Here is a 115,343-nt window from a genome sequence, read left to right as displayed (position 1 = left end):
AATCGCCGACCGCCCGGCAAGGTCGAGGTCGGCGACACGGCGGCTCACAGCGCGCATCGATGCCGACGGGACGATCAGCCCGTCCACCGCCGATCGGTCATAGGAGGACAGGCCCAGATGCACGCTCGCCAGCGTCGTCACCGTACCGCTGGTGCCCAGCAGGCGCGGCGTTCCCGAAATGGCGGGCAGCCGCGCAACAAAGGGTGCGAAGGCGTCCGCCACCGCTTCGCGCATACGGGCATAGGCAGCTTTACGCGCATCTTCGTCCTGGTCGCCGGTCAGGCCCCGCGCCTCGGTCAGCGAGACGACGCCCCAGGGCGCGCTGTGCCAGTCGAGGATGCGGGGATGCGTCCCGGTCGAATCGACCATCACCAATTCGGTCGATCCCCCGCCGATATCAAACACCAAAGCCGGGCCATCGCCCGGCTCCAGCAGTGCGTGGCAGCCCAGCACGGCGAGCCGCGCCTCTTCCTCAGCGGTGATGATGTCGAGCACGATTCCCGTCTCGCGATAGACGCGCTGGATGAATTCGGCGCCGTTTGTTGCCTGCCGGCACGCCTCGGTCGCGACCGATCGCGACAAAGCGACGTTGCGGCGGCGCAATTTGTCCGCACAGATGCGCAGCGCCGCGATCGTGCGCTCGATCGCCGCATCGGAAAGCCGCCCGCTCGACGCCAGCCCTTCGCCCAGGCGGACGATGCGCGAAAAGGCGTCAACCACGGTAAAGCCCGACCCGTTGGGCCGCGCGATCAGCAACCGGCAATTATTGGTTCCAAGGTCGAGCGCCGCGTAATGGCGCGCCTCTGGCCAGCGCGCGCGCGCCATGGTCGGGGCAGTATGTGGGGCCGGGCGGGCCGGGCCTTTGGCCGGCGGGCGCGGCATCCTGGCGGAGCCTTCCCCCATGCAACAACTCACTTATGTTCTTCCGTCACGGCCGAAATAGGCCGCCGGTGCTTGAAGCCGACGCTAGCGCAAGGGGTGGGCCGGAGCAAGCGATCCGCCCCCAGCTCTACGGACCACTACCCTATTGACCCCGCGCGGCTCCCCGCCTAGATGCGCCCGCCTGTCAGTGATGCCCTGTCGTCTAATGGTAAGACTACGGACTCTGACTCCGTCAATCGTGGTTCGAATCCACGCGGGGCATCCAATCTCACGCTCATCCTGCCTACCCTAAGTCACGGCGAAGACCGCCAGCGGGATGGCTGCGGGCGACTTCGCCTACAGCGATGCGGCTGCGTCTATTGCAAGCAATTGGAATAAGGCTTGCCCGTTCGCTCAATCGGGCGATGATCGCTTGATGCGCGACCAGATCTCAACAAGTCGACCACATGAAAAGTCCCATCGCCGCTATCTAGCGCGGCGTCGACGGCGAATCCTTGTCGGCGAAGTCGGCCGCTTCTTGTTCAGCGCGTCAATGCTGCGACAGATGCAGGAGTATGTGCGGATTGCTCCCGTCCGCCGTGAGCTTGTGGACGAATTCGGTCGCCCACGCGGGATCAAGGACGTCTATCTGGAAGTCCGCTCGCGCTGTAACAGCACATGCAGCTTCTGCCTCGCCAGCGTACACACCGACACGCGCCCCGACCGGAGCATGAGTATCGAACTGTACCGGCGCATTGTTTCCGAGCTGAAGGAAGCAGGAGCGGACGGCATCCTCAGCTATCATTGCATGAACGAGCCGCTGCTCCACCCCCAGCTGGCGGAATTCATACGCATCGCAACGCGCGAACTCCCGCGGATGAGCACGCGCATCATTACCAACGGTCGAAAGCTTACCCCGGCCACTGCCAAACAACTGGTGGAAGCGGGTACGAGCCGGATCCACATCACTGCCTATATGAAAGACGTCCGGGAACCGCTCGACGCGCATTTTCAGCGCCTGCTGGCAGAGATGCCGGGCTATTCGGGACCTACCGACCCGTGGTCGGCACAATGGACTTGGGGCGGTACCTATTTTCAACTCGCACGTCAGGAACTTACCGAGGTACGCGATAATCTCGGTGGCCTCTCACCCAACGCGCCCGAATTGACAGGCAAATATTGGGGGTTTTGCGAGTTTCCCTTCCGGTCGGTCTTCATCGACGCAGAAGGCAAGCTCGGAAAATGTACATGGGATTTCGGGTTTACCGATCCGGTCGGTCATATGGCCAATGGCAAGATCGAGGATGAGTGGCGTAACGGAGGGCTGGTCCCGCTACGCGAACAGCTGCTGCGCGGGGACCGATCCGGCCTGAATCACTGTAACAGCTGCAATTTCGCCGGCACCTGCCGCCGCAATACGAAACGAACCTTGCTGCAGAAGGTCGTATCGTATCTCGTTCCCGAACATTGATTGGGCCCCGAACATTGATTGGGCAGAGGGCAGTGGCGCCGCCGGGTCGGACCCGGCGGCGCCACGACCTCACTCCCCGGTCGGGAATCCGCGGCGCTCGAACAGCGCCTTGACGTCGGGATCGCGGCCGCGAAATGCCTTATAGGCTTCCTTGCGGTCGGTCTCGTTGCCGGTTTCCAGCAGGACGGTACGGAACTTGTCCGCCGTCGCCTTGTCCCAGACATTGCCCGTTTCCTCGAAGGCGGCCCAGGTGTCGGCGTCCATCGTCTCCGACCAGAGATAGCTGTAATAGCCCGCCGAATAGGCATCGGACGAGAAGAGATGGTTAAATTGCGGCAGGCGGTGTCGCATCACGATCTCCTTCGGCATACCGATGCGCGTCAGCGTGTCGCGTTCGAAGGCGTCGGGGTCGGTCACCGGCGTCTCGCGATTGTGGAGTTGCATGTCCACAATCGCCGATGAGAGATATTCGACCGTGTCGAAGCCCTGATTGAAGGTCGCCGCCTTCTCGATCTTCTCGACCAAAGCCGCCGGGATCACCTCGCCGGTCTTATAGTGTTTGGCGAAGCGGTTGAGCACGTCCGGCGTCAGCAGCCAGTTCTCGTTGACCTGGCTGGGATACTCGACGAAGTCGCGCGGCGTGCCGGCGAGGCCCGGATAATAGACCTGGCTGAGCAGGCTGTGCAGCGCATGGCCGAATTCGTGGAACAGGGTCGACGCGTCATCGATGCTGATCAGCGTCGGCTCGCCTGCTCCACCCTTGGTGAAATTGTTGTTGTTCGACGCCAGCACGATCTTGTCGCCGCGCAGGCCCGAACGGCTGCGATAGCTGGTCGCCCACGCCCCCGAGCGCTTGCCCGCGCGGGCGAAGTTGTCGAGGTAGAAGACGCCGATCGTCTCGCCCTTGCGCTTCACCTCGAAGGTGCGGACATCGGGGTGGAAGACCGGAATCGTGCCGGTATTTTCCTTGAATTCGAGATCGTAGAGCCGCCCGGCGGCGTAGAACATGGCGTTGACCATGTTGTTGAGCTCGAGATACGGCTTCACCTCGCTCTCATCGAGATCGTACTTCGCCTTGCGGACCTTCTCCGCATAATAGCGATAGTCCCAGCCCTCGATCGTGATCTTCGGCCCCTTGCCCGCCGCCGCTTCGGCATCGGCGAGCGCCTGCATGTCGGCAACTTCCTGTTTCACCCGGCCGACCGCGGCGGGCCAGACCGACATCATCAGCTTCGTCGCATTCTCCGGCGTTTCGGCCATCGTGTCGTCCATGCGGTAATGGGCATGGGTCTTGAAGCCGAGGACCTTCGCGCGCTCCTGACGCAGCTTCAGGATCTGCGCGATCGTCGCATTGGTATCGTTCGCGTCGCCATTGTCACCGCGGTTGATATAGGCGTTGTACACCTTCTCGCGCAGCGCGCGGTTGGTGGCATACATCAGGAAGGGCTGCATCGACGAACGGGTGTTCTTGACCGCCCATTTGCCCGCCTGGCCACGCGACTTGGCCTCTTCGGCGAGGCTCGCTTTGAAGCTGTCGGGAAGCCCCGCGAGATCGGCCTCATTGTCGATGATGATCGCGGTCTCTTCGTCCGCCAGCACCTTGCGGCTGAACTCGGTATAGAGCTTGGCCAGTTCGCCGTTGATCCGCTTGACCTCCGCCTTCTGCGCCTCGTCCAGCAGCGCGCCCGAGGTGACGTAATCGCGATATTCGCGTTCGAGCAGGCGCATCTGCTGGGCGTTGAGGCCGAGCGTCTCGCGTTTGTCGTACAGCGTCTTCACCCGCGCGAACATCTTGGGGTCGAGGCTCATTTCGGTGAAGAAGGCCGAAAGTTTCGGGCTCCATTCACGCGCGATATTCTGGACCTCGGGGCTTGCGAGGTTGCTGGTATAGACGCCCCAGACCGGGAAGATGCGTGCCAGGGCGGTCGTCGCCTTGGCGGGCGCCTCGATCGTGTTGGCAAAGGTAGGCGCTTCGGGATTATCGCGGACCTTGGCGAACATCGCGCGGGCTTCGGCCATGCCCTTTTCGAACGCCGCCGGGAACATTGCCGGAGTCACCTTGTCCCACTGGGGAACGCCTTCGAACGGGCCGGGCCATTTGTCGAGCATGGGGGCGGGATCCGGTGCGGTGGCGGCGGGAGTGGCGGTTTGCGTCTGCGCGGCTGCGGGCAGCACGGCGAGGAGCGAGGCGGTGGCGAGCAGAATTGCGCCGGAAACGGGCTTCATCAAATTCCCCTGGAATTGGTGTGATAGCGGGATGATACGCCATCGATCCGGGTTGGCAAGCGGTTGACTCTGCCTACAAACGGAACAAAATAAGAACGATCTATCCCGAATCGGAGTTTGTGGGCCGAACCATGGCCGATCCCGCGATCATCAGCCAACTGCGCGAGACGCTGAGCACCATCGAGGGTAGCGGCTTTCGCCGTCGCCCAGTGCTGCCGTTCGGCGTTCAGCGAATGGACGCGCGGCTCGCCGATGGTGGCCTCAGGCTCGATGCGCTGCACGAGGTGGCGGGGGCGAGCGCCGATTTGACCGATGATGCCGCCGCGACGCTGTTCGTCGCCGGGATCGCGGCGCGCGCCTGGGGACCGGTGTTGTGGGTGGTGCGGCGCCGCGACCTGTTCGCGCCTGGCCTGTATCAGGTGGGGCTCGCGCCCAAGCGCGTCCTTTATGCCGAGGCGGCGGACGATGCCGAGCTGCTCGCGATCATGGAGGAAGGGCTGCGCCATCGCGGTCTGGGTGCCGTGGTGGGCGAGGCTCGGCGCGTGGCGATGCCCGCGACGCGGCGGTTGCAGCTGGCTGCGGAGGGCGGGCGCACCATCGCGCTGCTGATGAAGCGCCATCCGCGTCAGGGCGGCGATCCGCTGGCGGCGCCGTCGGCGGCGGTGACGCGCTGGCGGGTCGGCTGTGCGCCCTCGACCCCGCTGCCGGTGGAGGGGGTGGGGCGTGCACGCTGGCAGCTGTCGCTCGCCCGGCAAAAGGGGGGCGATCCTTTCGATATCCAAGTGGAGGCGTGCGATGAAACGGGTCGCTGCGCTCTTCCTGCCCGACTGGCCGATCGAAAGGCTGCGGCAGGCGGAGCGGACACGCGTACAGGCCGCGCCGCCGCCTGACCCCGCACCCGGCACGCAGCTCGAGGCGCTGCGCGACGCGGCGACGGCGGAACAGAAACATGGCTGCTCGGTCCCGCGCGGCGGCGGCTGGCGCCCCGGCGCGCGCTGGGCGCGGGAGGAACGCGCGCGGGAGATCGCGGCATTGCCCGCACATCAGCGTCCTTCGAAACGCGAGCTGGGGCGGCGCGAGGAAGCGGCAGGGAATCCGTTTCGGCCGATGCAGTCGGATGAGGTGCGTAGCCAGGTTCCGGCGGGGGAGCCGCCAGCCCGCAAATATCTCCCCGAGCTTGCTCGGGGAGGGGGACCGCGCCCGCAGGGCGGGGTGGAGGGGCCGCCGCATAGCGGCGGTGATCGGTCGCCCCCCATTCCGCGCCTGCGGCGCGGCCCCTCCACCATCGCTGCGCGATGGTCCCCCTCCCCGAGCAAGCTCGGGGAGGAATTGGTTCCGCGTGTAATCTCGATCCGCGAGGGTAACCGCATCGTTATCGCCGCCGCTTGCCCGGCGGCCCGCGCGCTCGGCATCCATCCCGGCATGGCGGTGACGCAGGCGCGCGCGTTGCTGCCCGAACTCGCGATCCATCCTGCCGATCCCGCAGGCGATCTCGCCGCACTCCATCGGCTTGCACTGATGGCCGCGCGACGCTGGGCGCCGACCGTCGCGGTCGAAGGCGCCGATACACTGCTGATCGACCTTAGCGGGGCCGCGCATCTGCATGGCGGCGAGGAGCGGATGGCGCTGCGCATCGTGCGGCTGCTGGCGCGGCGGGGGTATAGCGCGCGGGTCGCCATCGCAGACACGCCGGGCGCGGCCTGGGCGCTGGCGCATTTCTTTTTTGGTCGTCACCCCCGCGGGGATGACGTTTTTATATGTCCTCCCGGCCAGCACGCCGACGCCCTCGCCGCGCTTCCGATTCCCGCGTTGCGCGCTGATCCCGTCGCAGTGGAGCTGCTCCATCGGCTCGGCATCGATCGGATCGGCCAGCTCGCCGCGATGCCGCGCGGGCCGCTTTCCCGGCGCTTCGGAGGGGCGCTCGTTTCCCGACTGGAACAGGCGCTGGGTACCCTGGCCGAACCGCTCGACCCGGTCATGCCGCGCGAAGCAATCGCGGTGCAGCGCCGCTTTGCCGAGCCGGTCGCCACCGCCGAAGGCATCGCGCATTGGATCGGCGCGCTGGTTCCCGAACTCTGCGCCGCGCTCGAAGCGGCGGGGCTTGGCGCACGCGCGGTCGAACTGGTCGCCGACCGGGTCGATGGCGTGCCACAGACGCTCCGCATCGGCCTGGCCCGGGCCAGCCGCGATTGCCTGCACCTCATCCGCCTGATTGCGCGGCGGATTGAGGATGTGGAACCCGGCTATGGCATCGACGCCATCGCGTTGCATGTCCGCCGTGCCGAGCCGCTATCCGCCCGCCCGTTCGACGAGCGGCTGGACGAGGAGGCCAAGCCGGACCTCGCTCCGCTCGCCGATACGCTCGCCACGCGGATCGGCCCGCGCCGGTTGTGGCGCAACCGCCCGGTCGAAAGCGACGTGCCCGAGCGCAGCGTCGGTCGCGACGGCATACTCGATCCACCCGAACGCGTTGGCGCGCACGTCAAGCGAGACGATGTCCGCCAGCTGCTCCGCACCGCGCCGCCCGATCCCTGGCGCCCCGACTGGCCGCGCCCGGCGCGGCTGCTTGCCCGACCCGAACGGCTCGACCATGTCCTCGCCGAACTGCCCGACCAGCCGCCGCGCCGCTTCACCTGGCGCGGGCGGACGATCCGCGTAGTGCGCGCCGACGGGCCGGAGCGGATCACCGGCGAATGGTGGCGCCGCGCCGCCGAGACCCATGCGGTGCGCGACTATTTCCGTGTCGAGGACGAGGGCGGCCATCGATACTGGCTGTTCCGCCGCGGCGATGGCGAACGGGGGGCGACGGGCGACCTGAGCTGGTATCTCCACGGGTTGTTCGGATGAGCGGATCAAACCCGCGCGTCGATCGCCCGCACATGCCCCGCCGCAGCGTAATCGAGGATCGCGCGATCGGCGGTAATGACGGGCATCTCCATTGCCCGTGCCGTCGCCACGACCAGACGGTCGGCCGGGTCGCCATGGATACTGCCGGGAAGACAGCCGGCATCGACCCCGATCCCGATATTGATTGGAACCACGGAAATTCCCGCTTCCCTCAGAACCACCTCAAGCCATTCGCGCGGCTGGCGCCCGAGCTGCAGCCGGCCCTTGCAAAACAGCATCCCGATTTCCCAGTGGGTGATCGCCGAAATGGACGCATCGCCGGATGCGATCGCTTGGCTGATCCGTTCATGCGATTTCGCGCCGATCCGTTCAGGCTCCTGAACGAGCCAGACCAGGACATGGGTGTCGAGCAGCATCAGCCTTGCCGCTCATCACCATCCAGCTCAGCGTCCCATGGACCTTCGAAAGCTGGGCTGAACGGATCTTCGAAGCGATATTCCGGATGCCGCAGCATCCCGAACACATCCTTGCGCGCCTCGCGCTTGGGCTTGAGCTCGGCGACCGGCTTGCCGCGTCGGGTGATGGTGACGGGGATGCCGTCCTTTTGCATGTCGTCGATGATCCTCAGGCATTTGGCCTTGAACTCGGTTGCGCTGACGATCTTGTTCATGGCCGCTGCTCCGCTCGACATGTACATTTTATATAGTCATTTCGGCGCGACGCGCCAATGAGTTACACCGAGCTTCAGGTCACGACGCATTTCTCGTTCCTGCGCGGTGCGTCTTCACCGCTCGAGCTGTTTTCTGCTGCGGCGGTGATGGGTCATTCGGCGCTGGGGATCACCGACCGCAATTCGCTGGGCGGGGTGGTGCAGGCGCTGTTCGCGTGCGACGAACTGGCGAAACAAGGGGTGACGATCCGTCCGGTCTATGGCTGTCGCCTCGACCTGGTCGATGGCGCCTCGGTGCTGGTCTGGCCAGAGGATCGTGCCGCGTGGAGCCGCCTCACCAGCCTGCTCACGCAGGGAAAGTCACGCGCCGATGCGCAGCACGGGGAGAAGGGGCAGTGCTTCCTCTATTGGGAGGATGTCGCGGCGGCCTGTGACGGGCTGGTGGGGGCATTGGTTCCGCGCGACGAGGAGGGCGATCTGCGCTGGATGGCCGATCTGTTCGGGGAGCGCGGACATGTCTGCATGACCCCGATGCGCCGTCCGAACGAGGTTGCCCGGCTGGACGAAACGCATGATGCCGCGCGCCGCCATGGCCTGACCCCGCTCGCGACCGGCGATGTCCTGTACCATCATCCCGACCGGCGGATGTTGCAGGACGTTGTCACCGCGATCCGCGAAGGGTGTACGATCGACGATCTGGGCCTGAGACGCGAGCGCAGCGCCGACCGGCATTTGAAACCGCCAGAGCAGATGGCGCGCCGGTTCGCGCGCTGGCCCGATGCGCTACGGGCAAGTGCGGCGATCGCCGAACGGTGCAGCTTTTCCTTGCGCGATCTGCACCATCAATATCCGCAGGAGGAGGTGCTGCCCGGCAAATCGGCGCAGGAAGCACTGCGCATCCTCGCCACGAACGGACTCAAACAAAGGTTCGGCGGCAAGCCTTCTCAGGCGCATCGCGACCTGCTTGAGCACGAACTCGGACTGATCCAGCAGATGGGCTATGCGCCCTATTTCCTGACGGTCAATTCGATCGTCCAGTTCGCGATCAGCCAGCAGATCCTGTGCCAGGGGCGCGGGAGCGCGGCCAACTCGGTAGTCTGCTTCGCACTCGGCATAACCTCAATCGACCCCATCAAGCACCAGCTTCTCTTCGAGCGATTCATCAGCACCGAGCGCAAGGAGCCACCCGATATCGACGTCGATTTCGAGCATGAGCGGCGCGAGGAAGTGATCCAGTGGATCTATGAGAGTTACGGCCACGACCATGCCGCGCTGACCGCAGTGGTCAGCCGCTTCCGCACGCGTGGCGCGGTGCGCGAGGTAGGCAAGGCGCTGGGGCTGCCCGAGGATCTGACCGGAGCGCTGGCGAGCCAGGTCTGGGGCTGGTCGAGCGACGGGTTACCGGAAGCGCATGTCGCGGCGCTGGGACTCGACGCGACCGATCACCGTCTCGCGCTGACGCTGCAACTCGCACGCGAGTTGATCGGCACACCGCGGCATTTGTCGCAGCATCCCGGCGGTTTCGTGCTGACGCGCGACAAGCTGCGCGATCTGGTCCCGGTCGAACCCGCCGCGATGGTCGACCGCCAGGTGATCGAATGGGAGAAGGTCGATCTGGAATATCTCGGTTTCATGAAGGTCGATATCCTCGGCCTGGGGATGCTCGGCTGTATGCGGCGGTCGTTCGACTTGCTGGAGCGCCACAAGGGGGTGAGGTTGACCATGGCTGCACCCGAGATGCAGGAGGATGATCCGGCGACGTTCCGGATGATCCGTCAGGCCGATACGCTCGGCGTGTTCCAGATCGAGAGTCGCGCGCAGATGTCGATGCTGCCGCGGATGAAGCCGGTCGATTTCTACGACATCGCGATTCAGGTCGCGATCGTGCGACCGGGGCCGATCCAGGGCAATATGGTCCACCCCTATCTGAAACGGCGGCAGAATCCGAAGCTGGTCGACTATCCCTCGCCCGAATTGGAGGCGGTGCTGAAAAAGACGCTGGGCGTGCCGCTGTTCCAGGAACAGGCGATGCAGGTCGCGATCGTCGGCGCCGGGTTCAGCCCGAGCGAGGCGGACCGGCTGCGCCGGGCGATGGCGACGTTCAAATCGACCGGCGATATCGGCGAATTCGGGCCCAAGCTGATCGACGGGATGCTGGAACGGGGCATCGCGCGCGACTTTGCCGAGCGGCTAGTCGAACAGATCCGCGGCTTCAGCAATTACGGCTTTCCCGAGAGCCATGCGGCGAGCTTTGCAAAGATCGCCTATGCCTCGTCCTGGATGAAATGCCATCATCCGGACGTCTTTTGCTGTGCGCTGCTCAACGCGCAGCCGATGGGATTCTACGCCCCTGCACAGATCGTCCGGGATGCGCGCACGCATGGCGTGGAGATTTATCCGGCCTGCATCAATGCGAGCGACTGGGACACGCAGATGATAGCGGACCTCCCAAACCGGCGACCGCGTCACGCCGCCTTTTGGGGGAGCGATGAAGGCTGGGCCGGACTGATGCCGCTGCGGCTGGGGATGCGGGTAGTGCATGGGCTGGCGCAGGGGGATGCCGAGGCGATTCTTGCCGCGCGGAGGGCGGGGCCGTTCGTGTCGATCGAGGATGCCTGGCGGCGGTCGCGGGTAAAACCTGCGGCGCTGGAGCGGCTGGCGCACGCAGACGCCTTTGCGTCGCTGGGGTTCAACCGACGCCAGGCCTTATGGGCAATCAAGGCGCTGGGACAGGCGCCGCTCGACCTGTTCGCCGCCGCAGACCTGCGTGAAGGGCGGACGATACCGGAGAGTGTCGAACCACCGGTTGCGCTCGACCCTCTGACTGCGGGTCGCGAGGTGGTGGAGGATTATCGCGCGACCCAGTTGTCGCTGCGCGCGCATCCCTTGTCCTTTCTGCGCGACAAACTGTCGGCGCGCGGCATCCGGCCGTGCGGCGACCTCTCCGCCATGAAGGACGGGCAACGGGTGGAGGTCGCCGGGCTGATCCTCGTTCGCCAGCGGCCGGGCAGTGCCAAGGGCGTCGTGTTCGTGACGCTGGAGGACGAAAGCGGCATCGCCAATGCGGTGCTGTGGTCCGACCGGTTCGAGGCGCATCGCCGCACCGTGATGACCGCAACGATGCTGGCGATCAGGGGCCGGGTGCAGCGCGAGGGGATCGTCATCCATCTCGTCGCCGATAGAATCACCGATCTGACGGTGATGTTGCGCGAGGTCGGCGAGATCGACCTGCCCCGCATGACGATGCCCGGCGACGGCGCGACACATGGCGGCACGATCGACCCGCGCGAAGCGCCGCCGCGCTGGCCCGCTCCCTATGACAGCAGCCACTGGCGCGAGGGGGACAGCATCCCGGTCAAGTCGCGGGATTTTCATTGAAGCGGCGACGCATTCCTCCCCTGCATCGCAGGGGAGGGGGACCAGCCGCAGGCTGGTGGAGGGGCGGCTGCGCAGACAGCCGAGAACAGCTCGGCAAAATTCCGCCGCCTTCGCGGCGGCCCCTCCGTCATCGCTGCGCGATGCCACCTCCCCTGCATCGCAGGGGAGGAATTGCGATACTCACCCCCCGACGGTCTGCTCGATCACGCCGAAGATCGGATGGTGCCTGTCGTCCTCGGCCCAGATGCGGACGGTGTCGCCCGCCTTCAGGAACGGGGTTTCCGGCTTGCCGTTCAGGATCGTCTCGACCGTGCGGACTTCGGCAAGACAGGAATAGCCCACCCCGCCCTGCGCAATCGGCTTGCCCGGGCCGCCTGTCGCGTCGCGGTTCGAGACGGTGCCGGAACCGATGATCGTCCCTGCCCCCAGCGCACGCGTCTTCGCCGCATGGGCGATCAGCGTGCCGAAATCGAACGTCATGTCCTCGCCCGCTTCGGCGCGGCCGAAGGGCTGGCCGTTGAGATCGACCATCACCTTGCGGTGCAGCTTGCCGTCCCGCCACCAGTCGCCAAGCGCGTCGGGGGTGACGAAGACGGGCGAGAAGGCGCTGGCAGGCTTGGACTGGAAGAAGCCGAAGCCCTTGGCGAGCTCGCCCGGAATCAGATTGCGCAGCGACACGTCATTGGTGAGGCCGATCAGGCGGATGCTCGCCAGCGCTTCATCGCGGCTCACGCCCTGCGGCACATCGCCGGTCACGACCACCACCTCGGCCTCGAGATCGCAGCCCCAGCGTTCGTCGGCGAGCGGGATCGGGTCGCGGGGTCCAAGAAAGCCGTCGCTGCCGCCCTGATACATCAGCGGATCGTGCCAGAAGGTTTCGGGCATCTCCGCCCCGCGCGCCTGCCGCACCAGCGCGACATGGTTCACATAGGCCGATCCGTCCGCCCATTGATAGGCGCGCGGCAGGGGCGCAGCGGCATCGCGCTCGTGGAACCGCTCGCGCGGGATCACCTCATGATCGAGATCGGTGGCGAGGTTGCGCAAGGGCCCTTCATGCTGGTCCCAATCGTCCAGCGCCGCCTGAAGCGTCGGCACGATGTGACCCGCATCGGCATACCAGGCCAGATCGCTCGATACGACGACGAGGCGGCCGTCGCGCCCCTGTTTCAGACTGGCGAGTTTCACGCTGTTTCTCCTGCTCCTGCCCCGCCTGCTCTAACCGTCTGGTTTTCGGCGAGTCCTTACCCAAGCTGCATTGACAGGCGAAGGCGCAGCCCGCAACGCTGAACGCATGTATTCCGAGCTTCGATTCCTGGAGCATGGCGGCGAAATGGGCCGCCGCATTCGGGAACATGACTGGACCGACCATCCGCTCGGCCCGCCGGAGGGCTGGCCGCAGCCGCTTCTCTTCGCGCTCGGCATCTGCATGAGTTCGCAATTCCCGACGGCCATTTATTGGGGTAGCGGGCTGCACCTGTTCTACAATGACGCCTGGGCACCGATCCCCGCCGAACGCCACCCCAAAGCCCTGGGGCAGCGGGGGCAGGATGTGTTTCCCGAGATCTGGGATGTGGTCGGACCCCAGTTCGAAACAGTGCTGGAAACCGGCCAGGGGTTTGCCACCTATGACCAGCGGCTCGACATGATGCGCGGGGGGCGCATCCACGAGACCTATTGGAATTACAGCTTCACCCCGATCCGCGACGAATATGGCACCGTCTGCGGCGTTCTGAACCAGGGAAACGAGACCACCCGGACCGTCATGGGGGAACGCGCGCGCCTCGCCGAGGTCGAGCGATTGCATGAATTGTTCCAGCAGTCGCCGGGAGCGGTCGCGCTGCTGCGCGGGCCGACCCATATCTTCGAGATGGCGAACCCGGCCTATGCCGAGCTGGTCGGCCATCGCGCGCTGCTCGGCAAACCGCTGGCGCAAGCGCTGCCGGAGGTGGTGGATCAGGGCTTTGTCGCGTTGCTCGACGACGTCTTCGCCAGCGGCAGGCCATTCCGCGCGAGCGGTACACCGGTCATTCTCGACCGCGGCGGTCGCAGCGAGACCCGATTGCTCGATTTCGTCTATCAGCCAATCAAGGACAGCAACGGCGTCACCACCGACATTTTTGTCGAGGCGAACGACGTCACCGAACGCGCGATGACCGAGGCGCGGCTGCGGCAAAGCGAGGAACGGCTTCAACTTGCGCTCGATGCCTCGAACGGGGTCGGCACCTGGGACTGGGACGTGCGCGACGGCGTGGTCCGCGCCGACAGCCGCTTTGCGCGTCTGTATGGCGTGGATCCGACGACGGCCGAACAGGGCGGGCCGATCGAGCTGTTCTTTCGCAAGGTCCATCCCGACGACGCCGAACGGGTGCGCGCCGAAATCGAACAGGCGATGCGCAGCGGCGATCGGTTCGCCAGCGAATATCGCCTGACCGACCCACAGGGGCGGCTGCGCTGGGTCAATGCCCAGGGGCGATGCAGCTATGACGCGGAGGGCCGTCCGCTACGCTTCCCGGGCGTAAGCGTGGATGTGACCGAACGGCATCTGGCCGAAGAAGCCGCGCGCCGTGCCGCCGCCGACCTCAAGGCCGCGACGCAGGATCAGGCATTCGTCCACGACCTGGCCGATCGCCAGCGCGCGCTCGACTCCCCCGAAGCGATCATGGCGATGAGTGCAGAGGCTCTGGCGGATCGGCTGAAAATCGACCGGGTCGGTTTCTATCGCGTCGGGACTGAGGGCAAGATCGTGTTCGGGCCGTCGTTTACGACCGGCGCGCTTCCCGCGTTAAGGGGCGGGATGGCGATCGAAGATCTGGGTCCGGCCAGTGCGGACTATCGCGAGGGTCGCACGCTGGTCGTCATCGATTCCGCCGCGGACGGCGCCTATGCCGGGACGGGCCTTGCCCGCTATTCCCCCTCGGCAGTCGGCGTGCCGTTGATGCGCGGCGGCGCTTGGGTGGCCAGCCTCTACGCCAACCACGCGACCCCGCGCGAATGGCGGCGCGAGGAAGTGGCATTGATCGAAGCGGTCGCGCAATCCGCCTGGGACGCGGTGGAGCGCGCCGGGGCCGTCACCGCGCTGCGCGAAAGCGAGGCGAAGTTCCGGGCCATCGCCAATTCGATCGATCCGATGGTCTGGTCGACGCAGCCCGACGGCTATCACGATTATTACAATGATCGCTGGTACGAATTCACCGGCGTCCCTTATGGCTCGACCGATGGCACGGGGTGGAACGATATGTTCCATCCGGAGGATCAGGAGCGTGCCTGGACGCTGTGGCGGCACTGCCTGGAGACGGGCGAACCCTATCATATCGAATATCGGTTGCGGCATCATGACGGCGGTTATCGCTGGGTGCTGGGCCGGGCGCAGCCGGTGCGCGGGGAGGACGGTGCGATCATTCGCTGGTTCGGGACCTGCACCGACATCCAGGATATCGTCGATGCCCGCGAAGTTCTGGCGCGATCGCGCGAGGAACTGGAGCAGGCCGTCGAGGAACGCACCCGGCAGCTGATGAGCGTCGAGGAGCGGCTGCGTCAGGCGCAGAAGATGGAGGCGATCGGCCAGCTGACCGGCGGGATCGCGCATGATTTCAACAACATGCTCGCGGTGGTGATCGGCGCGCTCGACATATTGGAGCGGCGGATTGCGCAGGGTTCGACCGATCTCGATCGCTATATCGTCGCGGCGAGAGACGGCGCGACCCGCGCGGCGGCGCTGACCCAGCGACTGCTCGGTTTTGCGCGACAGCAGCCGCTTGCTCCCGCGCCGGTCGATGTCAACGCGCTGGTCGGCGGGATGATCGAATTGCTGATGCGTACGCTGGGTGAGGATGTGACCGTGGAGACGCGGCTCGCAACGGGCCTGCACACGGCATTGATCGATCCCAGCCTGCTCGAAAATGTCATCCTCAACCTCTCGGTAAACGCACGCGATGCGATGCCCGGCGGCGGATTGCTGACGATCGAGACGGAGAATTGCGTGCTCGACGCGGGCGAGGCGGCCGAACTCGGGCTGGGCGCGGGGGATTATGTGGCGCTGACGGTCGCCGATACCGGATCGGGCATGACCCCCGAAACCGCAGCGCGTGCGTTCGACCCGTTTTTCACCACCAAGGGGGTGGGTAAGGGAACCGGGCTTGGCCTCAGCCAGGTGTTCGGTTTCGCCCGGCAATCGGGCGGCCATGTCGGCATCGACAGCGAGCCGGGGCGTGGCACGCGCGTACGGCTGCTGTTGCCCCGGCACAGCGTCGCCGACAGCGACCAAAGCACACCGCGAGGCGGTACAGCGATCCCCCATGGCTCGCGCGATGAGGTGATTCTGGTGGTGGAGGACGAGGAGCGCGTCCGCAACTATTCGGTCGAGGCGTTGCGCGAGCTGGGCTACACCGTGCTCCAGGCGCCCGACGGGATCGAAGCGCTGCGGGTGATCGAGCGCGATCAGCGCATCTCGCTGTTATTCACCGACGTGATGATGCCCGACATGAACGGCGACGAACTCGCCCGGGTTGCGCGGACGCGGCAGCCCGGTCTCAAGGTCCTCTATACTAGCGGCTATACGCCCGATCAGACCGTCATCGAAACGCACGCCGCTGGGGAAGTTCAACTGCTTCCCAAGCCGTTCGGGGTCGAGGCGCTGGCGATCCGGATCCGCGCGGCGCTCGACACCTGACCGCACTGCGCTGGACGTGGCGCGCCGCCCGCTCTAGGGGAGCCGCGCGCAGAGTCGTGTTCAGCGTCGGCTGAACCGGAACCGGCCCGCTCCCCCACCCGGCCACCTGGCGTGCCTGTTCTATGGGTGGCCGGGTGGGGGAGCGGGCCGGTTCCGCCTTACTCAACCGACTCTAACCGGAAAGGATCGGAAACTTGGCGAACGTCGCAGTGATCGGCGCCCAATGGGGCGATGAGGGCAAGGGCAAGATCGTCGACTGGCTCGCCAGCCGCGCCGACCTCGTCGTCCGCTTCCAGGGCGGGCATAATGCCGGCCACACGCTGGTCGTCGGCGACAAGGTGTACAAATTGTCGCTGCTCCCGTCCGGCCTGGTGCGCGGCACATTGTCGCTGATCGGCAATGGCGTGGTGTTCGATCCCTGGCATTTCCGCGACGAGATGGCCCGGCTGCGCGAGCAGGGCGTCGAGATTACGCCGGAAACGCTACAGGTCGCAGAGACCGCGCCGTTGATCCTGCCCTTCCACCGCGATCTCGACGCGCTGCGCGAGGATGCTTCAGGCGCGGGCAAGATCGGCACGACGCGCCGCGGCATCGGTCCGGCCTATGAGGACAAGGTCGGGCGCCGCGCGATCCGCGTGTGCGACCTGGCGCATCTCGACGATCTCGGCCCGCAGCTGGATCGGCTGTGCGCGCATCACGACGCGCTGCGCGCCGGGTTCGGCCAGCCGCCGATCGACCGCGAGGCGCTGATCGCCGAGCTGCGCGAGATCGCGCCGGCGGTGCTGCCCTATGCCGCGCCGGTGTGGCTGACGCTCAAGGGCGCGAAGGAAGCGGGCAAACGCATCCTGTTCGAAGGCGCCCAGGGCGCACTGCTCGACATCGACCATGGCACCTATCCCTTCGTCACCTCGTCCAACACGGTAAGCGGCGCGGCAGCGTCCGGTTCGGGACTTGGCCCGGGGTCGGTCGGCTTCGTGCTGGGGATCGTGAAGGCCTATACGACGCGCGTCGGCTCCGGCCCTTTCCCCAGCGAGCAGGACAATGAGATCGGCGAATTGCTGGGCACGCGCGGGCGCGAATTCGGTGTCGTCACGGGGCGCAAGCGCCGCTGCGGCTGGTTCGACGCAGTGCTGGTGCGCCAGTCGGTCGCGCTGAGCGGCGTGACCGGGATCGCGCTGACCAAGCTCGATATTCTCGACGGCATGGAGTCGCTGCGCATTTGCACCGGCTACACGGTCGGCGACAAACACTATGACTATCTGCCCCCCAGCCCGCAGGATCAGGCGCGCGCGATGGCAGTCTATGAAGAATTTGAAGGCTGGAGCGAGTCGACCGCGGGCGCACGCAGCTGGGCGCAGCTGCCGGCGCAGGCGATCAAATATATCCGGCGGATCGAAGAACTGATCGGGTGCCCGGTGGCGTTGGTGTCGACCAGCCCGGAACGCGAGGACACGATCCTGGTCCGCGATCCGTTCGCGGACTGAAAAACCGAGCGCGGCGAAGCCGCGCCCGGTGGATCGCTCAATAGTACGCAGCGTTCGGTTCAGGCGACGTCTCGCTACCGTCTTCGGTCGGATCGGCGGGTTCGGCCGGTTCCATGCTCGGCTCGACATCGGTGCTGTTCGACATCGTCTCGGGCGCTGTCATATCGTCGGGCGCAGGCGTTGCTTCATTGGCGATGTCATTCTGCAGCGGCGGTTCGGTCTGGGGCGTTCCGATCGCGGCGACGGCGGCGGTCGAACCGCACAGGGCAATCAGGCTGAACAGCGTTTTGTGGCGCATGGGATACTCCTGGTTACATGGCGCGGGTTGAACGCCCGCCATCGCCAGCCGGGCGCAATGGCGTTCCTCGCCTCGTCCCCGTATTTGGTCGCCCCGCCCCTCAGCCGCGTTGCATCCGCGCCAGACCGATCAGCCGCGTCACCCGCACTGTGCGCGGTGAAGCAATTTCTGATCGGCGAGCACCAGCGCCATCATCGCCTCGACCACCGGGACGCCGCGGATGCCGACACAGGGGTCGTGGCGGCCCCTGGTGCGGATTTCGGTCGCTTCACCGTCGCGCGTGATCGTCTCGACCGGGGTCAGGATCGAGCTGGTCGGCTTGAACGCGACGCGCACCCGCACCGGCTGCCCGGTCGAGATGCCGCCCGCGATGCCGCCGGCATGGTTCGCGAGGAATTGCGGACCCGCCCCCGGCGTGCCGGGGCGCATCGGATCGGCATTGCCCTCACCCGTCGCCAGCGCGGCCGCGAAGCCATCGCCGATTTCGACGCCCTTGACCGCATTGATACTCATCATGCCGCTTGCGAGCTCGCTATCGAGCTTCGCGTAGAGCGGCGCGCCCCAGCCTGCGGGCACACCATATGCCTCGCACACCACGACCGCGCCGAGCGAGGAGCCATCCTTGCGTGCGGTATCGATGACTTTTTCCCACTGCTCCGCCGCGACCGGATCGGGGGAGAAGAAGGCATTGTTGTCGATCTCGCTTTCGTCGAAGCGCGAATAGAGGATCGGGTGGTGGCCGATTTGCTCTACCCAGGCGCGGATGCGGACCTCAGGAATCACCTTGCGCGCCACGGCCCCTGCCGCGACGCGCATCGCCGTCTCACGCGCAGAGGAGCGCCCGCCACCGCGATAGTCGCGAAAGCCGTATTTGGCGTCGTAGGCATAATCGGCATGGCCGGGGCGATAGGCGGCGGCAACCTCCGAATAATCCTTCGACCGCTGGTCGACATTGTCGATCAACAGGCCGATCGGCGTGCCGGTGGTGCGCCCTTCGAACACGCCGGACAGGATGCGGACCTGATCCGGCTCCTGCCGCTGGGTGGTAAAGCGCGACTGGCCAGGGCGGCGCTTGTCGAGGAAGGGCTGGATATCGGCTTCGCTGAGGTCGAGGCGCGGCGGGCAGCCATCGACCACCGCGCCGATTGCGGGGCCATGGCTCTCGCCAAAGGTGGTGAAACGCAGCACGCGGCCAAAGGTATTGAAGCTCATGGCGTCATCTCCTTGCCCAAACGCCCGCGATTTGAAAGCAAGAAGGGCGCGGGGCCGGGCAATACCCGCTATGCCCCAGCCGGTTCTCCGAGCGCCGCAAACGCGCTGGCATGAGTGGCCGCACCGCGAACGCCGCACGGCAGCCTTCCGTCCTGCAGCGCCAAAGCCATTAAATACTCCCCGGCATAGGGGGAGTCGAACCCTCGGGCGAGGTCGGCAGCATAGCCGAAGCGGCCATAATAGGCCGGATCGCCAAGGACGAAGCTGAGCAGATAGCCGGCATCGCCCAGATGCCGATGCCCCGCCCCGATCAGCGCCTCGGCCACTCCCTGCCGGCGATATGCCGCCTCGACCGCCACCGGAGCGAGTGCGACGGCGGCGAGAGACACGTCGTTAACGGTCACGTCCATCCGGCTGAACGCGACCATCCCGGCAAGCGCGCCACTATCCTCGTCATCCGCAACGAGAGTCAGCACCATGTCGCCGTCGATGCACAGCCGCTGCACCAGCATCGCCTCGTCCGGCGCCGGAAAGCTGCGCCGCAGCAGCGCATCGATCGCCGCCACATCGCCGCCGGTGGCGTGTCGGATCGCGATGGCCATCAGGCCAGCGCGATATCCGGGGCGTCCTCGGCCTTCATGCCGATGACGTGGTAGCCGGCGTCGACATGATGCGTCTCGCCGGTCACGCCGGAGGCGAGGTCGGACAGGAGATAGAGGCCGGCGCCGCCGACATCCTCGATCGTCACGTTGCGCTTGAGCGGGGCGTTCAGCTCGTTCCATTTCAGGATCAGGCGGAAGTCGCCGATGCCCGAGGCGGCGAGCGTCTTGATTGGCCCGGCCGAGATCGCATTGACGCGGATATTGTTCCGGCCGAGATCGACCGCGAGATACTGGACGCTGGTTTCCAGCGCTGCCTTGGCCACGCCCATGACGTTGTAATGCGGGATCACCTTTTCGGCGCCATAATAGCTGAGCGTCAGCAGCGATCCGCCGTTCGGCATCATCGCACTCGCCCGCTTTGCCACGGCGACGAACGAATAGACGCTGATGTTCATCGTCATCAGGAAGTTGTCGAGGCTGGTGTCGACATAGCCACCGCGCAGCTCGTTCTTGTCGGAAAAGCCGATCGCATGGACGACGAAGTCGATCGTCGGCCAGCGCTCCGCCAGCGTGGCGAAAGTCTTGTCGAGTTCGGCCATGTCGCTGACGTCGCATTCGATCAGGAAATCGCTGCCGAGTTCCGTGGCGAGCGGACGCACGCGCCGCTCCAGCGCTTCGCCCTGATAGCTGAACGCCAGTTCCGCGCCCTGTTCGCGCAGCCTCTTCGCAATTCCCCAAGCAAGTGACCGATCATTGGCGAGCCCCATGATCAGCCCGCGCTTGCCCTGCATCAATCCCGTCACGGCGTCTTCGCCTCCTTAGTTTCGTGCGGCTGCTCTACTCCGTTTTCAGGCGTTTCCGCCAGCGCCGCGTTGAGTTCGGCGCCGATAACCACCCCAAAACCGATGAGAAAGAAGAAGATCAGCGCCACCATCACCCCGGCCAGACTGCCATAGGTGAGACCATAGCCGCCGAATGTACCGATCACGAGCGGCAGCGCCGCAGTGCACCCCATCCACCAGACGGTGACGAAGAACGGCCCCGGCCATTTGGGGCAGGCCGATTTGCGATATCGCGTCGGTGTCAGCGTGTAGAACAGGATGTAGAGTGCGCCGAACAGCGCCAGCGCCGGAGCGATCCGGGTGAAGGACAGGAGTTGCGCGGTGCTCGATGCGACCGGGATGAAGCGCCAGATGAATTGTTCGACGCCGGTCAGGATAACCTGAAAGCTGAACGCCATCATCGCCAGGATCACCGAGGCGATGACCATCCCGATTGCCGCCAGCTTCAGCCGCCAGAAGGGCGTGACCGAGGGGATGCCATAAGCCTGGCGCAGGATCGCCCGGATCGTTTCGATAAAGCCCGAGGTGGTCCACAATCCGACCAGCGCGCCGAGCCACAGTAGCGAACCGGATCGCCCCTCCAACACTTCGGTGATCGCCGGGCGGAGCAGGCTCGCAACCTCCGGCGGAACGGTCTGGAGAAATGCACCCACCGCCTGGAGACCGTCCCCCGTCCGTCCCACCAGTCGGGCGATCGCCGCCGCGACGATGAAGAAGGGGAACAGCGTGACGAGGCTGAGATAGGCGAGGTTACCGGCATGGGTGAAGCCGTCGTTGAAGGCGCCGACCACGACCCGCTTGGTCACCTCATACATTCGATCGGTGACGCCAAGGTCCGACAGTCGCTTGTGAAAGCCATGCCGCCGCGCCTCGGGCGATTCGGGGGAAATCGGTTCGGTCACGTCAAAGGGTCAGACGCCCAGCCGCGCGCGCGGGTTCCCGCCATCCTCCCAGTCGGCAACAAAGGCGGCGAGCTTCGCGTCGCTCGCCGGGATCTCGATCATCACCGTGACGAGCAGGTCGCCGCGCCCCGCCTTGCCGTGAAACCCGCGCCCCTTGAGCCGCAGCGTCTTTCCCGAACTGGTCCCGGCGGGGATCTTCATGTTGACCGGCCCCTCGGGCGTCGGCACGCGCACCCCCGCGCCGGCGACGGCTTCCTTGAGCGTTACCGGCAGGTCGAGCCGGATATGGTCGCCATCGCGGGTGTAGAAACGGTGCGGCTCCACCTCGATCGTCACGATCGCGTCGCCATTGCCGCCGGGTCCCGCATCGCCCTTGCCAGCAAGGCGCATTTGCGTGCCGGTCTCGACCCCCTTGGGCAGCTTCAAGTCGATGGTCGATCCGTCGCGCAGCTGGATCCGCTGTTGCTTCAACGCCGCCGCATCCTCGAACGGCACGCGCAGCCGATAGGCGATATTGGCGCCCTTGGCAGGCGGGGGCCGGCGCCCGAATCCGCTGGAAAAGCCGCCGCCCTGCTGCCCGCCAAAGCCGCCGCCTGCGCGACCCCCGAAAATACCTTCGAGAATATCCTCGAACCCGGCATCGCCGCCCCCACCGAAATCAAATTGCGCGCCGCCGGGGCGAAAGCCCCCTTGCGGCCCGCCGCGCGCGCCGCCGAACCCGGCGCCGAAGGGGGAGGTCGGGTTGCCATCGCCGTCGATCTCGCCCCGGTCGAACCGCGCGCGCTTGTCCTTGTCCATCAGCAGGTCATAGGCCTGCGTCACGATGCTGAACTTTTCCGCAGCCTTGGGATTGTCCTTGTTGCGGTCAGGATGCAGCTCTTTCGCGAGCTTGCGATACGCCTTTTTGACCTCGTCCTCGCTGGCCCCGCGCGAGACTCCCAAGGTTGCATAAGGATCGGCCACGTGTTTCCCCGATTGATTGTCGTTCAGCGTGTTAGCCCGCTACATCGGCGCGGCGGGGGGAGAGTGCAAGGGTCTCGGGGCGCGGTTGGTGCGCATCGGAACGGCTCGAGCCCGGTGAAACTGACGAAGTTACGCGCAACGGCATCGATCCTGTCACCTTGCGGCTAACAAAACTGACAATTTGACCAGGTTCACGTACGCCATGTCGCGTGACTGGGTCGATAACCGCTGGGCCCGGCTCCACACCGGAGTGGAGCAGGCCAAATCCAACATTGCAAGGACGAGGACAAGGGGCGGCCGCTCAATCCTCCAGCGGCTCGACATCCACCGACACATCCAGCTTCTGTGCGCCCGATCCGAGGACGATGCCGTCGATCGGGGCGATGTCGGTATAGTCGCGGCCGATGGCGATGATGACATGATCGCTCGCCATCCAGATGCCGTTTGTCGGATCCACGCCCACCCAGCCGCGCTCGAGCCCGCACCATAAAAGCACCCAGGCGTGGGTCGCGTCGGCGCCGACGAGACGGGGCTGGCCGGGCGGGGGTAGCGTGCGCAGATAGCCCGAGGCATAGGCGGCAGGGAGGCCCGCGGCGCGGAGGCCCGAGATCATGATCTGCGCAAAATCCTGGCACACGCCGCCGCGCTTCTCGAACGCCTCGCGCGGGGGCGTATCGACGAGCGTGGCAGTGGGGTCGAACTCGAATTCGTTCTGGATCCGGCGGGCGAGCGCGATCCCCGCCTCGAGCGCGCCGCGATCCGGGTCGAGTTCCTGCGCGCACCAGGCCGCGATGTCGGGATCGAGCGGGATCAGCGGCGAGGGAAAGAGGTAGGCGGCGGGGCTGGCTGGCCCCGCGTCACGGCTGGCGCGGGCCAGTTCCCCGACCTGACGCAGCGTGGCATCGTTCGCAGCCGGGATGGGCACCGGGCGGTCGACGGTGATGTGACAGCGGCTCTCTATCGTCAGGCTGGGTACCGCCTGGGTCACCACCAGCCGCACGACATTTGCCAGCCCCGCCTCGGCGCGCGCGGGGGCGGTGTGGCCGCCGGGTTCGACCGTCAGCGTATAGTCGTGCAGCTGCTGGCCCGACCAATGGATCGGTTTGAGCCGCAAATTGCAGCGCGCAAACCCGACCGGCCGGGCATAGTCGAACCGGGTGACGTGGCGGATCGCATAGCGCATCAGCCGACGACAAGCCCGGCGGCCCGCAACGGTTCCGAGCCGTGGAGGAAATAACGTCGCGCGACCGCTTCGGAGAGGTCGCCGAGCGTGCGGCCCATCGCGAACAGCGCGTCGAGATCGAGGGTGGCGGCCTGCGCCGTCGCGACCATCGCAGTCAGTTCCGCCGCCAGCGCCTGTTGCGGTTCGGCGATGCCATCGTCCGACAGGACGGGGAGCGCGGCGAGGTGCGCGCCGATCGCTGCAACCTGAAACGCGACGCCGCGGGGATTGCCGGGATCGAGCGCAATCAGATCAAGCACCGGGACGCGCGCCATGCCGGTGAGGTAACGCTGGCGGTAGCTGATCTGGCTGTCGGCCAGGTCGAGCAGCGCGGAGAGATCGTCGCTCGTCGCCTGCGGATGTGCGAGCGCCTGAAGCGCGGACAGGGTCGTTAGGGCGCGCTCGACCCGGCGACCGAGATCGTGGAAGCGCCAGGCGTCGGTGCGGCCCATATGTTCGGCCGACTGGCCCGCCAACGCCGAATAGCGCCGCTGGAGCGAGCCCGCCCGGTCGAGCGCGCTGCCGCGCACCGGATAGGGCGCGTCGAGCAGGCGGATCATGTCGGCGGACAGGCGGTCGCGGCTGACCGCGCCGATCGCGCGCGCCTGACGGTTGATCGCGCGCACCCCGCGCCAGTCGTCGGCGCTGTCCATCGCCGCCTCGGCAAAGCGGGTGAGGTCAGCGCGGCTGAGGCTGTCGGGCGCCGGGGCCGCCCCCGCCGAGACGAGCAGGCCGACCAGCCGCCGCACCGTATCGCCCGCGAGCGCTGCGCCGCTGTCCGCGCTGATCGAATGGCCGAGCAGCGCGCGGACCACGCCGAGCAGCGCCTCGCCACGTTCCAGATAGCGGCCCAGCCAGAAGAGATTGTCGGCGACGCGGCTGGGCAGGGTACCGGGGTTGCGGCGCAACTGGGTCGTGTCGCTTGGCTGGAGCAGGGTCACAGGAGCGACTGCTTTGTCGCCATGGATGACGACATCGGCGGACCAGTTGCCCTCCCCCATCACCGCCGCGCGTGCATCGGGGTGTTCGCCGATCTGCGCGAAGCCGCCGGGCAGGACATGCCAGTGGCCATCGGCTGCGCGCGCCGCGAAGACGCGCAGGGTGAAGGGCCGTGCGGCGAGATTGCCATCGGCAACGACGGGCATGGTTGAGAGGTGAACCACCTCCTGCCCCACATAATCCTGGGGCCGCCGCTCGAAATCGGCGAGCAGCGCGGCGCGCATCTCCGCGCTCATCCGCGATCCCAGCATCGCGGCGCCATCGCCCAGCACATTGGTCGCGACGCCGAAGGCGGGAGCGATCACCATATTGTCGAGGTCGGCTGCCACCTCGGCGCATTCGCGTGGTTGGCCGCACCACCAGGTGGCGATGTTCGCGAGTTTCAGGCTTTCGCCGGTCAGGCGGGTGCACAGGCGCGGCAGGAAGGCGGCGAAGGCAGGCGCCTCCATCAGCCCGGAGCCGGGCGAATTGGCGATCACCACCTCGCCCTGCGCCATCGCATCGATCAGGCCGGGGACGCCGATCGCCGAATGCGAGTCGAAGGCGAGGGGATCGATCAATCGCGGATCGACGCGGCGCCACAGCGCATCGACACGCTTGAGGCCCGCGATGGTGCGCAGATACAGCCGGTCGTCGAGCACCGCGAGGTCGCCGCCCTCGACCAGCAGGAAGCCGAGATAGCGGGCGAGGTGCGCCTGTTCGGCATAGCTGGGATTGAACCGGCCGGGGGTGAGCAGGGCGATGCGGGGATCGGTGCGGCGGCAGCGCGCGGCGACCCCCTCACGAAAGGCAGCGAAGAACGGCGCGTGGCGTTCGATATTGAGCCGGTTCTGGAGCCCGCCCAGCATCCGCGCCATCGCCAGCCGGTTTTCGAGCGCATAGCCGGCGCCTGCAGGCGCGCGCAGATGATCCGCCAGTACCCGCCACTCGCCGGTCGGGCCGCGGCACAGGTCGAAGGCGACGAAGTGGAGATGGCAGCCGCCGGGAGGCTCAAGACCCATCATCGGGCGCAGGAAATAGGGGCTGCCGGTGAGCAGGGTCGCGGGGAGGCTGCCGCCGCGCACCAACGTCTGCGCGCCATAGCAATCGGCGATCACCGATTCGAGCAGATTGGCGCGCTGGGCGATGCCCGCGACGATCCCGTCCCACTCGCGCTTGGCGATCAGCAGCGGGACGGGTGAGAGCGGCCAGGGGCGCTCCTCCCCCTCCCCCGCGATGCGGAAGCCGGTGCCGATATCCTCGGCATGGCGCTGTGCCCGTTCGCGCGCGGCGGTGAGGTCGTCGCCGGTGCGTTCGGCGAGTTCGCCCAGCGCCGCGTTCCAAGCGGGATCGTCAAGCCCGGCGGCGTACAGGACATCGTTCGCGGGCGTGGCGGCGCGATAGGCGGTCAGCCAGTGCGCGGCGATTGCTGCCGCATCGAACCCGGTATCGGCCACGGCGCTTGCCATCCATGCCCCTTTCGCCCTGCCTTCTGGCGGGGTTACTGCACAGGTGCAACAAGGATCACAGGTCGGGAAGCACCTGATCGGCGCGGCCCCAGCCCGTAAGGGCACGGCCCCCCGCACGTTCCAGCAATTCGGTCGCGTCGCGAACGCTGAACAATTGCGCGCTGTCGGTATCGCGCAATTCGCTCCAGCTGAGCGGTACCGCGACCGGGGCGCCGGGGCGGGCGCGGGCGGAATAGGGCATGACGGCGGTGCTGCCGCGCTGGTTGCGAAGGTAATCGATGAAGATGCGGTTCTTGCGCTCGGCCTTTTTGAGGTTGGCGGTGAACCGCTCGGGTTCGGCCTGGGCGAGCGCGCGGGCGAAGCGATCGGCGAAGGATTTGACCGCGGGCCATTCCGCCTGCGGTGTCAGCGGCACGACGACATGGACGCCCTTGCCGCCGGTCAGCATCGGAAAGCTGGTCAGGCCCATATCGGCGAGATGCTGTTTGAGGTCCTCCGCCGCCTTTTTGACCGTCGCGAAATCAAGCCCCTCATCGGGGTCGAGGTCGAACACCAGCCGGTCGGGCTTTTCGACATCCGCGACGCGGCTGCCCCAGCCATGGAACTCGATCGTCCCCATCTGAACGCAGGAGAGCAGGCCATCGGCATCGTCGATATAGAGATAGGGTTCGACCGACCCGTCCTTCTCCCGAATGTCGACATGATGGACGCGATCGCCGAAGCTGCCCGCGTCATGCTTCTGGAAGAAGCATTGCTTCGCGCGACCCTGCGGGCAGCGGACCAGGCTGACCGGGCGGTCGGCGACCCAGGGGAGCATGATCGGCGCGACTACGGCATAGTAATCGGCGAGTTCGCCCTTGGTGATCTTGGCGTCGGGAAAGATCACGCGGTCGCGGCTGCTGATCTTGACGTCGCTCTGCGGCGCAGGCGGTGGCGATGCGGCGCGTTCGGTCACGATGTCCTCGGCGGGCTTGTCCTCGCGCAGCGCGATGAAGCTCGCATGGCGGACGACGTTTTCGGCGGTGAACTCGGCAAAGGCGACCTCCGCGACCAGCTTCGGCGTGACCCAATGCGCCCCGCGTGCCGCGACCTTCGGCACATCGGCGGGCGGGGTCTTGCGCTCGATCCGGGCGAGTTTGGCCATCAGGTCATCGGAATTCGATGCGTTGAATCCCGTACCCACCTTGCCCGCATAGCGCAGCGCGCCATCCGCGTTGACGCCCAGCAGCAATGAACGCAATCCGCGCCCCTTCGCACTGCTCGGCAGCCAGCCGATGACGACGAATTCCTGCCGCCGCGTGCATTTGATCTTGAGCCAGCTCCTGGTCCGCTTGCCGCGATACGGGGCATCGGCGCGCTTCGAGATGACGCCTTCGTGCCCCTCGCGGCACATCGCTTCGAACAGCTTCTCCCCGGCGCCCAGGACATGTTCGGAGAAGAGCAGGCGCGGATCGGCGCCGTCGAGCAGAGCACGGAGCCGTTCCTTGCGGTCGATCTGGGGGAGATCGGCCAAGTCCTCGCCATCCTGTTGGAGCAAGTCGAAGGCGAAGAAGGCGAGATCGCCGGTGCCCGTGGACAAGGCATCCTGAAGCGTCGAAAAATCGGGCGTGCCGTCCCTGAAGGCGACCACTTCGCCATCGATCAGCGCGGACGATGCGGGAAGGCTCGCGGCAGCCTCGGCGATGCCGGCGAACTTGTCGGTCCAGTCGAGGCCGCTGCGGGTATAGACGCGCGGCCCCCCCTTCCCGATCGCGACGAGGGCGCGATAGCCGTCATATTTCATCTCGTGCAGCCAGCCATTCCCGGCGGGAACGCTGTCGACCAGGGTTGCGAGCTGGGGGTCGCGAAAAGCCGGAGCGGGAGCCTGTGCGGTTCGTTTGGGTTTGGACTTTGCCGTTGCCTTTGCACGCCCCGCCGCGGGTTTCACGCCCTCGGCGATCTCCTGCATCGTCCGCCCGGTGGTGACGCTCGTCAGCCCCGTCTCGACCAGCACGTCGGTGGCACCGGCATAAGCGTCGTCGATCTTGCGCAGCAGCCAGTTTTCGCGCTTCTCCTTGCCGCGCGGCTTGAGGCGGATGAGCAGCCATTCGCCCTTCATCCGTTCGCCCTCAAGGACGAAGTGGAGATGGCCTTTCTCGAGATCCTTCGCGCTCTTGCCCGGCACGGGCGCCCATTCGCCCCGATCCCACAGCATCACCGTGCCGCCGCCATATTCGCCCTTTGGGATCGTCCCCTCGAAACTGGCATAGGACATCGGATGATCCTCGGTCCGCACCGCGAGCCGCTTTTCGCCAGGATCGAGGCTGGGGCCGCGCGTCACCGCCCAGCTTTTCAGCACGCCATCGATCTCAAGCCGGAAATCCCAGTGCAGCCGGGTGGCGTCATGCTTCTGGACGATGAACCGCCGCCCCTGCCCCTTCGCGATCTCGCCGCGCGGTTCGGCGGTCTTCGCGAAATCGCGCATCGCATTATATCTGGCGAGCGGGTCAGTCTTCGCCATCGGACTTCCCGAAGGCGCGCGCCTCGATCCATGCGAAGACCGTCAGCAGCAGTACCGATCCGACCGTGCCGATGATCGCCAGTGGATAGAGCCCCGCCCCGAAGGTGATGCCGATCGCCGCAGCGAGCCAGATATGCGCGGCGGTCGTGAGGTTCTTCACCTGCCCCTTTGAAAACACGATCAGCGCGCCGCCGATCACCCCCGCCATCGCCGCAGTTCCCTCGATCACACGCAGCGGATCGGCCTGCGATTCGGTGCCGCCAAGCTGATAATAGAGCAGCAGCGCGGTCAGCGTGACCAGCGCCGCGGAGAAACAGAGGATCGCGTGGGTGCGAAGCCCGGCGCCATGCCCACGCACCTCGCGGTCGAGGCCCAGCAGCAACCCTGCGAGAGCTGCGCCAGCCAGCCGCAGCCACGGGTCCCATCCCAGCGCGTCGAAGTGCATCGGCGGGTTCAGTTCCATCGCGTCACGCCCGCTTGCGCGCCGGGGCCTTTTTGGCAGGGGCCTTCTTCGCAGGCGGCTTTTTCCCGGCGCCGGGCTTTTCCAGGCTCTTCTTGAGCGCAGCCATCAGATCGACGACATTGCCGCCACGCGGATCGGCGCCGTCGTCCTTGTCCTCGATGATCTTGCGATTGCCCTTCTGCTTCTTCTTCCGCTCGATCAGGCCCTTGAGCGCGTCAACATAGCGGTCGTGGAATTCCTTGGGATCGAAGGCCGACGCCTTTTTCTCGATCAGCGATTCGGCGAGGCCGAGCAGTTCGGGGTCCGGGTCTATATCGGGAATGTCGCGAAAATAGCCCTGCGCCCTGTGGACCTCATCGGCATAGCGCAGCGTTTCCAGCACCATGCCCCGCCCACAGGGCTTGAGGCTCACCACATATTCGCGCCCGCGCATCGCCAATTGGCCAAGGCCGACCTTTTTCGTCCGCCTCAGCGCCTCGCGCAGCACGACGAAAGCCTCTTCGGCCAGATCGTCGGCGGGGACGACGAAATAGGGTTTTTCATAATAGAGCACGTCGATCTCATGCGCATCGACGAACTGGGTGAGTTCGAGCGTCTTGCGCGACTCGAGCTTTACCGCATCGATCTCATCCTGGTCGAGCAGGACATATTCGCCCTTTTCGACCTCGAACCCCTTCATGATCTCGTCGGTGTCGACCGGGCCGAGGCCGGGAACGACCTTTTCATATTTGATCCGCTTGCCCGAAGGTTCGTGGATCTGGTGGAAGGATACCGACGCACCCGAACGAGTGGCGGTGTAGATTTCCACCGGAATCGAAACCAGCGCGAGCCGGATCTGCCCCTGCCAATATGCGCGCGCTGCCATGCCGGACCCTTTCGTTGCGAGGCCGATTCAAAGCGCGAGCGGGCAAGGTGTTCCGCAACTTGCCGCGTGACCTCGTCAAAGCCTCTGCTACACAATCGGGATGATGCTGCATTTCGCCGCGCTCGACTGGCTGGTAGTCGGGCTGTATCTCGCCGTGCTGGCGGGGCTGTCCTGGCATTTCAACCGGGTCGAAACGCGCAGTACGGGGGATTATTTCCTTGCCGGGCGCAGCGTGCCGGCCTGGCTCGCAGCCGTGTCGGTGCTGGCCACCAACCAGTCGGCGGCGACGTTTCTGGGTGCGCCCGATTACGGCTATCGCGCCGACTTCACCTATCTGGGCGCAGTGCTGGGCGCGGTGCTCGCGGCATTCTTCGTCGCGCATGTACTGATCCCGCGCTTCTACGCGCTGCGCGTGTCGACAGTATATGAATTGCTGGAGACGCGCTTCGATGCGCGGGCGATGCGCTGGGCGGGTGGAATGTATCTGATCGGGCGGGTGCTGTCGGGCGGCGCGCGCGTCTATCTCGCCGCGATCGCGATCGCGATGGTCGGGTTCAACGCGATCGACGCGCGCTCGATCATCCTCGCCGCTGCGGTGCTGATGTTCGCTAGCCTGATCTTCACGCTGCGCGGAGGCCTCCGCTCAGTGATCTGGAACGATTTCGTCCAGTTCATCGTCTATGCCGGCGCCGCCATCGCGGTGCTGGTGTTCCTGCGCCTCGCGATCCCGCTCGACACGCCCGCGCTGATCGATGCGCTGCGCAATGCACCCGACGGGACGAACAAGTTGCGGCTGTTCGATTTCTCCACCGATCCCGCAAAGCCCTTCACGGTGCTCGCCGCCGTTACCGGCCTGTTTCTGCTCAACACCGCGAGTTCGGGGCTGGACCAGGACACGACGCAGCGTCTGCTCGCCAGCCGCGACGCAAAGACCGGCGCGCGCAGCCTGATCCTCTCGGCGCTGGGCAGTGTGCCGGTGATCGCGATCTTTGTAGCGATCGGGCTGATGCTCCACATCTTCTACGATCGCCCCGATCTGATGGGCGCCGATTACGCGCTGTCCGAGAACTTCTCCGGTGAAAAGATCACCGTGTTCGTCAACTACATCCTGACCCAGCTCCCTCCCGGATTGCGCGGGATGGTAACGATCGGCGTCGTCGCCGCTGCCGTTTCGACGGTCACCTCGGCGCTCAATTCGATGTCGTCGGTTCTGGTCAGCGACTTTTACCGCCCCTGGCGCGAGGCGCGCGGCGAGGTTGAGGATCGACATTTCGTTCATGCCGGGCGCTGGGGTATGGGACTGGTCGCGCTGGCGATGTTCGCGACCGCGGTGCTGAGCTATTACTGGCAACAGCATAGCGATATGCCACTGCTCGAATTCGTGCTGTCGGTGATGGTCTTCGCCTATGCCGGACTTCTGGGCGTTTACGGTGTTGCGATCTTCACCCGGCGCGGAACGACCGGGTCGGTGATCGCCGCGCTGCTCACCGGTTTCGCCACGGTGTTTCTGCTTCAGCCCTTCACCTTTGGCCCGCCCGGCCTCGCTTTTCCCTATCAGCTCTGCATCGGCACGGCGGCTGCCGCGCTCGTCGCGGCGCTTCCGAGAGGCAAAATACCCGCTTGACGCGTGTCATGTTACCATGACATATAGTCATCCGTGGATGACATTGTGTCATGGAACAGTGACGAGCGATGCGAAACCGCCTCAAAGTGCTACGCGCCGAACGCGATTGGAGCCAGGCTGAGCTTGGTGGCCATCTCGGCGTGTCGCGCCAGGCGGTAAACGCGATCGAGACGGGCAAATACGACCCCTCGCTCCCGCTCGCCTTTCGTATCGCGCGACTGTTCGACCGTCCGATCGAGGAGATTTTCGATGATTCGGAGCAGGGCGATGGATAAGCCGTCGAGCGGATTGGCGGCGGCGCGGGCGCGGCGCAAGCGGATCGTTTGGACGGTCGCGGCCCTAGCCGCCAGCGGCGCCGTGGTCGGCTTCTTCTCGGCGCTGTTCGAAGCCGAGGATGGTGCATTTCTGGAAGGGATTCCCGCCGCATGGGCGGTCGCCGCGTCGATCGTCACCGTCCTCGCAGTGCTTGGCGGCGGCTATTATTATAACCGCGTCATCGACGAGCTCGACCGGCGCGACAATCAATGGGCGTCCGCGCTGGCGCTCAACCTGCTCTTCGTTGGTTATGCGTGCTGGTATCTGAACTGGAAGGGGGGCCTCGTCCCCGAGCCCCAGCACGAAGCGCTGATCCTCGCCGCCTTCATCGTAGCGATGCTGGCTTATGCCTGGAAGAAATTTCGACCCTGAACCCGTTACCCTAGACTGGAGATCGTGAATGACCCGCAATTTTATCCGCGCCGGCACTGCGCTTGCGCTGTTCTTCGTCAGCCCCTTCGCACTGGCACAGACCGCCCCCGCTCCGGCGCCCGCAGCACAGGTGCAGGATGCCGATCCCGCCTTGTGGGTGGTCAAGGATGAGGACACCACCATCTATCTGTTCGGGACGATCCATGTCCTCCAGCCCGGTCTGACCTGGTTCGACGAGGCGGTGAAGAAGGCGTTCGACGACAGCGCCGAGATGGTGACCGAAATCGGCACCATGCCCGACCCGGCGGCAGTCCAGCCGCTCGTCATCAAGCACGCCGTCAGCATGACCGGTCCGACGCTGACCGAACGGCTGCCGGAGGACAAGCGCGCCGCCTTTGCCAAAGCCGTCGCGGCCGCAGGCATTCCGGCCGCTGCGGTCGATCGGTTCAAGCCGTGGTTCGCAGCGAGCCAGCTGGGCCTGATCGCACTGCAAAAGGCGGGATACGACCCGACATCGGGCGTCGAGCAGAAATTGAGCGAGGCGGCCAAGGCGGCGAACAAGCCGGTTTCGGGGCTGGAGAGCCTGGACGAGCAGTTCGGTTTCTTCAACGCGCTGTCCGAAGAGGCGCAGATTCAGTTCCTGACCGAATCGCTCGACCAGCTCGACAATATCGGACCGGAATTCGCCAAGATGGTCGCCGAATGGTCGGAGGGCGACGCCGACGGCCTCGCCGCGATCATGAACGAGGCGCTGCGCAGCTCGCCCGAACTCAGCAAGATGCTGCTCGCCGATCGCAACGCCCGCTGGGCCGAGTGGATCGACACCCGGCTCGATAAACCGGGCGTCGTGTTCGTCGCTGTGGGTGCCGGGCATCTGGCGGGTGACGACAGCGTCCAGACGATGCTCGCCAAGCGCAAGATCAAGACGCAGCGTATCGACTATTGAGGACCAGGAGCCCGGCGCCGCACGCGCCGGGCTCCTGTCACACGGTGAGATTGCGCCGCTTACAGCGCGGCAGAACACGAACTCAGAATAATTGCGGCTGACGCGCCGGGGCACGGACGGGGCCACCGCCGCGCCGCCGCTCCAGTTCGACCTGGGCGGTGTAGCGGATGTCTTCGTCGCGATCCTGGAGGAAGGCGTCGAGCGAATCGTCGTCGATCTCGCTCCACTCCTTGCCGCGATCGGGGCCGTAGCGGACGCGGGGGAGCAATCCGGGCAGCTTCGACCATTCGATCAGCTGCGCGACGCTCGCTTCGTTGAGCATGTCGCGCAGATGGTGCGCGGTGACATAGGCGTCGGGAAATGCGCGATGGACCGGCAGGCCGCGTTCATGCTCCATCCCCTCCGGCATCCGATAATAGCGCAGGAACTGGTTCGAGAAACCGGGGCTGTCCGGCCATAGCCGCAAAGCGCATTTATAGGTGCAGATCCAGTCGGCACCCCGCGTCAGCGCGGAGGTGCAGAACTGCTCCTCGAAGCTCGCCCGGTGCGCGGCGAGCGCGACGCGGCGCGGCCAGGGATCGAGGATCGGACGCGCGACGTCGTGCCACCAGGGCGCGTCCGCAACGTCCACGTCGCGGATATGATGCACCGCCATGGTGAGCGGCGGGATCGGACGCCCGGGATTGACCAGACGGCTGCCGCCTTCGCCATCCAGCTCCCACCGCCCGTCTCCGCCCAGCTTCACGTCCTGCCAGCCGATTTCGCACACGGCGTGCGCGGGCGGGGCGTTGCCGGTCGTTTCGAGATCGATGACGCGAATGATCTGGGGGGCAGCGGCCATGCCCCCATGTGGGGCCAGCCCGGCGATTCGGCCACCCCCAAATCGGACGGCTAGCGCGTCGCGGCGATCCAGCGCGCGACGAGGCGGCCCAGCGCGTCACGCCGGTCGACGATATCGCCAAGGGTACGCAGCGTCACGACGCCCCGATCCGCGGCGGGCCAGGCGGCGAGCCTGTCGGGATCAGCGAACGACCAGCCCGCCTGATCCTTTTTCGCGACGCCGCGATGGAGGACGATGCGGACGCCGCCCTTGCGTTCGATGCCGAGCGTCACCTTGTGATCCGCGCCATTGCGAAAGCTGGACGCGTTCCACTTGATCTCCTCGACCAGATCAGGCGCCGCATCGATCACGACTCCGCGCAGCGCATCGATCATCGCCCGGTCGGCCGGAGCAAGTCCGGCGAGATAGGCGGCGGCCGCGTCGCTCAATGTCCCGCCTGTGGCCCGCGCTGCAGCCCGCTGGCGGCGAGCTGAGCGTCGATCATCGCGAGCAGCCGGTCGAGCCCGGCCTGGTCCCTTGCCTCCGCGCGGGCGACAAGCACGTCCTGGGTGTTCGACGCGCGCAGCAGCCACCAGCCGTCCGGCGTGTTGACCCGCGCGCCATCGGTGTCGTTGACCTCGGCGCCTTGCGCCTTCAGCCGCTCCAGCACCTCGTCGATCACCGCGAACTTGCGGCTCTCATCGACCTGGAAGCGCATCTCCGGCGTGTTGACGATGGCGGGCATGTCGCCACGGATCTGGGTCATCGAATTGCCGATCAGATGGACCGCGTTGATCAGCTGGACAGCGGCATATTGCGCGTCGTCGAAGCCGTAATAGTCCTGGGCGAAGAAAATGTGCCCGCTCATCTCACCCGCCAGCGGCGCGCCGGTTTCCTTCATCTTGGTCTTGATGAGGCTGTGGCCGGTCTTCCACATCAGCGGTTTGCCGCCGAGTTCGGCAATGCGGTCATAGAGCGCCTGGCTCGCCTTCACGTCCGCGATGATCGTCGCGCCCGGAGCCTTCCTGAGGACAGGTTCGGCCAATATGGACAGAAGCTGATCGCCCCAGATCACCCGGCCCTGCCCGTCGATCGCGCCGATGCGGTCGCCATCGCCGTCGAATGCCAGTCCGAAATCGAGATTCTTCTCCGCGACCAGCGCCTTGAGATCGGCCAGATTCTTTTCTTCGGTCGGGTCGGGATGATGGTTGGGGAAATTGCCGTCTACATCGGTGAACAGCGTGTGATGCTCACCCGGGAGCAGCTTCACCAGCTTCTCGACGACCGGGCCGGACGCGCCATTGCCGCAGTCCCAGCCGATCCTGAAGCTGCCGCCTGCATAGCCGGCGAGCAGACGGCCGACATAATCGTCCATGATCTCGGCGTCGGCGACGGTGCCCTCGCCGGTTTCCCAGTCGCCCTCCGCCGCAATCCTGCCCAGCTTCTGAATATCCTCGCCAAAAAACGGCAGATGCTGGAACACCATCTTGAAGCCGTTGTAATTGCCGGGATTATGGCTGCCGGTTATCTGAATGCCGCCATCCACTTCTAGCACCGCTTCGGCGTAGTACAGCATCGGCGTGGGGCCCAGGCCGACCCGGACGACGTCGCAGCCCGACGCAGTCAGCCCCTCGATCAGCGCAGCTTCCAGCACCGGCGAGGATTCGCGGCCGTCGCGGCCCACCGCCACCCGATGCCCGCCTGCACGACGCAGCAAGGTCGCGAAGCCGCGCCCGATCGCGCGCGCATCGTCGGGCCCCAGCGTCTGCCCCACGATTCCGCGAATATCATATTCACGCAGCGAGGTCGGATCGAAACGATGGGTCATTGTGCCTCCGGAGATTTCAACGCACGCTTCATTTCGCGCGCGTCACGTAAAGTTCAACCTCCAAACGCGCCCGAATGGATTGCGTTTCAGTCTTTCGGCTTGAGCAGCGTATCGCGCGCGGCGTTCACCTGACGCGTCAGCTCGGGAGAGCCGCCACGATCGGGGTGGACGTTGGCGATCAGACGGCGGTGTGCCGCGCGAACCTCTTCGGGCGCGGCGCCCGGCTGCAGGCCCAGCACCGCGCAGGCTTCCGCCTCGGCGGGGTTGCGCGGCTGGGGCGGCGGTGCGGGCTTGGGCGTGCCGGGCAGCGGCCGTCCCCAGCCATGCCACATCCGCCAGCCGAGCCAGCCGACCAGAATCGCGATGAGCAGTTTGGCGATCATGCGAAGAGCGGCATCGTTGCCTCGACCTCTGGCAAGGCGAGCGCCGCCATCATCTCGCGCAATTCCTGTCGCGCGGCGACATGGGCGAGCCCCATCTCGCCGAATTCGCGGCTGTCGAGCATGGTCAGGCCCTTCGGGAAGAGCTCGCGATAGATCACGCGTTCGGAGAGGCCCGGGATGACGCGAAAGCCGACCCGCTTGGCGAGCTGGTCGATCGCCTCGGACACGCGCTTCATGTTGCGCGCCTCGATATGCTGCATGCGGTTGCGCAGCACGACCCAGTCGATCGTCTGCCCGTCCGCCTTGGCGCGGCGCTTGCGCGAATCCCAGATCAGCTCGGAATAGAAGCTCGGTCGTGTCACGCGGAAGGTGTCGGGATCGACCTGACCGATCAGGTCGAAATCGACGAAGCTGTCGTTCATCGGCGTGACCAGCGTATCGGCGTTGGTGATCGCGATCCGGCCGAACTTGTCGTCGCGCCCGGGCGTGTCGACGATCAGGAAGTCGGCATCCTGCCCCAGCCGCTCCAGCGATTCCGAGAAACGGGCGATGCTTTCGCCGTCGTGCGTCTCGAAGCGCGGCATCGGCAGCGGGCGGCCTGCCCGCTTCATCGTCTCCAGCCGGTTGTCGAGATAGCGGCCCATCGTCCGCTGGCGATGATCGAGGTCGAGACAGGAGACGCGCGCTCCCTTCATCGCGAGCGCGATCGCGGTGTGCACCGCGGTGGTCGACTTGCCCGTCCCGCCCTTTTCATTGGCAAAAACGATGACATGCAACGGGTTGGATGCGTCCGTCACGTAATTTTCCCTGATTGACACCCGGCCTGCCCCCCATAGAAGGCCGCCCTTCGATCCATATCCAAGGCCTGTACCGCGTGCAAACGATCCGTCAGCTTCCCGACCTTCGCGATGCCGTTTCGGGATTCCGGGCGGCAGGGGAACGCGTCGCCTTCGTGCCGACGATGGGCGCCCTGCACGCCGGCCATATGGCGCTGGTGGCGGAGGCGAAGCTGGCCGCGCCGCGCGTTATCGTCTCGATCTTCGTCAACCCGAAGCAGTTCGCGCCTGGCGAGGACCTTGCCAGATATCCGCGCAAGGAACAGGCGGATTCGCGGATGCTCGCCGCGGCCGGGGTCGACCTGTTGTGGATGCCCCCGGTCGAGGTGATGTACCCCGAGGGTCATGCCACCAACATCGCGGTAACGGGGGTCAGCGAACCGCTCGACGGAGCGGCGCGGCCCGGGCATTTCGACGGGGTCGCGACCGTCGTCGCCAAGCTGTTCAATCAGGTGAAGCCCGACATCGCCCTGTTCGGCGAGAAGGATTTCCAGCAACTCGCGGTGATCCGCCGCATGGTCGCCGATCTCGATTTCGACATCGATGTGCGCGGCGTGCCGACGCAGCGCGACGATGACGGCCTCGCCCTCTCCTCACGCAACGTCTACCTGGCACCCGAGGATCGCGCCTCCGCCGTCGCGCTGCCGCGGGCACTGGGCGTTGCGGCCCGGGCGATCGAAAAGGGCGACGATGCGCAGGCCGCGTTGGCGACCGCCCGCGCTTCGCTGGAAGCCGCCGGGTTCGACGTGGATTATGTCGAGCTGGTGGACGCGGCGAGCCTTGGTACGCCAGTCGCCGGCCAGCCGCGTCGCCTGCTCGCAGCGGCGCGAATCGCGGGCACCCGGCTCATCGATAATGTTTCGGTCGCGGAGCCGGAATAAACGGTAAACACCGTTAACCATTTGCTTACCATGATCCGCCACGTTCGATCTCATGATGATTGAGATCAAAAGTGGGGCATTATCATGGGCAACAGTCTTAAGAGCGCACAGTTCCTGATCGACAGCCGATTGGCCGACGCCGCGCGCGGAAGCGCCGACGCAGCCTTCGAACTCGGCATGGTCTATTCCAGCGGTGCATCGGGCATCGACATGGACCTGATCGAGGCGCACAAATGGTTCAACATCGCCGCCCTGAAGGGTAGCGCACAGGCGCCCTATATGCGCGCTGAAGTCGCGGAAGACATGACCGCGCGCGAGATCATCGAGGCGCAGAAACAGGCACGTTCCTGGCTGCAGATGACGAGCCTGCGCGCAGCCTGATCCGCTACGCCTTCGCCGCCGCCTTCTTTTTCGGCGCGGTCTTCTTTGCTGGCGCCTTCTTGGCCGGCGCCTTGCGTCCGCCTTTCTTCTTCGCCGGGCCCGCCGCGGCCTTGGCATCGATGAGCTGGACCGCTTCCTCCAGCGTCAGCGTGGCCTGATCGACCGTCTTGGGCAGCGTCGCGTTGGTCGTACCATCGGTAAGATAGGCGCCATAGCGCCCCTCCATCAGCTTGATCTCCGCGCCCGATACCGGGTGCGCGCCCACCACCTTGAGCGGCTCGCGCGAGCCGCGCTGCGGGCGCCCGCCATTCGCTGCAGCCTCGGCAAGCTTCACCACCGCCGCGTTCATGCCGGTCTCGAACACCTCGGCGGTCGAGGTCAGCCGCGCATATTTGCCGTCATGCGCCAGATAGGGGCCATAGCGACCGATCGACGCGGTGATCGGGTTGCCGGTTTCGGGATGGTTGCCGATCGTGCGCGGCAGGTTGAGCAGCCTGACCGCCCAGTCGAGGTCCAGCTCGGGAATATCCTTGGGGATCGACGCGCGCGCCGCCTCCTTGCCCTCGCCGCGCTGGATATAAGGGCCGAACCGCCCCGAGCGACGGCTGATGTCCTCGCCGGTCTCGGGGTCCTGCCCGATCACCTCGGGACCGGTATCGCCGCCATCCGCGCCGCCCGGCTGGCCGAACCGGCGGGTGAATTTGCATTCGGGATAGTTGGAACAGGCGACGAATGCACCAAACTTGCCGCCGCGCAGTGCCAGCTTGCCGTCCGCACAGGCCGGGCAGGCGCGCGGATCGGTCCCGTCGCCCTTGTCGGGGAAGAGATAGGGTTCGAGGAACTTGTCCAGCTCGGCGGTCACCTCGCTCGGCTTCTGCTCCATCACCTCATCGGTACGCGGGCGAAAATCCTTCCAAAAGGCTTCCAGAACCGCCTGCCAGCCCGCGCGACCGCCGGACACGTCGTCCAGCTCTTCCTCAAGCCCCGCCGTGAAATCGTAATTGACGTATTTCTCGAAAAACCGCTCGAGAAAGGCGGTGAGCAGCCGCCCGGTCTCCTCGGCGAAGAAGCGGTTCTTCTCGACCCGCACATAAGCGCGGTCCTTGAGCACCTGGATGATCGAGGCATAGGTCGAGGGGCGGCCGATGCCGAGCTCCTCGAGCCGCTTGACCAGCGAGGCTTCGGAGAAGCGCGGCGGCGGCTGGGTGAAATGCTGTTCGGCGTCGACGCCCTTTTTCGCTGGTGTGTCGCCCTGTCGGATCACGGGCAGACGGCGCGAATCCTCGTCGCCCTCATCGTCCTTGCCCTCCTCGTAAAGCGCGAGATAGCCGGGGAAGATCACCACCTGGCCGGTTGCGCGCAGCGCGTCCTGCCCGGTCGGTTCCTCGAGCTCGACGGTGGTCCGCTCCATCCGTGCACTCGACATCTGGCTCGCCAGCGCGCGCTTCCAGATCAGGTCGTACAGGCGCGCATGATCGCCCGATCCCGCCTTGTCCTTGCCGAAATCGGTCGGGCGGATCGCTTCGTGCGCCTCCTGCGCATTCTTCGCCTTGGTCTGATATTGGCGCGGCTTGTCGGGGATGTAGCTCGCCTGATAGCGGTTCACGATCGCCTTGCGCGCCGCGTCGATCGCGCTCGAATCCATCTGCACGCCGTCGGTACGCATATAGGTGATCGCGCCATCCTCGTAGAGCGCCTGTGCGATCCGCATCGTATGGCTGGCGGAGAAGCCGAGCTTGCGCGCCGCCTCCTGCTGCAGGGTCGAGGTGGTGAAGGGCGGCGGCGGGTTGCGCATCGCCGGCTTGGTCTCGACCGATGCGACGCTGAACCGCCCCTGCTCGACCGCTGCCTTGGCGCGCTTGGCGGTGCCTTCGTCGCCGATCGACAGCCGGTCGAGCTTCTTGCCCTCGAATCGCACCAGCCGCGCATCGAACGCGGTGCCATCATGCTCGAGATGGGCAAGGACCGACCAATATTCCTGCGGCCGGAACGCCTCGATCTCGCGCTCGCGCTCGACGATCAGGCGCAGCGCGACCGACTGGACGCGCCCCGCCGACTTGGCACCGGGCAGCTTGCGCCACAGCACCGGCGAGAGCGTAAAGCCGACCAGATAATCGAGCGCGCGGCGGGCGCGATAGGCGTCGATCAGGTCGGTATCGAGCTGGCGCGGCGCGGCCATCGCCGCCTGCACCGCCGCCTTGGTGATCGCGTTGAAGGTCACGCGCTCGACCTCCTTGGGGAGCGCCTTTTTCTTCGCCAGCACTTCCTGGACGTGCCACGAAATCGCCTCGCCCTCGCGATCGGGGTCGGTGGCGAGGATCAGGCGGTCGGCTTTTTTCGCCTCGTCGGTGATCGCCTTGAGCTGCTTGGCCTTGTCGGGATAGGTTTCCCAATCCATCGCAAAGCCGTCATCGGGCTGCACCGACCCGTCCTTGGGCGGCAGGTCGCGGATATGGCCGTACGAGGCCAGGACGCGATAATCCTTGCCCAGATATTTCTCGATGGTTTTCGCCTTGGCGGGCGATTCGACGATGACAAGCTGCATGAGATTCTGGCGGTCCTTACGTGTACGCGCGAGGATGGGAAGGCGAAATAGGGGGCGTCAAGCGGAACTCCACCCGGTCTTAACCCGACGCCTCTATAAAAGGAGGGTGAGAGGGTGAGCAGATGGTCTCGATCGAGCGGCTGATAGACGAGCATGGGCGGATCACGACGCTGGGCAACGCGGTGATGCGCGGCGCCGGGACCGATCCGGCGGCGACGCTGCGCGCCATGATCGTCCGGCTCGACGTGCAACTCGCCGATCATCTCGCCACCGAGGATCTCGAACTCTATCCCCATCTGCTCGCCGCAGGCGACATGTCGCAGCGCGAGGCGGCGGAAATTGCGATGGCCGACTTCGACTCGCTCGCCGGGCAGTGGCGCACCTATGTCGCGGACTGGACGGAGGCGGAGATCGACGCCGATCGCGACCTGTTCGTCGAAGCGAGCAAGCGCGTCCTCTCGGCACTTGCGGCGCGGGTGCGAATCGAGAACGAGATTCTCTACCCACTGGCCCTGCGCTGCGGCACGATTGCCTTGCGGGAGGCGAACGTACGGGTCAGCGCAAACTGACTCGCCCGCCCGCATGGCGTTCCAGACGCCCGGCGAGTTCCAGTTCGAGCAGCACCAATTGCACCGCCGCGCCGGCCAGGGCCGTCTGCCGGATCAATTCGTCCACCGGGACCGGGACGGGGCCAAGCAATTGCTCGATCCGTCGTCGCTCGGCATCGTCCGGTTCGGCCGGGGGTTCGCCGCCAAAGCCCGACACCGGCGAGCGCACCGCGCGCGGATCGATCGGGCGGATCATTTCGAGGATGTCGTCCACCCCCTGTACCAGCGTCGCGCCCTCGCGGATCAGCAGGTTGCAGCCCTGCGCGCGCGGATCGAGCGGGGAGCCGGGGACCGCCATTACCTCCCGCCCCACCTCATTGGCGATGCGCGCGGTGATGAGCGACCCCGAACGCGGCGCCGCCTCCACCACCACCGTGCCGAGCGCGAGTCCCGCGATGATCCGGTTGCGCGAGGGGAAATGGCGCGCCAGCGGCTCGGCACCCGGCGGCTGTTCGGCGATCAGCAGCCCCTCCGCCGCAACCCGCGCCTGAAGTTCGCGATTTTCGGGCGGGAAGGCGATGTCGATCCCGCTCGCGATCACCCCAACGGTACCCTCGCCAATCGACCCCTGATGCGCGGCGGTATCGATACCCCGCGCCAGTCCAGACACGACCGTCACGCCCGCTTCCGCCAGCCCCTGCGCCAGTTGCCGGGCGAAGCGACACGCGGCGGCCGATGCGTTGCGGGCGCCGACCATCGCCACGCAGGGGCGGGCGAGCAGCGCGCCGTCGCCCATCATGATCAGCGCGGGGGGCGCATTTTCCAGTTCGGCGAGCAGCGGTGGATAGTCGGTGTCGTCGAGGAACAGATAGCGCGCGCCCAGCCGTTCCGTCGTCGCCATCTCGCGACGCACCGCGGCCGGATCGGCCAGCGCCGGAGCCGCCCCCCCACCCCGCTGCGCCAGCGACGGCAGCGCATCGAGCGCGGCATCGGCAGAGCCGAACCGCGAAATCAGCTGGCGATAGGTGACCGGGCCGATACGGGGTGAGCGGACGAGGCGGAGCCGCGCGAGGCTCCCCGCCGCGTCAGCCATGTTTGCGTCCGAGGCGCGGTTCGTTGCCCGCCAGCAGCCGCTCGACATTCTCGCGATGCTTCCACAGCACGATCAGCGCCAGCGCCACCAGCAGCAACACGACATCGAACCGGTTCATCACCGCCGCACTGACCGGCGCGCTGATCGCCGCAACCATTCCCGCGACCGAGGAGATGCGGATTGTAGCGAGAAGGCCGAGCCAGACGAGCGCGAAGACCACACCCGAGGGCCAGTGGAGCGCGAGCACGATGCCCATCAGCGTCGCGACACCCTTGCCGCCCCTGAAGCCAAGCCAGGCCGGATAGCAATGGCCGATGAACGCCCCCGCAGCGGCCAGCACGCCCGTGCCCGGCCAAAGCGCCTGCGCGATCCACACCGCCGCCGCACCCTTGAGCAGGTCGAGCAGCAAGGTCGCCGCCGCCAGCCCCTTGCGCCCCGTCCGCAGCACATTGGTCGCGCCGATATTGCCCGACCCGATCTGGCGCAGATCGCCCGCGCCCGCCATGCGCGTCAGCAGCACCCCGAACGGAATCGAACCGAGAAGATAGCCGAGCACGATGGCGAGCGTCGGCGCAATCCAGATGACTTGCGTCTGCATGTTTCCCCTTGCTTGGACAAAGGCTAGGTCGTTCGGTAAGCGGGCGCAACAATCTCGATCAGCGGAATTTTTCAGATGGCCGACGACCGGCCCCTCCTTTTCTTCGATTCGGGCGTGGGTGGGCTTTCGGTGCTGGCGCCTACGCGCGCGCTGCTGCCCTCCGCGCCGTTGGTCTATGTCGCCGACAGCGCCGGATTTCCCTATGGCACGCGCAGCGAGGACGAGATCGCCGCGCGGGTCCCCGCGCTTCTCGGGCGGCTGGCGGAACGCTATCGCCCCCGACTCATCGTCATCGCCTGCAACACCGCATCCACCATTGCGCTCGGCCATGTCCGCGCCGCGCTCGACGTGCCGATCGTCGGCACGGTCCCCGCGATCAAGCCCGCCGCGCTGCTGTCGCAAAGCCGGGTGATCGGCGTACTCGGCACGCGCGCGACGGTACGACAACCCTATGTCGACGACCTTACCGCCCGATTCGCTGCCGACTATACGGTGCTGCGCCACGGCAGCGCCGACCTGGTCGAACTGGCCGAAGCCAGACTGCGCGGCGATCTCACCGACCCGGCACACTATCGCGCGGTACTCGACGGGCTGTTCGGCCAGTCCGGGGGCGAGCGAATCGACGTCATCGTCAACGCCTGCACCCATTTTCCGCTGGTCGAGGCCGAACTTGCCGCAGCCGCGCCGCATCCGGTGGCGTTCGTCGATGGCGGTCCCGGCATCGCGCGGCGGATCGCATATCTGTCACGGGGGCAGGAGTGGCCCGGCACGCCGCCAGCCGGGATCGCGGTGTTCACCGCGACGCCAGATCCCGCGCTGCGGCCCGCGCTTGCGCGCTATGGACTCACCCAGATAGAGACGCTGTGACGCTGCGCCGCGCGGTGGTCGGTCAGCGCAATGATCGGCGCCGAACGCGGCACGCGAGGCTTTCGCCCGTGACGGGCAATCCGCATAAGCTCAGGCGGGCGTCGCACCGGCAGGCGGCGCCATCGCCTTCAGCCGCTCGGCATAGACTTCCGCCATCGCGATATGCGCGTGCCGCGCACCCGAATCGCGGGCGCGTTCGGCGTGCATACGCTCGGCCCGTTCCCGGCGGGCGTAATATTCATAGTCGCTCTGTCGCATCGCTTGAGTATCCTCTGGGACAACGGGAGCGCGTCGGTCTCTCAGCCGCGGATTTGCTTGGAGTCTCGATCCGCAGTGCCACCTTCATAGCATAATCGACGATCGGAGTCCTGATATGGGGCAATCATGGCCGTAACGATCCGTGATTTCACGGATCGCAACGCTCCGTAATCCACACAGTGGAAACCGGCGGGGAAAGTCGCTATCGGGATATCCCATGACAAGCGATGCTCCCCAGCGCACCGTGGATTATTCCCGTGTCTTCAACCAGGCGATCGACCGGCTGCACGCCGAAGGGCGGTATCGCGTGTTCATCGACATCCTGCGCAACAAGGGCATGTTTCCCAATGCGCGGTGCTTTGCGGGACATAACGGCCCCAAGCCGATCACCGTCTGGTGCTCGAACGACTATCTCGCGATGGGCCAGCACCCCAAGGTAATCGCCGCGATGGAAGAGGCGCTGCACGATGTCGGCGCGGGATCGGGCGGCACGCGCAATATCGGCGGCAACACGCATTATCATGTCGATCTGGAAGGCGAACTGGCCGACCTGCACGGCAAGGAAGCGGCATTGCTGTTCACCAGCGGCTATGTCTCGAACGAGGCGACGCTGTCGACGCTGGCCAAGGTGCTGCCGGGCTGCATCATCTATTCGGACGAACTCAACCACGCCTCGATGATCGCCGGTATCCGCAACTCGGGATGCGAGAAGCGGGTGTTCCGCCACAACGACCTCGCGCATCTCGAGGAACTGCTCGCGGCCGACGATCCCGCCGCGCCGAAGTTGATCGCGTTCGAGAGCGTCTATTCGATGGATGGCGACATCGCGCCGATCCACGCGATCTGCGACCTGGCCGACACCTACAACGCCCTTACCTATCTCGACGAAGTTCATGCGGTCGGCATGTATGGCGCGCGCGGCGGCGGGATTTCGGAGCGGGACGAAGCGGCACACCGGCTGACGATCGTCGAAGGTACGCTGGGCAAGGCGTTCGGCGTGATGGGCGGCTATATCGCGGCCGACCGCACGATCATCGACGTGATCCGCAGCTATGCGCCGGGCTTCATTTTCACCACCTCGCTCTCGCCCGTGCTGGTCGCGGGTGCGCTGGCGAGCGTGCGGCACCTCAAAGGATCGAGCGAAGAGCGCGACGGGCAGCAGGCCGCCGCCGCCCAGCTCAAGACGATGTTCGCCGATGCCGGGCTGCCGGTGATGGACTCGACCACGCATATCGTTCCGCTGATGGTCGGCGATCCGGTCAAAGCCAAGAAGATCAGCGACATCCTGCTCGCCGAGTACGGCGTCTATGTGCAGCCGATCAATTATCCGACCGTCCCGCGCGGCACCGAACGGTTGCGCTTCACCCCCGGTCCCGCACATGACGAGGCGATGATGCGCGACCTCACGCGCGCGCTGGTCGAGATCTGGGAACGGCTGGAGCTTCGCGCGGCGGCCTAATGTCCGGAAAGGACAGGGAATGAAGGCGTCGCAGTTCGCACGTCTGGCGCGCAAGGCGACGACCGCACGGCGGCTTCCGCTGTTCGTCCTCCTTTTGCTGGTTCCGACCTGGGCATTGATCGGCCTGTCCTCGGCGGCGATCGCGATCGTACCGTTTCGCCGTCTCGCGCCGCTGCTCGGAACCAATCTCGGCGCCACCACGCACCGACCGGAATGCACCGCCGCGCAACAGGCGCAAGCTATGCGATTGCGCACGGTCATCGGCATCGCCGCGCGTTATGCGCCGTTCCGTTCCAACTGCCTGCCCCAGTCAATTACCGCACGCGTCCTCTGCGCGATCTGGCGGGTCCCCTGCGCGCTGCATCTGGGGCTGGCCAAGGGTGAAGAGGGACAGGCGCTCAGCGCTCATGCTTGGACGGCGTGTGGCCCCGTGACGATCACCGGCGGCGCAGGCAGCTTCGCCCGGTACAAATCGGTCTCCTGCTTTCTTTCAAACGCGCACGTGCCGGATCAACGGTGACGCGCGCCGGGATGGACAGCGTCCACGACCCGGAAGGTCATCCGCCCGCCGCGTCGCGTCCGCACGCCATCAGTTCCGCGAGCCAGTGATCGACCAGCGCATCGATCACCAGATGCACCCGGTCGCTGGTCCCCCGATTGGCAACCGCATGGATGTCGGCCAGCCGCAGATACCAGGCTTCACCCGGGTGCATCGCAATCGGGATGTCGTTGAGCAGGAACGTCACATCCGGGTTGGTCGCGATCGGCACATGGATGCGCGCCACGCCCCATTCGGCGGCGAGATCATGGTCGCGATGCGGCTTAATGACCGATCCGGGCGTGAGGCGCATCAGCCGCACCGCTTGCAGGGGACAGCGAAACGCGGCGAGCAGCGCGCGGAAATAGGGAGTATGGGCGAGCAGCGGCCCGTCGACAAACTCGGTCGCGGTCGGATCGGCGTAGATCGTCATCACCGGATGCGTCGCCCCGCGGACATGGCGCAGCGGCAGGACCGACCAGTCCCCCTCGTAATTGCCTCGGACGAGATGGTCGATCCAGTCGCGGTCGATCGCGGCGAGATCGGCGCGCATCCGCTCGACATCGAAATCGAGCGGCAGCCGGATCCGGTCGGGCCATGCCGCGCCGCTCGCCTCCCCCGAACTGATCGCCTCGCTCCGCATCGCACTCCCTGCTTCAGGCGATCCTAGCGGGGAGCGGATGCGGCGCCTAGTCCGCGCCCTTCTCGCGTTCGGGCAGCCAGCCGTTCCGCGTCGCCCACGCCGCAAACAGGCGGGGCCAGACGGCCACCGGCTCTCCCTGCTTGCCCAAACCCCAGCTGTGCCCGCCCCGCTGGAACAGATGCAGCTCGACGGGGCGGTTGGCGGCGTGCATCGCTTCGTAGAGGCGCTGACTGTGCTGCGGATCGGCGATCGGATCATCGACCGCATGGGCGAGAAAGATGGGCGGAGTTTGCGGCGTCACCAGCCCCTCGACCGACATCGTATCGCGATAATCGGGCAGGACGCTCAGATGCTTTGCCGTGCGCGTCGTATCGATCGGCTTGCGCATCGATACGACCGGATAGATCAGCGCCGCGAAATCGGGGACCGCACTCGCCCGGTCGGCGATGTCGGCGGGCGGATAGAAATCGTGCCCGCCCCGCGTCGCCAGCATCCCCGCAAGATGCCCGCCCGCCGAAAAACCGAGCACGCCGATGCGGTTTGGATCGATCTTCAGCCGCTCGGCATTGGCGCGGAGCAGGCGCATCGCCCGCTGCCCATCCTGGAACGGCGCATCGGGATTCCAGCCGTCGCCGGGCAGGCGGTAGTAGAGCACCACGGCAGTGACGCCGCGCGCCTGAAGCCAGCGGGCGGTGGGCACGGCGGCGCTGGCGATCTGGATGCGGAAATAGCCGCCTCCACCGATCACCAACACTGCGGCACCATTGGGCTTTTCGGGCCGGTAGATTTCCATTCGAGGCGTGGTGACGTTGGTCACCGCCCCTTTTGCGCTGCCCTTTTCGCCGATCTTTTCGGGTCCGCGCGGGCCGCCCGCACCGGGCATTTTTCCGGGCCACAGCTTGAACACCTGATCGGGCGCCCTGTCCGCCGCAACCGAGGGAGTAGCTGCGGCGAACAGGAACAGGAGGGCGAGGAACAGACGGGTCATCATCAGAACCGCAGCGTCGCGCCGACATAGTAGCGGCGGCCGGCCACGTCATAGGCCGAGTTCTGGTTGGTCAGCCGCCCGCTATTGGTGCCCGAGGGCAGGAACGGGCTGATCGCATCGGTGACGTTGTTGATGCCGCCATAGAGGCGGAAGCTGTTCCGGCCGCCGAGATCGATGTCATAGGACATGAACAGGTCATGTTCCCAGACATCGTCGATGTAGAGATACATCGGCACCTCGGCATCCGGATTGGTCTCGAGCAGTGCGAGATACTGGTCTCGAAACGAGTTGTTGTCGTTGATCGAGCCGTAAACGGTGGTGGTCCAGCGGATGCGGAAATCGCCCACGCTCCACGCCAGCGATCCGCGCCCGCGATATTTGAAGCTGCCCTCGGACAGGTCGCCGCGATAGTCGTTGACCACCGTGCCATCGATGCCGGCAAAGGTCACCTTGTGCTTGAGCACATGGGTGGCGTCGTAGCGCAGGTCGAAACGCCCCGGGATGCCGATCGAGTCGCGAAGGTCGAACCGCCAGTTGAAGGCGACGTCGATCCCAGACACATCGAGCCGCGCGAGGTTCACTTGCCGTTGGACCAGCTCGACGATCTGGCCGTTATTGGCGTTGCGGGTGATGTCGGCGCAGAAGGGGTTGCCTGCCTGGGGCGTATCGGTGTCATAGCATTGCAGCTGGATATCGCGGTTCGAATAGGCGTCGATCGCATCCTTGATGCGGATATCGTAATAATCGACCGCGAGCGTCATGCCTTTCAGAAAGCTGGGGTTGAACACCGCGCCCAACGTGAAGGTGTCGGCGGTTTCCTCCTTCAGGTTCAGATTGCCGCCGTTCGGGCTGTAGAGATTGTTGCCCGTCTGCGTATAGCGTTGCGTATCGCCCGCCGCCGCCTGTTCCGCGAACAGGGCCTGAATGCCCGGATCCTGACGGCAATTGGCGGCGACGCGGCCCGTCGTGGTGGGGGTGACGCCGTCGCACAGATCGGGTGCCGCCTCAAAATTGCCGCGCGGCGGCGAATAGAGTTCGGCGATGTCGGGCGCGCGCTGGGCGCGGGCATATTGGGCGCGGAAGCGCAGGTCGCGGATCGGCGCGTATTGGATACCCCCGCGATAGCTGAACACAGTGCCGACGCGCTCGATATTGTAATTCGCGGCGCGCGCCGAAAGATCGACGCTGAACAGATGCGCGCCCGCCACTTCGGCGAGCAACGGCACGCTGACCTCACCATAGCCCTCGATCGCGGTGATGTTGCCGCCGAAATTGGGGATGGCGTTCCCCGTCGTGCCGCCCGCCTGCGACAGCGCGTCGCCGCGCAGCTGCTGGCTGTCCTTGCGATAATCGATGCCGAAGGCGGCCCCGACCGGGCCCGCAGGCATGTCGAACAGGCTGCCAGTGACGAACGCCTGTCCGGTAACTTGCTCGATCGTCAAATCCTGGGTCAGGTCAGCACGAATCCATGCCGCGGCTTCGGGCGTGATCGCACCTTCGCCGAACAGGTTGATCGCGACGCAGCCATCGGCGCGCGCCGCAGCATCGACGCAGCGCGGCTGGCCGTCGGGTCCGAGTTCGGCGTTAAGCGCCTGAGTCAGATTCTGGCCGTTGATCTCGTTGCGGCGAACCTGATGCTGTTCATAACGGCCATAGCCGGCGCTTGCCTCCCAGTTCCAGCCGCCGCCCAGTTCGCCGCGCAGCCCCGCCCAGCTGCGCACCGTGGTGCGGTCATTTTCGGTGATCTGGCCGCCCACCTCATCGAAGCGGCGGTCCCAGGCGATTCCGGCGCCGCTGTTGGGCGCATCGGCGCGGATCACGGCGGGGACGAACGGGTTGCACGCCCCCTGTCCCACGCGGCGGCAGGCGATTTTGCCATATTCGATCTCGGTGGTGACGCCCGTGACCGGGTCGGTCAGCGGATAGGTCGAGTCCCAGCCAATGCCGACGGATTCCCGCACTTCATAGGAATCGATCTGCGAAAACTGGACCTGGGCAAAGCCTTCGAGCGCATCGGAGAACTCATAGTTGAGCTTCGCGGCGGCAAGGTAGCGGCTGCGCGGGAGGATCAGCGAGCGCCCGGTGCGCTGATTGTAGCCGTCGCGATTGGGCAGGAAATAGCCGGTGTTGCCGGGATCACCCGGAGGGCCGACGGGCACGGGCGCCCCGGTCTGGACATCGGGTCCAAGCGGCACGAGCACACCGTCGCGATAGAAGCGATCGCGCGCCGAACTCGCACCCGAAAAGACGCCCCCCGGGATGAATGAGGAGAGGTCGGCAGTCTGTAATGGCGGGAACAGGTTCGCGGGCTGGTTGCCGCTCGTCGGTGCGCCGCTATTGTTCAGATAGACCGTCTCCAGCTCGTTCAGGCCGGTCGCGAAATTATAATCATAGGCGACATCCCGCACCGCCCATTCACGGTCGGTGGCGCGGATCCCTTCGTCGCGGTCATAGGTGCCGCTGACCAGAAAATAGCCGCGACCGCCACCAAAGCGCGTTCCCCAGCTGGCGTTGAAGGTGCGTTCCTGGCCGTCGCCTTCCTCGGTGATGCCCATACGCGCATTCAGCCGGAACCCGCGCTGCTTGCTTTCTGTGATGATGTTGACGACGCCAGCGACCGCATCCGACCCATAGACCGACGAGGTGCCGCCGGTGATGACTTCGACCCGGTCGATGAAATCGGAGGGGATGGTCGACAGGCTGACACGGTTGCCGATGCCGCTGTTCGACACCGTCCGACGCCCGTCGATCAGCACCAGGGTGCGGTTGTCGCCCAGATTGCGCATCATGATCGAGCTGAGGCCCGAATTCTGCGTGTTGCCCGTCACCGTCGCGTCGTTGAGTGTCGAGGACAAAGCGGGCATCTCCGCCAACGTCTCGCTGAGTTCGGTATCGCCCGATTCCAGCAGGTCCTCGCCGCTGACCGTCACGGTCGGCGCGGGCGTGTCATAGGTTTCGCGCGCGATGCGGCTGCCGGTGATGACGATCGGCTCGGCATCCTGGACCGCCGTGTCGCCCGGCGCATCCTGCGCGAGTGCCGGGACCGATCCGGCGCCCAGCGCCGATGCCAGCAGCATAAACTTGACCTTCATCTTCATCCTCCCGTTTCGCGCCCCGTTGGGCGTCAATCTTCGTCCGTCTCGACAGCGGGTCGCGCGGGAGCAGTCGGCGCCGGTCCCATCAGCGCGCGGTCCAGCGCGTCCTTGTCGAGGGCATTGTCCCAGCGCGCGACGACGACCGTCGCGACCGCGTTGCCGATGAAATTGGTGAGGCTGCGGCACTCGCTCATGAAGCGGTCGATGCCGAGGATCAGCGCCATGCCGGCGACCGGAACCGAAGGCACGATCGAGAGCGTCGCGGCCAGCGTGATGAACCCCGCGCCAGTGACCCCGGCCGCGCCCTTGCTGCTCAGCATCGCCACCAGCAACAGCGCGATTTGGTCGCCGAGCGACAGGTCCACGCCCGTCGCCTGCGCGATGAACAGCGCCGCGAGCGTCATGTAGATGTTGGTGCCGTCGAGATTAAAGGAGTAGCCAGTCGGAACCACGAGCCCGACGACCGACTTCTCGCACCCCGCTCGCTCCATCTTGTCGATGAGCGAAGGCAAAGCCGCCTCCGAGGACGAGGTACCAAGCACGAGCAGCAGTTCGGCCTTGAGATAGCGGATCAGCCGGAAGATCGAGAAGCCCGCAAGCCGCGCGACGGTGCCCAGCACCAGCAGCACGAAGATGAGCGAGGTGAGGTAGAAGGTCGCGACCAGCCCCGCGAGGTTGGCGAGCGATTCGATGCCGTATTTGCCGATGGTGAACGCCATCGCGCCGAACGCGCCGACCGGCGCCGCACGCATGAGGATCGCGACAAGGCGGAAGACCACGAGACCCAGCTTGTCGAGCAGGTCGGTCACCGGACGCGCTGGCTCGCCGACGATCGCCAGCGCGATGCCGATCAGGATCGCTACGAACAGCGTTTGAAGGATCGACCCGTCGGTCAGCGCCGAAACCATCGTCGTCGGGATGATCGCGAGCAGGAAGCCGGTCAGCGAGCTTTCATGCGCCTGATCGGCATAGCCCTTGACCGCGCCGGTATCGAGCGTCGCGGGATCGATGTTCATGCCCGCGCCGGGTTGGATCACATTGGCGACGATCAGGCCGACGATCAGGGCGAGCGTCGAGAAGAACAGGAAATAGGCGAAGGCCTTGCCGGCGACGCGACCGACCGATCCCAGCTCGCGCATCCCGGCGATGCCGGTGACGACGGTGAGGAAGATCACCGGTGCGATGATCATCTTGACCAGCTTGATGAAGCCGTCGCCCAATGGCTTCAGCGTCTCACCCACACCCGGCCAGAAGAAGCCGATCGCCACGCCTGCGGCGATCGCGATCAGCACCTGGACGTAGAGCTGGGTCCACCACCGTCCGGGCTTTGCGGGTTCCGCCGCATATTCGAGTGCAACCGCCATTCGCTATTCCCCTCACGCGCGCCTTGATCGGCGCGTCTGTGCTCGTTGGAGCAGGAGTATGGCGGGCGCACGGCAGCGCATAAAATCCCGATTATTATTCAGTTATATCAATATGTTCGTTGCATAATTCCAAACGGGGTAGCGCGATATTGTGTGAGTATTCGCACATGACTTCTTCGGTCTGTATGGTATTCCGCACAGATGGAGTTTCTACCGACTCGCGCGTCGCGGCGGCTGATAGTGGCTGCCATAATCAGCCTGATGCTGGTTACGGCGCTGGGTCTCGCGGCGCATCGCTGGGCGCGGGGACAGGCGATCGCGGCGACCGACGCCGCGGCGGGGGAGCAAGCGCGCGTCAATGCCGGCCTGCTCGCGAGCGAACTCCAGAAGTTCCGACTGCTTCCACCCGTCCTCACCGAATATCCCGACGTCCCGGCAATGCTGGAAGCGCCGTCGGCGGACGTGGTTGCGCGGGTGAATGCTCGGCTCGAGCTGCTCGCGGATCGCACGGATGCGGCCGCGATCTATGTCATCGACACGCGCGGCCGCACCGTGGCGGCGAGCAACTATCGCCTGCCGACCAGCTTCATCGGCCAGAATTACGGATTCCGCCCCTATTTCGCCGACGCGCTGAAACGGGGCAGCGCCGAACTGTTCGCGCTCGGCACGGTCAGCGGCACGCCCGGCCTGTATCTCGCCCAGCGCGTCGGCAGCGCGGCGCGGCCGCTGGGTGTGATCGTCGTCAAGATCGAGTTCGAGTCAGTCCAGACGGCTTGGGCGGACCAGCAGGGGACCACGCTGGTGACCGACCGGCACGGCGTAGTGATCGTCACCAGCCGTCCCGAATGGCGCTTTGGTACCCTGGGGCCGATCGGGGCCGAGGCGCGGGCTGCGATCCGTTCGACTCGCCAATATGGCACGCTCCCGCTGGCCCCGCTCCCGTTCGCCTTCGACGGTGCCACCGTGATCGAGGCAGGCGATCAGCCGGGCAGCCGGATCGCGACTGTTTCCGCCGCTATAGACGGGTCGCGGCTTCACGTGCTGATGCCGTTGCGTCCAGCGCTTGCCAGTGCCAACGCCAATGCCAGGCTCGCGACGCTTGCGGTGCTGATAGTCGCCGGTGGCGCGCTGCTGCTGCTCTGGCGCGCACGCGAGCGGCGGATGCTGCAGGCAGCGGCGCAACGGGCGCTGGAGACGCAGGTCGCCGAGCGTACCGCGGAACTGCGCGAGAGCAACGCGCGGCTCGAAGCCGAAAGCGCCGAGCGCATCCGCGCGGACCAGCGCTATCGCGCCGCTCGAGAGGAACTGGCGCAGGCAAGTCGCCTCGGTTCGATCGGCCAGATCACGGCAGGCGTTGCGCATGAAATCAACCAGCCCGTCGCCGCGATCCGCACCTTTGCCGACAATGCCGTCCGCCTGCTGGCACGAGGCGATACCGCGACGGTCACCACCAATCTGGAGCGGATCAGCGCACTCACCGAACGGATCGGGACGATCACCGGCGAGCTTCGCAGTTTCACCCGGAAGCGGACGCCCGAGATCGGTGCAGTGCGGATCGGCGGCGCAATCGATTCGACGCTATTGCTGATCGGTGACCGCGTTCGCAGCATGGGCGTGACGCTGGATCGAAAGGGCGATCCGGATATCTCGGTCGTCGCCGACCGGGTCCGGCTCGAACAGATTCTCATCAACCTGATTCAGAATGCGCTCGATGCGCTGGCGGGGCGAAACGGCTCCCGCATCTTGATTGCCATCGGCACGCACGGCGACCGAATCGCGATCGAGGTCGCCGACAACGGCCCCGGCGTCGCACCGGATTTGCGCGGCCAGCTCTTCACCCCTTTCGTCACCGGACGCGAGGAAGGACTTGGCCTCGGCCTTGCTATCGCACGCAATATCGCGCGCGAATTCGGCGGCGAACTGCTGCTGGCCGAATCTGCGATGGGCGGCGCGTGCTTCCGGCTGGAGTTGCTGCGCGCATGACGAGGCTCGTGAACGACCAGCAACTCTGGTTCGTCGATGACGATCCCGGATTGCGCGAGGCGAATGTCCAGACGCTGGAGCTTGCCGGAATCGCGGTGCGCGCCTTTGCCGATGCGGCGAGCGTGCTGGCGGAGATCGGCCCGGACTTCGCAGGGGCAATCGTCAGCGACATCCGGATGCCGGGGATGGACGGGTTGCAGCTCTTTGCCCGGCTGCGCGCGATCGACCCGGAGCTGCCGGTCATCCTGATTACCGGACATGCCGATGTGCCGATGGCGGTCGGAGCGCTACGCGACGGGGCGTTCGATTTCCTGTCCAAGCCCTTCGCCGCCGACCATCTCGTCGCCGCCGTGACCCGAGCGCTGGCACATCGCCGTCTGGTGCTGGACAACCGCGCGCTGCGGGCGGCAGCCGCCACCCCGCCCGACAGCCCGCTGATCGGGGACAGTCCGGCGATGGTTCGGCTGCGCGAGAGCGTGGCGCAGGTCGCGCGCGCAGATGTCGACGTGCTGATCGAGGGCGAGACGGGGACCGGCAAGGAGCTGGTCGCGGCGATGCTCCATCGCGCCTCGCCGCGCGCCGCCCGGCCGTTCGTCGCGGTCGCCTGCGCCGCCTTGCCCGAGGCACATGCCGAGATCGAGCTGTTCGGCCATGCCGCCGATGCGGTTCCCGGGGTCCGGTTCGCGCGCACCGGGCGCGTCGAGGCGTCGGACCGCGGCACATTGTTTCTCGACGATATCGACGGAATGCCACTCCCCGTGCAGCCGCGATTGCTGCGCGTACTGGAGGAGCGCGAGGTGCTGCCGGTCGGGGCCGAGCGTCCGGTTTCGCTCGACTTGCGGGTGATCGCATCGGCCAAGGGCGATCTGCGCGCACTGGTAAAGCGCGGCATATTCCGCAGCGACCTTTATTTCCGGCTCGACGTGGTGCGGCTGTCGATCCCGCCGCTGCGGGAGCGGCGTGCAGATATCGCGCCGCTCTTCGCTGCCTTCGTCGCCGAGGCCGCGGCCCAGACCGGGCAGACGGGCTTTCGCATGACGGATTTCGTGCGGCGCCACCTGCTCGACCATGACTGGCCCGGCAATGTCCGCGAGTTGCGCAATTTCGCGTTCAGCGCCGTGCTGGGGCTGGACGATGCCGCCCCCGACGCAGCGGCACGCCAGGCGCTGCCCGAACGGGTCCACGCTTATGAGGCGATGCTGCTGCGCGAGGCGCTGGAGACGACCCGCGGCAATGTGACGCAGGCGATCGATCTGCTCGGCGTCCCGCGCAAGACCTTTTACGACAAGATCCAGCGCGCCGGGATCATCCCGGCCGAGTTCCGTCGACCACGCTGAACCTGTCAGCCCATGATGGCAACCGGTACCGACAGGCCCGCCGCGGCCATCTCGCGCTCCGCCTGGGTAAAGCCATAGGCCGGGACGATCTCGTCCGTCCGGTCGCTCGCTTCGCTCCAGCGTGCGACAAGCTGCTCCCCCGCCGTCTCGCCGCCACCGATCTGCACCCCCTCGGTCAGGGTGATATTGGCCGTCGCGAAATGCCCGGCACCCGCACACAGGATGGCACGGGTCGGAGCATCCTCGCCCACCAGCGCGAGCAGGCCCGGGCTGACCAGCACAGGATCGAGCGCGGCGAGGCTTTCGGGAGACAGCACGCCTTCGGTCATGCCGGTTGCGGCAGTGGGGGCGAGGCAATTGACGCGAATGCCGTATTTCTCGCCCTCGATCGCCAATGTCTGCATCAGCCCGACGAGCGCCATCTTCGCCGCGCCGTAATTGGCCTGGCCGAAATTGCCGTACAGGCCCGAGGACGAGGTGGTCATCACGATCCGGCCATAGCCCTGCGCGCGCATCCCCTCCCACACCGCCTTGCTGAAGATCGCAGCGCCCATCAGATGGACGTCCACGACCAGGCGAAAATCATCCATGCTCATCTTGGCGAAGCTCTTGTCGCGCAGGATGCCGGCATTGTTGACCAGGATATCGATCCGGCCCCAGGCATCGGTCACGGCGGAGACGATGGCGGAGACCGCCCATTCGTCGGTCACCGACCCTGCGAATGCAAGCGCCTCTCCGCCGCCCGCGACGATTTCGTCGGCCACGCGCTGCGCGGCCGCTTCGCCCAGGTCGTTGACAACGACGCGCGCGCCCTTGCTGGCAAGATAGAGCGCATGTGCGCGGCCAAGGCCCCCGCCTGCTCCGGTTACGATGGCGACGCGTCCTTCGAGTGACATTCCGACCCTCCCTTATATTCGCTAACTAGTGAGTGAATGAATTTGACGTGACACGGTGCGTCGCGCCGGTTCAGCGCTTCTCCGCGTCGCAGATCTGGCGGAACCCTGCTGCCATGAATGACGCCATGCGTTCCTTGATCGCGGTGAAATCGTCCGATCGGCACAGCCCGCCCGACAATTTGTCGATACGCCCCGTCCGCGCCAGCGTGACCATCAGCGCGCCCGTGACGAAATGATAGCCCCAGAAGATATCCTCCTCCGCGCAATGCGGCATCGCTTTCTTGAGCAGACTGATCAGCTTGAGCACGACGGGGTCGAAATGCGCGTCCATCAACTCCGCGCCCCATTCGGGGGTGTTCGCAACGAGCGCGCCCAGCGCGCCATAATTTTTCCAGCCCTCTCCCCCCTCGATATAAAGATCGAGATCGGTGTCGAGAAAGGTGTGGAGCGCACCTTCGATCGTCGGCTTGCCATCGGTAGCGCGGTCATAATCGTCCAGCGCACGCAGGCGCCGCTCGCTCGTCACAACCGCGCGGCGGGCGAAGACGGCGTCGAACAGCTTCTTCTTATCCTCGAAATAATAGTTGAGCAGCGTGTGATGGACGCCCACGCGCTTGGCGACGTCCTTCAGCGTCACACCGTGCAGCCCGTGTTTCGAAAAGAGATACTCCGCCTCGTCGAGGATTTGCTCCATCGTGTCGGCGCGCTGCTCCGCCTTGGTCGTGCGGCGCCGCGATTTGGGCTTCTCGGGCTTCTCGTCTGGCACTGGGTTCTCATTCCCCTGTTGCCCGGATACGTCCGGATCGAAATCCGCCGGGTCGAACAAGGTCTCAAGCGCTTCCATATTGAGTCCGCAAGCTATTCTTGTCGATTTTCCCCGTTGGTGCGAGCGGCATGGCGTCCAGCCGGATCACCGCATCGGGGATCCACCACGACGCGACCTTGCCGCGCAGCGGGGCGAGCAGGTCGGCGTCGCTCAGACCATCGTCCTGCATTTCGACCAGCAATAGGGGGCGTTCCCCCCATTTGGGATCGCTCCGGCCGATCACGGCAGCGAGCGATACCTGGGGCAGCGCGCCCACGACCGCCTCGATCTCGGCGGGGTTGATCCATTCACCCCCCGATTTGATCAGGTCCTTGGCCCGGCCGGTGATGATCAGGTTCCCGGCGGCGTCGATCCGCGCGAGATCGCCGGTGGCGAACCAGCCATCGGCATCGGTGGCGGACTCGTCCTGCCCGAAATATCGGTCGATCACGGCAGCTCCGCGCACCCACAGATGCCCTTCATGCTCGCGCTGTTGAGGGAGCGGGTTGCCGTCGGCATCGGTGATCCGGAGGTCGACCCCGATCGCAGGGCGGCCCGAGACGGCGGCATCGCGAGCGGGATCATGCGGGGGTGCGAGGGTGCCGGAGGGCGACAGTTCGGTCATCCCCCAGCTGGTCTGCACGGTGACGCCCAGCCGCGTCTCGATCCGCTCCATCAGCGCTGGCGCGAGCGGCGTGCCACCGACGATGATCCGTTCGAGACTGGGCAACGTTTCCCCGGTGGCTTCGAGATGCTCGACCAGCCCGAGCCACACCGTGGGCACCGCGACACCGACGGTCACCTGTGCTTCTGCGATCAGCCGGGCGAGGCTCGCTCCGTCATTATGCCGCCCGGGCAGCACCAGCCGCGCGCCCGCCGCTGGAATCGCGAACGGCAGGCCCCAGGCATTGGCGTGGAACATCGGCACCACCACCAGCACGCTGTCGGTCGAGCGGATCGCCATGACATCGGCCTGAAGGCAGCGCAGCGTGTGGAGGAAGCTGGAGCGGTGGGTGTAGGTCACGCCCTTGGGCGCGCCGGTGGTGCCCGAGGTGAAGCACAGCCCCGATGGCGCGGTCTCGGGGAAATCGCCCCATGCGACATCGCCCGACGCGCTCCCGATCAGCGGCTCGAGCGCGGCGACCGTGCAGGGCGGATCGCGAAGGTCCGGCGCGCCATCGATCACAAGGATCTGCGCGACCCCCGGTACGCGCGCGACGACCTCGTGCGCGAGCGGCTGGAGATCGGCGCTGACGATCAGCAGCCGCGCCTGCGATTGCCCGACCATTTCCGCGAGTTGCGTGGCGGTCAGGCGCGGGTTGAGTGTATGGCAGACCGCGCCCATCCCCATGATCGCGTACCAGCTCTCGACATGCGCCTGGCTGTTCCACGCGAGCGTCGCGACGCGATGCCCGCGCGCGACGCCGAAGTCGGCAAGCAGCGCCGAGATCGCCTGCGCACGATCCTTGAGCGCGGCGTAGCCGATCCGGTCGACCGCTCCCCCATCGCGCGCGGTGATCACCTCGGCATTGGGGTGCCATTTGGCGGCGTGGTGCAGGAACTTGTCCAGCGTCAGTGGATAATCCTGCATGCTTCCGTCGATCATCGGCAACCCGTCGCCTTGTTCAGCACCGGCGAGATGATGCCGGTATTCCAGTTCCATGGCTGGTCGCCCGCCGCGCGGCGGCGGCACACCGCTGCCTCGTGCAGCGCGAACATGCCGGGCATCAGCCGCGTTCCAGGCTGGGGCTTGTCGGCAAAGCCCATATAGTTCCCGTCTTTGCCATAGGCCTGCCAGTCGGGCTGGCCCTCGGCCTTGGGCGCGCCCGTCCGCGCGAACGACGCCCAATAGGTCAGCATCGCATCCGACAGGCGCCGATCGACCACCCCGTCCGGAATCTTGGGCCAATAGGGCGGCGTCTGTCCGGCGGTGCCGAACACATAGGGGATTTCCGCCGCGTGGAAGGCGTGCAGCCCATATTGCGCCGCCGCCGGGTAGCCATGGTCGAACAGATAGAGATAGGCGCTCTGGCCGATCGCGGTCTGGCCGATCGCGAGCCGCATCGACGTCCAGCCATAGAGCGCGTCCCGGGTGGCCGCGAGCATCGATTCCTTGACGGTGTCGGATGGATAGAGGCGCAGGAAATAGTCGGCGAGATCGCCATAGCGCGCGCGGATCGCGTCCTCATAGGCGGCGGCATTGGCGGGCGCCGGCGGCAACAGCACCGGTAGCGAGCGGATTTCGCCCGAGTTGAACCCGACGAGCACCGGCACCTTCGCCTGTTCGCCCCGATCCCAGGTTTCGACCAGTTGGCGCGTCAGCACCTTGCCGTCCACCGTACCCCAGGGGCCATAGCCCTTGGTCGCCGCCTCAACGGTCAATTTCTCCGCGTCCATCGCGCGCAGCGCGGCGAGGTCGGCAGCGCCGACGACGCCCATGATCTGCGTGCCTGCCGCTTCGGCCGAGGGGAGGCCATGCCGGCCCTGCTTCAGCTCCGGCGTGGTGATCATGTACGCGCTCTGCGCCACCGCCTTGTGGAACAAGCCCTGCGCGCGCGGGCTGGCCATGAGGTACATGACGCTGAGCGCGCCGGCAGACTCGCCCGCAGCGGTGACGTTGCCGGGATCGCCGCCGAATGACGCGATGTTGCGCTGGACCCATTTGAGCGCGGCGATCTGGTCGAGCAGGCCGTAATTGCCCGAAATGCCTTCCGCCGACTCCGCGCTGAGTTCGGGGTGCGCGAGATAGCCAAGGATGCCCAGGCGATAGTTGATCGAGACGACGATGACGTCTCCGCGCGCCGCCATGCGTGCGCCGTCATACATCGTCTCATGGCTGTAACCCGCGACCAGCGCGCCGCCATGGATCCACACGAATACCGGCAGGTCCTTTGCCCCCTCCGGCGCCCAGATGTTGAGCGTCAGGCAATCCTCGCTGACCTTGTCGAGCGGGTTGGTGTAGATGCCGGCATTGCGATTGCGCGGCTGTACGCACGCCGGACCGAACGCCGTCGCCTTGCGCACCCCTTCCCACTTTTCCGCTGCGGCGGGCGGCTTCCACCGCCTCGGCCCCACCGGAGGCGCGGCAAAGGGGATCCCGCGAAAGATGCGGACGCCATTCTGGGTCACGCCTTCCACGGCCCCGGCAGGCGCCTGGACCACCGGCGCTTCGGCGCGCGCCGGAGCGGCGATCAGCATCCATGCCGCAAGTGCTGCAGCGAACAGCGTCCTCATGCGCCGGGCTCCATGGCTGATTGTTCACGGCGAAGGCGCCGCGCGAGCGCGACGAACAGGCCGATCGCGATCAGATAGAAGGGCGTCAGCGTGTAGAGCGCGGACTGCAGGCTCTGCGTGTCGCCCTGCGCCTTGAACCAGTCGCTGGCGAAGCCGACCCAGGTCGGGCCGAGGCCAAGGCCGATGAAGTTCATGATGAGCAGCAGCAACGCGCCCGACAGCACGCGCTGATTGGGCTTCACCTCTTCCTGCACCAGCGCGACCGAAGCCGAGAGGTAGAAATAGTTGAACACCATCACCACCGCGAGCAGCGCGAGTGCAAGCGGCCAGCCGGGCGCCCAGACGAAGCCGATATAGAAGGGCATCGCGATCGCCAGCGACACGGCGGGCGCGACGGCATAGCCGCTGCGCGAACGGCGCGTCATCGCGTCGATCACCCGACCGGAAATCACCATGCCCCCGCCCATGCCGAGCAGCAGCACCAGCGCGTACCAGACCGCGACATCGCCAAATTCCATGCCCTTTTCGCGCATCAGGTAGAGGACCGCGAAGTTGCCGAGGCCATAGGTGACGAACTGGGTCGCGCCGCTGCCGAGCGACGCCAGCATCAGTACCGGGTTGGACAGGAACGCCCCGACGGTCGGCCAGAACGGCGCCTTGTCGGACGCGCCGACGCCGCGCGCGCCATCCATCGCGCCCTTTTTCGGCTCACGGATGAACAGCCAGACGAACAGCGCCGTGACCACGCCGATCGCGCCGACGATGATGAAGGGAATCCGCCAGCCAAAGCGGTCGGCAATGCTGGCACCGAAAGCGACGCCCAGCGCCGCACCAATTGCCGGGCCGAGGTTGAAGACGCCCAGCGCCGCTGCGCGCTTGCCCGGGGGATAGGTATCGGTGATGATCGCATAGGAGGGCGGCACGCCGCCCGCTTCGCCGAAGCCTACGGTCATGCGGGCTACGACGAGCTGGGCGTAGTTCGCCGCCAGCCCGCACGCGACGGTGGCCCCGCTCCAGATCGCGCAGGCGAGGCTGAGCACGCCGACGCGACTGGTGCGGTCGGCGAACCAGCCGACGGGGATCGCGATGAAGCAATAGAACATCGCGAAATACAGGCCACCGATCAGGCCGAGCTGGCCGTCGGTGATCTGAAGCGAATCCTGAATCGGCTTGGCAAGGATGCCGATCAGCTGCCGGTCGAGAAAGTTCAGGATATAGACGAAGGTGAGCGTCGCGAGGACGAACCAGGACCGGTTCGCCCCCGCAGGCGGGCGGCCGACGTCACCGCCGACCGCCGCCGCATCAGAGCCCGTAGCCAAGGCGAATACCTACGGTGCGCGGACGCAGCGTGCCGAAACGGCTGACCAGGAACGCCTCCGGATGGATATAGACGACCGAATGATCGTCGAACACGTTCTCCACATAGAGGCTGGCCGATAGCGAACCCTTCTTCACCCCGAGATTGAGGTTCACGTTCACATATTCGTCGGTCTTGCCAAAGGTCGCCAGCGGCAGGTTCGGGTTGCCCGGCGTGTTCGGGAACGAGCTGTTGTACGATCCGACATATTGCGCGTTGACCGCAAAAGTGCCGCGCGCGCTGTCGCCAAGGTCGAAGCCATAGGAGACATAGGTTGCGCCCTGCAACCGCGGTGCCGACAGGCGATGCCCCAGCACCGCGCCCGAGATCGCCGCTTCCTCCGCCGAGAGCTTGGTGATCTTGGAGTCGTTATAGGCGGCGTTCAACCCGATGAAGACGTCCTTCGCTGGGATCAGGCCGATCTCGACCTCGAACCCCTTGCTGCGCGCCGCACCGATATTGGTGGCGAACTGGACCGAGTCCGACAGGCGGTTGGCCTGGGCCTGAATGTTGCTCCAGTCGATCAGGTAGAGCGCCGCGTTCATCGTCACCCGGCCGTCGAGCCAGCGCGCCTTGGCGCCGATCTCATAGCTCTTCAGATCGTCCGATTCGGCCCCATAGGGGATGATGATGTCTGTCGGATCGACCAGGCTCGGCGCGCCTGCGCGGGCATTGACGATCGGCGCGCGAAAGCCCGTCGAGAAGGTCGCATAGGTTGTGAGCGATTCGCTCGGCTTGAAGGTCGCGCTCGCTTTCCATGATGGTTTGGAACCGCTCGCCTTCACACCTTCGACAGCGGCGTAGGGCGTGAAGGTGTCGAAATTCACCGGAATGTTGAGCAGCGCATAGGTGAAATAGTTGAAGCCCCCGGCAGTCGCCAGATAGCCCCCCTCTTCGGTGAAGCCCTGTGCCGAGGTACGGCCATAGCGCATCCCGCCGGTCAGCCAGAATTTTGGCGAGAAGCGATAGGTGATCTCGCCGAAGCCCGCGAGTTCCTCGCTGATCTGGTGCGTATAGAGCTTCTGATAATATTGATCGGGAAGCCCGGTCAGGCCGCGCGCCGCGAGGAACTCCGGGCTGGACCGGTAGAAATAATCCACGTCGCGACGGCGGTGCATATAGAACCCACCGATCGTGAATTCGAGCGGCCCGCCGAGCGAGGACACCAGCCGCGTCTCCTGAACGAATACCTTGTCATAGGCGTCCGCATCCAGACCGAAGGCGATCGGCGCGCCGGGATAGGCCGGACTTGCCGGGAACGTCCCAGCCAGATCGACATAAAAACGCTGGTCGAAATCCGAATAGGTCGACGAACTGGTCAGCTTGGCGAAATCAAACTCATAGTCGAGCGTGGCGTTGAAGATCGTCTGCTTGCCGGTGAACCGGTCGGGCTGGTCGGAAATGCGCTTTTCGCGTCCCAGTGAAGGGCTGGTGAGCGAGCTATCCTTGGGATCGCTGTCCTCATAGGAGCCGAGCAGCTTGATCGAGAGCCGGTCGCTGGGCTTCCACAACAGGATGGCGCGCCCGCCCCAGTCGACGAGCTTGTTCGAATTTTCGACGCCGGTTCCGACATTGTCGAGATAGCCGTCCTCATTGCGGTAGAAGCCGACCGCACGCAGCGCGAGCTTGTCGGCCACGATGGGCATATTGACCATCAGATTGTAGCGCTGGCGCAAGCTGTCCGATCCAGTAAGGCCGAGATCGACCAGCGCGGACACGTCCCAATTGCCGAGATTGGGGCTCTTGTTCAGGATACGCATCGCGCCCGACAGCGAGCCCGAACCGAACAAGGTCCCCTGGGGACCGCGCAGGAACTCGACCCGCTCGACATCGAACAGATTGGGGTCGACCACGGTGGTATTGCCGATGGTCGAGACCGGAAGCTCGTCGATATAGACCGCGACCGAGCTTTGCAGATTGGCATTGTAGCCGTTGGTGGCGATGCCGCGCGCGGTGAAATTGTTGAAATTCTGGGTCGGGCGATTGAGCACGACGCCGGGCGTCTCGCGAGCAATGCCCTCGAACCCGACAATGCCCTTTTCGGTCAGCTCTTCCTGTTGAAAGGCGCTGATGCTGAGCGGGACATCCTGGATGCGCTCGGCGCGGCGGGTCGCGGTGACCACGACCTCTTCGCTTGATGTCTGAGCGCCTTCGTCTGCGGGAGCCGTGTCCTGCGCCATGGCGGACACCGGAATGGTGAACAACGCGACCGCACTGACGGACGCCAAAACCCTTGCCCTCATTTGCCTCTCCTCGATGCCGCCGGTCACGCGCCGACTTGCACCATGATTGATGTCGCAACGCAGGGGCCTTGTCAATATTCACTCTCACGCGCGTGAATGTTTTTTGAAGGCCAGGTCGCTGTGCACAAAAATGCCTTCGCCGCCGCCCTCAAACAGGGCGACGGCGAAGGGGATTCCGCTCGGCTTGGGGCCGGAACGAAGAACTCACAATGCGCGGCGGTCAACGGTCGGCAGAAGACTCAACTCTGACTGTCCGGCTGGCGCGGGCGCCCTCGAACGAGCGGCTGCGCAGTTCGACCGGGCCATTCACCGCCACCGGACCGCGATAGGGCAGCCAGTTTTCGCCGCCAGTACGATATTCGATCGCGGTCCCGGGAAAGGCGCTGTTCGCTTCCAGCACCCCGTTCGCGATACGGGCACCGGGAGGCGCGACGCGATAGGCGATTCCGATCCGCTCCAGCAACGGAAATTGCGCCGCGAGCCGCCCCGCGAAATTGCGCCAGTCGGCGTCGCGCGCGGCGTGATCGACCCGCGCATCCTGCCAGCCATAGCTCTGTCCGGGTGCATAGGCCGGGGTCCAGCGCGCCGGGGTCCAGGCGCGTTCGGCCAGAGCCAGTAACCGAGGGAAGAGCATATAATCGACCTGCGCGTCGGTGCGGATCGTCTCGCTCCACAATTGCCCCTGAATGCCCGCGATGCGGCGTCCGGCTTCAAGCACCGGCTGGTCCTCGATCGGCTTGGGCTGCGCCATGATGTCTCGAATCGTCGCGGCGTTGGCGGGCAGATTGCCGGGCATGAAGCCGAACACCTGATGCGTATCGACCCCGCGCGAGGCCCAATAATAGCCGCCCTCCTGCGGATGCGGCGCATAGGGCATGTCGAAATAGCCGAGATCGGGGATCGACAGCACCACATCCCACCCGCGGTTCAGCTGATCGTGCGCCTCGCGGATCGCGCCGGTGTGCAGCACCCCCCAGATGTTGGTGAGGACGTTCTTCGGCATGTTCGCGGGATCGGTGTGCCCCATGCCGTCGCTCCAGCCGCCTGCGCGGATGCCACGCGCGGCGAGCGTGGTCGCCACCTTCTCGATGAAACGGGGCGTGAGGTTGCGCGCATCGCCGCCATTGTCGGCGATCATCTTCGCGCAGGCAGGCGACTTGACCCAGGCACCCGCCGTCTCGTCGGCGCCGAGGTGGAAGGTCCTGAGCGGCACCCCGGCCTGGTCGTGCATCGCAGCCAGCGCATCGACCACGGTATCGACGAAGCGATAGGTCGCGGGGATGCAGACGTTGAGCGTGTTGTCGTCGTAATTCTGGATGCTGCGATATTTGGTCGTGTCGGCCGGATCGATCAGGCGATAGGCGTTCGCCTCCTCCGCCTTGCCCGCCGCCATCAGCCGTTCGTGGCGCCGCTCCATCGCGACGATCGCCGCGCGCGAATGGCCGGGCATGTCGATCGATGGGATCACCTCGATCTGCCGGGCGGCCGCCGCCCGCACGATCGCCACATAATCGTCCGTGCTGAGATAGCCGTTGACCCCGCTCCTCCCGTCCGGACCGGCGCCGAGCTGGGGCAGGATGCAGCTGCGTTCGGCCGGATCATGGCACCGCTTCGATCCGATCTGCGCCAGTTCGGGGAGCGCCGGAATCTCGATCCGCCAGCCCTCGTCCTCCGCAAGGTGCAGGTGCAGCTTGTTGAGCTTGTATGCGGCCATCGCCTCGACCAGCTTGAGCAGCTGGTCGCGCCCGTGGAAGTTGCGACCGAGATCGATGTGCAGACCGCGATGGCGGTAGAGTGGCGCGTCGGTGACGGTCAGCGGGCGCATCCGATAGGCTTCGAACGCCGCCTGTTGCGCGAGCGAGCGCAGCGCATGGCTTGCCCCCGCCGCATCGCTCGCCGCGATCGCCACGCCGTCCGCAGCGACCGTCAGGCGATAGCCGCCCGCCGCCAGCTTGGCCGCGGGGTCGACGTGAATGCGCAGCGGAAGCGTTCCGTTCAACTGAACGCCGAGCGCGGCGAGCCCCGGCGCGATCGCGGCATTGCCGACGCCCTTGATCGACACACGCACCCCGCGGGTCAGATCGATCTCGGCGCCGTTCCCCTGGTCCGCGCGAATCGGCCTGGGAAGGATCACGACGCCGCTGGCGGGCGGAGCCGCGCGTTCGGCCTGGAGCGCGAAGGCGCGTTCGGCAGTGAGCCACCGCGTCGCGTCACCGCCGCCCTTCGTGGCAAGCCGCGCCTCGTCGGCCATGGGATCGAGAAAGGGGAGTTCCGGCAGACCGGTGTCGGGGTCGATCACCTGGCGGGTCGCGGCGATGGTCCGCGCCTCCACCCCCTCAGCAACCAGATAGGCGTTGGGCATCACCACCGCGCGCGAGAAATGCGAGCCGACGCCCCATAGCTTGATGACGTGCCGCGCGCCGGGCTTGAGCACAGCGCCGGGCTTCAGCGTCAGCCGCTGCAGGTCGCCATTGACCAATTGGTGATCAAACAGGTCGCTTTCGACACGGGGCAGCTGGTTGACGAAGCTGAAATAGAGCGAGAGTCCCTTGTCGGGCAGCCCCGAAGGCAGCGTGTCGGGGAGGGTCAGGGTGATCGTCGCGAGAAAGCAGGCGGGGACTCCCTCGGGGCATTTCGGCTGATTGTCGACCACCGCCATGCGATAGCCCAGCGTCCCCGCGAGCGTATCGAGCGCCGCCTGCGACGGCGCGTCGGCGCGATCGGCGGCAGGCGCGACAGAAGCGGTGGCCAGCGCCAGTGCAAGTCCCGCAGTCACCGCCAATTTGCGCATCTGTTCGCTCCCGCTCGACAATTTGTATCTAATTTGTCATGTCGCTGCCCAATGGTCAACGGGCGTCGAAAACGCCGGACGTCAGGGAGAAAACCGGCAATGCCCCTCGCAATGCTCATCCGCGTGATTGCATTCGCACTGATTGGTTTCATATTAGTATTGCCTTCTGCGCAGGCGCGTAAACGCCCGGTGGTGGTAGGCTATGTCGCCACGTTCAAGGGGCTGGACGTTACGATCGCACGGACGCATCTGCCCAGCTACACCCATTTCAACCTCGCCTTCGCCAACCCGGATGCCGAAGGCGCGTTCGTGCGCGACGGCGAGATGACCTGCATGGCAGGTCCGGGCGGGGCGGCGCTGGACGTCGATGCGGTGCGCGCGGCGGTCGCGCGGCTGCGGGCGCATGGCGCAAAGGTGCTCGTGTCGGTCGCGGGCGGGGTGATCCCCGGTTGTTCGGGCGACTGGAAGGCGCTGCTGCGCCCGGAGAAGCGTGCGGCGACAGCGGCAGCGCTCGTCGCGCTGGCCGATACGCTCGGGCTCGACGGGATCGATGTCGATCTGGAGGGTGAGTTGCTCACCGCGATCGACCGGGCGGGCGATTATGTCCCGTTCGTCGCGTTGTTGTCCGAGGCGATGAAGGCGCGCGGCAAGCTGCTCACCTGCGCGACCGCATCCTATGAAGGGGGCATGATCCCGACCGCGTCGATCCGCTATTTCGATCTGGTCAACGTCATGTCTTATGACGCGATCGGGCCAAGCTGGGGGCAGGCGGGCGCGGAACATGCGACGCTGGCGATGGCGGAGCGCGATCTGGCGCTGTGGCTGGCGCGGGGGGTCGCACCCGAGCGCCTGGTTCTGGGCGTGCCATTTTACGGCTATGGCTTTGGCGGAGAGGCGCCCAATTGGTCCTATCGCGATATCGCCGCGCGCCTCGCCCCAGCGCCCGAGGCCGATCTGATCGGCAGCGCCTGCGCCGGGTGCCGTTACATCACCTATAACGGCCCGGCGACGATCGAGCGCAAGGCGGCGCTGGCACGCGCGCGAGCAGGCGGGGTGATGGTTTGGGAATTGTCGCAGGATACGCCCGATCACGCGCTCACCCGCGCCCTCCATCGCGGCCTTTCCACGCCGATCGAGCGCGCGAACGATTGACGGTTGGATACCAATGAAACACATGAAGGCATGGCGCGCGTGCGCCGGGCCGAAGGTGGAGCTACGTCCTTGTCGCTGATCGAACGAGTGGGTCCGCTGCACAAAGAGGACCCGACCCCGCTCTATCTCCAGCTTCAGAAGATCCTGCGCGACGCGATCGAGGGACAGGTGGTGAAGGCCGAAGAGGCGATCCCCACCGAACGCGACCTGGCCGAGGAATTCGACGTGTCGCGCATCACCGTGCGCAAGGCGATCGACGGGCTGGTCACCGACGGGCTGGTCGCGCGCCGCCGGGGCGCCGGAACGTTCGTCAGCCGCCCGCGCGTCGAGAAGAGCTTTTCCAAGCTCACCTCCTTTTCGCAGGACATGGTGTCGCGCGGGCGCCGTCCGTACAGCGAATGGGTGAGCAAGACCCCCGGGTCGGTAACGCCGGAGGAGGCATTGTCGCTGGGCCTGTCGCCCGGTTCGATGGTCTATCGCTTTCACCGCATCCGCTATGCCGACGATACATCGATGGCGCTCGAATATGCGACGATCCCGGCCTATTGCCTCCCCTCGGTCGAGGTGGTGGGCAATTCGCTGTACGAGGCGCTGGAGGCGCATGGCCATCTGCCCGTACGCGCGCTGCAGCGGTTGCGCGCGATTGCCTTCACGCCCGAACAGGCCGAGGTTCTGGGGATCGAGCCGGGCGCACCGGGGCTGTTCATCGAGCGTCGCGGCTTCCTGTCCGACGGGCGCACCGCCGAGTTCACGCAAAGCTATTATCGCGGCGACGCCTATGACGTGGTCGCCGAACTGAACGGCGGCTAAAGGGCTCGAAGAAACTCCGTGTGCGGCGGAAGCTCGGCGAGCTGCTCCGCCACCCGCCCGCGCAACGTCGCCAGCCGCCGCGCCAGTTCTTCGGGCGACAGGCCGTCGGCGATGGGATGCCAGCTTGCCGGTCGCACCCCCTGTCCCGCCAGCACGCAATACCAGTTGGTCGGGCCGAACAGGTCGCCGGGTTCGAACAGGATATTGCCGGTCGCGCGAAACACATCGATCCGTTCGGCCAGACTGTCGGGAATGCCCGCCGCTGCAACATCGCGCCAGAAGGGCGTATCGTCGCGCCCGGCGAGCGCATAATGGGCGATCACGAAATCGCGGATATTTTCGACCTCCCGGATCGTGTCGCGATTGAACCGCGCGGCGACGCCGGGATCGAACCCGTCGCGCGGCAGCATCGCGAGCAGCCGGACGATCGCAGTCTGGATCAGATGGATTGAGGTCGATTCGAGGGGCTCAAGAAACCCGCCAGCCAGGCCGATCGCCACGCAATTACGGTTCCAGATCAGCTTTCGATGGCCCGCGGCAAAGCGCAGCCGGTTGGGTTCGGCGAGCGGCGCGCCGGGCAGCCGTTCGGTCAGCAGCCGCGCCGCCGCGTCATGCTCCAGATGCGCACTCGAATAGACATAGCCATTGCCGTCGCGATGCTGGAGCGGGATGCGCCATTGCCACCCCGCCTCGCGCGCGATCGATCGGGTGAAGGGCGGCGGGTCGCCCTCGCGCGCGGCAGGCATGGCGACTGCGCTGTCGCAGGGCAGCCACTGGCGCCAGTCGACATAGCCGGTCTTTAGCGCCCCCTCGACCAGCACGCCGCGAAAGCCCGAGCAATCGACGAAAAGATCCCCTTCGATCACCCGCCCGTCGTCGAGCAGCAGCGAGTCGATGAACCCGTCCTCGGGATCGAGGCGCACCTCCGCCACCTTGCCTTCGACGCGCACCACTCCCGATGTCTCGGCATGACCGCGCAGGAACCGGGCATAGCCCGTGGCGTCAAAATGCACCGCATGATGCACCGGCCCCATGCGGGTGGCGGGCGCGAACCGTTCCGCGCGGGCGGCGAGCGTTTCGAGATTATAGGGCGCGTGATCGGGATCGCCGCCCTGCGCCAGATGCCGCAGCCAGTAATGGTGGAAATGGATGCCGCCCATCTCGACGCCAAGATAGCCGAAGGGATGGAAATAGGCGTTGGCGGGACCACCCCAGCCGTCGAACTGGATGCCCAGCTTGATCGTCCCGCTGGTCGCACGCAGGAATTCCGCGGGGTCGATCCGGAGATAGCGGTTGAACTCGTGGATCGGCGGCACCGTCGCCTCGCCCACCCCGACCGTCCCGATCGCTTCTGATTCCACCAGCGTGATGCTGTGCCGCTGCCCCCCCAGCGCGCGACCGAGCGCGGCAGCGGTCATCCAGCCCGCGCTGCCGCCGCCCAGAATGACAATGCGCCGGATCGGGCGCGTACGCGCGCTCATTGTCCGCCGCTCCGCAGTGCCGCCAGCGCCTGCGCATGGGTCGGCATCCCCCGCACCGCTGCGGCGACGGCGCGCAGTTGGCGCTGAAATTCGGCCAACAATGCCTGATCCTCGACCAGCAGCGCCTGAGCGTCGTGGCTGCGCGGCACCACGCCATGCCCGGCCATGCACAAGGCCCAGCCATCATCGACATGCGCCTCATGATCGAAATGTGCGACCATGCCGCGTGCAGCGAACAGGTCGATCTTGGCGGCAAGCTCGCGCGAGATCGGTGCCGCCCGGGCGGCATCCCAGAAGGGCGATCCGCTGCGCGTGGCGAGGCGAAAATGCTGCGCGGAAAAATCGGCGACGCGTGCGCGGGTGCCGCGCAGTTCGTCGGTGTACAGCGCTGCTTCGGGCATCGCCGTGCGGTCGATCGGCCACAACAGGATCAACTGTGCGATGGCGAGTTGCAGTTCGGTCAGGCCCGCGCCGTCGAGCGTCGCGGCGATCCCGTCGGGCTGTGCGATCGTGAGGCGGTTCCCGCTCCAGCCCGGGATGCGCCGCCCGCCGACAGCAACCGCCGGATCGGCCTGAACCGGTCGCGCGACCGCCCTTTGCAGCGCATCGAGCGCGGCCTGCTCATTCATATGCGCCGACGCATAGTGGCAAGTGATCGCGATACGATCCGCCAGCGGGGTCAGCGCCGTCCACCCTGCGTCATGCGCGACGATGCGTCCATGAAGCGGGATGGGGTCGATGGGCGCCGCCGACGCCAGGATCACCCGGTCGCAGAGCGGCGCGGCATCGCGCTCGGCATCGGCATCGGCATCGGCATCGTCGCGCGTATCGACGATCAGGTCAGCCTTGACCGCCATATCGGCGGCGACGATCCGAACCCCCGCCGCCTTGCATCCGGCGCGCAGCACTGCGGCATAGCCAGGCGCATCGAGATGGCGCCCGGGTTTGACCGCCTGAGACGTCGAGGGATCACGCGGGGACCCGACCCGGCCCTGTTTTGCGGCGACCGCAGCGAGGCAGAAATCCTCCAGTGCAACGCGCAGCCCGGCATGGCGCGCGCGGACCCAGTGCTGGAGGAAGGGCAGGGAGGCGAACGGGGTTCCCGCATCGCCATAGGCATGGAGGAAGGCGTCATCGCCCCCTGCCCAGCCCACAAATTGCTGGCCCAGGGTGAGCGTTGCGCGCGCATGATCGATCAGCGCGGCGTCGCCCAGCCCGAGCAGCGGGTGAAAGCCGACCAGATCGGGCGGAGCGACAAGCGCCGCATGGCGCGACGGGCGCGTGTTATCGTCGTGCCAGGTGACCGACACGCCCAGCCGACCGAAAGCGCGCCGGATCGCCAGCGCCGCCATCGGCGCGGCAACACCGCCGCCCAGCACCGCGACGCGTTCGACGGGGCCGGTCACGGCGCTGGCGCCGGGCAATAATCGGAAACGAAGGCAGCATGGTCGCGCGCGCTCTGAACGCCATAGGCGATCGTCGCGGACAGCGCGTCGAGCCGTTCGGCCAACACGGCATCCGGCAGGATATCCGCCAGCCGGTCCGCCGCCTGTGGAACGATGCCCTGTCCGACAAAGACAGCCTGCCAGCTGGTCGGGCCGAACAGGCCGTCGCGATAGGCGGGGACGTGGCCGCGATGACGGAACCGGTCGATCCTGTCGCGCAACGTGTCGGGCAGTTTCATCGAGGTAACCTGCTCCCATAACGGCGCATCGGCGGCGTTGGCGACATAGTGGAGGATCAGGAAATCGCGGATCCGGTCATATTCGATGTCGAGGACGCGGTTGAACTCGGCGGGCAATGCGGGGTCGATCGCGGGCTCTGCAGGGAGCAGGGTCAGCATGTGCATGATCGCGACCTGCACCAGATAGATACTGGTCGACTCCAGCGGCTCCAGGAACCCGCCCGCCAGACCCATGGCGATGCAGTTATGTGACCAGCCCTGGTGCCTTTTGCCTGCCTTGAAGCGCAGTACGCGCGGGTCGGCCAGCGCCTCCCCGTCGAGATTGGCGAGCAGCGCTGCCGCCGCCGCGTCATCCGAGATGTGCCGGCTCGCATAGACATAGCCATTGCCGGTGCGGTGCTGGAGCGGAATGCGCCATTGCCAGCCTGCACTGCGCCGGGTCGCGCGGGTGTAGGGGGTGAAGGCGTCCGACCGGGCCGAGGGGACCGCGACGGCGCTGTCGCAGGGCAGCCAGTGCGACCAGTCCTCAAGCCCGACGTCGAGGGTCTGGCCAAGCAGCAGCGAGCGGAATCCCGAGCAGTCGATGAACAGGTCCCCGGCGACCCGCGCGCCCGAGGCCATCGTCACCGCCGCGATCCGGCCATCCTCGCCATCGCGCTCGACGTCGACGATCCGCCCTTCCACCCGCTCGATCCCGCGCGCCTCGGCCCAGCGCCGCAGGAAGCGGGCGTAGAGAAAGGCATCGAGATGATAGGCGTAGGAAAAGGCATTGCGGACATCGTCCGGATTGCCGTTGGGCAGCATGAAACGATCGGCCTTCGCCATCACGATCGGAAAGCAATAGTCGAACAGCGGCGCGGCGGTCCCGGCGATGTTCGCCCGCGCCCAATAGCTGAAGAAATCCGCCTCGCCGACCGGGCGGCCGAAGGTGCCGAAGGGGTGAATGTAGCGGTCGCCCTGCCGGCCCCAGTTCACGAATTCGATGCCCAGCTTGAAGCTCGCCTGGGTCGCGGCCATGAATTCGCGTTCGTCGAGGCCGAGAAAGTCGTTGAAGTCCTTCATCTGCGGCAGCGTCGCTTCGCCGACGCCCACGGTCCCGATCTCTTCGGATTCGAGCAGCCGCACGCGATAGCGGCGCGGGTCGAGCTTGGCCGCGCACGCTGCAGCGCACATCCACCCGGCGGTGCCCCCGCCGACAATCACGATATCCAACCGCCCGCTCATCTCGTGCGACCCTAGCGTTTGTTTCAGCAAAGCTGAAACGGTTGCGGCACCGGCCCGCTCCCCCACCCGGCCACCCAGCGCCAGTATCCTATGGGTGGCCGGGTGGGGAGCGGGCCGGTGCCGCGATTCAGCGGAGCTGAATCCAACTCTCGCGCCGCGCGGTTCCGGCGCCAGCCCCGTGAGGGACCGGCGCCGGGTCGCGGGTCACAGGCTCAGCCGGACGCCGAACTGGAAACGCCGGTCGTTCTTGAACCAGGCGTTCGGTTTCAGCAGTCCGGTCGAGTCGACCTGCTGGTACAGCACCGTATCGGTGCCGAGCAGGTTCGAGCCTTCCAGCACGAACTCGATATTGTTGGTGGCACGGAAGCGGATCGAGGCGTCGAGATAGCCGGTTGCGTCCTGCCAGATCGGCAAACCGATACAGCAGTCGATCGCCGTCACCAGATATTTGGAGCGCCAGTTATAGGCGACGCGCGCCGACACCTGGCCCTTTTCGTACATGCCGACCAGGTTGAAGCTGTGCTTCGAAATGCCTTCGAGTGCATTCGCCTTCACCGCCGACGTTTCGTAGTCGAGGCCGCCACCGACCGTTCCGGCACCGGTCTCGTTGGTCAGGTTGACCGTCTCGATCCCGTCATTCTTCACATAGGTGTAGTTCGCCTGGACGCCAAAGCCGCTCAACGCACCGGGCAGGAAGTCGAAGAAAGTCTGGAACGACGCTTCCATACCATAGATGCCCGCGCCCTCGCCATTGACCGGACGGTTGAGCCGGACATTCTCCGTCACGCCGTTGTTCTGGATCGTCAGGTTGAACTGGCCGGCCTGAATATAATCGTAGAACTGCTTGTAGAAGCCGGTGATCGTGAAGGACCCGGCTCGCGCGAAATAATATTCGAGCGTCAGATCGAACTGGTCCGCAGTGATCGGCTTCAGGCCGGGATTGCCCGACGTGCCGGTATATTGCCAGTCATAGGCGATCGCTTCACCGGCCGGGTTGCGCGTGACGAGCGGATTGGTCGGATCGTTGAGATTGGGGCTCAGCCGGTTGATCGTCAGGTAATTGCGCAACAGGCCGAAATCGGGCCGCGACATCGCCCGCGAATAGGCGAAGCGCGACACCAGCTTGTCGGTCAGGTCGAACTTGATGTTGAAGCTGGGCAGCGCGTGGAAATGGTTGACGCTCGTCGTATCCGCCACGGTCGCGCCGTTGTTGAACGCGATTTCCGTGGGGGAAATCACACAACCGGCGGTGGCGGTCGGATTGCCGGCACCGTCCAGGCCGCGGTCGCAGGTCAGGTCGGAAGTCGTGAACGGATTGGCAAAGGTCGTCGCGCCCACGGTCGCGTCCTGGGTCCAGACCAATCGAACGCCGAGGTTACCGGAGACCTTGACCCCACCGATCGCCAGACCATCGCCGCCGAACTTCGCCATCGCATAGGCGGCGACGGTGCGCTCGCTCACCCGATGGATTTCGCTGGGCAGGTAACAGCCATAGTCGCGCTCGATCGTCTCACCGGCGCGATAGCCCTGGCCCGAGCAGACCGGATAATATTCGCCGACGCCGATCGACGGGCGCCCGAGCGATGTGGCCAACGCCTCCCGGTTGACCAGATTGTCCATGTTGAAAAACACGAACGAGTTGTGATTCATCTGGTTGCCGGCGAAGAAATCGCCGCCGAACGTGTGGATCTGGGTCGATCCCGCCGGATATACCGGGCTGTCGATGTTGAAATAGGGCGCCTGGGTATAGGTCCAGGTGTTCGAGATATTGGCCCAGTTATAGGCACCCCAGCGCACCGTCTGATCGCGATCGGCATAGCGCGCGCCGACCTTGATGGCATTCAGCCAACTCGATTCGACCGAATATTCCGCGTCCATCCGCAGCGCGATCTCTTCGCCGTTGCTGTCCTCGGTATGATCGGTGATCGCGTAATAGTGATAGTTGTTGGGATTGTTCAGCCCGCCCGACGACAGGTTGATATTGTCCGCGACGAGCGGCGAGAATTCGAGCCGCGGATATTTACCGGTCAGGTCGACAAAGGTGTTGGCATAGCTGCGCGCCAGCACCGATGCGTTGTAGTTGCTTACGCTCGCATCGACATATTGCCCGTCAAAGGTCAGGCGCAGCCGATCGTTCACGTCCCAGCGGAAATTGAGGCCGAAATCCTGCGTGATCTGACGGTTGCGCAACGCATTGGCGGAGGCGTCGACCTGCGGTGCGCGTTGCGGGTTGGTGCAGCCTTCCCAGGCATAGCAACGATTGTAGAATGCCTCGCCATTCTCGTTGAGGCCGAGTCCCAGATTGTCGTTGCCTTCCCCGACATAGGGGCGCGGGGCCGACCACCAGCCCGACAGGAAATTGCCGTCCTCGTCGAAGGTGAAGGGTCCCGTACCCTGAAGCGGCTGAATCTGGCTGCCGTCGGTATATTCGAAATCGCTCGGCCGCCCATAGAGATCGGGACCGAACGCGCTGGAAAGAACGGAATATTCGCGCCAGCTATTGTCGTACTGCGAACGCAGATACTGACCCGTGAGCGTCATCGATTCGTCGGTTGATTTCCACTGGAAGGCCGCCGCGATGCCGTACCGTTTACGGTCATATTCGTTCTCGCGCATCGAGATGCCGCCGGGAATATATTGCTTGCCCGGCCCGAACACGCCGTCGAACACGCCCATGCGATCGAACTGGACGCCCTGGCTGGCAGTGATCGCGTGCGCATAGGCGCCATTGAGCATCAGGCCGATCTCGCCGATGCCGGTCTGCCAGCGATCAGAGACGATCCCGGAAATCTCCGGCGTCGATTTGCCGGCGATGTCGCCATAGGTGTTCTTGATCGAGAGGGAGATCATCCGCCCGTCGCTGTCAAACGGCAGGCGGGTGCGCAGATTGACGGTGCCGGCGATGCCGCCTTCGATCAGATCGGCGGTCTGGTTCTTGTAGGTATCGATCCCGCCGAGCAACTCAGGCGAGATATCCTGCCAGCTCAGCCCGCGCGAGCTGTTCGCGCTGAACGTGTCGCGACCGTTGAATTCGGAGCGGACCTGATTGAGGCCGCGAACGATGACGCCCGACGGCTCGGCCGAGAAGTGCGAGGTATCGTCGGTACCGGCAAAGCGGATGACGGTGATGCCCGGAACACGCTGAAGCGCCTCCGCAACCGACTTGTCGGGGAAGGAGCCGATATCCTCCGCCGTGATCGAATCGACCACCGTATCGGCATAGCGTTTGCGGTTCTGCGCCGATTCGAGGTTGTCGCGAATCCCGGTGATAACGACCGTCTCGCCATCATCTTCGGTCGCGGCCTCGGTCGCGGTGTCCTGCGCCGCCGCCGGGACGATGGTCGCCCCCGCGAGCGCCGCGATGCAGATTCCATGAAGCAGCTTGCGCCGATGCGCAGCGGTGACCGTCTGTCCGACCATATGCCCGATCTCCCCATCTTTTTGCTGGCCCCCGGTCCGCTCCCTACCGACCGTTGATGAGACCAATTACGCCATTGGGCTATTACCAATAGACTACAAATCTGAGATGCTGTCTATTGCAAAATGATGGCAGCGCAGGAATCGTTCGCTGGGGACGAGCTGTCGGCAAGGGGGAATGTGCGATGCGCCTGATTTCACTCGATGTGTTGCGCGGTCTGACGGTCGCCGGGATGATTCTGGTCAATTCGGCAGCGGCGATGAAATGGGGCGCGCAGGCCGAAGTCGCGCCGATCCTGCTCCACAAAAGCTGGGAAGGGCTGACGCTTGCCGATCTGGTCTTTCCCGGATTCCTGACGATGGTCGGGATCGCGATTCCCTTTTCGCTGCGTAGCCATGGCCCGGACAATCCCCAGCAAGGGCGAATCCTCGCACGGACCGGGCGGCTGGTTCTGCTCGGCCTCATTCTGTCCAACCTTTATTGGGCGGCGCAGTTTGCGAGCGGCGACTTCCGCATCTTCGGCGTGCTCCAGCGAATCGGGCTGGTCTATGGCGCCTGCGCGCTGCTGTTCCTCGCCGCGGGGCCGCGGGTGAGGCTGGCGATGATCGCGGTGCTGCTGATCGGCTATTGGCCGCTCACCCTGATCCCGGCGCTCGACGGATTGCCCAACGACCTCTGGCAGCGCGGGCATAATTTCGTCGCCTCGGTCGATCGCGTGCTGCTGGGCGACCATCTCTATGTGAAGGGGCCGGAAGGCTATGACCCGGAGGGGATTCTCGGCACCCTGCCCGCCATTGCCCAGGGCCTGATCGGGGTCGCAATCGGCGAGATGCTGGCCCGGGGCGAAGGGCGGCAGACGCGCAGCCTGGCGATCGTCGGTGGCGCGATGCTCGCGCTCGGCCTTGCCTGGAGCTTCGCCTTCCCGATCGTCAAGGATATCTGGTCGAGCAGCTTCGTGCTGGTCACTGCGGGGATCACCGTGCTTGCGCTCACGCTGCTGCATCCCCTGCTCGACCGCGAAGACCGCGCGCCCGGTATCGCCGCCACCGCGATGATCGCGTTCGGCGCCAACGCCATCGCCGCCTATACGCTGCACCAGCTGACCGCGAGCGTGGTGACCTGGGACCTGCTGCTCGTCCCCTTCCATGCGGGCCGCGCCACGATGGGCGATCCGCTGGCCTCGCTCATTCCCGTTGCGCTCTATATGCTGCTGATCTGGGGCGCCATGGAGTGGCTGCGGCGCAAGCGCTGGTTCGTCAAAATCTGATGCGATGCAAAAGCATCTTGTTAGGACCAATATAACCTATATAGTACCACTATACCGCATGGCCCTCGCCGCCATGGCCGGATCAAGGGGTGATTGAGCGACATGGCAGCGGGATCGGCATTGGCCGGCGGCATGACCCTGATGGAGAGCGAGGCGGGCGAAAGCGCCGATGCGGTCGCCCGGATGCTGGCGGCGAATGCCGATGGCTTCGCCCGGATCGCCGCCCGGCTGCGTGATGCCCCGCCCACCACGGTCGTCACCTGCGCGCGCGGCTCGTCCGATCATGCGGCCACCTATGCCAAATATCTGATCGAGACCCAGGTCGGCATTCCGGTCGCGTCTGCGGCGCTGTCCGTCGCCACATTGTTCGACGCGCCGGTCGTTCCGGGCAACCGGCTGGTCATCGCGATCTCGCAATCGGGCAAGAGCCCCGATCTGCTCGCCACCATCGCGCTCCACAAGCGCGCGGGCGCCTATGTCGTCGCGCTGGTCAATGCCGGGGACGCGCCGTTGCGTGACCTTGCCGATGAAGTGATTGCTTTGTCCGCAGGGGTGGAGCGATCGGTCGCCGCGACCAAATCCTATATCTGCTCGCTCGCCGCCATCGCCGCACTGACCGCGGTCTGGTCGGGAGATACTGACCTGCGCGATGCCGTTGATGCGCTGCCCGATCGGCTGCGTTCGGCTTGGGCGCTCGACTGGTCGGCGGGCGTCGCCGCGCTTTCTGAGGCCGACAACCTGTTCGTGCTCGGACGCGGCTATGGCTATGGCATCGCCCAGGAGGCGGCGCTCAAGTTCAAGGAAACCTGTGCGCTTCATGCTGAGAGCTTCAGCGCGGCAGAAGTGCGGCATGGTCCGATGGCGATCGTCGGGCGCGATTTCCACGTGCTGGCGCTGGGGGGAAGCGACCGGGCTGGCGCGAGCGTGCGCGAGACCGCCGACGTGTTCCGTGCGCGCGGCGCACAGGTTCTGCTCGCCGATCCAGTCGCGGACGAGGCGGAGCTGCCCGCGCTTGCCGCGCATCCGGCGATCGAGCCGATCCTGCTGGTCCAGAGCTTCTACAAGATGGCCAATGCACTTTCGCTGGCGCGCGGATGCGATCCCGATTCGCCGCCCCATCTCAACAAGGTTACCGAGACTCTATGATCGTCCGCATTTCCAACGGGCGCATCGCGACCCCTGCACGGGTGCTGGACGGCGCCGATATTACGGTCTCGCGTGGCCGCATCGTCGTGGTCGACCCGGCGGGCACCGGACGCGCGGACGAAGCGATCGACCTGGACGGCGGGTGGCTGTTGCCCGGCTTTATCGACAGCCAGGTCAATGGCGGCGGCGGGGTGTTGTTCAACGATCATGCCCATCCCGACGCCATTGCCGCGATCGGTGCGGCACATGCGAAGTTCGGCACCACCGCGTTCCTCCCCACGCTCATCAGCGACACCCCGACCCAGATCGCCGCCGCGCTGGATGCGGTCGACAGCGCGATCCAACGCGGCGAACCGGGCGTGGTCGGCATCCATGTCGAGGGGCCGTTCATCAACGAGGTCAAGCGCGGCATCCATGAAGCGCACCGCATCCGCCGCCTCGACGCGGACACGCTGAACCTGCTGATCGCGCCGCGCCGCGGCCGGGTGATGCTGACGCTGGCACCCGAACAATGCGACGCGGAGGATATCCGGACGCTGACGCGCCACGGCGTGATCGTTAGCGCCGGGCATACCGATGCCAGCTATGACGAGGCGAAGCGCGCCATCGTCGCAGGGCTGACCGGCGTCACCCATTTGTTCAACGCCATGTCGCCATTGCACCATCGCGCGCCCGGCATGGTCGGTGCGGCGCTCGATTCGGATATCTGGTGCGGACTGATCGTCGACGACGCACATCTCCACCCCGCCGCCGTCCGCATCGCAGTGAAGGCCAAGGGAATCGAGCGGCTGATGCTGGTGACCGACGCGATGCCGACCGTCGGCACCGAGGCCACCGAATTCATGCTTCAGGGGAAGAAGATCCTGGTACGCAATGGCGTCTGCGTGTTCACCGACGGCACGCTGGCGGGCACCCACCTCGACATGGCCTCGGCGCTGCGCAACACGGTGGAGGTGACCGGCCTGTCCGTTTCCGACGCCGCGGTGATGGCGAGCACCACGCCCGCGCACTTCCTGTCGCTTGCGTCCGATCGCGGCGCGCTCGCCCCGGGCCTCCGTGCCGACTGGGTGTGGCTTGATGCCGAATTGCGCCCGCGCCGCACCTGGATCGGGGGAGAGCCGATCGACCAGCCCATCCTCGCGCCCGCGCGCGCGGCCCACTGACAGAAAGGAACGGCGACACGATGGCGCTGATCGTCACTTCGCCGCTCCGGGGCTGGGCCGCCCCGCTCGAACAGGTTCCCGATCCGGTCTTTGCAGAGCGCATGATGGGCGACGGCGTCGCCATCCATCCGCTCGACGGCACGGTCTGCGCGCCGTTCGACGGGGAGGTGGTGACGCTGCACGACTCCGCCCATGCCGTGTCGCTGCGCAGCGCCGAGGGTGCGGAGATCCTGATCCATATCGGGCTGGAGACGGTGGCGCTGAAAGGCCGGGGCTTTACCCCGCTGGTCAAGGCGGGCGACCGCGTGTCGCGCGGCGATCCGCTGATCCGGTTCGACCTGGATGCGGTGGGACTTGCCTCCGCCAGTCTGATCACCCCGGTGATCGTCACCAATTCCGAAGCCTTCACCATCGCGCACCGCACAGTCGATCGCGCGATCGGGGCGTGCGAGGAATTGATGGCGCTGACCCCGGTCGCTGCCGATGCGCGCCGCTGGTCCGACGACGGCACGGTGATCGCGCAATCGGTGACGCTGGCGCTGCCGCACGGCATCCATGCCCGCCCCGCCGCCCGGATCGGCGCCTGCGCGCGCGGGTTCGAGGCAGATGTGCATCTGGTGCTGGGGGAGCGGCGCGGTGACGCACGCAGCCCGGTGGCGCTGCTCGCGCTCGGCACCAAGCTGGGCGACAGCGTGACGGTGGAAGCGCGCGGCGGCGATGCCGAGGCGGCGCTCGCCGCGATGGTCGCGCTGCTGGGTTCGGACATGGGCGAAGGCGCCGCAGTGCCCCGGCCCGCAGCAGCGCCGCTTGCCGAGACGGTGCTCGAGCCGGGCCAGATCGGCGGCGTGATTGCCTCGCCTGGCCTCGCCATGGGGCCGGTCGTGCGGATCGACCGCGCCGCGATTGCCGTGCAACGCGATGGCGCCGGAATCGACGTGGAACGCACGGCGCTCGCCAGCGCCCGAACAGCGGTGCGCGAGCGGATCGCCGCGCGCGCCGCTACGGGCAGTGCGCAGGTAGCGGCGGTGATGTCGGCCCATCTTGCCCTGCTCGACGATCCGGGCCTCGCCTCGGCCGCCGAGGCGCGGATTGCCGAGGGTACGAGCGCAGGCTTCGCGTGGCGTGGGGCGGTGCATGACCAGATCGATGTGCTGCGCGGGACCGGCAATGCCCATCTTGCCGAACGGATCGATGATCTGGTGGATATCGAGCGGCAGGTGCTGGCGGCGCTGACCGGCGCGCCTGCCGATGCCGAAGCGACGCCGCCCGGAGCAATCCTGGTCGCCGACGATCTCCTCCCTTCGCAACTGGTGACGCTTGCCGAATCGCGTCCGGCGGGGCTGTGCCTCGCCCGCGGCGGGCCGACATCGCATGTCGCGATCCTGTGCGCGGGGATGGGCTTGCCCGCATTGGTGGCGATGGGCGATGCGCTGGACGCCGCGACCGACGGGGCGACGTTGCTGCTCGACGCCGAAGGGGGCCTGGCGCACATCGCACCCGATGCCGGGGCGCAGGCGGCGTTCGTCGACCGGCTCGCCGCGCGCGAGGCGCGCCGCGCCTTTGCCCGCAGCACCGCCGCCGACCCCTGTCACACCGCCGATGGCGTGCGGATCGAATTGTTCGCCAATGTCGGCAGCGTCGAGGACGCGGCAGCCGCCGCCGGGCAGGGGGCCGAGGGATCGGGACTGGTGCGCAGCGAATTCCTGTTCCTGGGCCGCGATGCCGCGCCGTCGGAGGAAGAGCAGCTTGCCGCCTATCAGGGTATCGCCGAAGCCCTGCCCGGCCGCCCGGTCATCGTCCGGCTGCTCGATGTCGGAGGCGACAAGCCCGCCGCCTATATCCCCTTCGCAGCGGAGGAGAATCCCGCGCTGGGGCTGCGTGGCATCCGGGTGGGGCTGGCGCATCCCGCGCTGATCGAGACCCAGATTCGCGCGATCCTGCGCGTTGCGCCTTTCGGCCAGTGCCGCATCATGCTGCCCATGGTCGCCAGCGTCGCCGAAATTCGCGCGGTGCGCGCCATCGCCGACCGGCTGCGCAGCGAGCTGGGCATCGGCGATCCGGTCGAGATCGGCGTGATGGTCGAGACGCCCGCCGCCGCGATCACCGCCGACCTCTTGGCCACCGAGGCGGATTTCCTGTCGATCGGCACCAACGACCTGACCCAATATGTGCTGGCGATGGACCGTGGTAATCCGGCGGTCGCGCCCGAGGTCGACCCGCTGCACCCGGCGGTGCTGCGGATGATCGCGGAAACGTGCCGGCGTGGAGCCGCTGCCGGGCGCTGGGTCGGGGTGTGCGGCGGCCTTGCCTCCGATCCGCTGGCGGTGCCGATCCTGGTGGGACTGGGCGCGAGCGAATTGTCCGCCGTCCCCGGCTTCGTCGCCGAGGCCAAGGCGATCGTCCGCGCCGTCACCCTTGCGGAGGCGCAGGCCCATGCGGAGACGGCGCTCAACTGCACCTCCGCCGCCGAAGTTCGCGCGCTTGCCGGCGCCTTTGCGGAGACCCGCGCATGAAGAAGCTGTTCGAAGCGCTCCAGCCCCTGGGCCGCGCGCTGATGCTGCCGATCGCGGTGCTGCCGATCGCCGGCCTGTTGCTGCGCATCGGCCAACCCGACCTGCTGGACATCGCCTTCGTCTCGGCGGCGGGTGCGGCGATTTTCGACAATCTCGGCATCCTGTTCGCGATCGGCGTGGCGGTGGGCTTTGCCCGCGACGGCAATGGCGCGGCGGCGCTGGCGGGGGTGACCTGCTACCTCACCACGACGACCGGCGCGCAGACCTTCATGATCGCTCCCGCCGATATCGGCGCGGGACTTCCCGAAGCCGCAGCCGCACTCGCGGCCAAGGCATGGGCGACCGGGCAGATCGACCGGCTCGAGGTGCCGATCGGCATCCTCTCCGGCCTGATCGGGGGCAAGTTCTACAACCGCTTCGCGACGATCGCGTTGCCGGAATATCTCGCATTCTTTGGCGGGCGGCGGTTCGTTCCGATCGCCTCAGGCCTTGCCGGGCTGCTGCTCGCGGCGGCGATCGGCTATGGCTATGCGCATATCAGCAGCGCGCTCGACGTGGCGAGCCGAGCGGTGGTCGGATCGGGGGAGATCGGGCTGTTCGCCTATGGCGTGCTCAACCGGTTGCTGATCGTCACCGGCCTCCACCACATCATCAACAATGTGGCCTGGTTCGTGATCGGCGATTATGGCGGCGTGACCGGCGACCTGCGCCGCTTCTTCGCGGGCGATCCCGGCGCGGGCGCGTTCATGTCGGGATTTTTCCCGGTGATGATGTTCGGCCTGCCCGCCGCATGTCTTGCCATGTACCACGAAGCGCGGCCCGAGCGGCGCAAGGCGGTGGGGGGAATGCTCTTTTCCCTGGCCTTTACCAGCTTCCTGACCGGGGTGACCGAGCCGATCGAGTTCACCTTCATGTTTCTCGCGCCGCTGCTCTACGCGATCCACGCGCTGCTGACCGGTATCGCGATGGCGCTGATGCACCTGCTGGGCGTCAAGCTGGGCTTCGGCTTCTCGGCAGGGCTGTTCGACTATGTGCTGAACTTCAACCTCTCAACCCGGCCGCTGCTGCTGATCCCGGTCGGGATAGCCTATGCGGCACTCTATTACGGACTGTTCCGCTTCTTCATCCGCAAGCTCGACCTGGCGACGCCGGGGCGGGAGAAGGAGGCGGGCGCCGGGGCCGCGACGACGATCGACCAGAGCGAGCGCGGAAGCGCATTTGTCGCGGCATTGGGCGGCGCGGCGAATCTTACCAGCGTGGACGCCTGTACGACCCGGCTTCGGCTGATCGTCGTCGATCAGGGCGCGATCGACGATGCGGCGCTGGCTGCGCTCGGTGCGCGTGGCATTATTCGACCCTCGGCCAATGCGGCGCAGGTGGTGATGGGTCCGCTCGCCGACCTGATCGCGGAGGAGATTCGCGGCGCGCTTGGCAAACCCGCCGTTCCAGTCGCACCGTCAGTGGCCAGGCCCGCCGCTGCACCGGACGCGGGCACGCTCGATCCCGCAGTGCTGGCGGCGCTTGGCGGGGAGAGCAACATTTGTTCGATCCGCGCACTGCACGACCGGATGCGGGTCGAGGTGGCGTCGGTCGAACAGGTTGACGCGACCGCGCTGAACATCGCTACCGCACGCGGCATGGTCCAGCCGATGGCGGGAATCTATCACATCCTGCGCGGCTGAAGCGCGTTTGCGTGAACGAGCCGAATTGAATCGTTCCCCGGCGTAGGCCGGGGTCCAGTTGCGAGCAGCTTCGGGGCCAGGATGCCGCCTCGTGTTTGGCGTTTCTGGGCCCCGGCCTGCGCCGGGGAACAGAGCGGTGAAGCTCAGCCCGAAAGCGCCCTAGTTCAGCAGTTCGTGCAGGCTCCACTCGGTCCGCACGCCGAGTACCAGCGCATCGTCCACGCCCGGATCGGCGGAGGGACGGCGGACATAATGGACATTTGGCTGGACCGCGAGCCAGGGGCTGAGCTGCGCGCGATAGCTGAGTTCCACCGCGACTTCCGATCCCGCAGCGCCGGTCGCGCGGCGATAAGGCTCGGCGGTGAAGGCGGCGGCGATCGCGACGCCGAACGCATCCTCTTCGCGGCCCGGCAGCCAGCCGGTGAAGGTCAGCCCCGCGCTGGCGAAACGATCGAACATGTTGAAGCGCGCGCTCGCGGTCCCGGCGCGGATGAAGGCATCGAGCGTGCCGTCGTCGCGCTTCGCCAGCGGCAGTTCAGCGCGGATATAGGTCCCGGCATTGCCGGTCTCCGTCCCCGCACCATCGGTACGCTCGAACGGCGCGGTGTAGCGCCAATGGCCGAGCAGCAGCTTGCCCCCGGCGAGCGGCGCTTCGACCTCGCCCACCAGCAGCGCGCCATCCCCCTTGCCCAGTTTCACCGCCGTCCGCGCCGGCCGGTTCGGATCGCCAGGCACGCCGTCGAGCACCGCCGCGCGCACCGCCCAGCCCTCCGCCGGGGCGAACATCACCCGCGCGGCGAGCGAGGTGGAGGGAAAGATCGACGGCCCGTTCTGCCCGCTCTGCGCGAAATCGGTGCCGATACCGTGCGGGCTGCTGACAAACAGTCCCGACGCATCGAGCGCGTCGAATTCCGAATTCAGATCGTAGAGGCCGACACGCAACGACGCGACGTCGCCGAATTTCTGGTCGATCCATGCCTCGTACAACCGAATCGCCCGCGTTCCGGTTTCGATATTGCTCACCGCCTGCGCGTCGCCGACCAGGTCGCTGATCGAATTGCCGTTATTGTAGAGGCCGTAAAGCCACAGTTGCGCGCCGGTCCATCCAACCATCCGCTCCAGATCGGCGTCGAACACGATGTCGAGATTGTCGAGATAGCGTGCACCGCGTTCGACTCCACCCGCTGCATTGCCCATCAGCTCGGCGGTGTAGACGACTTCGAAATTCCACGGCTTGTCGTCGCCACCCTCCTTTGCAGGAAGCTCGCGATGGGTATGCGTCTGCCGTTCGCTTTCGTCGCGCGGGGCCTCGAACGCGGTCAGGGCAAGGAGGGGAAGCAGCATGGGAACTCACCAATAAGCGGGTTGAAACAGCAGTCGGTCACGCCGCCCGGCGCGGCTTGCGGCGTTTGAGCCAGAGCAGCACGCCCGCGACGATCATCGTGATCAGCCAAAGCCCGATCGCGATCGACAGCAGGCGCCCGACCAGCCCCCCTGCCTCGCCGGTATGGATCGGAAAGAGCGCGCTCATGAAACGGTTCGCCGCGCTCGCCTCGCCGATCGGGAAGATCCCGCGCACCGCGCCGTTATTGGCATCCACCAGCACATAGCTGCCGCCATAGGCGCGACGGAGTTCGTCAGGCGCGCGCAGCCGCACGCGCCAGGTGGCATCGTCGGGCTTTGGCCAGGCGACCTGCGTCAGCGTGCTGCCGGGGATCGCAGCCAATCCCGCCTGCGCCGCCGCAGCGAAGCCGATCGGCGCGCCCGACGGCGCGACGGCGGGCATCGACACCGGGGTCGCGCCGACCAGTTCGCCCATGCCGTCCTCGAATTTCAGCATCGTTCCGGTCGCGGCGATGACGAGCGCGGGGATGCCGACCCACAGGCCGAGCGCGCGGTGCCAGCTATAGAGCCGCGCCGCCGTCGGCCCGCGCGTCGCGGGGCGCAGCGCGCGACCCCATGTTCCGCGCCTCGGCCAGGCGGCGGCGATGCCGAGGATCAGGTTGGTGCAGAGCAGCAGCCCGCTGATCGACACGATCCAGCTGCCCCATGCCCCGAGCAGATCGTGATGGAAGCCGACCAGGAAGCCCATCAGGCTTTCCTCATCGGGCTTCGGCACATGCAGGACGGTCCCGTCGCCCGCGATCCGCGCCGACGCGCTGGTCCCGTCGGCGTCCTCATAATAAACATTATAGCGGTCCGGCGCCCCGGCAGCGGTCCAGATCGACGCGACCTTGCCTCCGTCGGGGACCAGCGCGTCGATGCGCCGCTCGATCGCGACGAGATCGGTCGGTCGATGCAGCGAGGAGATGCCCGCATCGGTGATTTCCCAGTGGAAGACGATCAGCACACCGGTCAGCGCCTGAAGCAACCAGAACACCGCCGCACCCAGGCTGAGCCAGCGGTGGAGCTTCAGGACGGTCCGACGCAGCGTCGGCGCAGGAACGGTTGCGGTCATACCAGCGGTTCTGGCTGACTGAGGTGGACCGCAGAACCTCCACTTTGTGGAAATGCCGGGGACCAATGCGGCCCCCGGAATGGGTATAATTTACGGCACCACGAAGCTGGTGGTGGTGATCCGGCTGACGATCTGGACGTCGCCCGAAGACAAAGTGAAGTCGCCCTCTTCCTTCATCTCGGCCTTGACGATGTAGCGGCCCTTTTCGCGCAACGGGAGTTCCACCTGACCTTGCGCGTCGGTCTCAAGCGCCAGCATCCAGCGATCGGGCGAGACGAGCGTCACCGCCTGTTTCGCCACCGGCTTGCCGTCGAAGATCACCGTGAAGCGCGTGCCGCCCGCCGTCACAGGAACGATCTCGAACGGCATCAGCGCCCGGGTTTCGCTCCGCCCGCTGCGCGCATAATAGACCCCGCCCGCCTTCTTGCCGTCTTCGTCCCAGGGCGCGAAGATATTGTCGTCCCAAAGCCGCACGTCGCCGGGGGGCACGTCCATCTCGATATAACCAGGGCCACGCGTCTGCGGGACGGTGGCGGCGGGGACGAGGTTGGGCGATTTGAGCGACGGAAAGGCGGGATCGCCACCAGCCGGGATCGGCTTTTCAGGTTCGCCGAGCCAGACCTGGAGCTTGTCGTTGGCGCCGCGTTCTGCCCAGAGTTCATGCGCCTGCGCGTTGGTAGCGGTCAACGCGATTGCCAGTGCCGCGATCCAATAACGCATCATCCTGCCCTCCTTCGATTAGCCCCGTCCCGTGCAGGCGCGAGGTTCAGGATCAGGAACACCGATCCGGCCCCCAACATCAACAGGCCTACCCATAATATTGGCCCGAACACCCATCCTTGCGCGAGGATCGCGGGCGGGAAGGAGAAGATGAGCGCCCCCCATGCGGCGATCCGCATCCGACGTGCGATGGCGGGGACGAGCGCGCGACCGATACGCTTACGATGATGGTCGGGCGTCGCCAGTCCGAACAACGCGAAGGCCAACACGGCCAGCAGCAACGACAGCGCGGTCATTCGGCAGGCTCCATTGCCAGTTCGGAACTCGTATCGATACAACGCCGGACGCGGGAGGGCACGGCACGATGCCGCGCCACGCGCCGCGCAATGGCGAGAAACGCGACGCCGAACACCAGCAACGCCAGGTCGATCCCGGCGAGTGTCCCGTCACCCCGGCCGAGCGTCGCGACCACGCCAGCGGGGGTCGCAACCAGGTTGTAGAGCGGCAGGGCCAGCAGCAGCACGCCGGTCAGCGCAAACAGCGCAACCCAATTCGCCTGCGGCCTTCGCACCAGCGCAAGCACCGATGCCGCGCCCCAGGCGATGAACAGGCAATGGATTTCCCATTCGGCCCGCCCCGCCATGCCGACCGGCAGCAACCGGTTCGCCCAGAACATCGTCGCGATCCCGAGCGGAAGTCCACCGATCGCCGCGACATTCAGCCGCTCGACCACGCGAAACCCGAAATGCGGCCGGGTGGGGTCGGGCAGTTTTTCGCGCCGCTTGACCGTCCACATCACCAGCCCGCTCGCGACCATCACGCATCCGGCGACGCCGCACAGGAAATAGATGAAGCGCAGCCAGTCATTCGCGAAACGCCCGGCATGGACCCCGATCATCGCTCCCGCCGTGGCCGATCCGGCACCCTGGGGCGGGGCGATCCAGACCGGTTTTCCGGTCGCGCCGTCATAGGTCATGCGCGGGGTGCGCGAAGACAGCATCGTCGCCCCCGATCGCAGTACGCGGACCTTTGCGCCCGCATCGCCCGGCTCGATCACCTCCATATAGCCCGCCGCGCCGCCCAGCCGTCCCTCCGCGTCGCGCAGGATCGCGGTCAGATCGACCAAGGGCGCCGGACGGCCCGTCCGCTCCGCCTGAACACCCGCCGGATAGAGGGTATCGTAATAGGCCTCGCCATCGTCCGAATAGGCCGCGAGCGTGGCCCAGGGCAGCAATGTCACCATCAGCGTGACGAGGCCGGTATAGGTAATCATCAGATGGAAGGGCAGGCCGAGCACCGCCGTCGCATTGTGGCCGTCGAGCCAGGACCGCTGGCCCCGCCCCCGCCGCAGCGCGAAGAAGTCGCGGAAGATCTTTTTGTGCGTCACCACGCCCGACAGGATCGCGACCAGCATGAATAGCGCGGCGATGCCGACGAGCCAGCGCGCCCAGAGCGCAGGCATGTAATACAGGTCGAAATGGAAGCGGTAGAAGAACTCACCCCCGCGCGTCTCGCGCGCCATGGCGGGGTGGCCGTTCGCATCGATCGTCACGCGGCCCCCCCGGCGCGGAGTTTCCCCCTCCACCGGCTGCGGTCTCCAGGAGACCAGCGCGCCTTGTGTCGTGGTGCTGGGCAGGGTGATGAACCAGCTTTTGGCATCGGGGGCGGTTGCGGCGAGGTAACGCTGCGCTCCGGCCAGCACCTGTGCCGGCTGGGTCACCGGGGGCAATTCGGGGCGCATCCAGCGGTTCAGCCCTTCGCGATAGAAAGCGATGGTGCCGGTGACGAACACCGCGAACAGCAGCCAGCCGAGCAGCAGCCCGGACCAGGTGTGCAGAAACGCCTGCGACTGGCGGAAGCCCTTGTCGCCCAATTCACTCATACGGCGCGGCCCAGCCACAGGATCAATCCCGCGACGGCGCCTGCACCGACGACAACCAGCAGCGCCCGCAGCCCGCTGCGCGCCGCGAACGCCCACATCGCCACGACGGCGCAGATGACGAAGGCGACCAGCATTCCCGTCGTCACCGCGTCGGAAACGGGTATCGGCAGGGTGATGGAAAGCGCCATCGCCCAAAGCGTCGCGACGCCATAGCCGATCGGCAATGCGACCAGGATACGGAGCAGCAGGTCCCCCCTGCGTCGCCAAGCCCCCGATCCGTTCGTTCCAGCCATCGCCCGCCTCCATTCACCGTCGCGAGGCCGATAGCGCGTCATTTATTGCGAGTCACTATCAATAACCGTCGGCACGAACCGAATCACGGCAAGGTAGGAGAGGGTCGCGAGGATGGTGGCGTCGATCATCGGCACGGTGGTGAGTGTCAGGCCCATCCGCTCGGCCGCCAGCGCAACCGCGATCGAGCCGAGCCACACCAATGTCGCGGGCCAGCGGATCGCGGGCAATCTTGCGATCGACTCTGCGGGATCGGCGCGGCGAAAGGCGATGAACGCATCGATGACATAGATCGCGGCGATCGGCGGGATGATGATCGCGAGGAAGATCAGGAAGGGCACGAACCGGTCGATGATACCCCATAGCGCAAAGCCGCCACCGACCGCGCCGCCCGCACAGACGAAGATCCACGCGCGCACGCGCGGAAAGGTCGCGCCCATCGACAGGCTGGCCGAATAGAGATTCGCCGCGTTGATCGTCCAGATCGACAGGATCAGGATGAGGAGGACGGGCAGGCCGAAGCCGGACATGACCACCAGCTTCATGATATCGACCTCTCCCGTGGCCAGCACGGGAAGCGCGGAGGCGATCATCAGCAGCGGCGTCGCCACCGGGAAGGACAGGATCATGCCGACCGCGGCGCTGCGTGCGGTGCGGATGTAGCGCGACAGGTCGGGCATCGCCGCGACGATCAGCATGTTGCCGCCGACCAGCGCCGAAAGCGCGATGCCGAAACTCATCGGTTCGGGCGGCACTGCGGCGGGCGCAAGCACGATGCCGTTCTGGCGCACCATGATCCATGCGACCGCGCCCAGGATCACCGCGAGCAGCGGCACCGCGATCAGCGCCAGCCGGTCGAGCGCGCGAAAGCCGAAGATGGTCGAGACCGTCATCAGCACGCTGCCCGCAATGACGAAGTCGGTAAAGTCGCCGGGGATCGCATAGCCCTGCCCCACCAGCGCAGCCATCGCACCCGCGAAAAAGGACACGTTCACCCCGAACCAGCAATAATGGACGATCGCGACGACGATATTGACCAGCGCCGCGCCCCATTGCCCGAACGAACGCTGGATCAGCAGATAGGTGGTGAGCCGCGTGCGCACGCTGACCCAGGCGGTGAGACAGGCACCGGCGCACAGGATCGCGCTGGCCAGCAACGCCACCAGCACCGCCGGCCAGAAGCCGATCGCAAGGGCGATCTGCGCCGAACTGAGGAAACTGGGCAGTGCGATCGCGAAGCTGGCGATGATCAGCGCGATCCGCCAGCCCGGCACGGTCAGGTGCTCCGGAAGCGGCCCATTGGCATATTCGCCGCCCGGTGCGTCGTGGCTCATCCCTGATCCCATCCGTTAAGTGCCTCGATCGGCCGATAGGCGTCGGTAAAGCCGAACGCGCCGGGGCCGACCAGTGCCAATGCCCGCGCCTCGCGCAGCATCGCCGGAGCCGCCGCGCCGACGATCTTGACGCGCTGCCCATATTTCAGTCGTTCGGTGGTGATCGAATCGGCGGTTTCGCGGTCCATCACGGTGATGAGGTCGGGCACCATCGCGACAACATCGCCGTCGCGCCGGGCGATCAGATTTTCGTTCTGAAACACCAGTTCCATTCGACCGCTGCCGCCAAATCCCTCGATCACCACCCGGCCGACCGAAAAACCGCCCTGCGTCTCACGCTCCAGATCGACGATCTTGCCGTCGAACAATTCGCCCGCATAAGGGTAGAGGCTGGTGTCGCGCAGCGCCGCGTAGAGCGCCGCGAACGGGTCGTCGCCACCCTCACGCGCGCGCCGCACCGCCGCACCGATCGCGATGGCGGCAGAGACGCTGCCGCCGATCGCATGATCCTTCGCCTCCCGCCCGGTGAGCGGATATTCGACCATATGCGCGATCCCGCCCAGTGCGACCGACAGCCCACGCGCGATCCGCTCATGCGTCAGATTGTCGTCGGTCTCGATCACGGTAAGCGCGCCGCACGCGGCGGTCAGCACCGAGGGACAGGCGGAGAGGCCACGAATGTTGAAAATCGCCATTTGCGATTCGGGGAAGGCACGGCCCATGCCGTCGGCATCGACCACCGGCACGCCCAGCCGCGCGGCGCTGACCAGTGGGGCAAGCCCGTTGCCGCCGCCGATCTCGATCGGCAGCACCGCATCGATCGGGCGCCCGAGTTCGCGTTCGAGCCGCTTCAGCCCTGCCAGCGCCTCAAGCCCGCTCGGCAGCTTTTCGACCGACACGGTCGGGGCGCCGATCCAGCCGCACGGCACAACCAGCGCGTCGTCGCCCAGGCTGTCGAGCGGGACCAGTTCGAACGACTCGACCCGCGCGAGCTCCGCCTGACCCAGCAACAGGCTGTAATAGGGATCGCCCCCACCCCCGGAACCGAGAAAGGCCGCGCCCTGGGCGAGATCGGTCAGCGCTGTGCGGTCAATGCGCATGGTGGACCAAAGGCGCGGCGGTTTCTTCTACAGGCAGGCCGGCAAGGTCGCCGACCGCGCGGACGCGCAGCTGCGCGGCCTTTCCGGGGAGATAGCTCAGGAACACTTCATCCACTTCCACAATCCGGACACTGTCCGCCGCGCCGCCCGCCGCGATCACGCGGGCGGTAACCTCGTCGCGCATCCGGGCGAGCGCGGTGGCGCGCGGTTCCTTGTCATAGGCGACGATCTGTTCGACCTGGGCACCGACCTGGGCAATGGCGGCACCGACCGCATTGGCGACGGCGGCATGGGGCGGGCGGATCACCCGCGCAGCGCCCTTCAGCGCGTCGCCGATCAGGAAATTGCCGCCGCCGACCGCGAGCACTGTCGCGTCGCCGCGCGCGGTCTTCATCCGGTCTACCGCTTCTTCCAGCATCGCCTGAAACCGCGCCCAGATCGCGCCGAGCGTCGCTGCGCTGAAGTCGGGCAGGTTCGTCCGCGCGCCGAACGCCGCGCGCCCGGCCGCGACCGCGACATCGCTGGCGGTCAGCGTGTTGCCACCGAACAGCAAGGCGTCATGCGCGATCCGATAGCCGACCGAATCCGGCCCGACCTTGAGCGCCTCGGGCGCAAACCCGTCCGCAGCGTAGAATGCAGGATCGAGCCGCACCCGCGTTCCGCCGCCAAGGCCGATGGCGAGGATATCGGGCATCCGGAAATTGGTCCGCACCCCGCCGATATCGACGGCGATCGAGGATTCGCGCGGAAATCCGCCCGCGAGCACGCCGATATCGGTGGTCGTCCCGCCGACATCCATGACGATCGCGTCCTCGATTCCGGTGAGAAAGGCGGCGCCGCGCATCGAATTGGTCGGCCCCGATCCGATGGCAAGTACCGGGAATGCCGCCGCCTGTTCAGCCGAGATCAGCGTGCCGTCATTCTGCGAGATATAGAGCGGCGCGGCGATGCCGAGATCCGCCAGTGCGCGCTGGAACGAGGCGACCACGGTCGCCGCGAGCCCGGTCAGCGCCGCGTTGAGGATTGCGGCATTTTCCCGCTCGATAAAGCCGATCCGCCCGATCGCGCCCGACAGGGTGACCGCAGCATCCGGATACACCTCCCGGACGATCGCCGCGGCGCGCGTCTCCATCGAGGCATTAACCGGCGCAAAGGCGCTGGTGATTGCGATCGACCCGATCCCCCGCGCCTTCAACTCGACCGCCGCCGCGCGCACCTTGTCCGCATCGAACGGCGCGATTTCCCGTCCATCGACCTCATAGCCCCCGGGCAGCAGAAAGACATGGCCACCGATCCGCCGCGCGAGATCGTCGGGCCAGCCGGTCAGTGGCGGCAGCGCCTCCCCCGACGGGCTCGCCAGCCGCAGCACGCCGACCCGGTCGAGCCGGTCGCGCTGAACCAGCGCATTGGTGAAATGGGTGGTGCCGATCATCACCGCGCCGATCCGGTCGGGGGAGACCCCTGCATCGCCCAGCACCGTACGAATCGCACCGGCCACGCCCGAGCTGACATCCGCGCTGGTCGGCTGTTTGGTCCAGGCGAGAATCGCCCGTCCGTCCATCAGCACGGCGTCGGTGTTCGTTCCACCGACATCGACCCCTATCCGCACCCAATGAACTCCTGCCCCGAACTGTCCCCAAAGGGTGCGGAGCCAAACGCTTGTCCGCAACGCGTAAAACGGGTGTTCGCGGCGCCGGACGGGTAACAGGGGGCTGATTGCGGGTAATCATCGAACCGCAGCTTGAGTGACATGGCCGCGTAACATAGCCTGCACCGCAGGCTGCTATATGCGATGGACAGACGGAGGTTCCGACCGGGTAGCGTCAATGGATGAGCTGATCCACACCAAGCTCGCCCCGCCGATATGGATGGGGAACCAGATCCGGCGCGACATGCTGCTGGCCCGGCTGGACGCCGCGCTCGACCGCCGCCTGACGCTCATCCAGGCGCCTGCCGGCTACGGCAAGACCAGCCTGTTGTCGCAGTGGAAGGCGCGGTTCGATCCGGCGCAGGTCCGCGTCGCCTGGCTGACATTGGAGCGCGACGATTCGGACCTGAAGCATCTCGCGCGTTATATCGCGCTGGCGCTGGACGGCGCGGAACCGGGCGATGCCGAGCAGCATGATGCCGGCCTGCCCCCGCGCGCGGCGGTATCGGCGATCGTCAACCGCCTGGCGCGCGAGACGCGGCCGGTGGTGCTGATCCTGGACGATTTCCATCGCGCCGAAAATTCGGAGGTCGATGACTTCGTCCGCGCGCTGATCCAGCTGGCGCCCGAAAACTGCCACTTCGTCATCGCCTCACGCGACTACCCCTGGCTCGGCCAGTCGGCGCTGGCTGCCGAGGAGCAGCTGATCGAGCTGGGCGCGGGCGACCTGCGCTTTTCCACCCATGAGGCGGAGGCGTTGCTCGCGCGCGCGCATGGCGAGGGGCTGGACGGGGAGGATGTCCGCACCATCGTCGCGCGAACCGAAGGCTGGCCGATCGCGCTCCAGCTCGCCTCGCTTTCGCTCAAGCACGGCGCGGAACATCGCGGCCTGGTCGAGCGGTTTCGCGGTCCCAGTTCCGAACTCGCCCGCTATCTGTCCGAACAGGTGCTGATGACGATGAGCGAGGAAACGCGCGACATCGTGCTGCGTACCGCGCTGCTCGACAGACTGACCGGCGACCTCGTCAATCTGTTGTGCGATCGCACCGATGGCTGGCTGATCCTTGAGCGGCTGGAGGAACAGGGGATGTTCCTGACGCCGCTGACGCCGGAACGGCAGGGCTATCGCTATCACCAATTGTTCGCCGAACATCTGCGCGAGCGGCTGGCGCGCGGCGACAGCGCCCGATACCGCGCGCTGCACCGTCGCGTTGCGATCTGGTTTGCCGAACGCGGTGAAACCGCCGAGGCGGTCGCCCATGCGATCCAGGCCGATGACGACGCGATGCTGGCGACGATCGTCGAGGAAGCGGGCGGCTGGCGGCTGATCCCCCAGGGTCAGCAGGCGATGGTCCAGCGCGCGCTGGACAAGCTGCCCGCAGCGATGGTGGCCGCGCGCCCGCGCCTCGCGCTCGCGCAGGTCTATCTGGAGATCAAGTGCGGCGAGATGGCGACCGCACGGGCGGATTACGACCGGTTTGCTGAGGCGTTCGACCGCGCCGATCTGTCGGCCGACCAGCGCACCGAGCTGCGCGTCGTCGGCGACGTTCTCGCCGACTATGAGAATGAACCGGTCACGCTCGACGACCTGCTTTCGCGCGAGGCGCTGTTGCGCACGCTGCCGTCGAACGACCATCTCGTTTTTGCCAATGTCAGCGAGACGCTGGGCGCCAAATATTTCGAGGGCGGCTGGCTCGAACGCGCGCTGGAGCCGACTCTCGCCGCGCGTGACCATTATCAGGCGATGGGATCGCTCTACAGCGACCTGTTCACGCGTTTCCAGGAGGCGCGGATCCGGCACGCCCAGGCACGGTTGAAGGATACGGCATCGATCCTCGCCGCCGCCCGGGTCGAGATCGAGGGCAATTTCGGCGCCCGTTCCGACCTTGCCGCCAATTGCGCGGCGTTCGAGGCGGAATTGCTCTATGCACAGGACCAGCCGGACGCGGCGCTGGCGCTGCTCGACTGGGCGGTGCCGCATATGGAACAGTCCGATGGGTGGGTCGATGTCTATGCGGCGGGCTATCTGAGCGCGGCGCGCGCGCATGGCGCAGAGGGACGGTGGGAAGAGGCGGAAGCGATGCTGGCACGCGCGCGGCGGCTGGCGGAGCGGCGGCGGCTGCGCCAGCTCGACCTGCTCGCGGCGCTGTGCGAGGTGGAATTGCTGATCGACCGCGATCCGGAGGCCGCGCGCGCCGCAGCCGAGGCGATCGGGGTGGATGCGCTGGCGGCAGCGGCGCAAGAGGCGGATTCGCCCATCCATCGTCCCGTCATCACGGCCGCGACGCTGATCCGCGCGAAATTCGCCTTGTTGGAGGGCGCGCATGACGATGCGCTGGCGATCCTGCGCGATCTGCGCCGCTGGGCCACACAGCATGGCGCCGGACGGCTGCTGATCGACGTCAACATCCTGATGAGCCACGCGCTGCGCGAGCAGGGGCAGGCGACGCCCGCGCAGGTGTGTTTCGACGACGCGGTCGGCACCGCGATGTTCCAGGGGATCGCCCGCCCGTTCATCGACCTGCGCCGCTTTGCCGAAGCCGGAGTGAACGATACGCTGAACGGTCCCGCGCAGATCGACCGGTTCCGCGCCCAGTTCCTGAAGGGGATTGCCCGGACACTTGCCGCGCGGCCGGTGGCGGGTCCCGCGCCGGGGCTGCTCAGCGATGCGGAGGCGGCGATCGTCGAACATTTGAGCTTTGGCTATTCGAACAAGGAAATCGCGCGGCTGATCGGCATGTCGCCCGACACGGTGAAGTACCGGCTGAAATCGGTGTTCCGCAAGATTGGCGTGAACAAGCGACGCGACGCGGTGCGCGTGCTGCACGAACGCGGCCTGATCGCTGGGGACGCGCAAGCCACGGCGGCGGAATAGCGCGCCTCCCCGTCCGCCCTTACCCGCTTACCCGTCTTGCCCCCCACTTACCCTGAAAACCACGTGGTTCCTGGCGCCACATGGGTTTGAATGCAGGTGGGAGGATCGGCCGATCACCGGCAAGAGACGGGACGGCCGACCGGACACATGCTTGGGGAAGGGGTTTAAGACGATGAGGAAGCACCACGGAATTCACGCCAATGCCAGCCCGCGCGCGATGCGGCGCATTGCCCTGCTCACCGCCTGTTGCGCGGTCGCGCTGCCCGGCGTTGCCGCGGCACAATCCGACGCCGAGGCGGGAGAGGACGTCACCATCATCGGCACGCGCGTGGAGACCGGCACCAAGACCGACGCCGCGCTGACCGAAGTCCCGCAATCGATCAGCATCATTTCCGCGCAGGACTTCAACGATCGCGCGGCAGTGAACCTTCAGGACATCATCCGCTACAGCGCGGGCGCCAGCAGCGAGCTGAACGGCGTCGATACGCGCGGCGATTTCCTCGCGGTACGCGGCACCGGCGCGGAGCAGTATCTGGACGGCCTGAACCGGATGCCCGGTTTCATCTATGGCGGGCGGATCGAGATCTTCACCGTCGAAAGCGCCGAACTGCTGCGCGGTCCCTCCTCGACGCTGTATGGCGGCGGCGGTGCGGGCGGCATCCTCAACTCGATCAGCAAGCGGCCGCAGGAGACGTTCGGCGGCGAGATCGGAATTATGGGCGGCACCGACGACTATAAGCAGTTTCAGTTCGACGTCACCGGCCCGGTGGTGGATGGCGTGTCCGCGCGCCTCGTCGGCCTGGTCCGCGACGCCGACCTGCAGCAGAAAGGGCAGAAGAACGACCGGATCGTCGTGATGCCGTCGGTCACGCTGCGGCCCGGCCCCGACACGGAGGTGACGTTCATCGGCCTGTATCAGCGCGACAAGCTGGGCAGCCAGACCTATCTGCCGACCAGCAAGACGATCGACGGCAGCGGTGCGACGCGGATTTCCGACGATTTCTATCTGGGCGAGCCCGACTTCAACCATACCTTCGCCAGCCATTATGCGCTGACGATGCTGATCTCGCACCGCTTCAGCGACGCCGTGGCCTTCAACAGCCGCACCCGCGCGTTCGAGCAGGATACCGACTATCAGGAAGTGTTCGGCTATACCGGGTTCGGTGGCGCCTATGCCGATGCCGGCCGCACGATCGCCAACCGCGCCTGGTATTTGAACCGCGCCAAATATTCGGGCCTCAGCAGCGACAACAATGTCGTGCTGAGCTTCGACACCGGCCCGCTCGAGCATCAGATCCTCGCCGGGTTCGACTATACCGAATTCCGCGAGGACAAGGAGGAAGGCTTTGGCCAGGCGCCCGGGCTCAACCTCTACAACCCGGTTTACGGCGTGCCGTTCGCAACGGGCGTGGGCTGGACGACGGACACCAAGAACACCCAGCTCGGCTTCTACGCGCAGGAGCAGATCCGCGCATGGGACCGCGTCTCGATCGTCGTCGGCGCGCGGCATGACAAGGTGAAGTCGAACGTCAACGGCTTCCAGAACCCGGACAATGAGGCCTGGACCTTCCGCGCCGGCATCATCGGCGATGTGGTGAAGGGCGTGTCGCCCTATTTCAACTATTCGGAATCCTTCCTGCCGGTGTTCGGATCGAACTTCTTCGGCGTCGCCTATGTGCCGCGCACCGGCCGCCAGTATGAAGCCGGGATCAAGTTCCAGCCGAATGCGCGGATGCTGCTGACCCTCGCAGCCTATGACATTAAGGAACAGAATGTTCTGATCGCCGACCCGGACGAACTACAGAACTTCATCCAGGGCGGTTCGACCCGCTCGCGCGGCGTCGAGGCGGAGGCCAAGGTGAAGCTGCCCGGCCAGTTCGACCTGACGGCGTCGTACAGCTACACCCGCGCCGAATATCTGGTGGTCGATGGCCGCCAGCGCGGCGACCGGCGCGAGAATCTGCCCGAGCATCAGGCATCGCTCTGGGCGACCAAGGGCTTCGACCTGGGCGGCGATCTGAGCGCGCGGATCGGCGGCGGCGTGCGGTATCAGAGCGACAAGGTCAGCTTCGACCAGCTCTACACGATCGATCCGGTGACGCTGTTCGATGCGATGGCGGAACTGACCTATGGCAAATGGTCGCTGTCGGTGAACGCCGCGAACCTGAGCAACGAGCGCGTCTATACCAATTGCAGCTATGACAGCTCGCCGACGGTGCAGGAGGGCTATTGCTATCTGGGCAAGGACCGCACCGTACTGGTGTCGCTGCGCCGCAAATTCTGACACATGCCTGTCCGGGCCGGGATCGCGATGCGGTTCCGGCCCCTGTTCTTTTCGGGGACCCGCCATGAAGCCATCCTTCGCCCTTGTTCTCGCAGCCACCCTCGCCGCAGGCGTCAGCACGACCGCCATCGCCAGCGACCGGGTGACCGCCGACACGATCCTGACCAATGCGCGCATCTACACCGTCGACAAGGCGCAGCCCTGGGCGGAATCGGTGGCGATCAAGGACGGCAAGATCGTCGCGGTCGGAACACGGGCGAAGGTCGAAAAGCTGAAGGGCAAGGCGACGCGCATCGTCGATCTTGGCGGGCGGCTGGTGCTTCCCGCATTCGGTGACGCGCACGCCCATCCGCTGTTCGGCGGCCTGGGGCGCACGCGCTGCCCGTTGCACGACGGCCGGAGCATCGAGGACTATCAGCGGATGATCGCCAAATGCGTTGCCGACACGCCGGGCAACGGCACGGTGTTCGGCGTCGGCTGGGAGGATTCGCTGTTTCCGCCCAATGGCGTGCCGGACAAGAAATATCTGGATGCGGTCAGCACCACCCGCCCGCTGATCTTCGATTCGATCGGTGGCCATACCTATTGGGTCAACTCCAAGGCACTGGAACTGGCGGGGATCACCAAGGACACGCCCGACCCGGCCAACGGATCGATCGACCGCGACCCCGAAACCGGCGAGCCGATCGGTGCGCTTCAGGAGACCGCGCAGGGGCTGGTCGGCAAGCTGGTCCCGCCGCCGACCGATGCGGAAATCCAGAATTCAGTCAAATATGTCGCCGAGCATTTCAACAGCCTGGGCATCGTCAGCTGGAACGATGCGGGCGTGGAGTATGACGATCAGGGCGGCAGCCGGATGGTCGATGCGTACAAGGCGGTGAAGGATGCGGGCGATCTGACCGCGCATGTCACTGTCTCGCTCAAATGGCAGAATGAGCGCGGGATGGAGCAGTTTCCCGGCCTGGTGAAGGCGGCGGAGCGGGCGAACGCGCTCGGCATCCCGACCCACACCGTCAAATTCTATGTCGACGGGGTGATCCCGCAGCGCACGGCGTACATGCTCGCCCCCTATGAAGGCAGCACCGAGCGCGGCAAGCCGCATATCGACCCGGCGATGCTGACAGAGGCGGTGGTGGAGACCGACAGGCGCGGGATGCACGCCTTCCTCCACGCGATCGGCGACGGGGCGGTGCGCATCTCGCTCGACGCGATCGAGGCGGCGCGCAAGGCCAATGGCGTGAAGCCGACCCATCACATGGTGACGCACCTCAACGTGATCGATCCAGCGGACCAGCCGCGCTTCGGCGCGCTCAACACCTATGCCCAGTTCCAGCCGACCTGGTCGTCCTGGTACCCCTATATGGAGCTGACCGAGCAGGCGATCGGCAAGGAGCGGATGAAGTCGATCTATCCCGCCGGAAGCATCGTCCGATCGGGCGGCAAGCTGGCCTATGGCGCCGACTGGCCGGTCGCAACCGCGAACCCGCTGGAAGGGCTGGAGGTCGCGATCACCCGCCGCACCGCGGGCGATCCCCAAGCCCGCCCGCTACTGGCCGACGAAGGGGTGACGCTGGAGACGGCGATCGAAAGCCACACGCTCAACGCTGCTTTGGTCAACGGTCTGGACAAGGTCACCGGATCGATCGTCACCGGCAAGAGCGCCGATCTGGTCGTGCTCGACAAGGACCTGTTCAAGCTGTCGCCGTACGAGATCACCAAGGCGAAGGTGCTGGTGACGTTCTTCCAGGGGAAGGCGGTATATGGGGAGCTGGAGGCGTTGAAGCCTTAGCGCAGGCTTTACCGGCGGATCTGAGTTCCCGTTCCCATTCCTCCCCTGCGCCGCAGGGGAGGGGGACCATGCAGAGCATGGTGGAGGGGCCGCCCCGAAGAGGGCGGAATTTTGCCGAGATGCTGTCGGCCGTCTGCGCGGCCGCCCCTCCACCACCCGCTGCGCGGGCGGTCCCCCTCCCCTGAGACAAGCTCAGGGGAGGAAAGGCTTACCTATCACGGCCATGTGAGGGCGAACCTCAGCGTATCGGAGATCGCGCGCACCGGCACGGTCATATGGCCTTCGTCCTTGTACACCTGCGACTGCACGCGCAGGCCAAAGGCGGAGAGCGGCTCCATTCGCTTCGCGAACGCCTCTGCATCCCAGCGTTCGAGGATCGCTTCCTCGCGTTCGCCCGATACGACCATCAGCCGCGCGACCGCACCGCCCTTCCCTTCGCGCAGCCGCGCGGTGAAGGCGCGTTCCTCCTGTAGCGTCAGCGCTTCATGCCAGAACAGCGAGGGGCTGGCGGCGATGATGGTGTGGAAGGCGCTGGGGCGGGTGAACAAGGTGTGGACCGCGAACAGGCCGCCGAGCGAATGGCCGAACAGCGACTGGCGCTGGGCGTTGATGGGATAGCGTTTGCCGATCTCGCCGCGCAGCTCGACGGTCAGGAAATCGAGGAACCGGTCCCAGCCGCCATTCTTCTCCTTCGCGAACTTTGCATAGGCGGGAGACGTCGTCGGCGCGCCGGTGAAATCGTCGATCCTGCGGACATGATAGGCATCGTCGGTCGGATAGCCGATGCCGACGACGATCATCTCCTGCCCCTTGGTCCAGCCGATCATCCGCCGCGTCTCGGCAAAGGCGGCGAACAAAGCGTTGCCGTCAGTCACATACAGGACGGGAAATCCGCCCTCGGGCGGCTCGCCCTCCGGATAGGACACGAAGATGCGATAGGTGTCGCCATGCGCGGCCTTCATGTCCCAGGTCGCGGTGAAGGGCATGGCGTAGCGCGGGGCGGCGGGGGCCGGTGCCTGCTGTGCCCAGCCGGGTGTTGCCACTGCCAGCGCCGCCGCCGTTCCGATCCATGTGAGTGCGCGCATCTCGACCCCTTCCCGTTGCAATTTGACCGACAGTCTAATCCCGCGCGGCGATGCGCCAATGGCGCGGGCGGGTAACGCCGCCGCTCACGCGGGTAGCGATGCCGCGCGCCGCTGTGCGCGGGGGAGCAGCAGGATCATCGTCGCAGCGACCAGCCCGCCAAGCCCCATGACCAGCGACACCGCAAGCAGGCTGGCGCCATTCTGGAAGAGCCAGCCCGCGACCACCGGCCCGACCACCGACCCGCCCCGGCCGATGCCGATGACGAAGCCGGTGCCGCTCGCCCGCAACGCCGCCGGATAGGTCTTGGCCAGGATCGGATAGAGGCCGACCACCCCGGCATTGATGAAGAAGGCGGCGATGGCGACGGTCAGCGACAGCCGGGTCAGGTCAGGCCCCGCCAGCCCGAATGCGCCGATCGCCACGACCCCGGCCAGCATCGCGCCACCCACCAGCGGTCGCAGGTCGAAGCGCTGGCTGAGCAATCCGATCAGCACCGCGCCGGACAGGTTGCCGACATTGGCCCAGACCAGCACCCGCCCTGCCTGTGCCGCGTCGAATCCCATGCCCGACACCAATGTCGGGACCCATTTCTGGATGTAGTAGAAGAACATGATCTGCGCGAAATAGGCGATGGTCAGCAGGATCGTGATCCCCGCGAAATTGCGCGAGAACAGCGACAGGATCGATGGCTTGACGATCTCGCCCGGCGGCGGCGGCAGCGCATCGACCGGGGCATGGCCGATCGTCGCCATCGTGCGGTTGATCCGCTCCAGCGCCCCCGCCGGGCGGCGCGCGATCAGCGATTCGATCGATTCGGGCAGGAAGAAGATCGCGAGCGGGATTGCCACTGCGCTCGCCACCCCGCCCAGCATGAACACCGAGCGCCAGTCGCCGGTCGATGCCAGCAGTTCGGACGCGACGAGCCCGCCCAGAATCGCCCCGGTCGAATAGCCGGCGATGTTGAGCGCGACGTTCAGCCCGCGCCTATTGTCGTTGGAGAATTCCGCGACCATCGCGCTGGTCGAGGACAGCATTCCGCCGATACCGATGCCGGTCAGGAAGCGGATCGCCGACAGCATCGCGACCCCGCTGGCGATCGTCGCGGCGAACATGCCCGCCGCCATCACCACCAGGCAGGCGAGGATCGTCGGGCGCCGTCCGATCCGGTCGGCGACATTGCCGATCAGCACCGATCCGGCGGCCATGCCGATCAGCTCCATCGACAGGACGATGCCCAGTGTCGCCTTGTTCACTCCCCATTCCGCCGCGATGCCGGGCGCGGCGAAGCTGATCGCCAGCACGTCGAAGCCATCGAGCGCGTTGAGCATGATGCACAAGGCGACGACGGCGACCTGGCGCCAGTGCATCGGCGCTGCCGCGATGGCCGCGCGGGGGTCCTGGGTCATATCGCTCTCCTGAAGGGTGGGTTCGGTTGCGTGCGCTCTCTGCATTCATTCCCCCCCTGCCCTGTGGCGGAGGTGGCAGCGCGAAGCGCTGACGGAGGGGCGGCCGCGCAGAGGGCCCGAGCCGCTTCGGCAAAATTCCGCCGTCTGCGCGGCGGCCCCTCCACCACGCGCTGCGCGCGCGGTCCCCCTCCCCCAGCAAAGCTGGGGGAGGAATTATTTAGGTCAGCCGCTTCAGCCGATCCGCGACCACCGCCGCCATCTCGGCGCGTCGCTCCAGGCAGCGCGAGACCGGGCCGACCACCACCACCGACAATAATCTGTCGCTGCCGGGCAGCGGCATCGCGACCCCGGCAAGGTCGGGCGTATATTCGGTGTTGCTCTGGTGCCAGCCCATCGCCTCGGCCTCGGCCAGCCGTGCCTCGACCGCTTCCGGGCTGGCCGGGGTGGTCGGCGCATAGGCGACGAAATCGATCTTGCGGTACAATTTCTCCCGCTCCGCGCGGGGCATCAGCGACAGCAGCGCGCGACCCGCCGAGGTGGCGTGGATCGGCACCCGATCGCCGACCTGCGCGAAATAGCGCACCGGCTGGCGCGATTCCGCCACATCGACAAAGGTCGCGAAGATGCCAGCCGGGGCGGAGATCGCCGCCGTCTCTCCGGTCGCTTCCATCAGGTCGCGGGCGAGCGTCTGGTACTTCTCGGGCAAAGGTTCGGCATTGGTCACCGCCTGCGCCAGCACCAGCCAGCGCGGGCTGGGATAATAGCCGCCGCGCGTGCGTGGCTCGTAGAGCCAGCCCATACCGGCGAGCGTGCCGACCAGCTTGAAGGTGCTGGAGCGCGGCCAGCCGAGATCGTCGGCCATCTCCGCCGGGGTGGCCGGCTTCAGACGGCGCGCGAAATATTCCAGAATTTCGAGCGCATTGGCGGCTTGGCGGACGGTGGTCATAGCCTGATGTCTCGCCCCCGCCGCGCACTGTCAACGCGCCGTGAAGCCGCCATCGACCGGCAGCGCGACGCCGGTGACGAAGCTCGCCTCGTCCGATGCCAGCCACAGCGCTGCGTCGGCGATCTCGCCCGCCTGCACCAGCCGCCCCATCGGCACGTTGGCGATCAGCTTGGCTTCATTCGCTGCGGCCTCGGCTGGGTCGCCGCTGCGCCCGGTGAAACCGGTCTTCATCGGCGTGTCGGCAAGGCCGGGGCAGACGACGTTGACGCGGATGCCGTCGCCGGCCAGCGCCAGCGCGAGGCTCTTGGTCAGGCCGACCACGCCCCATTTCGCGGCGGAATAGATCGGGCTCATCATCGATCCGACAAGGCCGGATACCGACGAGGTGAAGATGATCGACCCGCCGCCGCGCTTGCGCATGTGCTGCGCCACCCGCCCCGCGCCGAGCGCCGCCGAGGTGATGTTGAGGTCGATCGCCTTGCGATAGGCGTCGAGGTCGAGATTTTCGACCGAGGCGGGACCCGGCATCCCCGCATGTGCCCACAAGATGTCGGCGCCGCCCAGCCATTCGACCGCCTGATCGATGCTGCCGGTCGCATCGTCCGGGTTGAGCAGGTCGGCACGGATGCCGGTCACCGTGTCCGCCCCGAACTCCGCGACAACGCCCTCCAGCGCCTCAGCACTGATGTCGATCGCGGCGACCTTGGCGCCTTCGCGCACGAAGCGTGCGACGCCCGCGCGGCCCATGCCGGACGCTGCGGCGGTGACGATGGCGAGTTTGCCGTTCAGGCGCATGGATTCAGTCCTTTCTCATTCCTCCCCCGGAGGGGGAGGGGGACCGCCAAAGGCGGTGGAGGGGTGTACCCCTGTCGATAGCGCGACACCCCTCCGTCAGCGCTGCGCGCTGCCACCTCCCCTTGCAGGGGAGGATTGAGGAGAGCCGCACGAGGCTAACTCGCAAACGGATCGGGGAATTTCCCCGTGGTGGAGATGATCGTAGTCTTGGTTTCGAGGAACGGGTCGAGCCCCTCGAGTCCGTTCTCGCGGCCCCAGCCGCTTTGCTTCACCCCGCCATAGGGGGTGGACCAGCGGATGTAGCGATAGGTGTTGACCCAGACCATGCCCGCCTCGATCCGCGCGGCGACGCGGTGCGCGCGGCCGGTGTCCGACGACCACAGCCCGGCGGCGAGGCCATAGGGGGTGGAGTTGGCGATTCTCACCGCTTCATCCTCGCCGTCGAACGGGATGATCGCGGCGACGGGGCCGAAGATTTCCTCCTGCGCGATCCGCATGTCGGCGCGGACATCGGCGAACACGGTCGGCTCGACGAAATAGCCGCCGGTCAGGCCGTCGCGATCGATGCGGTTGCCGCCGGCCACAAGCTGCGCACCCTCGTCGCGACCGATGCCGACATAGGACAGGGTCTTGTCGAGCTGCTGCGCGTGCGCCTGCGGCCCCATATGCGTGGCGGGGTCGAGCGGCATCCCGACCCGTACCCGGCCGGCGCGCTCGCGGAACGCCTCGACCACGCGATCGTAGATGGAACGCTCGACCAGCACGCGGCTGCCCAGCGCGCAGCTTTGTCCGCACAGCGCCCAGGCCGAGCCCGTCGCCGCGTTCAGCGCATTCTCGATATCGGCATCGGCGAAGATGATGTGCGGCGCCTTGCCGCCCAGCTCGAAGGTGCAGCGGGTGAGCGTGTCCGCGCCCGTCTTCAGGATCGTCTTGGCGGTCGAACCCTCACCGGTGAAGCTGATCTTCGCGACATCGGGATGCTCGACCAGCCGCGCGCCCGCGACCGTGCCGTCGCCGGGGACGACATTGACGACGCCCGGCGGGAAGCCAGCCGCCTCGAACAATTTCGCCAGCGCGAGCGAGGAGGCAGGCGTGGACTCGGCGGGCTTCAGCACGACGGTGCAGCCCGCGGCCAGCGCCGGGCCGAGCTTCCAGGCCGCGGCCATCATCGGCACATTCCATGGGGTGATCGCGCCGACCACGCCGACCGGGTGCCGGGTGGTGAAGGCGTGGACGCTGTCGTCCATCGGGATCGTCCGCCCGCCCAGCTTGTCGGCGAGCGAGGCGAACCAGTGATAATATTGGCTGTGCAACCCGATATCGCCGCGCGATTCGCGGATGGCGCGGCCATTGTCGCGCGTCTCGATCTGCGCCAGCGCATCGACCTGCGTCGCGTAGAGATCGGCGAAGTTGCGGAGCAGCGCCGCGCGCTCCCAGGGCGGCATCGCTCGCCAGGGGCCCTCGAACGCCGCCTTTGCGGCCGCCACCGCGCGGTCGATGTCCCGCGCTCCGCCAAAGGCGACATCGCCCCATGGCGCGCCGGTCGCCGGGTCGATGCTGGGACGCACGCCGCCACCCAGGGGCTTCACCCATTCGCCGCCGATGAACAGCCTGTCGAACGCAAACCCGTCGAACATCCCGACTCCAATCAATTTCTATTTGTGGACTTATTTGTCCCTGTATAGAAATTTAAGTCAAGAGAGGGAGATGGGTAAATGCTGTCGCTGCTGAAGGGAATCCGGGTCGTCGAGGTGGGCGCCGTGGTGCTCGGCCCCTATGCAGGCCAGATCCTCGCCGACCTGGGCGCGGAGGTCGTCAAGGTCGAGCCGCTGGAGGGCGATATCGCCCGGTACGCGCATCCCACGGGCGCGGGCGGTGGCGCGCTGTTCGTCAACAACAATCGCAACAAGAAGATGGTCGCGCTCGACCTGAAATCACCCGACGGGCGCGCGGCACTGACCGCGTTGATCGAAACCGCCGACGTGATCTTCCACAATATGCGGGTGGATGCAGCCGAACGGCTGGGGCTGGGGTTCGAGGCGGTTGCAGCGATCAATCCGCGCGTCGTCCATTGCGCGGCGATCGGCTTTGGCCAGCGCGGCAGCTATCGCGACCGCCCGGCGTTCGACGATATCATCCAGGCGGCGAGCGGCATTGCGGGTCTCGGCGCCGCAACCGCGGGCGAGCCGCGCTTCGTACCGACGATTCTGGCGGACAAGGTGGCGGCGCTCCATGCGGTCTATGGCATATTGGCCGCGCTGGTCGCGCGCGCGAACGGGCGTGAAGGGCCGATCAAGGTCGAGGTGCCGATGTTCGAGGCACTGGCCGCGTTCCTGCTCAACGAGCATCTTGCCGCCGCAACCTTCGACCCTGACGGCGCGGTCGGCTATCCCCGCATCCTTTCCCCACACCGCCGCCCGTTCCGTACGGCGGACGGGTGGATCGCGGTGCTGCCCTATACCGACCGCCAATGGCGCGCCTTTCTGACCGAGGTGGAGCGCACCGACGTGATCGCGCAGGACTGGTTCGCCGACCCGCGCCAGCGGCCGGCGCAGATCGACACCCTCTACGCACTGGTGGCCGAGGCGCTGCCCGCGCGGACGACCGACGCGTGGATCGAAGCGCTGGAGGCGCGTGATGTGCCCTGTTCGCGGGTCGCGGAACTGGGCGATCTGCTGACCGATCCGCATCTGGCGGAGATCGGCTTTTTCGATGTGCCGGAGGGCTATGGCGAAGGGGTCGTCCGTATGCTTCCCCAGCCGGTTGTGTTTGAGGGCGTCGAGGCGTCGCTCGACACCGCGCCGCGCGCGCTGGGGGCCGACAGCCGCCAGATTCTGCGCGACTGCGGGCTGGACGAGAGGCAGATCGAACGGCTGATCGCGGCGGGGGTGGTTGGGGCGGCTTAAGCCGCTTTCGGGCTGAGTTTCATCGCTCCGTTCCCCGGCGCAGGCCGGGGCCCAGTATCAATGAACACGAGGCGGCATCCTGCCTCGAAACAGCTCGCAACTGGGCCCCGGCCTGCGCCGGGGAACAGCGTGAGGCAATACGGCCCGAAACCGCTCAAGAAGTCGTCATCTCTGCGAACGCGGGATGAGTTGGGTAGGTTAGGCGAGCTTTTCGCGCACAAATTCCGCCCCATCGGCGATCGCCTCCCGCGCCACAGCCGCCACCGACATCGCTTCAAGAAAGCTGTGCGTCGCCCCGGCGTAGAGCTTCTCCCCCGTCTCGACGCCAGCCGCGCGCAGGCTGGCGGCCATTGCCACCGATTGTTCGGTAAGCAGATCGCATTCGGGAATGACCAGAAACACCGGGGGCATCCCCGCCATATCGGCGCGCAGCGGGCACACCAAAGGATCCGCGCATTCGCTCGCCATGTCGGTCAGGTAGTTGGCGAAATAGGCCAGCGCCTCTTCGCGATCGAGGTTGGAGGTCGGTCCCCCGAAATCGCGTTCCGCTTCGTCCGAGATGATGTTCGAGAAATAGCCGTAATTGGACAGGATCGCGCGCACCAACCCGCCCTCGCCCCGGTCGCGCAGCCGCAGCGCGGTGGCGAAGCTCAAATTCGCCCCCGCCGAATCGCCGCCCATCGCCAGTCGGCTGCCGTCGACGCCCAGTTCCCCGCCATGGTCGCGGAGCCACAGCATCAGCGCCTCGATCCGGTCGAGCGCGACCGGATATTTATGCTCTGGCGAGAGCGGGTAATCGACGCCCACCACGACAAAACCCCCGGCGGCGGCATATTCGCGCATCAGCCGATCATGCGTATCGATCGAGAACAGGGTGAACCCGCCGCCGTGCAGGTACACCAGCGCGGGTGCAGGCTGCGATGCGCCTTCAGGCAGATAGACGCGGATGTGCAGCGACCCGGCGCCGGGATCGAACACCCGCTCCAGCGTCCGCGTCATCGCGGGGCCACCCTGCGTCCAGCGCGACCGAACCGCCTCGCACACCGCGCGCTGGCCGGGATAGTCGAGCGAGGCGAGTGAAGGGTGCGCCGCCCAGCGCGCCTTCATCTCATCGAGGAAGAAGCGGATTTCCGGGTCGATCACTCTTTCGGCTCCAGCGGCAGCCATTGGGTTTCCTTCTCGCCGCCCGCGAACCAAGGGGCCGGCAGCTTGCGCCGTTGCGGCCAGAGTTCGTCGAGCGTGTCGGCGTCGAACAACTGCCCACCGCGCATCACCAGGCTGAGCGAGCGCGTATTGCGGATATCGGTCAGCGGATCGCGGTCGAACACCACCAGATCGGCATATTTGCCGGCCTCCAGCGTGCCCATATCGCCGAGCCGCCCGATCACCTCGGCAGCGCCCGCAGTCGCGGCGTGGAGGATCGCCATCGGCGTCATGCCACCCAGCGCATGGGCCTCCATCTCGTAATGATAGCCGATGCCGGGATCGTCGCCATGCGCGCCCATGCCGACCAGCGCCCCAGCCTCGGCCAGCCGCGCGGTATCCCGGGCCAGCGCAGGCGCGCGGGATGCGGCGAGCGAAGACCAGTCGCGCTGCGCCAGCTTCGCGGCGATCGTCGCTGGCGGCCAGAAACGGCGCACCTTGGCGTCGAGCGCGGGGTCATATTTACCGACGAAGTGATGCTTCGCCGCCGGGCTGCTGGTGTTGACGAGCAGCGTCGCGACATAGCTGGTGCGAGTAAGCGCGAACAGCTTGATGACATCCTCCTGCAACGGCGCGATGGGCAGCGCGTGTTCGCTGCCCGCATAGCCATCCAGCAGCTGCGTCAGGATCAGCTTGGGATTGTGGCTCCCCTCCGTGGTCGGGATCAGCCCCTGCGCGCGCGCTTCCATCGCGATCCATTGCCGCACCGTCCGGCTCTCACCGCGATATTGCTTGATATTGGTGAGGCCCCACGCCTCGCTGTAGCGGCGCAGCACCGCGCGCACCTGTTCGCGCGAGGTGAAGCGTTCGCGCGCGAAAATGCCGGGGCCGGTGGAGCGAAGCCGCGGCGCGATCATCAGTCCGGCATCGATCAGATCCTGATAGGCGATCTGGTCGATGGTCAGCGTCGAGGGGTCGAAGGCGGTCGTCACGCCAAAGGCGAGCCGCGCCCGCATCGACGTGTCTTCATAGGCGAGGGCATAGCGGCGGATCGAGCCGATGTGATCGTGATCGTCGATCAGGCCGGGCGCAACGGTCTTGCCGCCGAGGTCGCGGGTGGGCGTTCCGGCGGGCACCGCGAAACTTCCGCGCGGGCCGATTGCGGCGATGCGGTCTCCGGTCACCAGGATATCGGCATTCTCGATCACCCTGTCGCCATCCGCCATGGTGAGCGCGCGGGCGCCGCGCAGCAGGATGCTGCCCTGTGGCCGGGCGCGGGGCAGTTCGGCGATCAGCTCGACATGGCGGGTCGGTATCGGCGCGGTCGGATCGGGCAGGACTTGCAGGAAATTGCCCACCGACCAGACCAAAGCCCCGTCGCTGCGCCAGTCATAATAGTTGGCGCCGATATCGGTCACCTGCCGCCCCGGATTGTCCGCCGCGCCGAGATCGACCGGCGTTGCGGGGTCAGCCGGGACGGGCAGCAGATAAAGCTGCTCGCGCGCCTGCGCCGCCAGCCATTTGCCGTCCGGGCTGATGCGGATATCGTCCATCTTCGCCGGGGCTTCGGTGAAATAGTAATTTTGCGTCAGCAGCTTGGCGACGGGACGCTGCGCTCCACTGGCGAGATCGACGGCGATGAGGCCATCCTCGCTCATCAGATGCACTTCGCCCGGCGCCGCGCGGGTGAAATGCGGGCGCTGGCCCAGCGTGCCGCTGGCAATGACCCGCGCCTCCCCGCCACTGGCAGGAATCGCGACCAGTTCGCCCGACCGCAGCGGCGAGACGATATAGCCGCTCAGCTGCCGCGCCGCCGCCGCCGAGCGTACCGTCAGCACATTGCGCCCATCGGGAGCAAAGACCGGCCAGGTGTAGAAGGCGGACAGGGTGCTGAGCTTCACGGGCGCGCTCTTCCCGTCCGCCGCGACGGTCCAGACCGCCCCACCCTCACGCTCGCTCCAGGTCGCATAGGCGATGCGCTTGCCGTCGGGACTCCAGCCGGGCTGGGAGGCAGGGTCGCCGACGATTGGCAAGCGGATCGAGGGTCCGCCGTCGACCGGCTGGACATAGATGCTGCCGAGCGCCGCATAGGCGACGCGTGTGCCGTCGGGCGCAACGCTGGTTCCCATCGGCAGCTTCGCGCGCACCGGCCCGGTCGGCTCGCGCACCGCGATGCGGGTTGACATGCCGACCTCAAGGTCGAGCCTGGCGGTAAAGGGGATTTGCGTCGCCGCCGATCCGTCCACCGGGCGCCGCTCGACCCGGCCTTCGAACGCGATGAGGATCGCCTTGCCGTCGGGCGTAAAGGCATAGCGCGGGATCAGGTCCATCCACGCCGCGCCGTTCATCAGGTCGAGCGGGGCGGGCCCGAGATCGCGGTCCAGCCCGGTCGTCAGGTCGCGCACCCGCAGCCGCGTCTCCGCCATGCGCCGCGTTGCATAGGCGAGCAGTCTGCCATCCGGGGAAATGGCCGGGCGGAAGAACGTCTCCTTCGCGGCCTCGCGCGAGCCGGAATTGGTGATGACCGGCGTTTCCTCGCCGGTCGCGATGTCGCGCCGGACGATCGTCCAGGCGACGGACTGGTCGAACGACTGGTCCGCAACGGTGCGCGCGAAATAGAGATAGTTGCCGTCGCGCGAGGGCGAGACGCCGAGCGTGCTCTGCTCGCCGCGCGCGGTCTTGATCGGCGCGACCAGTTCGCCCGGTCCGCCATCGACCGGGTGCCGCCACAGCTCATAATGGCCGACACGGATGCGGTGGCGGCTGACATAGATCGACTTGCCGTCGGCGCTCCATTCGGGCGAGGTGCGCACCGCGCCCTCGTCCTCCGACGTGATCCGCCGCGCCGCGCTGCCATCGGCGCGGGCGATCCAGACATTGTCGCCACCCGACCGGTCGCTGACATAGGCAATCCAACGGCCGTCCGGGGAGAAGGTTGGCTGAACCTCGAACGCGATGCCCTGCGCGATCGGGATGGCCCGACCACCGGTCGCGGGCATGGCGTAGAGTTCGCCCAGCATGTCGAACAGGATCGTCTTGCCGTCGGGCGACACCGCGAGCGACATGAAGGTGCCGCTCGATACGTCATAGCTCAGCGTGCGGCGCTCCGTGAGCGGCAGATCGTCCTTCGCCATTGCGGGCACGGCCAGCGCGCACAGCGATATGAAACCCAATGCCGCGCGAACCATAGCCATTTCCCCGAACATTCCCTGCATCGCCTATCCGGCAAGTTCGCGCGACCGCGCCGCCGCCGCATCGACGACCGCCCGGGCGAGCCGGTCGATCGCATCGTCCTGATCCATCTGCGCGAGGCCGGCCGCCGTGGTACCGCCGGGACTGGTCACCTGCTGGCGAAGTTCGGCCAGTTCGGCGGAATCGGCGCCCGCCAGCGCCGCCGCGCCGGTAAAGGTCGCGCGTGCAAGCTGCATCGCGACGTCGGCGGAAAGTCCCGCCTGCGCGCCCGCCTTTGCCAGCGCTTCGGTGAAGCGGAAGAAATAGGCCGGGCCGCTGCCCGATACCGCAGTCACCGCGTCGATCTGGCGCTCGTCGTCGAGCCACACGACCGCGCCGGTCGGGGCGAGCAGTTCGTTGACCGTAGCGAAATCGCTCATCCGCACATCGCGCCCCGCGACCGCGGCGGTAATCCCCTGCCCGATCGCGGCGGGGGTGTTGGGCATGGTTCGCACCAGGCGGCCGCTGCCCAGTGAGTCGCCTAACCCTTGAAGCGTGATCCCCGCCATGATCGACACGAACAGCGCATCGCGTGCGGCGATCGGGCGCAGCGATTCGCCGATCGAGGGAAAGATCTGGGGCTTGACCGCCAGCACCACGGCGAGATCCCCGTCGGGCTCGACATCGGCGAGCGCATCGACCCGCTCCGCCCCTTCGGGCAGCTCACTCGCCATGGGGTCGAACACCAGCACGCGATGCACGCCACGCCAGCCCCGCGCCATCGCGCCGCCCATCCGCCCACATCCGATCAGCAGAACATCCATCAGCGCGCCTCCTTGTACCGTTCGGCGAGCACGTCCTGGCGTGACCGGTTCGATACCTCGCGCCCCTCGATAATCACCCGCACGGCATTGGTCGACGGCTCAAGCGGGTCGCCATCCCACACCACCAGATCGGCGTCCGCGCCGGGGGTTAGCGTGCCGCCGCCCCGTCCCCAGATGGCAAGCGGCGCGACCGTGACGGCGCGGAGTCCCTCGATCCAGCTGAGGCCGTTGGCGACAGCCAGCCCCGCGCCTTCGCGCAACGCCAGACCGGCATTGTAGTTGGAATGGATCGTGCCGCCCACCTGGCCGAGCGCAAGCGCGACACCCGCGCGGCGCAGCAGGGCCGCATTGTCCTGCCGATTGCCCAGTTCGTCGAAGCTGCGGGGCAGATTGGCCTGCGGGTCGAGGATCACGGCGATCTTCGCTGCGGCGAGGGCGTCCGCTGCGCGCCAGGCCTCGGCCCCGCCGACGATGACGACGCGGATGCCGAAATCGCGGGCCAGCGCGGCGGCCTGTCGCATGTCGCTCTCGCGATCCGTCTGAATCGCCAGCGGGACGTCGCCGCGCAACACCGCGCGGATCAGCAGTTCGCCCGCGCGCTTGCCGGGCGGCCCACCAACTTTGCCCTTCTTGCCCTTTTTCGGCCTCGCATCGGGCCGCGCCTCATTCAACACCTTTCGCAGCGCCGCCCATTGCACCGCACGCGACCCCAGCCGCTCCCACGCGCCGCCGCCGATCACCGCATAGACGCCGATATCGGAGCGATCGAGAATATCGACCCCCTCGCGCAGCCGTACGAAGCTTGCCTCGCCGTTGAACGGCGCAAATCGCGACGGCGACGGATAGACCAGCGCGCGGGTGAGTCCATCGGCGCGCGCCAGGCTGACCAATGTCGAATTGCCGTTGAGCGCGCGGCTCATGTCGAACCCGGCATTGCGTTCGTCGGCAGACGCGGTGTCGCGTGTGTCGCCCGATCCTGACACCTCGACCAGACCGATCTGGGTCGCCGCGTTGACCAGCCCCGGCGTCACCGGCTTGCCGCGCGCATCGATCACGGTTGCGCCTTCGGGCACGGCGCCTCCGGACGTCACGGAAAGGATCTTGCCGCTCTCGATCAGGATCGTAGCGTCGTGCACCGGGGTGTCGCCCTCCAGCGTCCATGCCTGGGCATGGGTCACCGCGACCGTCTGGGCGGAGATCGGTGCGGCGATTGCCAGCGCGACCAGCGATGCGATCAGCTTCATGGCTTAACCCCGCCGCGCCCGGCTTCGAAATCGGACACCGGCCCCGCCGACGCGCGGCTGCGGTCATGGGCCACCGCGCCGTCGATCAGCACCAGATCGGCCTTGCTGTAGATGCTGAACGGATCGCCCGACCACAGTACGAGATCCGCGCGATAGCCCGGCGCCAGCGTCCCCACCTGCTTGTCCAGCCCCAGCAATTTCGCCGGATTGCTGGTGGTCCATTTGATCATCACCTCGGGCGGTGTGTCGATGCCGATGCGTCGCCCCGCCGCCGCCGCCTTGGCCGCCGCAATGTTGAGCCGCTGGCCATCGGCGGCGGAGTCCGAATGCATCATCACGCATACGCCTGCGCGTTCGAGCAGCGGCGCTTCGGCGCGCACCGCATCCTGCGCCTCCATCTTGAAGCCCCACCAATCGGCCCACACTGCGGCGCATGTCCCGGCATCGCGGAGCAGGCCGGGGATCTTGTACGCCTCGGTCGCATGGTGGATCGCGCCGATGCGGAAGCCGAACTCCTTCGCCACCGCCAGCACCGACGCGATGTCATTGGCGCGATAGCAATGGAAATTGACGCGGATATCGCCGGACAGGATGCCCGCCAGCGTCTCCAGCTTGAGGTTGCGCTTCACCCCGTCGCCGCGCTCCACCGCGCGCTTGTAGGCCTGTGCATCGATGAAGGACTGGCGCATGAACGCGACCACGCCCTGGCGGCTGGTCGGTCCCGCATTGTCGTCGTCCGCGCCCCAGCTTTTGGGATTTTCGCCGCACGCCATCTTGAATCCCTGAACGCCGCCAACGGCTTTCATCCCCCAGACGGTCGGCGCGCGCACCGGCTTTACCACCACCGATCGTCCGGCGAAGATCGGGGTCGATCCGGGCAGGATCTGGATCGTCGTCACGCCCGCCGCCAGCGCGCGATCGAACGCCATGTCCTGCGGGTTCACTGCGGTT

88 protein-coding genes and 1 tRNA gene (2 of these 89 cut by a window edge) are annotated in these 115,343 nt (G+C 66.4%); 30 read left to right on the top strand and 59 right to left on the bottom strand.

Features of this window, described 5'->3' with window-relative positions; all coding sequences use genetic code 11:
- Window positions 1-903: the 5' portion of a Ppx/GppA phosphatase family protein gene (locus FPZ54_RS17355; RefSeq protein WP_186456819.1), read on the bottom strand. It extends 156 nt beyond the left edge of the window; only the first 903 of its 1,059 coding nucleotides appear in the window; it begins with the start codon at window positions 901-903; its stop codon lies off the left edge, out of view.
- Window positions 904-1,073: 170 nt separating this feature from the next.
- Here FPZ54_RS17355 and FPZ54_RS17350 point away from each other — a divergent pair.
- A tRNA-Gln gene (locus tag FPZ54_RS17350) sits at window positions 1,074-1,147 on the top strand.
- Between the two features lie 51 nt (window positions 1,148-1,198).
- Entirely contained in the window at window positions 1,199-2,332 is a 1,134-nt protein-coding gene (locus FPZ54_RS17345; protein ID WP_145849071.1) for a radical SAM/SPASM domain-containing protein, read from the top strand.
- A gap of 69 nt (window positions 2,333-2,401) precedes the next feature.
- Here the strand turns inward: FPZ54_RS17345 and FPZ54_RS17340 are convergent, their stop codons facing one another.
- On the bottom strand, window positions 2,402-4,558 hold the full coding sequence (locus tag FPZ54_RS17340; protein ID WP_145849070.1) for a M3 family metallopeptidase: 2,157 nt from the start codon (window positions 4,556-4,558) through the stop codon (window positions 2,402-2,404).
- Window positions 4,559-4,689: 131 nt separating this feature from the next.
- On the opposite strand from FPZ54_RS17340, the gene FPZ54_RS17335 reads away from it, so the two are divergent.
- Both FPZ54_RS17335 and FPZ54_RS17330 read left to right on the top strand, forming a co-directional pair.
- Entirely contained in the window at window positions 4,690-5,448 is a 759-nt protein-coding gene (locus tag FPZ54_RS17335; protein WP_145849069.1) for an ImuA family protein, read from the top strand.
- Window positions 5,354-7,405, top strand: a complete 2,052-nt coding sequence (locus FPZ54_RS17330; RefSeq protein ID WP_145849068.1) for a DUF6504 family protein — start codon at window positions 5,354-5,356, stop codon at window positions 7,403-7,405. The genes FPZ54_RS17335 and FPZ54_RS17330 overlap by 95 nt, the downstream gene beginning before the upstream one ends.
- 5 nt (window positions 7,406-7,410) lie before the next feature.
- On the opposite strand, the gene FPZ54_RS17325 is transcribed toward FPZ54_RS17330, so the two are convergent.
- Both FPZ54_RS17325 and FPZ54_RS17320 read right to left on the bottom strand, forming a co-directional pair.
- Entirely contained in the window at window positions 7,411-7,821 is a 411-nt protein-coding gene (locus FPZ54_RS17325) for a type II toxin-antitoxin system VapC family toxin (RefSeq protein ID WP_145849067.1), read from the bottom strand.
- Complete coding sequence (locus FPZ54_RS17320) at window positions 7,821-8,075, bottom strand: type II toxin-antitoxin system Phd/YefM family antitoxin (RefSeq protein WP_145849066.1); 255 nt, start codon at window positions 8,073-8,075, stop codon at window positions 7,821-7,823. Before FPZ54_RS17320 ends, FPZ54_RS17325 begins: the two co-directional genes overlap by 1 nt.
- A 57-nt stretch (window positions 8,076-8,132) precedes the next feature.
- Between FPZ54_RS17320 and FPZ54_RS17315 the strand changes: the two genes are divergently transcribed.
- Window positions 8,133-11,453, top strand: a complete 3,321-nt coding sequence (locus FPZ54_RS17315; protein WP_145849065.1) for an error-prone DNA polymerase — start codon at window positions 8,133-8,135, stop codon at window positions 11,451-11,453.
- Between the two features lie 180 nt (window positions 11,454-11,633).
- Here FPZ54_RS17315 and FPZ54_RS17310 read toward each other — a convergent pair whose 3' ends face one another.
- On the bottom strand, window positions 11,634-12,638 hold the full coding sequence (locus FPZ54_RS17310) for a fumarylacetoacetate hydrolase family protein (RefSeq protein WP_145849064.1): 1,005 nt from the start codon (window positions 12,636-12,638) through the stop codon (window positions 11,634-11,636).
- 106 nt (window positions 12,639-12,744) lie between these two features.
- Between FPZ54_RS17310 and FPZ54_RS17305 the strand changes: the two genes are divergently transcribed.
- Window positions 12,745-16,122, top strand: coding sequence for a PAS domain-containing protein (locus tag FPZ54_RS17305; protein ID WP_239019622.1), 3,378 nt, complete (start codon window positions 12,745-12,747; stop codon window positions 16,120-16,122).
- 194 nt (window positions 16,123-16,316) lie between these two features.
- Window positions 16,317-17,606: an adenylosuccinate synthase gene (locus tag FPZ54_RS17300; protein WP_145849063.1), complete on the top strand. Its 1,290-nt coding sequence runs from the start codon at window positions 16,317-16,319 to the stop codon at window positions 17,604-17,606.
- A gap of 37 nt (window positions 17,607-17,643) precedes the next feature.
- On the opposite strand, the gene FPZ54_RS17295 is transcribed toward FPZ54_RS17300, so the two are convergent.
- From FPZ54_RS17295 to ku, 11 genes are all read right to left on the bottom strand, one after another.
- On the bottom strand, window positions 17,644-17,904 hold the full coding sequence (locus FPZ54_RS17295; RefSeq protein ID WP_145849062.1) for a hypothetical protein: 261 nt from the start codon (window positions 17,902-17,904) through the stop codon (window positions 17,644-17,646).
- Window positions 17,905-18,042: 138 nt separating this feature from the next.
- Window positions 18,043-19,116 (bottom strand): chorismate synthase, encoded by a 1,074-nt coding sequence (gene aroC, locus FPZ54_RS17290; RefSeq protein ID WP_145849061.1) that lies wholly within the window; start codon window positions 19,114-19,116, stop codon window positions 18,043-18,045.
- Between the two features lie 68 nt (window positions 19,117-19,184).
- Window positions 19,185-19,718 (bottom strand): GNAT family N-acetyltransferase, encoded by a 534-nt coding sequence (locus FPZ54_RS17285; protein WP_145849060.1) that lies wholly within the window; start codon window positions 19,716-19,718, stop codon window positions 19,185-19,187.
- Complete coding sequence (fabI, locus tag FPZ54_RS17280; RefSeq protein WP_145849059.1) at window positions 19,718-20,521, bottom strand: enoyl-ACP reductase FabI; 804 nt, start codon at window positions 20,519-20,521, stop codon at window positions 19,718-19,720. Before fabI ends, FPZ54_RS17285 begins: the two co-directional genes overlap by 1 nt.
- Window positions 20,518-21,462 (bottom strand): YihY/virulence factor BrkB family protein, encoded by a 945-nt coding sequence (locus FPZ54_RS17275; RefSeq protein ID WP_239019621.1) that lies wholly within the window; start codon window positions 21,460-21,462, stop codon window positions 20,518-20,520. Before FPZ54_RS17275 ends, fabI begins: the two co-directional genes overlap by 4 nt.
- A 9-nt stretch (window positions 21,463-21,471) precedes the next feature.
- Window positions 21,472-22,425, bottom strand: a complete 954-nt coding sequence (locus FPZ54_RS17270; RefSeq protein ID WP_145849058.1) for a DnaJ C-terminal domain-containing protein — start codon at window positions 22,423-22,425, stop codon at window positions 21,472-21,474.
- Between the two features lie 301 nt (window positions 22,426-22,726).
- On the bottom strand, window positions 22,727-23,608 hold the full coding sequence (locus FPZ54_RS17265; RefSeq protein WP_145849057.1) for a transglutaminase family protein: 882 nt from the start codon (window positions 23,606-23,608) through the stop codon (window positions 22,727-22,729).
- Window positions 23,608-26,094, bottom strand: coding sequence for a circularly permuted type 2 ATP-grasp protein (locus FPZ54_RS17260; protein WP_145849056.1), 2,487 nt, complete (start codon window positions 26,092-26,094; stop codon window positions 23,608-23,610). The genes FPZ54_RS17265 and FPZ54_RS17260 overlap by 1 nt, the downstream gene beginning before the upstream one ends.
- A gap of 55 nt (window positions 26,095-26,149) precedes the next feature.
- Window positions 26,150-28,594 (bottom strand): DNA ligase D, encoded by a 2,445-nt coding sequence (gene ligD, locus FPZ54_RS17255; protein ID WP_145849055.1) that lies wholly within the window; start codon window positions 28,592-28,594, stop codon window positions 26,150-26,152.
- Window positions 28,581-29,057, bottom strand: a complete 477-nt coding sequence (locus FPZ54_RS17250) for an MgtC/SapB family protein (RefSeq protein WP_145849054.1) — start codon at window positions 29,055-29,057, stop codon at window positions 28,581-28,583. Before FPZ54_RS17250 ends, ligD begins: the two co-directional genes overlap by 14 nt.
- Before the next feature lie 4 nt (window positions 29,058-29,061).
- Complete coding sequence (gene ku / locus FPZ54_RS17245) at window positions 29,062-29,922, bottom strand: non-homologous end joining protein Ku (RefSeq protein ID WP_145849053.1); 861 nt, start codon at window positions 29,920-29,922, stop codon at window positions 29,062-29,064.
- A gap of 100 nt (window positions 29,923-30,022) precedes the next feature.
- Between ku and FPZ54_RS17240 the strand changes: the two genes are divergently transcribed.
- The 4 genes from FPZ54_RS17240 (at window position 30,023) to FPZ54_RS17225 (ending at window position 33,179) form a co-directional block, all read left to right on the top strand.
- The gene (locus tag FPZ54_RS17240; protein ID WP_145849052.1) at window positions 30,023-31,546 is read left to right on the top strand and encodes a sodium:solute symporter; all 1,524 of its coding nucleotides are present in this window, start codon (window positions 30,023-30,025) and stop codon (window positions 31,544-31,546) included.
- Window positions 31,547-31,614: 68 nt separating this feature from the next.
- A complete protein-coding gene (locus FPZ54_RS17235) occupies window positions 31,615-31,821 on the top strand; it encodes a helix-turn-helix transcriptional regulator (protein ID WP_145849051.1) in 207 nt (68 codons plus the stop codon).
- Window positions 31,796-32,233 (top strand): hypothetical protein, encoded by a 438-nt coding sequence (locus FPZ54_RS17230; protein ID WP_186456818.1) that lies wholly within the window; start codon window positions 31,796-31,798, stop codon window positions 32,231-32,233. Before FPZ54_RS17235 ends, FPZ54_RS17230 begins: the two co-directional genes overlap by 26 nt.
- Window positions 32,234-32,261: 28 nt before the next feature.
- Entirely contained in the window at window positions 32,262-33,179 is a 918-nt protein-coding gene (locus tag FPZ54_RS17225; RefSeq protein WP_145849049.1) for a TraB/GumN family protein, read from the top strand.
- An 82-nt stretch (window positions 33,180-33,261) separates the two neighbouring features.
- Here the strand turns inward: FPZ54_RS17225 and FPZ54_RS17220 are convergent, their stop codons facing one another.
- The 5 genes from FPZ54_RS17220 to FPZ54_RS17200 all read right to left on the bottom strand — a co-directional run bounded on the left by FPZ54_RS17220 (window position 33,262) and on the right by FPZ54_RS17200 (window position 37,007).
- Window positions 33,262-34,020, bottom strand: coding sequence for an exonuclease domain-containing protein (locus FPZ54_RS17220; RefSeq protein ID WP_145849048.1), 759 nt, complete (start codon window positions 34,018-34,020; stop codon window positions 33,262-33,264).
- Window positions 34,021-34,070: 50 nt separating this feature from the next.
- Entirely contained in the window at window positions 34,071-34,448 is a 378-nt protein-coding gene (locus FPZ54_RS17215) for a DUF1801 domain-containing protein (RefSeq protein WP_145849047.1), read from the bottom strand.
- A complete protein-coding gene (pgmG, locus tag FPZ54_RS17210) occupies window positions 34,445-35,827 on the bottom strand; it encodes a phosphoglucomutase/phosphomannomutase PgmG (protein ID WP_145849046.1) in 1,383 nt (460 codons plus the stop codon). Before pgmG ends, FPZ54_RS17215 begins: the two co-directional genes overlap by 4 nt.
- 86 nt (window positions 35,828-35,913) lie before the next feature.
- On the bottom strand, window positions 35,914-36,210 hold the full coding sequence (locus FPZ54_RS17205; RefSeq protein WP_422396544.1) for a J domain-containing protein: 297 nt from the start codon (window positions 36,208-36,210) through the stop codon (window positions 35,914-35,916).
- On the bottom strand, window positions 36,207-37,007 hold the full coding sequence (locus FPZ54_RS17200; protein ID WP_186456817.1) for a division plane positioning ATPase MipZ: 801 nt from the start codon (window positions 37,005-37,007) through the stop codon (window positions 36,207-36,209). Before FPZ54_RS17200 ends, FPZ54_RS17205 begins: the two co-directional genes overlap by 4 nt.
- A gap of 77 nt (window positions 37,008-37,084) precedes the next feature.
- On the opposite strand from FPZ54_RS17200, the gene panC reads away from it, so the two are divergent.
- A complete protein-coding gene (gene panC / locus FPZ54_RS17195) occupies window positions 37,085-37,927 on the top strand; it encodes a pantoate--beta-alanine ligase (protein ID WP_145849045.1) in 843 nt (280 codons plus the stop codon).
- 84 nt (window positions 37,928-38,011) lie between these two features.
- Window positions 38,012-38,308: an SEL1-like repeat protein gene (locus tag FPZ54_RS17190; RefSeq protein WP_145849044.1), complete on the top strand. Its 297-nt coding sequence runs from the start codon at window positions 38,012-38,014 to the stop codon at window positions 38,306-38,308.
- A 4-nt stretch (window positions 38,309-38,312) separates the two neighbouring features.
- Here the strand turns inward: FPZ54_RS17190 and topA are convergent, their stop codons facing one another.
- On the bottom strand, window positions 38,313-40,853 hold the full coding sequence (gene topA, locus FPZ54_RS17185; RefSeq protein ID WP_145849043.1) for a type I DNA topoisomerase: 2,541 nt from the start codon (window positions 40,851-40,853) through the stop codon (window positions 38,313-38,315).
- 122 nt (window positions 40,854-40,975) lie between these two features.
- Between topA and FPZ54_RS17180 the strand changes: the two genes are divergently transcribed.
- Complete coding sequence (locus FPZ54_RS17180; RefSeq protein WP_145849042.1) at window positions 40,976-41,422, top strand: hemerythrin domain-containing protein; 447 nt, start codon at window positions 40,976-40,978, stop codon at window positions 41,420-41,422.
- Here the strand turns inward: FPZ54_RS17180 and dprA are convergent.
- Window positions 41,409-42,494, bottom strand: a complete 1,086-nt coding sequence (gene dprA, locus FPZ54_RS17175) for a DNA-processing protein DprA (protein ID WP_145849041.1) — start codon at window positions 42,492-42,494, stop codon at window positions 41,409-41,411. The two genes, FPZ54_RS17180 and dprA, sit on opposite strands and share 14 nt — an antisense overlap.
- Window positions 42,487-43,092 (bottom strand): glycerol-3-phosphate 1-O-acyltransferase PlsY, encoded by a 606-nt coding sequence (plsY, locus tag FPZ54_RS17170; protein WP_145849040.1) that lies wholly within the window; start codon window positions 43,090-43,092, stop codon window positions 42,487-42,489. Before plsY ends, dprA begins: the two co-directional genes overlap by 8 nt.
- 75 nt (window positions 43,093-43,167) lie before the next feature.
- Here plsY and murI point away from each other — a divergent pair, with 75 nt between their 5' ends.
- Complete coding sequence (gene murI, locus FPZ54_RS17165; RefSeq protein ID WP_145849039.1) at window positions 43,168-43,959, top strand: glutamate racemase; 792 nt, start codon at window positions 43,168-43,170, stop codon at window positions 43,957-43,959.
- A 90-nt stretch (window positions 43,960-44,049) separates the two neighbouring features.
- Here murI and FPZ54_RS19975 read toward each other — a convergent pair whose 3' ends face one another.
- The gene (locus tag FPZ54_RS19975; RefSeq protein WP_186456816.1) at window positions 44,050-44,217 is read right to left on the bottom strand and encodes a hypothetical protein; all 168 of its coding nucleotides are present in this window, start codon (window positions 44,215-44,217) and stop codon (window positions 44,050-44,052) included.
- Window positions 44,218-44,434: 217 nt separating this feature from the next.
- On the opposite strand from FPZ54_RS19975, the gene hemA reads away from it, so the two are divergent.
- Window positions 44,435-45,676, top strand: a complete 1,242-nt coding sequence (hemA, locus tag FPZ54_RS17160; RefSeq protein ID WP_145849038.1) for a 5-aminolevulinate synthase — start codon at window positions 44,435-44,437, stop codon at window positions 45,674-45,676.
- A 19-nt stretch (window positions 45,677-45,695) separates the two neighbouring features.
- Window positions 45,696-46,196, top strand: a complete 501-nt coding sequence (locus tag FPZ54_RS17155; protein WP_145849037.1) for a lasso peptide biosynthesis B2 protein — start codon at window positions 45,696-45,698, stop codon at window positions 46,194-46,196.
- Window positions 46,197-46,233: 37 nt separating this feature from the next.
- Here FPZ54_RS17155 and FPZ54_RS17150 read toward each other — a convergent pair whose 3' ends face one another.
- The 4 genes from FPZ54_RS17150 to FPZ54_RS17135 are packed head-to-tail and all read right to left on the bottom strand — an operon-like array spanning window position 46,234 to window position 52,304.
- A complete protein-coding gene (locus FPZ54_RS17150) occupies window positions 46,234-46,857 on the bottom strand; it encodes an aspartyl/asparaginyl beta-hydroxylase domain-containing protein (RefSeq protein WP_145849036.1) in 624 nt (207 codons plus the stop codon).
- 46 nt (window positions 46,858-46,903) lie between these two features.
- A complete protein-coding gene (locus tag FPZ54_RS17145) occupies window positions 46,904-47,848 on the bottom strand; it encodes an alpha/beta hydrolase (protein ID WP_145849035.1) in 945 nt (314 codons plus the stop codon).
- Window positions 47,848-50,937, bottom strand: coding sequence for a TonB-dependent receptor domain-containing protein (locus FPZ54_RS17140; protein WP_186456815.1), 3,090 nt, complete (start codon window positions 50,935-50,937; stop codon window positions 47,848-47,850). Before FPZ54_RS17140 ends, FPZ54_RS17145 begins: the two co-directional genes overlap by 1 nt.
- Before the next feature lie 32 nt (window positions 50,938-50,969).
- Complete coding sequence (locus FPZ54_RS17135; RefSeq protein ID WP_145849033.1) at window positions 50,970-52,304, bottom strand: dicarboxylate/amino acid:cation symporter; 1,335 nt, start codon at window positions 52,302-52,304, stop codon at window positions 50,970-50,972.
- A gap of 240 nt (window positions 52,305-52,544) precedes the next feature.
- On the opposite strand from FPZ54_RS17135, the gene FPZ54_RS17130 reads away from it, so the two are divergent.
- On the top strand, window positions 52,545-54,287 hold the full coding sequence (locus tag FPZ54_RS17130) for a sensor histidine kinase (RefSeq protein WP_145849032.1): 1,743 nt from the start codon (window positions 52,545-52,547) through the stop codon (window positions 54,285-54,287).
- Window positions 54,284-55,624 (top strand): sigma-54-dependent transcriptional regulator, encoded by a 1,341-nt coding sequence (locus tag FPZ54_RS17125; RefSeq protein ID WP_145849031.1) that lies wholly within the window; start codon window positions 54,284-54,286, stop codon window positions 55,622-55,624. The genes FPZ54_RS17130 and FPZ54_RS17125 overlap by 4 nt, the downstream gene beginning before the upstream one ends.
- 5 nt (window positions 55,625-55,629) lie before the next feature.
- Here FPZ54_RS17125 and FPZ54_RS17120 read toward each other — a convergent pair whose 3' ends face one another.
- From FPZ54_RS17120 to FPZ54_RS17090, 7 genes are all read right to left on the bottom strand, one after another.
- Entirely contained in the window at window positions 55,630-56,520 is an 891-nt protein-coding gene (locus FPZ54_RS17120) for an SDR family NAD(P)-dependent oxidoreductase (RefSeq protein ID WP_145849030.1), read from the bottom strand.
- Window positions 56,521-56,590: 70 nt separating this feature from the next.
- Complete coding sequence (locus FPZ54_RS17115; protein WP_239019620.1) at window positions 56,591-57,364, bottom strand: TetR/AcrR family transcriptional regulator; 774 nt, start codon at window positions 57,362-57,364, stop codon at window positions 56,591-56,593.
- Window positions 57,351-58,988: an AMP-binding protein gene (locus FPZ54_RS17110; protein ID WP_338419528.1), complete on the bottom strand. Its 1,638-nt coding sequence runs from the start codon at window positions 58,986-58,988 to the stop codon at window positions 57,351-57,353. The genes FPZ54_RS17115 and FPZ54_RS17110 overlap by 14 nt, the downstream gene beginning before the upstream one ends.
- Window positions 58,928-60,559: a carboxylesterase/lipase family protein gene (locus FPZ54_RS17105; protein ID WP_145849028.1), complete on the bottom strand. Its 1,632-nt coding sequence runs from the start codon at window positions 60,557-60,559 to the stop codon at window positions 58,928-58,930. Before FPZ54_RS17105 ends, FPZ54_RS17110 begins: the two co-directional genes overlap by 61 nt.
- Complete coding sequence (locus tag FPZ54_RS17100; protein WP_145849027.1) at window positions 60,556-61,878, bottom strand: spinster family MFS transporter; 1,323 nt, start codon at window positions 61,876-61,878, stop codon at window positions 60,556-60,558. The genes FPZ54_RS17105 and FPZ54_RS17100 overlap by 4 nt, the downstream gene beginning before the upstream one ends.
- Window positions 61,862-64,159 (bottom strand): TonB-dependent receptor, encoded by a 2,298-nt coding sequence (locus FPZ54_RS17095; RefSeq protein WP_145849026.1) that lies wholly within the window; start codon window positions 64,157-64,159, stop codon window positions 61,862-61,864. Before FPZ54_RS17095 ends, FPZ54_RS17100 begins: the two co-directional genes overlap by 17 nt.
- 220 nt (window positions 64,160-64,379) lie before the next feature.
- Window positions 64,380-66,950: a family 20 glycosylhydrolase gene (locus FPZ54_RS17090; RefSeq protein WP_145849025.1), complete on the bottom strand. Its 2,571-nt coding sequence runs from the start codon at window positions 66,948-66,950 to the stop codon at window positions 64,380-64,382.
- A gap of 159 nt (window positions 66,951-67,109) precedes the next feature.
- On the opposite strand from FPZ54_RS17090, the gene FPZ54_RS17085 reads away from it, so the two are divergent.
- Together FPZ54_RS17085 and FPZ54_RS17080 are read left to right on the top strand one after the other, a co-directional pair.
- Window positions 67,110-68,102, top strand: a complete 993-nt coding sequence (locus FPZ54_RS17085) for a glycosyl hydrolase family 18 protein (RefSeq protein WP_186456814.1) — start codon at window positions 67,110-67,112, stop codon at window positions 68,100-68,102.
- A gap of 69 nt (window positions 68,103-68,171) precedes the next feature.
- Window positions 68,172-68,912, top strand: coding sequence for a GntR family transcriptional regulator (locus tag FPZ54_RS17080; RefSeq protein WP_145849986.1), 741 nt, complete (start codon window positions 68,172-68,174; stop codon window positions 68,910-68,912).
- On the opposite strand, the gene FPZ54_RS17075 is transcribed toward FPZ54_RS17080, so the two are convergent.
- From FPZ54_RS17075 to FPZ54_RS17060, 4 genes are all read right to left on the bottom strand, one after another.
- A complete protein-coding gene (locus FPZ54_RS17075; RefSeq protein ID WP_145849023.1) occupies window positions 68,909-70,393 on the bottom strand; it encodes a tryptophan halogenase family protein in 1,485 nt (494 codons plus the stop codon). The two genes, FPZ54_RS17080 and FPZ54_RS17075, sit on opposite strands and share 4 nt — an antisense overlap.
- Entirely contained in the window at window positions 70,390-71,799 is a 1,410-nt protein-coding gene (locus tag FPZ54_RS17070) for a tryptophan 7-halogenase (protein ID WP_145849022.1), read from the bottom strand. The genes FPZ54_RS17075 and FPZ54_RS17070 overlap by 4 nt, the downstream gene beginning before the upstream one ends.
- The gene (locus tag FPZ54_RS17065; RefSeq protein WP_145849021.1) at window positions 71,796-73,301 is read right to left on the bottom strand and encodes a tryptophan halogenase family protein; all 1,506 of its coding nucleotides are present in this window, start codon (window positions 73,299-73,301) and stop codon (window positions 71,796-71,798) included. Before FPZ54_RS17065 ends, FPZ54_RS17070 begins: the two co-directional genes overlap by 4 nt.
- A 204-nt stretch (window positions 73,302-73,505) precedes the next feature.
- Window positions 73,506-76,721, bottom strand: a complete 3,216-nt coding sequence (locus FPZ54_RS17060) for a TonB-dependent receptor (protein WP_145849020.1) — start codon at window positions 76,719-76,721, stop codon at window positions 73,506-73,508.
- 182 nt (window positions 76,722-76,903) lie between these two features.
- Between FPZ54_RS17060 and FPZ54_RS17055 the strand changes: the two genes are divergently transcribed.
- The 5 genes from FPZ54_RS17055 (at window position 76,904) to nagE (ending at window position 84,490) form a co-directional block, all read left to right on the top strand.
- Window positions 76,904-77,986 carry an acyltransferase family protein gene (locus tag FPZ54_RS17055; protein WP_145849019.1) on the top strand — a complete coding sequence of 361 codons (1,083 nt, stop codon included), beginning with the start codon at window positions 76,904-76,906 and terminating at the stop codon, window positions 77,984-77,986.
- A gap of 102 nt (window positions 77,987-78,088) precedes the next feature.
- Window positions 78,089-79,132: an SIS domain-containing protein gene (locus FPZ54_RS17050; protein WP_145849984.1), complete on the top strand. Its 1,044-nt coding sequence runs from the start codon at window positions 78,089-78,091 to the stop codon at window positions 79,130-79,132.
- Window positions 79,129-80,295 carry an N-acetylglucosamine-6-phosphate deacetylase gene (gene nagA / locus FPZ54_RS17045; RefSeq protein WP_145849018.1) on the top strand — a complete coding sequence of 389 codons (1,167 nt, stop codon included), beginning with the start codon at window positions 79,129-79,131 and terminating at the stop codon, window positions 80,293-80,295. The genes FPZ54_RS17050 and nagA overlap by 4 nt, the downstream gene beginning before the upstream one ends.
- Before the next feature lie 20 nt (window positions 80,296-80,315).
- Window positions 80,316-82,808, top strand: a complete 2,493-nt coding sequence (ptsP, locus tag FPZ54_RS17040) for a phosphoenolpyruvate--protein phosphotransferase (RefSeq protein ID WP_145849017.1) — start codon at window positions 80,316-80,318, stop codon at window positions 82,806-82,808.
- Window positions 82,805-84,490 carry an N-acetylglucosamine-specific PTS transporter subunit IIBC gene (gene nagE, locus FPZ54_RS17035; RefSeq protein WP_145849016.1) on the top strand — a complete coding sequence of 562 codons (1,686 nt, stop codon included), beginning with the start codon at window positions 82,805-82,807 and terminating at the stop codon, window positions 84,488-84,490. The genes ptsP and nagE overlap by 4 nt, the downstream gene beginning before the upstream one ends.
- Before the next feature lie 159 nt (window positions 84,491-84,649).
- Here nagE and FPZ54_RS17030 read toward each other — a convergent pair whose 3' ends face one another.
- The 9 genes from FPZ54_RS17030 to FPZ54_RS16990 all read right to left on the bottom strand — a co-directional run bounded on the left by FPZ54_RS17030 (window position 84,650) and on the right by FPZ54_RS16990 (window position 93,884).
- Window positions 84,650-85,834, bottom strand: a complete 1,185-nt coding sequence (locus FPZ54_RS17030) for a carbohydrate porin (RefSeq protein ID WP_145849015.1) — start codon at window positions 85,832-85,834, stop codon at window positions 84,650-84,652.
- A 37-nt stretch (window positions 85,835-85,871) separates the two neighbouring features.
- Window positions 85,872-86,948: a PepSY-associated TM helix domain-containing protein gene (locus FPZ54_RS17025; RefSeq protein ID WP_145849014.1), complete on the bottom strand. Its 1,077-nt coding sequence runs from the start codon at window positions 86,946-86,948 to the stop codon at window positions 85,872-85,874.
- Between the two features lie 90 nt (window positions 86,949-87,038).
- The gene (locus FPZ54_RS17020) at window positions 87,039-87,671 is read right to left on the bottom strand and encodes a DUF4198 domain-containing protein (protein WP_145849013.1); all 633 of its coding nucleotides are present in this window, start codon (window positions 87,669-87,671) and stop codon (window positions 87,039-87,041) included.
- Window positions 87,668-87,964: a DUF3325 domain-containing protein gene (locus tag FPZ54_RS17015; RefSeq protein ID WP_145849012.1), complete on the bottom strand. Its 297-nt coding sequence runs from the start codon at window positions 87,962-87,964 to the stop codon at window positions 87,668-87,670. Before FPZ54_RS17015 ends, FPZ54_RS17020 begins: the two co-directional genes overlap by 4 nt.
- Complete coding sequence (locus FPZ54_RS17010; protein ID WP_145849011.1) at window positions 87,961-89,550, bottom strand: PepSY-associated TM helix domain-containing protein; 1,590 nt, start codon at window positions 89,548-89,550, stop codon at window positions 87,961-87,963. Before FPZ54_RS17010 ends, FPZ54_RS17015 begins: the two co-directional genes overlap by 4 nt.
- Window positions 89,547-89,843, bottom strand: coding sequence for a hypothetical protein (locus FPZ54_RS17005; protein WP_145849010.1), 297 nt, complete (start codon window positions 89,841-89,843; stop codon window positions 89,547-89,549). The genes FPZ54_RS17010 and FPZ54_RS17005 overlap by 4 nt, the downstream gene beginning before the upstream one ends.
- 42 nt (window positions 89,844-89,885) lie before the next feature.
- Complete coding sequence (locus tag FPZ54_RS17000; protein WP_239019619.1) at window positions 89,886-91,175, bottom strand: cytosine permease; 1,290 nt, start codon at window positions 91,173-91,175, stop codon at window positions 89,886-89,888.
- A complete protein-coding gene (locus FPZ54_RS16995; RefSeq protein ID WP_145849008.1) occupies window positions 91,172-92,275 on the bottom strand; it encodes a DUF917 domain-containing protein in 1,104 nt (367 codons plus the stop codon). Before FPZ54_RS16995 ends, FPZ54_RS17000 begins: the two co-directional genes overlap by 4 nt.
- Window positions 92,265-93,884 carry a hydantoinase/oxoprolinase N-terminal domain-containing protein gene (locus FPZ54_RS16990; protein WP_145849007.1) on the bottom strand — a complete coding sequence of 540 codons (1,620 nt, stop codon included), beginning with the start codon at window positions 93,882-93,884 and terminating at the stop codon, window positions 92,265-92,267. Before FPZ54_RS16990 ends, FPZ54_RS16995 begins: the two co-directional genes overlap by 11 nt.
- Window positions 93,885-94,101: 217 nt before the next feature.
- Here FPZ54_RS16990 and FPZ54_RS16985 point away from each other — a divergent pair, with 217 nt between their 5' ends.
- The 3 genes from FPZ54_RS16985 to FPZ54_RS16975 all read left to right on the top strand — a co-directional run bounded on the left by FPZ54_RS16985 (window position 94,102) and on the right by FPZ54_RS16975 (window position 100,871).
- Complete coding sequence (locus FPZ54_RS16985; protein ID WP_186456812.1) at window positions 94,102-96,798, top strand: helix-turn-helix transcriptional regulator; 2,697 nt, start codon at window positions 94,102-94,104, stop codon at window positions 96,796-96,798.
- 172 nt (window positions 96,799-96,970) lie between these two features.
- Window positions 96,971-99,082, top strand: a complete 2,112-nt coding sequence (locus tag FPZ54_RS16980) for a TonB-dependent siderophore receptor (protein ID WP_145849005.1) — start codon at window positions 96,971-96,973, stop codon at window positions 99,080-99,082.
- A gap of 64 nt (window positions 99,083-99,146) precedes the next feature.
- Window positions 99,147-100,871 carry an amidohydrolase gene (locus FPZ54_RS16975; protein ID WP_145849004.1) on the top strand — a complete coding sequence of 575 codons (1,725 nt, stop codon included), beginning with the start codon at window positions 99,147-99,149 and terminating at the stop codon, window positions 100,869-100,871.
- Between the two features lie 215 nt (window positions 100,872-101,086).
- Here the strand turns inward: FPZ54_RS16975 and FPZ54_RS16970 are convergent, their stop codons facing one another.
- From FPZ54_RS16970 to FPZ54_RS16950, 5 genes are all read right to left on the bottom strand, one after another.
- Window positions 101,087-101,956, bottom strand: a complete 870-nt coding sequence (locus tag FPZ54_RS16970; protein ID WP_145849003.1) for an alpha/beta hydrolase — start codon at window positions 101,954-101,956, stop codon at window positions 101,087-101,089.
- 84 nt (window positions 101,957-102,040) lie between these two features.
- Entirely contained in the window at window positions 102,041-103,363 is a 1,323-nt protein-coding gene (locus FPZ54_RS16965) for an MFS transporter (RefSeq protein ID WP_145849002.1), read from the bottom strand.
- Window positions 103,364-103,580: 217 nt separating this feature from the next.
- Window positions 103,581-104,309, bottom strand: coding sequence for an IclR family transcriptional regulator (locus tag FPZ54_RS16960; RefSeq protein ID WP_145849001.1), 729 nt, complete (start codon window positions 104,307-104,309; stop codon window positions 103,581-103,583).
- A 30-nt stretch (window positions 104,310-104,339) separates the two neighbouring features.
- Window positions 104,340-105,104: an SDR family NAD(P)-dependent oxidoreductase gene (locus FPZ54_RS16955; RefSeq protein WP_145849000.1), complete on the bottom strand. Its 765-nt coding sequence runs from the start codon at window positions 105,102-105,104 to the stop codon at window positions 104,340-104,342.
- A gap of 155 nt (window positions 105,105-105,259) precedes the next feature.
- Window positions 105,260-106,741, bottom strand: coding sequence for an aldehyde dehydrogenase (locus tag FPZ54_RS16950; RefSeq protein ID WP_145848999.1), 1,482 nt, complete (start codon window positions 106,739-106,741; stop codon window positions 105,260-105,262).
- 78 nt (window positions 106,742-106,819) lie between these two features.
- Here FPZ54_RS16950 and FPZ54_RS16945 point away from each other — a divergent pair, with 78 nt between their 5' ends.
- Entirely contained in the window at window positions 106,820-108,010 is a 1,191-nt protein-coding gene (locus FPZ54_RS16945; RefSeq protein WP_145848998.1) for a CaiB/BaiF CoA transferase family protein, read from the top strand.
- Between the two features lie 198 nt (window positions 108,011-108,208).
- Here the strand turns inward: FPZ54_RS16945 and FPZ54_RS16940 are convergent, their stop codons facing one another.
- The 5 genes in view from FPZ54_RS16940 to FPZ54_RS16920 are tightly spaced (at most 24 nt apart) and all read right to left on the bottom strand, a layout consistent with a single transcriptional unit that may run on beyond the window.
- Window positions 108,209-109,177: an alpha/beta hydrolase fold domain-containing protein gene (locus FPZ54_RS16940; protein WP_145848997.1), complete on the bottom strand. Its 969-nt coding sequence runs from the start codon at window positions 109,175-109,177 to the stop codon at window positions 108,209-108,211.
- Window positions 109,150-112,347: an amidohydrolase family protein gene (locus FPZ54_RS16935; protein WP_239019618.1), complete on the bottom strand. Its 3,198-nt coding sequence runs from the start codon at window positions 112,345-112,347 to the stop codon at window positions 109,150-109,152. Before FPZ54_RS16935 ends, FPZ54_RS16940 begins: the two co-directional genes overlap by 28 nt.
- A gap of 24 nt (window positions 112,348-112,371) precedes the next feature.
- Window positions 112,372-113,148, bottom strand: a complete 777-nt coding sequence (gene proC / locus FPZ54_RS16930) for a pyrroline-5-carboxylate reductase (RefSeq protein ID WP_145848996.1) — start codon at window positions 113,146-113,148, stop codon at window positions 112,372-112,374.
- A complete protein-coding gene (locus tag FPZ54_RS16925) occupies window positions 113,148-114,392 on the bottom strand; it encodes an amidohydrolase family protein (RefSeq protein WP_145848995.1) in 1,245 nt (414 codons plus the stop codon). Before FPZ54_RS16925 ends, proC begins: the two co-directional genes overlap by 1 nt.
- Window positions 114,389-115,343: the 3' portion of an amidohydrolase family protein gene (locus FPZ54_RS16920; protein WP_145848994.1), read on the bottom strand. Its footprint extends 410 nt past the window's final position; 955 of the gene's 1,365 nt are visible here — the last part of the coding sequence; its start codon lies beyond the right edge, outside the window — the gene reads right to left on this strand; the stop codon is at window positions 114,389-114,391. The genes FPZ54_RS16925 and FPZ54_RS16920 overlap by 4 nt, the downstream gene beginning before the upstream one ends.

The sequence above is a fragment of the Sphingomonas suaedae genome (assembly GCF_007833215.1).
GTDB lineage: Bacteria > Pseudomonadota > Alphaproteobacteria > Sphingomonadales > Sphingomonadaceae > Sphingomonas > Sphingomonas suaedae.
This window is presented reverse-complemented; position numbering and strand designations above follow the sequence as displayed.

Bases quoted from the DNA above. Each gene is read 5' to 3' on its own strand.
- FPZ54_RS17150 (WP_145849036.1), bottom strand. From the start codon at position 46,857: ATGCGGAGCGAGGCGATCAGTTCGGGGGAGGCGAGCGGCGCGGCATGG.
- FPZ54_RS17225 (WP_145849049.1), top strand. From the start codon at position 32,262: ATGACCCGCAATTTTATCCGCGCCGGCACTGCGCTTGCGCTGTTCTTC.
- FPZ54_RS17235 (WP_145849051.1), top strand. From the start codon at position 31,615: ATGCGAAACCGCCTCAAAGTGCTACGCGCCGAACGCGATTGGAGCCAG.
- FPZ54_RS16940 (WP_145848997.1), bottom strand. From the start codon at position 109,177: ATGGCTGCCGCTGGAGCCGAAAGAGTGATCGACCCGGAAATCCGCTTC.
- FPZ54_RS17090 (WP_145849025.1), bottom strand. From the start codon at position 66,950: ATGCGCAAATTGGCGGTGACTGCGGGACTTGCACTGGCGCTGGCCACC.
- FPZ54_RS17105 (WP_145849028.1), bottom strand. From the start codon at position 60,559: ATGAGGACGCTGTTCGCTGCAGCACTTGCGGCATGGATGCTGATCGCC.
- FPZ54_RS17095 (WP_145849026.1), bottom strand. From the start codon at position 64,159: ATGAGGGCAAGGGTTTTGGCGTCCGTCAGTGCGGTCGCGTTGTTCACC.
- FPZ54_RS17205 (WP_422396544.1), bottom strand. From the start codon at position 36,210: ATGATCGCCAAACTGCTCATCGCGATTCTGGTCGGCTGGCTCGGCTGG.
- ligD (WP_145849055.1), bottom strand. From the start codon at position 28,594: ATGGCGAAGACTGACCCGCTCGCCAGATATAATGCGATGCGCGATTTC.
- aroC (WP_145849061.1), bottom strand. From the start codon at position 19,116: ATGAGCTTCAATACCTTTGGCCGCGTGCTGCGTTTCACCACCTTTGGC.
- FPZ54_RS17305 (WP_239019622.1), top strand. From the start codon at position 12,745: ATGTATTCCGAGCTTCGATTCCTGGAGCATGGCGGCGAAATGGGCCGC.
- murI (WP_145849039.1), top strand. From the start codon at position 43,168: ATGGCCGACGACCGGCCCCTCCTTTTCTTCGATTCGGGCGTGGGTGGG.
- FPZ54_RS17230 (WP_186456818.1), top strand. From the start codon at position 31,796: ATGATTCGGAGCAGGGCGATGGATAAGCCGTCGAGCGGATTGGCGGCG.
- FPZ54_RS17320 (WP_145849066.1), bottom strand. From the start codon at position 8,075: ATGAACAAGATCGTCAGCGCAACCGAGTTCAAGGCCAAATGCCTGAGG.
- FPZ54_RS16965 (WP_145849002.1), bottom strand. From the start codon at position 103,363: ATGACCCAGGACCCCCGCGCGGCCATCGCGGCAGCGCCGATGCACTGG.
- FPZ54_RS17025 (WP_145849014.1), bottom strand. From the start codon at position 86,948: ATGACCGCAACCGTTCCTGCGCCGACGCTGCGTCGGACCGTCCTGAAG.
- FPZ54_RS16980 (WP_145849005.1), top strand. From the start codon at position 96,971: ATGAGGAAGCACCACGGAATTCACGCCAATGCCAGCCCGCGCGCGATG.
- FPZ54_RS16955 (WP_145849000.1), bottom strand. From the start codon at position 105,104: ATGCGCCTGAACGGCAAACTCGCCATCGTCACCGCCGCAGCGTCCGGC.
- ptsP (WP_145849017.1), top strand. From the start codon at position 80,316: ATGGCGCTGATCGTCACTTCGCCGCTCCGGGGCTGGGCCGCCCCGCTC.
- FPZ54_RS16970 (WP_145849003.1), bottom strand. From the start codon at position 101,956: ATGCGCGCACTCACATGGATCGGAACGGCGGCGGCGCTGGCAGTGGCA.
- FPZ54_RS17125 (WP_145849031.1), top strand. From the start codon at position 54,284: ATGACGAGGCTCGTGAACGACCAGCAACTCTGGTTCGTCGATGACGAT.
- FPZ54_RS17020 (WP_145849013.1), bottom strand. From the start codon at position 87,671: ATGATGCGTTATTGGATCGCGGCACTGGCAATCGCGTTGACCGCTACC.
- FPZ54_RS16925 (WP_145848995.1), bottom strand. From the start codon at position 114,392: ATGAAGCTGATCGCATCGCTGGTCGCGCTGGCAATCGCCGCACCGATC.
- ku (WP_145849053.1), bottom strand. From the start codon at position 29,922: ATGGCAGCGCGCGCATATTGGCAGGGGCAGATCCGGCTCGCGCTGGTT.
- FPZ54_RS17060 (WP_145849020.1), bottom strand. From the start codon at position 76,721: ATGGTCGGACAGACGGTCACCGCTGCGCATCGGCGCAAGCTGCTTCAT.
- FPZ54_RS16945 (WP_145848998.1), top strand. From the start codon at position 106,820: ATGCTGTCGCTGCTGAAGGGAATCCGGGTCGTCGAGGTGGGCGCCGTG.
- FPZ54_RS17220 (WP_145849048.1), bottom strand. From the start codon at position 34,020: ATGGCCGCTGCCCCCCAGATCATTCGCGTCATCGATCTCGAAACGACC.
- FPZ54_RS17135 (WP_145849033.1), bottom strand. From the start codon at position 52,304: ATGGCGGTTGCACTCGAATATGCGGCGGAACCCGCAAAGCCCGGACGG.
- FPZ54_RS17240 (WP_145849052.1), top strand. From the start codon at position 30,023: ATGATGCTGCATTTCGCCGCGCTCGACTGGCTGGTAGTCGGGCTGTAT.
- FPZ54_RS17180 (WP_145849042.1), top strand. From the start codon at position 40,976: ATGGTCTCGATCGAGCGGCTGATAGACGAGCATGGGCGGATCACGACG.
- nagE (WP_145849016.1), top strand. From the start codon at position 82,805: ATGAAGAAGCTGTTCGAAGCGCTCCAGCCCCTGGGCCGCGCGCTGATG.
- FPZ54_RS16935 (WP_239019618.1), bottom strand. From the start codon at position 112,347: ATGGCTATGGTTCGCGCGGCATTGGGTTTCATATCGCTGTGCGCGCTG.
- FPZ54_RS17065 (WP_145849021.1), bottom strand. From the start codon at position 73,301: ATGAGCGGGCGGTTGGATATCGTGATTGTCGGCGGGGGCACCGCCGGG.
- FPZ54_RS17285 (WP_145849060.1), bottom strand. From the start codon at position 19,718: ATGGCCATCGCGATCCGACACGCCACCGGCGGCGATGTGGCGGCGATC.
- FPZ54_RS17145 (WP_145849035.1), bottom strand. From the start codon at position 47,848: ATGATGACCCGTCTGTTCCTCGCCCTCCTGTTCCTGTTCGCCGCAGCT.
- FPZ54_RS17110 (WP_338419528.1), bottom strand. From the start codon at position 58,988: ATGGAACTGGAATACCGGCATCATCTCGCCGGTGCTGAACAAGGCGAC.
- FPZ54_RS19975 (WP_186456816.1), bottom strand. From the start codon at position 44,217: ATGCGACAGAGCGACTATGAATATTACGCCCGCCGGGAACGGGCCGAG.
- FPZ54_RS17330 (WP_145849068.1), top strand. From the start codon at position 5,354: ATGAAACGGGTCGCTGCGCTCTTCCTGCCCGACTGGCCGATCGAAAGG.
- FPZ54_RS17315 (WP_145849065.1), top strand. From the start codon at position 8,133: ATGAGTTACACCGAGCTTCAGGTCACGACGCATTTCTCGTTCCTGCGC.
- FPZ54_RS17140 (WP_186456815.1), bottom strand. From the start codon at position 50,937: ATGAAGGTCAAGTTTATGCTGCTGGCATCGGCGCTGGGCGCCGGATCG.
- FPZ54_RS17055 (WP_145849019.1), top strand. From the start codon at position 76,904: ATGCGCCTGATTTCACTCGATGTGTTGCGCGGTCTGACGGTCGCCGGG.
- FPZ54_RS17345 (WP_145849071.1), top strand. From the start codon at position 1,199: ATGGCTGCGGGCGACTTCGCCTACAGCGATGCGGCTGCGTCTATTGCA.
- topA (WP_145849043.1), bottom strand. From the start codon at position 40,853: ATGCAGCTTGTCATCGTCGAATCGCCCGCCAAGGCGAAAACCATCGAG.
- FPZ54_RS16975 (WP_145849004.1), top strand. From the start codon at position 99,147: ATGAAGCCATCCTTCGCCCTTGTTCTCGCAGCCACCCTCGCCGCAGGC.
- pgmG (WP_145849046.1), bottom strand. From the start codon at position 35,827: ATGACCCATCGTTTCGATCCGACCTCGCTGCGTGAATATGATATTCGC.
- FPZ54_RS16985 (WP_186456812.1), top strand. From the start codon at position 94,102: ATGGATGAGCTGATCCACACCAAGCTCGCCCCGCCGATATGGATGGGG.
- dprA (WP_145849041.1), bottom strand. From the start codon at position 42,494: ATGGCTGACGCGGCGGGGAGCCTCGCGCGGCTCCGCCTCGTCCGCTCA.
- FPZ54_RS17015 (WP_145849012.1), bottom strand. From the start codon at position 87,964: ATGACCGCGCTGTCGTTGCTGCTGGCCGTGTTGGCCTTCGCGTTGTTC.
- nagA (WP_145849018.1), top strand. From the start codon at position 79,129: ATGATCGTCCGCATTTCCAACGGGCGCATCGCGACCCCTGCACGGGTG.
- FPZ54_RS17340 (WP_145849070.1), bottom strand. From the start codon at position 4,558: ATGAAGCCCGTTTCCGGCGCAATTCTGCTCGCCACCGCCTCGCTCCTC.
- FPZ54_RS17075 (WP_145849023.1), bottom strand. From the start codon at position 70,393: ATGAGCGCGCGTACGCGCCCGATCCGGCGCATTGTCATTCTGGGCGGC.
- FPZ54_RS17295 (WP_145849062.1), bottom strand. From the start codon at position 17,904: ATGCGCCACAAAACGCTGTTCAGCCTGATTGCCCTGTGCGGTTCGACC.
- FPZ54_RS17335 (WP_145849069.1), top strand. From the start codon at position 4,690: ATGGCCGATCCCGCGATCATCAGCCAACTGCGCGAGACGCTGAGCACC.
- FPZ54_RS17115 (WP_239019620.1), bottom strand. From the start codon at position 57,364: ATGGAAGCGCTTGAGACCTTGTTCGACCCGGCGGATTTCGATCCGGAC.
- proC (WP_145848996.1), bottom strand. From the start codon at position 113,148: ATGGATGTTCTGCTGATCGGATGTGGGCGGATGGGCGGCGCGATGGCG.
- FPZ54_RS17005 (WP_145849010.1), bottom strand. From the start codon at position 89,843: ATGGCTGGAACGAACGGATCGGGGGCTTGGCGACGCAGGGGGGACCTG.
- FPZ54_RS17250 (WP_145849054.1), bottom strand. From the start codon at position 29,057: ATGGAACTGAACCCGCCGATGCACTTCGACGCGCTGGGATGGGACCCG.
- FPZ54_RS17190 (WP_145849044.1), top strand. From the start codon at position 38,012: ATGGGCAACAGTCTTAAGAGCGCACAGTTCCTGATCGACAGCCGATTG.
- FPZ54_RS16950 (WP_145848999.1), bottom strand. From the start codon at position 106,741: ATGTTCGACGGGTTTGCGTTCGACAGGCTGTTCATCGGCGGCGAATGG.
- FPZ54_RS17120 (WP_145849030.1), bottom strand. From the start codon at position 56,520: ATGTCACTCGAAGGACGCGTCGCCATCGTAACCGGAGCAGGCGGGGGC.
- hemA (WP_145849038.1), top strand. From the start codon at position 44,435: ATGACAAGCGATGCTCCCCAGCGCACCGTGGATTATTCCCGTGTCTTC.
- FPZ54_RS17030 (WP_145849015.1), bottom strand. From the start codon at position 85,834: ATGCTGCTTCCCCTCCTTGCCCTGACCGCGTTCGAGGCCCCGCGCGAC.
- plsY (WP_145849040.1), bottom strand. From the start codon at position 43,092: ATGCAGACGCAAGTCATCTGGATTGCGCCGACGCTCGCCATCGTGCTC.
- FPZ54_RS17010 (WP_145849011.1), bottom strand. From the start codon at position 89,550: ATGAGTGAATTGGGCGACAAGGGCTTCCGCCAGTCGCAGGCGTTTCTG.
- FPZ54_RS17260 (WP_145849056.1), bottom strand. From the start codon at position 26,094: ATGGCAAGCGCCGTGGCCGATACCGGGTTCGATGCGGCAGCAATCGCC.
- FPZ54_RS17050 (WP_145849984.1), top strand. From the start codon at position 78,089: ATGGCAGCGGGATCGGCATTGGCCGGCGGCATGACCCTGATGGAGAGC.
- FPZ54_RS17325 (WP_145849067.1), bottom strand. From the start codon at position 7,821: ATGCTGCTCGACACCCATGTCCTGGTCTGGCTCGTTCAGGAGCCTGAA.
- FPZ54_RS17000 (WP_239019619.1), bottom strand. From the start codon at position 91,175: ATGAGCCACGACGCACCGGGCGGCGAATATGCCAATGGGCCGCTTCCG.
- FPZ54_RS16960 (WP_145849001.1), bottom strand. From the start codon at position 104,309: ATGACCACCGTCCGCCAAGCCGCCAATGCGCTCGAAATTCTGGAATAT.
- FPZ54_RS16995 (WP_145849008.1), bottom strand. From the start codon at position 92,275: ATGCGCATTGACCGCACAGCGCTGACCGATCTCGCCCAGGGCGCGGCC.
- FPZ54_RS17265 (WP_145849057.1), bottom strand. From the start codon at position 23,608: ATGCGCTATGCGATCCGCCACGTCACCCGGTTCGACTATGCCCGGCCG.
- FPZ54_RS17155 (WP_145849037.1), top strand. From the start codon at position 45,696: ATGAAGGCGTCGCAGTTCGCACGTCTGGCGCGCAAGGCGACGACCGCA.